Here is a 115,343-nt window from a genome sequence, read left to right as displayed (position 1 = left end):
CGAAGGGGGGTCTTGCTGTCAGAACCGTAGTTCATGGTCATTGCGTTGATCCCAGCGAGGTCAACGTTCGCTTCCAGGTAGGTGCGCACCGCCTGCACACCATCGGAGGTAAGACCATCTGGCGACACCGGCAAGGTCAGCCAGACATCGAGCCCGCCTTCTCGAGCATTCTGCACCTGACGAATGGCCGCAGCCTGCCTCGCGATGCCGCCACTGTCGCGGAGGAACGCACCCTCGATGTCGATGTCAATGCTCCCCAGGCCATAACGCTCAACGACGCTCGAGTAGCCCTCGACGAGCAACTGAATATCTGTGCACCCATAGGCGATGTCGTAATTTGCTTGGCCCCCGAAGGAGACCATGGCCGTGCCGCCCAGGTTGCGCAGACGCTGCAATCTGCGGTCAAGATCAAGCGAGTACTCGGCTTCGTCAAGACTGTAGTAGCCGCCCCACGAAGGGGAGCAGGTGTTGGCTGGGTCAGCGACGATGAAGGAAAGCACGACGTTCTTTCGACCATCCTCGCGCGGAGACTCGAATGGGAACGTGGGCGTCGCGGTCACGTCGACGTATGCATCGAACCAGGGGGTGCGCTCGGCAGCTGCTTTCACGTCCTGCTCATGGGTCCAGCCGTAGAAGGCCGCGCCCGTCAAACTCGCCACGACGAGGATCAAGATTCCAAGCCGCGTCCACGAAAGCTTGCGCCCCGGAAACCACCGTGCCATCGACCGCTCCTCACACTGGTCGGTATCCGACGGACAGTGTCACCTTCACTGGGTCGGCCCCTCGACTATGCTATATGGTGCGCGAAGGCGGGTAGTGTCGCGAGTCGACAAGCGCCTTTCGTTGGTACCCAAATGAGCGGAGTCGCTCACTGACCATCGTCGAACGAGACACAGGTCTGCCGAGGAGGCAATGGTGGAAGAACCCCAGGCAGAGCTGCCTCGGCGTAGGCGACAGTGGGGCGCAGAGCGCCGCTCGGAGCCGCTCGCGATCATGCACTCGAGACCGAGCAAGTCGGCAATCGTATGGGCTCGAGCGGCAATCCTGATCACGATTCTCGCTTGGTTCTCCTATATGACCACCACCATCCTGCGCATGACGATCGAGGATCCCTCGCAGTCGTTCGTGTTTCATGTGCAGACCTGGGTATACGGCATCACGATCACCTCATTGACTTATTCCGCGCTCATGTACCTCATTGCTCGGTATGGCGCCCTGATCCGGTTTCGAGAGCACCGGCGCGTGGAACGGGCACTCATTGACGCCCACTTCGCCGAGTCGGAAGCTGACATCACCGTCTTAATTCCGAGCTACGACGAAGAGCCAGAGGTCGTGCGGTACACCCTCTGGTCGGCCGCGCTCCAGGAGTTCCCCAGTTTGCGCGTTGTGCTGCTGATCGACGACAACGAACGCGGCATGAGCGAGGATGCCCTGGCTCGCCTCAATCGCACCCGTGGGCTTCTCGGCGAGATCGCTGAGAAACTTGAGGTGCCTCGACAGCAGGCGATGGACGCGATGCGCCACTTCGAGACCACGACGCAAGCGGAGACCGTTCCCGAGGATGCGCGGCGCGCAGCAGATGCCTATACCGCTGCAATCCGATGGCTCGATGAGTTCGCAGCCTCGGAGAAGATCGAAGACCACATGGCTGAGTTCTTCGCAGAGCAGGTGCTCCTGGGCCTTTCGAATGACCTGAGCCTCACTCGCCTCGCCCTTCTCGCCGCCTACGAGCAACATTCCTCGCCTGACCGAGAACGCCTGCAGCAGCTCTATCAAAGACTCGTATGGATCTTCAGCGCAGATCTCGACTCCTTCGAGCGGAAGCGATATGCGTCGCTCTCGCAGGAGCCGAACAAGGCGATGAACTTGAACTCGTACCTCTCGCTCATGGGAGGGAGCTATCGCCTTTCCAGCGGGACTGGAGAACATATTCTCGAGCGCCTGCGTAAGCGCGACGCTGGAGAGCCTGATCTCGTGGTTCCCGATTCACGCTACGTGCTCACGCTCGACGCAGACTCACAGCTCCTACGTGACTACTGCGTTCGGCTGGTCTACCTGTTGGAGCAGCCCGAGAACGAGCGCGTCGCCGTCACTCAAACCCCCTACTCCTCGTTCCGTGGCGCCCCCACACGGATTGAGCGGATCGCCGGTGCAACAACTGACCTTCAGCACATCCAGCACCAGGGGTTCACCTATTTCAACGCGACCTTCTGGGTGGGTGCCAACGCAGTCATCCGCAAAGCTGCGCTTGACGATATCGCGGTTACCGAGACCGTCGGCGGCTTCGAGATCACCACCTACGTGCAGGACCGCACAGTCATCGAGGACACCGAGTCGAGCATCGATCTTGGCGCACACGGCTGGGAGCTGGAGAACTATCCCGAGCGCCTCAGCTACAGTGCGACGCCGCCCGACTTTGGTTCGCTCGTTGTTCAGCGCCGCCGATGGGCGAATGGCGGGTTGCTGATCATGCCGAAAATGTTCGAGATGATCGGAGCGAGAAGAGGCACCTCGACCCGGGTGCGTCTCCCCGAAAAGCTCCTCCGAACCAACTACATGTCGTCCATTGCCTGGGCGAGCTTTGGCCTCATTCTCCTGCTCTTTTTTCCGTTTGACTCGCGCCTCCTCAGCCCTCTGGTCGTTGCGGCGGCGCTGCCCTACTTCATTTCTCAGTCTCTCGATCTCCGCGCGAGCGGCCATCGAGTCGGTGACATCTTCCGCATCTACGGATTCAATCTCATCCTTCTTCCTGTCAACCTCGCTGGGGTGCTGAAGTCTCTGCAGCAGGGCGTGACAGGGCAGAAAATCCCCTTCGCCCGCACGCCAAAGGTCAAGGGGCGTACGTCTGCGCCCGCGACCTACGTGATACTGCCTTACGTCATTATCGCGTTCTCAATTGTTACGGCCTACCGAGACTTCAACCAGGGGAACTGGGGCAACTTCGCCTTCGCGAGCTTCAACGCCGTCATGGCGACTTGGGCGGCCATCTCCTACATTGGACTTCGCAATTCGATCGTCGACGCGGTGCTCGGTCTCGTCAGTTGGCTGTATGTCGCACCCAAACCACCGCGGAAGCCCAAGCAAAACCTCGTCGACCCCGATGCTCAGGTCAACTGGCAAGCCATTCTCTATCATGGCGACCGTCGACTGAGCCGGGACCTCGTTCGGTCAAGCGACCGGCGTCGCCGTCTGGGCACCGTGCGAAGTCAATTGCGAGACGGCGCAAAGCCCGAGAAAGCAGCGATCCTTGAAGGCGCCCAAGAGATCACCGTAGCGAGCCCCGAGGTTGTTGCGGATGTCGGAGTGAATCGTAGTCTCACTCGGCGGCCGTGAAAATCGGCTCGAAGAACGCGGCGAGTTCGTCGGTCGCCGAGAGCGGCAGCACCGTCGCGACATACTGATCGGGCCGCACCACCACCACGGCACCGTCGCGGCTCACCCCGCGCTCGTCGAAGATGTCGTTGCCCGGAATGGCAGCCCACGTCTTCTCGTAGTTGATGAGCTGGAACGGCCCGCGGCGCGGCATGAACAACGCCGGCACACGGCCCAGATCGATGTCGTGATACCCCTCCTGGTAGACCGCCTTCACATCGAAGCGGCTGTCGAGGTCGGCGCCCGTCGGAGTGAACCGGCGCACCGGGGAGTGCTCCGACGACAGCATCCACTCAGCCCACCGATTCAATGCCTCGGCGCCCGCATCGGCGAAGGCGTAGATGCGGTATCGCCCATCCGCGCGGTGGTGATGGCCCAGATGCGCAAGCACACCATCGGCAACCCGCACCGCCTCAGCAGACTTGAAGCGCTTGCCCACCGGGAATCCCGTCGCAAGACCCTGATGGGCCCCATCGCCGGTGAGCGTCGACGGCCCGTACTGCGTCATAAAGCCAGCCGGAAACTCGGCCGTCGCGATATAGAAATCCTCAAGCTCACGCGGCGACGCGAACTCCTCAGGCTTCTTCGCCATCAGCGTCGACCACTCCTTGTCGAAGTCGATCAGATTCTGCGCAATCACCCGCCGCTCCTCAGAATAGGTCTGCAGCAGCGACTCGGGGCTGCGACCCTCAAGCACATAGCCCAGCTTCCACGCCAGATTCCAGCCATCCTGCAACGACACATTCATGCCCTGGCCCGCCTTGGCGCTGTGCGTGTGGCAGGCATCGCCCGCGAGAAACACGCGCGGGGCACGCCGCCCGCCCTCGTGCGCGTCAGCATCATCGAAACGGTCGGTGAGACGGTGCGCCACCTCGTAGACGCTCCACCAGGAAACATCCTTCACATCGAGGGTGTACGGGTGCAGGATCGCATTCGCCCGGGCCGCGATCTGCTCGACCGAAGTCTGACGCACAGCCCCATTGTCGTGCTCACCGGTCTCGCCGAGATCGACGTACCAGCGCACCAAATAGTTGCCCTCGCGCGGGATCACCAGAATGTTGCCGCCGTCACCCGACTGAATGATGCTCTTTCGGCGAGTGTCCGGGAAATCGGTGACAGCGAGCGCATCCATCACACCCCAGGCGTGCATCGCCTGATCGCCCGCCAGTCGGCCCCCGATCGCTGCCCGCACGCGGCTGCGTGCACCATCGGCGCCCACCACATACTTCGCGTGCACCACTCGTATGCTGCCCTCGTCGGGGCCGGCCGTGCGCCGCAGCGTCACCGCCACGGGATACTCGCCTTCACCGACCTCAAGCCCTTCGAACTCGTAGCCGTAATCGACCCGCCCCCGCGCCGGCGAACGCTCTGCGAACTCGGCGAGGTAGTCGGCCACGCGCGTCTGATTGACGATCAGCTGTGGAAACTCACTGATGCCGATGAGGGTGTCCGGTGTGGTCGAGCTGCGGTGGATCTTGTGCGGATCCGCCGGGTCCGGCGTCCAAAACTCGGTATCGACAAGCTGGTATGCCTCCTGGATGATCTGCTCAGCGAAACCGAACGCCTGAAACGTCTCCACGCTGCGCGCCTGAATCCCATCAGCCTGACCTACCTCCAAGCGACCAGCCCGTCGCTCCACGATCCGCGTGGTGACGCCCGGAAACTGTGCGAGCTGCGCGGCTGTGATGATGCCGGCGGGGCCCGAGCCCACGATCAACACATCGACCTGTTCGGGCAGCTCGTCCGGTCGGTCCAGTCCGACCCCCGCAGCCGGCTCGATGCGCGGATCGACAGTGGTGTACCCGTTGTGGTGGAACTCCATCGTCCCACTCCCTTCTGTTCAGTGGTCGGCACCCGACCCTCGGCTCGGCAAACGAATCCACCCAGGCCCCACAGGCGAACGCCTCAGAGCCGAGAGCGGATCCGCCCCTACATACCTGCGTGCTCGAATGCGAGCGTGGGAAGATCAACGACGTGCGCGCCGCCATCGGCCATGATCACAGCGCCCGTGATGTACGACGACTCGTGCGAACCCAAGAAACGCACCACCGAGGCGATCTCCTCAGGCTCCCCCACCCGCTTCAGCGGCACATCGCGCGTGACGCGACCGTAGGCCTCATCGCGGCTCGTGAGCTCAGGCACATGGTTCATGAACTCATCCATCTCGGCATCCGCCATCGGCGTGCGGGTCCACCCCGGGCAGACCGCGTTCACGCGCACCCCGTGCACGCCATAATCTCGCGCCATAGACCGGGTCAGCCCGATGAGCGCGTGCTTCGTGGTGGTGTAGCCGGCCACCTTCGGGCCCGCGAAGACACCGGCGAGCGAGGAGATCACCACGATCTGCCCGCGGCTCTCCACGAGCGCCGGCAGCGCCTCACGCGACATCGTGAACGCCGTGGTGAGATTCACACGGATCGACGACTCCCACGTCTCGTCGTCGGTCTCGCCCACCGCATTGAAGCCGTGGCCGCCGGCGTTCGCCACCAGCACGTCGATGCGACCGAACTTCTCGAGGATCTGCGCCACAGCCGCCCGCGCCGACTCGCCATCGGCGGCGTCAGCAGCGATCGCGGTGCCACCGAGCCGGGTCGCGACCTCCTCAAGCGGGCCGATCCTACGCCCGATCAGCACCACCTGGGCACCCTCGCCCGCGTATCGCTCGGCAACCGCCGCGCCGATCCCCGTGCCACCGCCAGTGATCACGACGACCCGCCCCTGAACACCATTGTTCTGCTCTGCCATGAGGTTCCTTTCACCCGAGGCCCGTTGTCGCGGGCCGAAGCGACCCGTCCACCCTCATCATCGCCGCTTCCGGATGTCACGACGACGGGGTGGGCGCTCGCAGCCCAGCACTCTTCACGCTGAGTCAACTGCGGGCGGCTCAGCGCAGCTGAGAGCGGTGCCACACTGGCATCGTGCCCGCAGGATCAACCCCGCAGCACCCACGGTCAACGACCACGAGCCCCGCACGCTATCCAAATGCCAAGCCGATTGGGATACTGAGAGAGGACGCTCCACCGGTCACCACGACGAGGATGATTTCAATGACGCACGCCCCCGCCGGCCCGCACCAGCCCGACGCCAGCCACACGCACGGCAAGCGGGTCACCACCCCCGAGACGGCCGAGCACCCCCTCGATCCGCTCACCGGAGCCGAGATCGCCGAAGCCCGGCGCATCCTCGCCCAAGCCGGCCACTTCAGCGAGCACACCCGCGTGCCGCGCATGCTGCCCGTCGACCCTCCGAAAGCCGAGCTCGCGGCATGGCAACCGGGCGATCCACTCAACCGCCGCATCCGCGTCACCCTGCTGGACCGCAGCACCGGCGTCGCCTCCGAGGCGATCGTCGCCGTCACGCGCGGCGAGATCGACAGCCTGCAGATGCTGCCCAACACCGAGGCCCCCTACGGCCAGCCCCAGTACCTCTTCGAGGAGTACGAGGACGCCGCCGCCATCGTCAAGGCTTCCCCCGAGTGGCAGACCGCTATGCGCCGCCGCGGCCTCGCCGAGCACATGGAACTCGCCTTCTGCTCACCGCTCGCACCCGGCTTCTTCGGGCGCGAAGACGAAATCGGCCGCCGCCTCGTGCGCTCCCACACCTACCTGCGCTTCTCCGTGACCGACAGCCCCTGGGCCCACCCCATCGAAGGGCTCGTGGTGCACGTCGACCTCACCGAACGCCGCGTGATCCGCATCGACGACGAAGGCGACGTGCCCGTGCCCGAAGCGCACGGCAACTACACTCTCGACGTGCAAGGCCCCGCGCGCACCAGTCTGAAGCCCATCGAGATCACACAACCCGAAGGCCCCTCCTTCTCGGTCAACGGCAGCCTCGTGCAGTGGGAGAACTGGAAGTTTCGTGTCGGCTTCACCCAGCAGGAAGGCCTGGTGCTCAACCAGATCACCTTCCGAGACTGCGACGAAGATCGCTCCGTCGCGCACCGGGCCAGCGTGCCCGAAATGGTCGTGCCCTACGGTGACACCTCGGTGAGCCGCTACTGGATCAGCTACTTCGACGCCGGCGAATACCTGCTCGGTAAGAACGCGAACTCGCTCGCCCTCGGCTGCGACTGCCTCGGCGTGATCCACTACTTCGACGCCTTCGTGCCCGACGACCACGGCCACCCCGTGAACATCCCCCAGGCCATCTGCATGCACGAAGAGGACTACGGCATCCTCTGGAAGCACACCGACCTCGACGGCAACGCCGAAGTGCGCCGCAGCCGCCGACTCGTGGTGAGCTACTTCTCGACCATCGGCAACTACGACTACGGATTCTTCTGGTATTTCTACCTCGACGGCTCCATCCAGGTCGAGGCGAAAGCCACTGGCATCGTCTTCGCAGGCGCCGGAACCCCCGGCAGCGACGACCCCCACCGCACCGAGATCGCCCCCGGCATCTTCACCCCCGTGCACCAGCATCTCTTCTGCGCGCGCATCGACGCGGCCATCGACGGCGAAGACAACACGCTGCACGAGATCGAAGCCGTCGGCATCCCCATCGGCCCCGACAACCCCTACGGCAACGCCTTCACCTGGTCAGACACCCAGCTGAAGACCGAGCAAGAGGCGCAGCGCCTCGCCAACGGACTCACCAGCCGCGTCTGGGAAGTGCGCTCAGCGCACCGCACCAACCACGTCGGCAAGCCCACCTCCTACTGGCTAATTCCCGAGGGCAAGATGCTGCTCGCTGCGCAGCCCGAGGCGACCGTGCACGGGCGCGCGAACTTCGCGACGAAGCACCTGTGGGGCACCCAGTACCACCCAGAAGAGCTCTACCCGGCCGGTTTCCACCCCGGCGCCCACGCCCCGGGCGCGGGCCTGCCCGAGTGGACGAAAGCCGACCGCTCGCTCGACGGCGAGGACATCGTGCTGTGGCACGTTTTCGGCCCCACCCACATCCCGCGCACCGAAGACTGGCCCATCATGCCCGTCGACTACTCGGGCTTCTGGTTCAAACCGCACGGCTTCCTCGATCACAACCCCGCCATGGATCTGCCTGCAGACGCCCGCGCCTCAACCGTCTGCGGCAGCGACGGCGGCTGCTGCGCCGAAACCGACTGCCGCTGCTGCGCGGGCGACGCCTGCCACTGCGGCAACCCCGGCTGCGCCTGCGGCAAATAGCAACACCCATCCACCACCCACGTCTGGAGTCATCGATGACCACCCACCCAGAACTCATCCTCACCAACGGCCGCATCTACACCGTCGACCCAGCGAAACCCTGGGCCGAAGCGATGGCCGTCGCCGACGGCCGCATCCTCGCGGTCGGATCGGCCGAGGAGATCGGTGCCCTCGCAGGCCCCGACACCGAATCGCGAGACCTCGCAGGGGCCTTCGTCATGCCCGGCCTCATCGACGCCCACAACCACCACGCCCTCGCCGGCGAAGAGGAGCTGTTCCAGCTGCGCCTGCCCATCGGCGCCCACCTCGACGGCATCATCGCCGCCGTGCGCGAACACGCCGCAACACTGCCCGAAGACGCCTGGATCGTCGGCAGCCCCTGGGCCAGCGACCGCCTCGGCGAACTCAGCACCGCCGACGCGCTTGCGCAGCTCGACGAGGCCGCTGGCGGGCGCCCCGTCATGCTCTCCGACGACTCGCATCACAACCGCTGGGTCAGCTCGCGCGCGCTCGAACTCGCGGGCGTCGAACCCGACCAGGACGGCGTGGTCGTCGACGCCGACGGCCGCCACACCGGCGTGCTGTTCGAAGCCGCCGGGATCCCCGTCGCCCGCGCCCTGCACGCCGCAGGCGGCCTCTCTGCCGAGCAGGACCGTCAGGCCTCGCAGCGCGGCGTCGAAATCTTGAACTCCTACGGCGTGACCGCGTTCCAGGACGCCGCCGTGTCGACGCCCACCCTGGAGGCGCTGCGCTCGCTCGACGCGAGCGGAGAACTCAACGCCTGGGTCGTGTCATCGATGCTCATCAACGACGAAATCTTCGGTTACACCCCCGTGGGCGAAGACCTCGTCTTCGACGGCGAGCGCTTCCGCACCGAGCACCACCGGCCCGACTTCGTGAAGATCTTTCTCGACGGCGTGCCCCCGACGCGCACCGGCGCGTTCATCGAGCCCTACCTGCCCGACGACGTGCACGGCGCCCACCACCACGGCGATACCCTGCTCAAGCCCGAAGAGCTCACCGACTGGCTGCGCCGCGTCGCCCAGCACGGCATCTCGGCGAAGATTCACTGCACCGGCGACGCCTCCGTGCACGCCGTGCTGAACTCGGTCGAGACGCTGCGCCGCGAAGGCTTCTCGGACACCCGCTACCACGTGGCGCACGGCCAGTTCATCCACCCCGACGACATCTCTCGCTTCGCGGAGCTCGGCGTCGTCGCCGAGATCTCGCCCTTCATCTGGGTGCCCGGCCCCATCGTCGACGCGATCCGCGAAGTGCTGCCCCGCGAACGGGCCGACCGCATGCAGCCCAACCGCGACCTGCTCGACGCTGGCGCCGTCGTGGCGGGCGGCTCGGACTGGCCCGTGTCGGTCTCGCCGAACGCGTGGGAGGGCATCCACGGCCTCGTCACCCGCGAAGACCCGAGCGGCCAGTACCCGGGCACTCTCTGGCCCGAACAGGCCATCACGCTCGACGAAGCCATCGCGGCCTTCACCATCGGCGGCGCCACCGCGCTCGGCCTCGCCTCCGAGACGGGTTCGCTCGAAGCCGGCAAGTCGGCCGACTTCGTGCTGCTCGATCGCAACCCCCTCGAGCACCCAGCGAACACGCTCGTGCACACCACCGTCGACGAGACCTGGTTCGCCGGGCGTCGGGTGTTCAACCGCAGCTGATCCGCCCCTCTCACCCACACGCCCCAGGAGGTCCACATGCACAAGCTCACCGTGCTCTACCCCGAACCCACCGACCGCGCCGCGTTCACCGACTACTACCTCAGCACCCACCTGCCGCTCTGCGCCAAACTGCCGGGCGTGCAGGAGATCACCTACGCGCTCGGCATCAGCGAACCCGGCGAGGGGCCGTACTTCGGCATCTTCCAGGCCAGCTTCGCAGACGAAGCGGCCCTCGGGGCGGCGCTCGCCTCGCCCGAAGGCCAAGCCGTCGAAGCCGACGTGCCCAACTACGCCACCGGCGGGGCCGTCGTCTTCCCGTTCGCGGTGGAGACGCTGCCCCTCGGCTGAGCGACCGGCTCAATCAGCCAGATCGGCGACAGCCTCGCCGATCTGGCGCAGCACCGTGCGGTCATGCTGCGAACGAGCACCCGGCACGTAACGCAAGCGCTCAATCGCGCCGCCCGTGAAGTGAAACCCGCCGCCGTGCCGCTCATGCAACTGCCAATCGACAGGCCCGCCGTAGTCGTAGCCCACGCTGATGCCCGTAAACGGCGCCATGCCCAGCAGCATCGGCACCTCGGAGATCTCAGCAGACAGCTCGCCGTCGACCTCCAGCCGCAACCGCCAGCGCAACCCTTCCAGCTCGTCGACACGCAGCACCAGTTCGCGAGCCCCCGGCCGCAGCGCCGCACCGCACGCACGATGCATGTCGCCATAGGCGTTGTACGCCAGCAGCGGGGCACCGTGCTCGATCGCCAGCAGGTATCCCCCGCCCTGATCGCCGTGCGCCACCACCACGCCCTCGGCCGCGACGGCGTGAGGCACTTCGGTGCCGGCTGCGTCGTCGACCGCTTCGGCACCGCCCGCATCGGTGCCGTGCAGCACGAGCGACGCCTCAACCACGAACGACTTCAGCACCGTGAGCTGCGCCGCACGGAACCGCTCAAGCGGTGGACGGAACGGCACCAGGTTCACTGGATCGGCGAGCGGCGCCTCAGACTCCGGGCGGTTCAGATGCAGCGAGTCGTCATCATCAAGCGGAAACACCGCATTGCCCCACGCCTCATCACGCCACCGCTCAGCAAGCGCCGCGGTGCGCTCCGGCTCCACCCCGGCAAGATCGCGAGTCTCAGTCGGATCATCGGCAAGGTGATACAGTTCCCACGCGCCGCCGGAAGCGCCATCCTCCCGCGACGGCGGCACCGGCGACACCGCCTTCCAATCGCCGTCGACCATCGCGCGACGCCCCACGCACTCGAAGTACTGCGCCTCACGCCCCTCGGCCGCCGCATCGCGCAGCACCCCGGCCACGCTTGCGCCATCCGGCTGCTGCGTGCGCCGCCCCCGCAGCTCGGCGAGCGCAGGCACCCCCGTCAACTCCAGGATCGTGGGTGCCAGATCCGACACAAACACGAACTGATCACGCAAACCACGAGCACGCACCGGCGCCGCCGGCCACGACACGATGAGCGGCGCGTGCACGCCGCCCTCGTAGGTCGACGCTTTGAACGAGCGGAACGGGGTATTCGACACCCGCGCCCACCCGGTCGGATACTGGCTGAACACCTGCGGGCCACCGATCTGCTCCAGCTCGCGCGGCACATCGCGTACCCACCCCTCTGGCACCGGGGCGGAGTGGCCGAACTGGGCGAAATAGCTGCGCGTGCCACTCGGCCCGCCCTCAGCGGTGCCGCCGTTATCGCTCGCAAGCACCACGATCGTGTTCTCCCGCTCGCCCAGGCGCTCCAAGTGGGCGAGCAGCCGGCCGACGCTCTGATCGACCTCGTCGACGGCGGCGGCGTAGACCTCCATATGGCGGGCGAACAGCGCACGATCCTCGTCGCTCAACGAATCCCACTGTGGAATGCGGTCCCCATCGGCAATCGCATCCGCGGGCAGCTCGGCGTGCGGCGGCACCACCCCAAGCTCGCGCTGGCGGGCGAACCGCGCCTCACGAAGCGCATTCCATCCCGCCTCGTAGCGCCCCCGATGCCGCTCGATATCAACCTGCTTGGCTTGAATCGGCCCGTGCACCGAGGTGTGTGCGTAATAGAGGAAGAACGGCTTCGCCGCATCGTTGACCCGCAACTCATCAATCATGGCGAGCGCCTCATCGGTCAGCTCATCCGTCAAGAAATAGTCATCAGGAAAACGCTGCACATCGACCACCGAATTGTCGCGCACCAGACGGTGCGGATGATGCAGCGAAGTGAAGCCATCCATGCTGCCGAAATAGCGGTCGAAGCCCCGCTGCACCGGCCACGACGACTTATCTGCGGCATCATGCAGACGAGATTCGAGCGTGAGATGCCACTTCCCCACCGCGAACGTGGCGTACCCGCCCGCCCGCAACGACTCCGCCAGCGTCGGCGCATCTTCCGGCAACTCGCACGTGAACCCCGGATACCCCGGATCAGTGTGCGCCACATACCCGAACCCTGCACGGTGCGGATTCAGGCCGGTCATAAGCGCCGCGCGCGCGGGCGAGCACATCGGAGCAGTGCGGTAGTTCGTGAACACCCAGCCGTCACCGGCCAAGGCATCGATATGCGGGGTGGGAATCTCGCTGCCGAACGGGCCAAGATCACTGAACCCCAGATCATCGACGAGCATCACAATCACATTCGGCGACCCCGACGCCGCAACAGGCCGCTCCGGCCACCACGGCGTCGACTCAGAAGCGAACTCAGCCGCACGCCCCCCGAACCCCTCGTAGCCACGGCGCGACGGGGATCCGTCGCCTCCTACCCGGCCCGCACGCTCGCCCACGCTAACCCGCCCGCCGGATCAGCTCAAAAACCGCCGTGCGCAGCTCAGCAAACTCCTGCGTCGCTCGCGTGGCGATCTGATCGCGCACGCGACCAAAGCCGACATCGATGATCTCAGTCACCCGCGCCGGCCGCTCGCCGAGCACAACCACCCGGTCAGAGAGATATACGGCCTCGTCGATGTCATGCGTCACGACGACAATCGTCATGCCGAACTCATCACGGATCTTCAGGCAGAGGTCTTCGAGCTCGAAGCGGGTCTGCGCGTCGACCGAAGCGAACGGCTCATCCATGATGAGCACCTCAGGGCGGTACGCGATCGCGCGCGCAATCGCCACGCGCTGCTGCATCCCACCCGACAACTGCCACGGATACTTCGACTCCGCACCCGAAAGCCCAACCGCCGCGAGCGCCGCGCGAATCCGATCCTCTCGTTCCGCAGCCGGCAGACGCAAATGTTTGAGCGGCAGGCGCACGTTCTTCTCCACCGTGAGCCAGGGCATCAGCGAGCGCGTGTACTCCTGGAACACCAGCGCCATCTCCTCAGGCGGGCCATCGATCTGCTTGCCATCGATCCGCGCCGACCCCGAAGTGATCGACTGCAAACCCGTCAGGCACTTCAGCAACGTGGTCTTGCCAATGCCCGACGGGCCCACAATGCACACGATCTCAGCGGCATACACATCGAAGGTGAGGTCGGCGATCACGGGCACCGCACCCTTCTTCGTGTCATAGGTCTTCGCGAGGCCTTGCACGCTCAAACGAGGCACGGCCCCGGCAGCAACTGTGGCGGTCATAGGTTCTTCTCCTGCTGTCGAATAGCGATGTACCAGCGCAGCACGCGGCGCCGGAAAGTAGCGAGCAGGGCGGTGGCGACATAGCCGATGATGCCCAGCACGAGAATGCCAACCCACATGTCGGCAATCATGAACGACTGCTGCGCGAGCAGCGTACGGGCACCCAGCCCGATCGACGACCCCAGCATCTCGCTCGCGATCATCACCACAAACGCGGTGATCAGACTCACCTGCATCCCCGAAAGAATGCGCGGGCTCGCCTCCGGCAATGCCACCGAGAAAATCCGGTCCCAACCGCCCAGGCGGTAGATGCGGCCCACCGCACGGCGATCCGGATCCGCCGCATGAATGCCATCAATCGTCGAAATGAGCACCGGAAACACCGCAGACAGTGTGATCGCAAGAATGCGCGTCTCGTTGCCGAAGCCGATGAGCGACACAAAGATCGGCACCAGCGCAACCGGCGGAATTGCGCGGAAGAAGTGGATCGTCGGCTCGACGAGCCACGACAGCCAGCGCGACATGCCAAGCGCGATGCCGAGCCCCACACCGATCACGCAGGCGAGCACGAAGGAAATCAGCAAATTGCCCACCGAAGATCCCAGATCTCCCCAGAACGCGGGAGTCGCAGCGAGCGACACCAGCCGCTCAAGAATCGTCTGCAACGGCGGGAAGAAGGTATTGGTGGAGTTCGCCGAGGCGAGCCACCACGCAGCCAAGAGCAGGATCGGCACCAGAATCTCGGCACCGATCAGCACCCACTTCGGGAGGCCACTGCGCTGCTGGCGCCGCGCCTCACGCGTGCGAATGAGCACGGTCGACGTCACGGTCATCAGGACACCTGCTTTCGGTACTGGGGGTGCCAGTGCAGCAGGCGACGCTCGCCCCACTGGCTGAGGCCCTGCACCACAAGGCCCAAAATGCCGAGCACAAGCACATAGGCGAACAGTCGCGGCTGATTGCCCGTGATCTGCGATTGCACCAGGCTCTGGCCAAGGCCCGGGCCGCCACCGATGAGGCCCGCCACCACCGCAACGATCAGCGCAGTGGGGGCGGCCACCCGCACCGCCGTGCCGATATAGGGCAACGCACTCGGCAACACAATGCTCCACAGAATCGATGCCCGGCTCAGCCCGTACGACTGGCCGGTGGCCTTGGCAACAGGGTCCGTGTCGAACACGCCAGCGGAAGCCTGCACCACAATCGACACGAAGCAACCAATGAACACCAGAAAAATGCCCATCCCAGCCGTCGGCCCCAGCACGAGCACCACGACGGGCAGGATCACGATCGGGGGAATCGGCTTCAAAAACTCCAGCGGCACCCGGGTGGCGTGCATCGCAAGCGGCGACACCCCGACACCGATCCCGAGCAGCACACCCGCCGCAGTCGCGATCGCAAGACCCAGGAGGGCCATCGAGACGGTATCCCAGGTGGCAGACCACATCTCAGGAGTGACGACCAGGCGGCTCAGCTCACCGATCGCCTCGCCCGCGGTGGGCAGCGGCGAGCCCGCAAGGGGGCCCGCCGCCGCCAACTGCCAGATGCCGAGTGCGATCAGCGCACCGAGGGCGCCGATCCCCCACTTCAGCAGTCGAGAGTCTTGCACGAGGTTACTCCGAAACGATCACACCGGTGAGATCCACCGGCTTGGCGAGGAAGCCGAGGGCCACCATCTTCTTGTTGGGCCGCTCAAGATCCTCGAGATTCACGACGGTCGGCCACACGGGCACCTTCACCTGATCGACGGTGAGCTGCGAGTCGGTGTAATCGAGGCCGGCTTTGATCGCCTCCTCCGGGTGCTCGGTGGCCCACTCGTTCGACTTCACGATGGCCCGCTGGAAGGCGGCGATCGCATCCGACTTCTGCGAAACAGTGCCCGCACCGGCGGTCCACAGGCCGGTCGCCCCCGTCTCGAAGAAGCCGATGGAGGGAGCCGACAGCTGCTTGGCGCCGGCCGAGGCAGCCTCAGTGGTGAAAGGGCTCACGAGCCCGGCCGCGTCGACAGTGCCGTTCTGCAGGCCAGCGACCGCGGAGGTGAAATCGAGCACTACCCAGTTCACCCCGGTGGCGGGGTCGATCCCCTCCTTCTCGAGTTCCCCGGCGATCACCACTTCGAGCTGGGCCTTGCGGGCCGGCACGGCGATGGTCTTGCCTTCGAGGTCGGCGACCGACTTCACGTCGCTGCCCACTGCGGCGAACAGCCCGGTGTCGTCGAACTTGGCAGGGTCGTCGATCTCGGAGGCATCCGCGGGGTAGCCATCGGCAGCACCGATCACCTTGATATCGACGCCTTGGCTGAGCGCGTTGAGCAGCGGAATGCTGGGCGAGTAGGCGATATCGACCTGGCCGCTCTGCACGGCGGCGAGGCCAGCCGGCGGATTGGCGACAATCGAGGTCTCGATCTTCAGGCCCTCCTCCTCGAAGAAGCCCTGCTCGATGCCGCCAATGAGGCTGCCGTCAGAGGTGAGGCCGATCGTGGCGACCTTGAGCGTGGTGAGTTCGCCGCTGCCGCCACCGTCGGCGGGCGCTTCGGCTGCTCCCCCGGAAGAGCAGGCGGAGAGAACGAGCGCAGCGACCGGAAGCAGCGCGAGCGCGCCCACCAGGCGGTTGATCTTCTTCATGTGTTTCGACTCCTTCGTCGGCCGGGGCGGCAGCGATGACGCGCACCGATTCCATTAATCACCATTCGGTGACTAAAGAATAATCTCCAAGCGTCCACTTTCGGTAACGCTCAGATAACGATTAGTCACCAGGCGGTGACGAAAACCGCTTCGGTGCATTGAAACTGGACAAGCTCCCTAGAATTCAGGGAGAAAAAGGAGACACATGCCGAAGATCGTGGACCACGACGAACGCCGCGCGCACATCGTCGAGGCAGTCACCCAGATCATCATCAGGGACGGCTTCGACCGCGTCACCATGCGCGAAATCGCCGCCGAGGCCGGCTACGCCCACGGTGCCATCGCACGATACTTCCCCGACAAGAAAAGCCTGCTCACCGCAGCCTTCCTCGAAGTCTTCCAAAAGTCCCACGAGCACACACTGCACCGTACCCAGGGCGTGCGCGGGCTCGAAGCCCTCCGGCAGATGTTCCTCGAACTTATGCCCCTCGAATCCGACGGTCCCCAGCGCTCCCGCGTCGTGCTCTCCTTCTGGGACCGCGCCGCCCAAGACAGCGAACTCTGGGAGATCCACCACGAAAACATCACACGCCGCCGCAGCCTGATCCGCCGCTTCCTCACCGAAGCACGCGAAGACAGCGAACTCGCCCCCCACATCGACATCGAAAACGCCGTCAACCGCGTCTCCGCACACAACGCCGGCTGGCAAATGATGGCTGTGCTCGTACCAGAAGCGGCCACCGACACCAGCATCATCGCCAGCATCGACTCGATCATCGCCGAGCTGTCTGCAAAGTAACGACGACCCCGCACGGATCCCGAGAGTTTCGATCCGTGCGAGGCCGCCGAGCGCAGGGTGCCGCGATCAGCCCGCTGGCTGGATCTGCCGCAGCGTGGGGAACATCATCCCCGTCACCGGGGTGAGTTCGATGCCCGGGTCGGTCAGGAACACATTGTCGGACTGGTACCAGGGCACGAACCAACCCGCGTCGGTGATCAGTTCGTTGAGCTTCACGATCTCGGCATCCTGCACGTCACCGCGAGGAGCCGTGAGCGCTGTGTCAACCTGGGCCTGCAGCTCGGGAAACTCCGAGATATCAGGCTTCGGGTTGTACCACTGCGGCACAGTTAGCTGACGGGCGATCGTTGCCACAGGGTCGGAATCGACCGCCAACGAGACGATGAACATCGGGTAGGTGCCGGCGTTCGCCTGATAATCAGCCATCTGGTACTCATCCCAGGTGAGACGGATGCCCAGCTGATCGAAGGTCTGCTCGACAATCGGCTGCCACGGCTGGAACGCGGGCGCCATCGGCATCGCAATATCGAAGCCGTCAGCGTATCCAGCCTCGGCGAGCAACTGCTTCGCCTTCGCCATGTCGAACGCATAGCGCTCGTCGATGGCGGCGTCATAGCCCGGGTACCCCACTGCGAACACCTGACGGCTCGGCTCCCCCAGCCCCTGAGCGACGGAGTCGAGCAGCGACGCACCGTCGAAGGCGTAGTTCAACGCTTGCCGCACGCGCTCATCACCGAGCGCAGGCACCTGGCTCCCCGTGTGATCGTTGATCCGCAACCCGGCCCACGAGGCGATCTTGCGCGCCACGCTCCACCCGTTCGACTCTGCAGTCGAGAGCATCGACGCATCGGCAAAGATGACGTTGACCTGACCCGCTTCCATCGCGTTCAGACGCGCCGCGGGATCTTGCAGCGGCACAATCGTCACGCTATCGAAGGTGAACTCATCGGCGGCCCAGTGATCCGCCACCCGATCGAAGTGGTACTCCGCACCCGGCACCGTGCTATCGCTCAGCGTGTACGGCCCCGATCCCACGGGCGCCTCAGCCGCCGTGCCGGCCTCGATCACCGAGGGCGCGACCATGTAACTGCGACCGAGCCCCATGAAATAGAGCAGCCGGTCATCCCGCTGCTTCATGCGGATCTCCACTGTGTCGGCGTCGACCGCCTCGAAGCCCTCGACGTTCAAGTAGGCCTCTTGCGAGACGATGCCCCGCTGCAGAAACTCAAGGTTCTCGACAACCGCATCGGCGTCGAGCTTCTCACCATTGGAGAACTCAGCGTCATCCCGGATATCCATCGTGATCGTGAGCGAGTCGTCAGACACCTCCCACCCGGTGGCGAGCGCCGGCACCGGCTGACCCTCGCCATCGAGCGCAATGAGCGGATCGTAGACAGCGGAGAGGTAGGGGCCATTGAAGCCGATATCCGCGGCGCTCGGATCCCAGGTGACGAGATCGAGAAAATTGCCGATCTTGAGCTCCGAAGGGGCGCTCGATTGCCCGCCGTCTGCGGCGTCACCTGCGCTTGCGCACGAGGTGAGCGCCAACGCTGCGACGGCGACCCCGGCAACAGTGGCGAGGATGCGTTTCATAGTGTTCCTTTCGAGAAGGGTGTTGGGATTGGATCTTGCAAAACCTCTGAGAGCGTCGGCTACTCGGCCACGGCCGCAGCCGCCGCGCCGATCGCGTGGATCACCGTGCGATCATGGCGGGAACGCGCTCCGGGCAGATATCGGAGACGCGCGATATCACCGCCGCAGAATCGGAAGGTGCGGTGCCGCTCGTGCAGCTCCCAGTCGACGGGCCCGCCGTAGTCGTATCCCGCACTGATACCGGTGAACGGCGCCATTCCCAGCAGCATCGGCACCTCGGGAATCTCAGCCGAGAGCACCCCGTCGACCTCCAGCCGCAGCCGCCAGCGCAGCCCCTCCAGCTCATCGACGCGCAGCACGAGCTCGCGCGCTCCCGGCTCGAGTACCTCGCCCCGAACGCGGTGCATCTCCCCGTACGCGTTGAAGGAGATCAGCGGCGCGCCGTCCTCGATCGCCAGCAGATACCCGCCGCCCTGATCACCGTGCGCGACCACCACACCGGCCGCGCCCTCGCCGAGCACCAATGACGCCTCCACCGCAAACGACTTCAGCACCGTCAGCTGCGCCGCCCGAAAACGCTCCAGCGGAGGACGGAACGGCACCAGCGTCACCGGCTCCGCAAGAGGCAGCTCAGTCTCCGGTCGGTTGGAGAACAACGAACCATCATCGGCTAGGGGAAACACCGTGTTGCGCCACGCCTCTTCGCGCCAGCACTCCGCGAGCCGAGCCACCCGCTGCGGCTGATCCGCCGACAGATCGCGAGTCTCCGTCGGATCCTCAGCGAGATGGTAGAGCTCCCACTCATCCGGGTCGGCAACGCCCGCCGTCGGGGGCACCGGCGCAATCGCCTTCCAGCCATCGTCTACCAGGGCCCGCGAGCCGGCCACCTCGAAGTACTGCCGCTCGCGACCTGGAGCGGCAGCATCCCGCAGCATCGGAGCAAGACTGGCCCCGTCGAATCCGAGCGTCGGGAGCCCCGCGCGCTGCGCAAGAGGAGCGACACCCGCGAGTTCCAGCAGCGTCGGGGCGAGATCCGACACAAATGCATCCTGATGCCGCTTCCCGGCGGGGCCAAACTCCTCGGGGGCCGCGGGCCACGACACGATGAGAGGCGCGTGCACCCCGCCCTCGTAGAGCGAGCCCTTGAACGAGCGGAATGGCGTGTTGGACACGCGCGCCCACCCGGCTGGGTAGTGGCCGTGCACGCGCGGGCCGCCGATGAGATCGACCGGCCGCGGCACATCACGCACCCAACCCTCGGGCATCGGCAACCCCGCCAAGAACTGCGAGAAATAGCTGCGGGTGCCGCCCAAGCCACCCTCCGCAGTGCCGCCGTTATCGCTTGCGACCACGATGATCGTGTTGTCGAGCTCGCCGAGTTCCTCGAGGCGCGCAACCAGGCGCCCGAGACTCTGGTCAACCTCGTCAACAGACGCCGCGTAGACCTCCATGTGCCGCGCGAAGAGTTCCCGCTCCGAGAGGTCGAGGTCATCCCAAGAGGGGATCCGCCCGGCTCCGGCACGATCGTCATCGGGCAGCACCGCCCCCTCGGGCACGATGCCCAGCTGCCGCTGGCGTGCGAAGCGCTCTGCTCGCAGCGCGTCCCACCCAGCCTCATAGCGGCCCCGGTACTTCTCGATGTCAGTGGGCTTCGCCTGCACCGGCCCGTGCACCGCGGTGTGCGCGAAGTAGAGCAGGAATGGCTTCTCAGCATCATTGACCCGCAGTTCGTCGATCATCGCGATCGCCTGCTCGGTGAGATCATCGGTGAGGAAGTAATCGTCGGCGAACTCCGGCACGTCCACCACCGAGTTGTCGCGCACGAGACGGTGCGGATGGTACTGGGTGGTGAAGCCATCCATGCAGCCGTAGTAGCGATCGAAGCCGCGCTGCAGCGGCCAGGAAGATTTGTCTGCACCATCGTGCATGCGCGATTCGACGGTGAGATGCCACTTGCCCACCATGAAGGTGGCGTATCCTCCGGCGCGCAGCGACTCGGGCAGAGTGGCGGAATCCTCGGGAAGCTGGCAGGTGTATCCCGGATAGCCAGGATCCACGTGAGCGACGAGACCGAACCCCGCCCGGTGCGGGTTGAGCCCCGTGAGCAGCGAGGCGCGGGCCGGCGAGCAGAGCGGGGCGGTGCGATAGCCGGTGAAGGTCCAACCGTGCTGCGCCAAGCTGTCGATGTGCGGAGTGTCGATCTCACCGCCGAACGGCGCAAGGTCGCTGAAGCCGAGATCGTCGACGAGTATCACCACGATGTTCGGGGCTCCGGTCGCGGCGCGAACGGGCTCCGGGTACCAGGGGGTCGAGGCCGAGGCCAACTCTTCGACGGCTCCCCCGAACCCCTCGTATCCACGGACATCGGGTCGCTGCACCTTGCACTCCTCCACTTTAGAGACCAACCGGTCTCCAAAACGTAACACACTTTCGAGACCATTTGGTCACAAATGAATCACTCGATACGCTGGGAGCACCCCAGCCTGGAAACGAGAGACGCATGCCGAAGATCGTCGACCACGACGCCCGCCGCGAACAGATCGCGGAGGCCGCCTGGCAGATCATCGCGCGCGACGGCTTCGACCAACTCACCATGCGTCGCATCGCCGCCGAGGTCGGCACCACGCACAGCGCCTTCGCCAGGTACTTCCCCGATAAGGAATCGCTGCTCATGGCGGCATTCCTCCGCACCCGCGAACTCGCCGACACCACCATTGCCGCCCGCACCGCCGGCAGGCACGGGATCGACGCCCTCCGCGAGTTCTGCCTCGCAGTGCTCCCCTTCGGCGACAATGGCACACTGCACGCACGGGTGGGGCTCGCATTCTGGAACCACGCGGCACAACACCGCCCCTTCTGGAAAACACAACGAGAGCATGCGCAGCGCTGGCGCACGAGCATCATGACCATGCTCGAAGAAGCCCGCGAGGCCGGCGAGATTCCGGCGCACATCGACCTGACCACGGCATCAGACGAGATCGCCGCGGCGAACATGGGCTGGCAGACCATCAAACTACTCATGCCCGAGTTCGCCACCGACGAGCGCATGCGGGCCTCGCTCGACACCCTGCTCTCGAGCATCGGCTCAACGACACACCCCAGCGACGACCGGGCAGCCACTCACACGGCCTCGCGCGACGCGGAGGCCCCAGAGCACCCGACAGCCGCCGCTCTCGCACACATCCCGGAGGTCACGGCCCAGTGAGCGACCAGCAGAACACTCCGCACTGCTGCGGGCCGGCAACTGCCGCAGCACCGAAGAAAGCTACGGCCCCCGTACCACTCCATCTGGGAACCCCCAGACCCGCAGGAGCAACGCCAGTCGGCGGCCCCGACGCGACGACCGCGCCCCTGCCCGCGACCGCGCCCGCCCCGGCAGGAGCGCACGAAATCGAGCAGTGCCGTATCCCGGCAGGCACCTTCACCATGGGCGACTCCTCCGGCGACGGCCTCGCCGCCGACGGCGAACTCCCCCTCCACCCCGTGACACTCGACGCCTTCGAGATCGACGCAACCCCGGTCACGAACGCGCAGTTCGCTCGCTTCGTCGAGCACACCGGATACGTCACCGACGCCGAACGCACCGGTGCTTCCGCAGTCTTCCACCTGCTCGTCGCAGCCCCCACCGCCGACATCACCGGCCCCATCGCCGGAACTCCCTGGTGGATCGGGGTGCGAGGCGCTAGCTGGCGGCACCCCGGCGGTCGCGCCTCGTCACTCGCCGGGCTCGAACAGCACCCCGCCGTGCATGTGAGCTGGCACGACGCCCTCGCCTACTGCGCATGGGCCGGGCGACGCCTGCCCACCGAAGCCGAGTGGGAGCGAGCCGCCCGTGGCGGGCTCGCAGGAGCCACCTACCCCTGGGGCGACGACCCGATCGACGGCAGCGACGGCGTCTGGCGCGCCAACGTGTGGCAGGGCACCTTCCCAGCCCACAACACCGCCGCCGACGGATGGATCGGCACCGCACCCGTGCGCTCCTTCACCCCCAACCGCTACGGCCTCTGGCAGGCCATCGGCAACGTCTGGGAATGGTGCGCCGACCGCTTCGACCCCGGCTACTACGCCGTCGCCCCGCTCGTGAACCCTCGCGGGCCAGATGGCGACGAACTGCGCGGCGGCGAGCGGGGTGACGAGCACAGTGACGAGCACAACCGCGCAGGCAGCGACGAACGCCGGGTGCTGCGCGGCGGCAGCTACCTCTGCCACCCCTCTTACTGCAACCGCTACCGCAACTCGGCTCGCTCCAGCAACACCCCCGACTCCACGATGGGCAACGCCGGCTTCCGCACCGTCGCCGCCTGATCCGGGCGGGTGCCCAACGAGCGCACAAGAAGAGCATGCCGGGAGGGCACCGGGAAGTTCCCGGTGCCCTCCCGGTCACACCGCCGTCGTCAAATAGCCGCCGTCGACAGGCAGCACCGCACCGTCGATGAACGACGCCGCATCCGAGGCGAGAAACGCGATCACCGCGGCCACTTCCGACGCTGCCCCGAAGCGGGCGAGCGGCGTGCGCGACAGGATCCGCTCCTTCGCACGGGCATCCAGGCCGTCTGCAAGGGGCGTCTCGATCCACCCCGGTGCCACGCAATTCACCCTGATGCCGTCACCGGCCCAGGCCTCCGCGAGCGACTTGGTGAGCTGCACCACGCCACCCTTCGCCGCTGAATACGCGACCCGCGATCCGCCCCCGAAAAAGGCGAACATCGACGCGATCGTGATCACCGAGCCACCCGACGCTGCGAGCAGCGGGCGTGTCAGCTCAGCGATGCGATACACCGCGGCCAGCTGGATCGAGAGCACCGTGTTGAAGGCCTCCCACTCGAGCTCGCGCTCCCCCAGGCTGATGCCCGCGGCCGGCACGAGTACATCAAGCCTGTCGAGCCGCGCCACCACCGCGCGCAATGCGGCATCGTCGGTGACGTCGACCTCGACCAGTTCGACATCGAGCCCCGGCGACACCCGCGCCCGATCAGCGCCGAGCCCGGCCGCGATCACGCGCGCGCCGAGCCCCGCGAACGCCTCAGCAGCCGCCAAGCCGATGCCCGAGGTGCCGCCCGTGACCAGCACGGTGCGGCCCTCGAACAGGCCCGGCGCGAGAGCCGGAATCCCCGGCGACGCCACCGCGATCCGCCTAACGCTCACCGGCGAGCACGAACTTCGCGCCCAGCTCACCGATCAGCACCGCAGGAGCATTCGTGTTGCCCGTGGTCACCCGCGGCATCACCGACGCGTCGATCACGCGCAGGCCATCAACGCCGTGCACCGCGAGGCGCGGCGACACCACAGCCAGCTCATCGACGCCCATCTTGCAGGTGCCGACCTGGTGGTGATACGTCGCCACCGTGTTGCGCACGTAGTCGACGAGGTCGTCGCCGTCGCCCACCGACGGGCCCGGATACACCTCGGTCGCACCCCAGCCGCCTTCGTCGGGCGCGGCGGCGAGCGCCGCCTGGCTGCCGATGCGCCGACACTGTCGCACCGAGGCCACCAGCGACTCAACATCATGCTCAGCCGTGAGCGCCTGCGGGTCGATTACCAGCGGATCCCCCGGGTTCGGCCCAGACAGGCGGATCTCGCCACGCGACTCAGGCGTTACGAGCCCCGCCATCAGCGAGAAGCCGTTGGCGCCCTTCGGCTCCAGGAAATCACCGTACATCGGCACCGAGAAGTTGATGGGCTGCGTATCCGGGCGATCCAGCTCCTCGCGACTCTTCCAGAACAGGTGTGTCTGCGTCACCGACACCCCCTCACGCGGCGGGTCGATCGGCTTCTCCGTGTCGAAGATCACCGGCGCAAGATAGTGGTCGTGCAGGTTCTTGCCCACACCGGGCAGGTCGACGCGCGGCTCGATCCCCACCTCGCGCAGCTCATCAGCAGGGCCGATACCGCTGCGCAACAGCACCCGCGGCGAATCGATCGCCCCAGCCGCGAGAATCACCTCGTCGGCGAACAGCTCGCGCACCTCGCCGCCCTGCGCGAAACGCACCCCCACCACGCGCGGGCGCCCGGCATGGTCTTCGTCATCCGAGAAGATCAGCTCGTGCACATGGCAGCCCACCTCCACGGTGAGGCGATCCCGAACCGGCTTCACATACGCCATGTACGTGTTGAAGCGCTTGCCGTCGCGCACCGTGATCTGCTGCTGCGACACACCCTCGATCGATGCGCCGTTGTAGTCCGGGTTGTGCGGCAGGCCCTCTTCGACCGCGGCATCGATGATCGACTGCTGGATCGGCGACAGCTCATACTCATCAGTCACGTCGAGCAAACCCTCGGCGCCGTGCAGCGCCGGGTCGCCCCCGCCACGATAGTTCTCAATCGCGCGGTACACAGGCAGCACGTCATCCCACGACCAGCCCTCGTTGCCGAGCGAAGCCCAGTGATCGAAATCCTGCGGCACGCACCGCACCCAGATCATCGCGTTCAGCGAGTGCGAACCGCCCAGCACCTTGCCGCGCGGCCAGTGCAGACGGTGGCCGTTCGCGCCCGGCTGCGGCGTCGTGTAGTAGTCCCAGTCGTCGGACGAGTGCCACAGCTCGCCCATGCGGCTGAGATCGTGGATCGCGGGGTTCGTGTCCTCCCCGCCCGCCTCGAGCAGGGTCACCTCGACCCCGGCATCGGCGAGCCGGCGGGCAACAACCGAACCGGCCGAACCCGCCCCGACCACGATCGCGCTCTTCGGTGCGCGCCCAGACACAGAATGCTCCGACATCAGAACTCCTCTCGCGTGCGGCTCCTTCGCCGCACCCCGCTCAGCCTCGCATCGCCAATGCCCCCGCGTCGAGCGCAACCCCAGACTCGTGCTCGCAGGCGCAAGACGCCTGCGGTTGAGGTCAATTGAGGGGCGGGGTGAGGATCGTCGAGTGGAGGAAAATGCGGCTTGGGTGGCGGATTCCGGCGGTTTTTTCTCCCTTCGGCGGGGTTGGGGCATAGGTGGGGCGGATCAGGGTGGGTGGGCGCGGATCAGAGGCGGTCGCGCATCACAGGGCGGCGGATCGCGGGGCGCGGGGCGTTCCTGCCTCCGAGCGCGGCTTTTCGTCTACACTGGAGGAGAAAACGCCAGCTCGCCGAAGGATGCCTCAATGCCGAAGATCATCGACCACGATCAGCGACGCAAAGAGATCGTCGACGTCACCTGGCAGCTCATCGTGGAGGGCGGCATCGAAGCCGCCACCATGCGCGAGATCGCCTCGCGGGCCGGCTTCGCGAACGGCGCACTCAAGCACTACTTCTCGGGCAAGGATGCGATCATCGAGGGTGCCTACGAGCGCTCCCTGTCACGCATCCAGGGCCGCCTCGCAGCACACGTCGCCGGCAAGCGCGGCATCGAAGCGCTCGAGATGTCGATGCGCTACACGCTGCCCACCAACGAAGACGCCACCGCGGCCCGCGTGCTGCTCTCCTTCTGGGAGCGCTGCGCCTTCAGCAGCGAAATCGACCACGACTACGGCGAGCATCTCACCAGCTGGAAGGCCGGATACCTGCAGTATCTGCGCGAGGGACGCGAAGACGGCGACATCGTCACAGAGACGCCCGACGAACAACTCGTCAGCGAGATCGTGCTCATGAACATCGGCGCCACAGTCACCCGGGTCGTGAGCCCGGAGCACCTCAATAGCGCCGTGCTCGACGCCCAGGTCACCGACTTCGTCGCGCGCCTGCGCCGCCCCTGAAACCCTGCGCCACCCTGGCGACCCGGGGCGATCCGGGTGCCCCGGTCTCAGCGTCCCCGCGGTGCCCCGAAGGTGAGCACCCGCGCCGGGTTCTCCACCATGATGCGGTCGATGGCCTCTGCGGCGACACCGAACTCGGCGAGCACCGGCAGGAAGTGCTCCATCACATAGCCGTAGCCGTGCCCGCCGTAGCGCCGCAGTTGCACCCGCTGGCACACATCGCCGCCCAGCACGAGCTGCGATCCCCATCCATCTGCCACCAGCTCTGCGAAGCCACGCGCCACGGATCGGTCGGTAAACGGAAACAGCGTGCCCCACGGGCTGCCCGTGGTGCCGAGAAAGTCTGCCTCAACGGTGACGCCCCGCGCCAGCAGCCGGCGCGCGAGGGGCATATCGTCGGCGATGCTGCCGGCGTGCCCGAAGACGACGGAGCGCGGATCCGCCCCTTCCTCTTCGAGGGCATCGAGCACCCGCAGCTTCGCCTCACCCCAGCCGCCCATGTGCAGCGTGATCGGGGCACCAGTGATTGCGGAGGCGCGGCCTGCGGCCCGCACACTGCGCATCTCCTGAAGGTCGACGGGGTCGCCCTCGGCGCCCACCTCCCCGATGATGCCCGAGCGGATCGCGGAGCCGGGAAGCGCCCCGCCAGCGGCCGCACCACCGACACCCACCACGATGTCGCGCACGATCTCGGCGGCAAGCTCGTCGAGACTGCGCTCGGCAAAGCCGATCGGGTGCAGGTCTTTCTGATACCAGCCGGCCCCCATCACAATGTTCAGACCCGAAGCGCGGCTGAGCCTCGCGAGCGCGCCCGCGTCGCGGCCCACACCGCTGGGGGTCACCTCGACCATGGTGCCGCCGCCCTGGCGCGCGAAGTCGCCCACCTCGTCGAGTGCGGTGTCGAAGTCGCCGAGCACATCGTTGTCGATGTTGGGGCGGCCGCGGCGCACAGCGGCGAGCGTATCGAGGGTGAGCGGTTCCCCGGCTGCCGCATCCCACTCCCCTGGGCGGGGGTTGGCGGTGTGAGCGGGGCGCCTGATGTCGAGAAAGATGTGCTCGTGCATGAGGGTGGGGCCGAGCTGCTCGGGGCGCACCGGGCCGAGCACGGTCTGCACCAGCCCTTCGAGGTTCGGGATCTCGAGCCCGTCGAGCGCGGGCGCCGCCTGCGTGTTGCGATCCGTCATTGCGCTGCTCCCTCGAGGGTCGTGCGTGCGAGCATCCGGGCCGCGTTGCCGCCGCCGACTGCGCTCACGAGTGCGTCGTCGGCTCCCAGCATGCGCAGATAGGGCAAGAACTGCGTCGCCGCGAATTCGAGCCCGTTGCCACCGAAGGCCGTGAGCCTGTGCTTGTTGCGGATCCCGCTGCTGAGCATGATTCGGCTCGCCGTGCCGCGCTCGGCTGCCCGCAGGATTGCAATGGCGATGTCGTGGTCGGAGACGACAGTGCGCACGTTCGGGATGCGCCCAAGGTCGTCGAAGCAGATCGCCGGGCCGAGATCGAGGAGGGCGTCAAGGCTCTCGAGGTCGACGCCGTGACCTCGCTCGCTCGCTATGAGGCCGGCGGTGCCGGTGAGGATCACGCGCGAGCGGTCGAGGCCCGCCGCGTCGACATCGGCGAGTGCCGGCGCGAGGTCTGCGAAGCGCTCCCTGACGTCTGTGGGTGCCGGTGCGACGGCCCAAGGATCGGCCGCCGGTGCCAGCACGAGGGCGACCCCCGCGGCTCGGGCGGCAGCGGCAGCGGATCGTATCAACGCCCTCGCCCGGTCTTGCTGCTCAGCAGGGGCGGCCGCATCGGGCAGCGGGATCGTGCCGACGACTCCAGCGGGGTGCTCGGCGGCCGAGAGTTCGGCGGCGATGATGGCAGCTGCGGCATCGGGATCAGGAGCGGAATCGAGATCCTCATCGGCGTGACCACGCGCGCCGGCTTCGCCCCCGCCGGTGCCGTCGATGCCACGCACGATGGCGACGCCGCTGGCCTGGCTCAGGCACGCGAGCGCGCCCGGGCGGGCCGTCGACCCTTGGCCGGCGAGTGCGACGATCAGCGGTACGGGCCCCTCGCCCACGGCTGCGGCGAGCAGGTCGAGGGCACCCTCTGCGTCGGGCGCGGTGAGCGTGCGATCGTCGGTGTTGACCGCGCCCAGCATGAGCCGGCCCAACGCCGGCATGTCGACGTGGCTGCGCTCGAACTCGGCGTCACCGGCGGGCACCCCGGCGTTGCCACGGCGCTCCGCAGGGGCGCAGAGGATGGTTTCGGCGGCGAGCACGAGCCCCACTGAGCTCGCCTCGATGGGTGCTCGCACGGTCTCGATGACGGGCATTGCGATCCTCCGGTGATCGTCATAGGGGCGGGGGCCGGGAGCGGCGACTCGGGCGCAACAGCCGCGGCGCGAACGCGGCGGGGCCGGGCGCCGACGCATCGACCCCGGCCCCGCGGCGCAGAGCACATTAGACCGCGGTTGCGACGAGCACGCGCGGGCTGCCCGGCAGCGCGACGAGGCGGTCGAACTTCCAGCCGGTCTCGGCGAGCCAGCCCTCGACCTGCGCGATCGGGTACACGACAGTGCCGTCGATGTTGAAGTACTCGCCGGCGTGCAGCGCGTCGATGGGGCGCTGGGTGTCGTCCTCGTCGAGGAAGAAGTCGAGCAGCATGAGCGTGGCGCCGTCGGCTGCGGCGCCACGGGAGGCACGCAGGATGGCCTGGTTCTGGGCCTCGTCGAAACGGTGCAGCACGTGGGTGAGCAGCACGAGGTCGTGCTCGCCGCCGGGCTCGGTCGACTCGGTGGGGCCTTCTTCGAGCGAGATGCGGTTGGCGACGCCGGCCTCCTCGGCGGCCTGCGCGATGCCCTCGGTGAAGCCGGGAGCGTAGACAAAGCGGGTGGTGAGCTCGGGGTTCTGCTGCATGGCGGCCACCGAGAAGCCGGCGGCGAGGCCGCCGAAGTCGAGGGCGTTGCGGAACTGCGAGAAGTCGAAGGCCTCGCCGAACTGCTCGGCGTGCAGCGCGTTGTAGGTCATCACGCCGGCCATGAAGTCGCCCCAGCCGGCCTCATCGAGGTCGAGGGTGCCGGCTTCGTCGCTGTCGACGGTCTTCTCGTAGCCGAGCCACTGCTTGTAGCTGATGTCGCCGAGGAAGGCGATGAAGGGGGTGAGGTCGATCTCTCCCTTGCCCGAGAGGTACTTCTCGGCGTCGGCTTCGAGCGAGTAGACGCCGTTTTCGCGGCGCAGCAGGCCGAGGCTGTTCATCGCGTCGGCGAGGGTGCGCACCTGGCGCTCGGAGTGCTGCGTGGCGGCGGCCAGCTCGGCGAGGTTCTTGGGGCCGTCGGCGAGTGCCTTGAAGAGGCCGATGCGGGCGGCGTTGTCGAGCTGCTTTGCGCCCATGAAGCCGATGGCGATGTCGACGATGCGTGAGGGGGTTGCGGTCATGCGAGTCGTTCCTTACGATTCTGGGCCGCCCCGCTCGAACGGGACGACGGTGTCCGTGGTGTGGCCTGCCGGAAACTCTACATACGTAGACATAAAATGTCCAGCGGTGCGGGAGTTTATTTTCTACTAACATAGAAAAATAGCGATGGCGGATCATGCCACTCGCCTTCCGGCGGCGCAGTCAGCGCCAGGCCGAGCCGATCACGGCTCACAACCCGCCCAGACCACCAGCCGCCTCGCTGGCTCCCGTCCCCCGATTCCCGTTTCACCGTCGAAAGGTCGATCATGGCACTCAGCGTCCACCACTTCCCCGCCGCAGACACCCAGCAGCCCCCCGTGGTGCTGCTGCACGGCTTCGCGTCGAGCGCATCCGAAGACTTCCTCGACACAGGCTGGGCCGAGGCCTTGGCAGCTGCAGGTCGCAGCGTCATCGCCATCGACTTGCCCGGCCACGGCGACAGCCCGGCCATCGCAACAGCCGACGAGGCCGCAACCTCGGCCGTCGTCGCGGCGATCCTCGATGCCGCCGCGACCGTCGCCCCCGAGGGCGACCTCGACGTCATCGCATACTCGCTGGGCTCGCGACTCGCCTGGGAGCTGCCCGCCGCGTCACCCCGCGTGCGCCGCCTGGTGCTCGGCGGCCTCAGCGCCTTCGAGCCCTTCACCGCAGTCGACCCCGCAGAGCTCGACGCCGTGCTCGGTGGAGCCGAGCCCACGAACCCTCTCGTCGGCATGATGGCCGGCATGATCTCAGCGCCCGGCCGCGACACCGCCTCGCTCGCGAAGCTGATCCCTGGTCTCGCAAGCGAGCCCTTCGCACCCCAGCAGGGTGGCCCCGCGGTGCCGACACTGCTCGTTGCGGGCAGTGACGACCAGATGACGCAGGGCATCGAGCAGATGGCCGACGCACTGCCGCAGGCATCGCTCACTCACGTGCCCGGCGACCACCGGGCAGCGCTCGACAGCCTCGAGTTCCGCGAGGCCGCGATCCACTTCCTCGCCCAGTAGCGGCCCCGCCCACAAGGGCCGCGCGTCGAGTCGGCCCCCAATTCACGCGAACTGGGGGCCGACTCGGTATGAACAGGCCGACTCAGCGGGCAGACGTGCCGACGGGCGAGCACCGGCCGACGGGCCGGCAGCCCCGGCTAGGCGGCCGGCGGGGCCCAGACGCCGTCGGCACGCACCTCGCGGTCGAGCCAGAGACCCGCCACAGCCTCACGGATCCGCTCAGCCCCCACGCTCTCGAGCAGCGGGATCGCGCCGAGATTGTCCTCGAACTGGCGCACGCTCGACGCCCCGAAGAGCACGTTCGCGGTGGCGGGGTTCGCCAGGCAGAACGCAATGCCGAGCTGCGCCGGGGTCGCGCCGAAGGAGTCGGCGATGCGCTGCACCTCGGGGTAGGCGGCAACGATGCGCTCCCGAATACCACCCACATCGGCGCCGATTTTGCGCTTGGGGCTGAGCTTGCCCACGAGAATGCCACCCTCGAAAGCGTCAGACGCTTGCAGCGCCAGCACGCCCTCTGTAAACCAGCGGCCGTAGAACTCTCCCTCGGCCATGCTGCGCCTCACCAGCCCGTATTTCAGCTGGGCGAAGCTGGGCGGAGTGAGCCCCTCTGCCGCGACGGTGTCGAGCGCGAGCTGCAGCGCTTCGGCCGGCCAGTTGTTGACCCCCCAGCTCGTGAAGCTGCCGCGGTCAATCTCGGCCTGCACGTCGCGCACCACCTGGGCGATATCGATGTCGCCCATGAAGTCGCCGACGACGACGGTGTCAAAGCTCTCGGGCCCGCCCGCGCCCGCCCCGATGCGTTCGAGCGACACGTCCATCTGTCCGGCGAAGCCGGTCTGGGGGTACTCCCACAGCCAGAGCTTGCCGCAGAGCTGGTAGTCAGTGGGGGCGAGGCCCAGTTCGCGGATGGCCTCGCCGAAGAGCAGGTCGGTGCGCGAAGCCTCGGCGTGCGGCCCCATGTTGTAGTAGGCGACGTCGAAGAATGCCGAACCGGCTTCGACGGCGCGGTTGATCAGCGCGAGGCGATCCGCCACTTCCATGCGATCCCAGATATTCCAGGAGCCGAGCGCGAATACCGGCACCTCCGGTCCGCCCGGCCCGAGCTTTCGAGTGGGAACCTTGCCTGTGAATGCCACAACCGCCTCCTCGCAGTGTCGACTTCGGGGCGCGCGGCTGCTGCCGCAGATCCGCACTCCCTTTATTTTCTACGATCGTATAATATAAAGGCTGATCGATCCAGCGCACACCGCAGCGGCGCCCAGAATCATCCCCACACCAGCCTCGACGAAGGAGTCACCGTGACCTCACCCACCCCCGGCAGCGCCGGATCCCGCACCGTCCTCATCACCGGCGGCGCCGGCGGCATCGGGCAGGGCATCGCCCGCGCGTTCATCGCGGCGGGCGACCGCGCGATCCTCGCCGACCGCGACACGGCAGCCGTCTCCGCGGCCGCCGAGGCACTCGGAGCCGAAGCCCTCACCCTCGACATCACCGACGCAGCCGCCGTCACACAGGCATTCCAGAGCCTCGCAGCACGCGGCAGCGTCGACGTGCTCGTCAACAACGCAGGCATCCTCTCGGTGCACGGCGCCGTCACCGAGCTCGAACCCGAGGCCTACCGCTCGATCCTCGAGGTCAACGTGATCGGCACCTTCACCATGATCCAGGCCTTCGCGAAGCACCGCATCGCAGCCGGAGGCGGCGGCAGCATCGTCAACATCTCATCGATCGGCGGCCGCCAGCCCACCCCGGGCATGGGCGCCTACGAGTCGAGCAAGGCCGCCGTCGACTCCGTCACCCGCTGGGCCGCCATCGAACTCGCCGCGCACGGCATTCGCGTCAACGCGGTCGCCCCTGGGCCCGTGCTCACCCCGATGCTCGAAATGGGCATGCCTGAAGGGTCACCCGCGCGCGCAGCCTGGTCGAGCCGCATCCCCCTCGGCGATCTCGCGAAGGTCACCGACATCGCTCCGTCCGTCGTGTTCCTCGCGAGCGAGCAGGCCGGTCACATCGCCGGTGTGAGCCTCGCCGTCGACGGCGGCCAGCTGCTCACCTGATCTTCTGAGGGTGGGGTGGATCGGCGCAGCGCCGATCCACCCCACCCCCGGCAGCGCCGGCTGCAACGGCGCCGGGGCGGGCCTGGGCCAGCCCAGCCCCGCTGCAGGTGCTCCGGCTATCGCTCGAAGATCACTTGGCCGTCGAGCACGGTGAGATCGACGGGCACCTCGGGCAGGCCCTCCGCCCCCACTTCGAAGGGATCGCGCGCGAGCACCACCAGGTCGGCCACCTTGCCCACCTCGACGGTGCCCTTCCACGACGCCGCACGATCCTGCGCCGCGGGCACCGCAGTGTAGGCGCGCAGCAGGCGGTGCAAGCGGGCACTAGCGACCTCGGGTGAGGCGTCACCGCCCATCATCACGATGCGTTCCTCGGCGGCAGCCACCCAGTGTCGCCAGTCGAAGTGCAGCACCGGAGCATCAGACGACAGCACGAGCACGCCGGCATCGAGCGCGGCACCGAACTGCCAGGCCTCTGCTGCGGCATCAGCCCCCATCATCGAGGCAAGCCACGAGCCGGTGATGGTTGCGATGCCGGGCTGCGCATTGAACCAGACACCGAGCTTAGCCATGCGCCGCACCTGATCGGAGGTGGCGAGGTCGCCGTGAATGATGACGTGGCCGAGCTGCTGGGAAGTCGGCGCGCCCGGCTGGGCGGCGGCTTCGGCGATCGCATCGAGGGCGAGGCCGATGGTGCGGTCGCCGGTGGCGTGCAGGCCGATCTGCAGGCCTGCGGCGTGCGCGGCGCGGATCATCTCGGCAAGGCCCTCGGCCTTTTGCTCGATGCTGTCACCGTTCACGAGCAGGTCGCCGTGGGTGCCGTCATCATAGGCACGGTCTGTCCAGGCCTGGCGCGACAGCGGGATGAGGTCACCGAAGATCTTGACGCCGGGCACATTGAGCCAGGTGGGCTCGGGCTCGGGTGCGGCGGCGGCACGCTCGCGGATGCCGGAGAGCACGGTTTCGACGTCGCTCGGGCCGTCGAGCACGCCGTATAGGGCGAGCATGGTGACGCGCTGCTGCAGCTCCCCTTCGGCGGCGAGTTCGCGGTAGACGTCGAGCACTTCGCTGTGGAAGCAGCCCGTTTCGCCGTCGTCTTCACCGGGACCGATGCCCGGTTCGGTGTAGCTGGTGATGCCAAGCTCGGAGAGCATGCGACCGGCATTGAGGATCGCGGCACGGCGGGCCTCGCGGTCGACGGCGAGCGCGCCGCTCAGCTGTGCCGCGACTTCGGGGTCTGGGGCGCCGAAGAAGGTGTGGGGCCAGCGGGCTCCGAGCCAGGCGGCGTGCAGGTGGGAGTCGTTGATACCGGGCAGCAGTGCTCGGCCGTCGAGGTCGATCACGCGGGTGTTCGCGCCGATCAGCGGTTCGATGTCGGCCTGTGCGCCGACGGCGAGGATGCGACCCCCCGCCACTGCAACCGCTTCGGCGCGGCTGCCGGCCTCGTCCATCGTGAGCACCGATCCGCCGATCAGCACCAGATCGGCTGATGGTTCTGATGCCGTGGCGGCACTGCCGCCCGTGGTCGCCGCACTGCGCCGCGTCATGATGCGCTCCGCTTCGGTGTCATTGATGCGCTCCGTCTCAGTGGATTCTCTCGCAACAGCGAGGCCCGCGACTCGTCAGTGAATCGGGGCTTCCCGCTTGGGTCAACGTATGTAGAATAAAACCACATCCTCGGCATCCGGGCAACGACGCCATGCCGATATCCCACGGAATGGAGCTTTCGATGACGATTCCCACATCCACGCGCGCAGCCGTGCTCACCGAGCACGGAGCCCCGCTCGAGATGCAGGAGCTGCCCCTCCCCGACCGCGTCGAGCCCGGCGCCGCCCTCGTACGCATCACCTGCACCACCCTCTGCGGCACCGACATTGAGATCTGGGCCGGCAAAATGACCTTCCCAGGCATGCTGCCCATGGTGCTCGGGCACGAAATGGTAGGCGAGGTTATCGCAGTCGGCGAAGGCACCGTCGACGCCCTCGGAGAACCCCTCGCAGTGGGCGACCGCATCGGCTGGTCCGAATCGGTGTGCGGTCAGTGCTTCGGCTGCACCGTGCTGCGCCAGCCCGTCGCATGCTCCCGACGCGGCTACGGCTTCCTGCAGCGCAGCGACGTGCCGCCCTACGCCACGGCAGGCCTCTCGGAATACGCCTACGTCACCCCCGGCGCACAGAAGCTGCGCCTCCCCGCCGAGGTCAAAGACACCTGGGCCTCCGCCGCGGGCTGCGCCGCGAAGACGGTGCTGCGTGCCTTCGACCGCGCGGGCGGAGTGCGCCCTGGATCCCGCGTCGTCGTGCAGGGATCCGGCGCGCTCGGGCTGTTCGCCACCGCCGTCGCCAGCATCTCCGGCGCCGGCACCGTCATCACAGTGGGAGCGCCGGCCCCCCGCCTGGCACTCGCCGAGCGCTTCGGTGCCACCCACACCATCGACATCGCGGGCGGCTCCGAGGCGACAATCGCGCGCGTCATGGAGATCACGGGAGGCCAGGGCGCCGACCTCGTGCTCGACTTCGCGGGCGCGCCGAGCATCGGCCCCGAGGCCATCGGCATGGCCGCCCAGCGCGGCACCGTGGCCATCGTCGGCTCCACCGGTCCCACCGGCGACCCCTTCCCGCTCTCAGCCATCATGGGCAAGGAACTCACCGTCGTCGGCTCTCTCAACGGCGATGTCTCCGACTACTTCCGCTCCATCGAGTTCTTCCGCACCTTCGCCGACCGCTTCCCCTGGGACGAGCTGTTCTCGCAGCCCTGCGGCCTCGCAGAGGCCTCCGACCGCATTGCAAACATGCACCAGCTCGGCGAGGTCAAAGCCGTGATCGATCCGCGGATCGACGCCGCCTGATCCGCCGCAGCGCCGCACGCAGACCCCACGAAAGGATTCCCCATGACCACCCCCGTTCCCCGCCGCCGCATCGGCCGCAGCGAGCTCGAAACCTCCGTCTTCGCCCTCGGCTCATGGCACATCTACGACCGCATGCACTTTGAAGACGCCGTCGCCATGGTGCGCACCGCCATCGACCGCGGCATCAACCTCTTCGATGTGGGCGTCTACGGCGCCCCCGGCATGCCGCCCGCCTTCACCGATGTGCTGTTCTCGGCGATCATCCGCGCCGTGGGCGTGCCCCGCGACTCATACCTGCTCTCCGAAAAGCTCTGGCTCGAAGGCTGGGACGCCGACCACGGCTTCCGCCCCCAGCTCGAAAACGCGCTCTTCCGCGTCGGCGACGACCACGCCGACCTCGTCATTCTCGGCGACCTGCGCCGCGACGACCTCGAACTGCGCGACATTGCACTCAGCCTCGACGAGCTACAGCGCGCAGGCCTCATCCGGGCCTGGGGCGTGAACAACTGGTCGGCGTCGAACGTGCAGGCCCTGCTCGACATCGCCGCGACCGAAGGCATCGCCGCCCCCGAAATCGCGCAGCTCAAGTACAGCGTCTCCCGCCGCTCCATCCCCGACGGGGAACCCTTTGCGAAGCTCTGGCAGCAGGGGCTCTCCATGCAGGCCTCCGACGTGATGGAGGGCGGCTACCTCGCCGGCAAGATCTCGACCGAGCGTGAAGTCGGCCGCGACCCCGGCGGCATCCGTCAGCGCATCATCGACGACGTGCCCGCCTTCGTCGCCCTCGCCGAAGAACTCGGCGGCACCCCCGCACAGCTCGCCATCGCATTCACCCTCACTCACCCGGCAACCGCGACCACCCTCTTCGGCACGTCGAGCGCAGCACAGCTCGAAGCCAACCTCGGCAGCCTCGAACTGCTCGACCGCATCGGAGCCGACACCATCAGAGCACGCGTCGAACCGTTCTGGGCAGACCGCGGCCTCGTCAGCCCCGAAGGGCCGTGATCATGAGCACCGAAGCCACCGCAGACACCGGATCCGCCCGCCCCGTCGCCCACGGCCGCCCCAGCGTGCCACCCGTGCCATTCGACCCCGAGATCACCCCCGTGCTCGACGCGCTCGCGGCCGCACCGCAGCCCGGCCTCAGCCGCGACACCCTCGCCGCCATGCGCGAACCCGGGCTCGGCCCCGGCTTCCCCAGCGGCGCAGAGCTCGTCGCGGGCCGCGCAATCACCGCAGAAGAGCGGCTCATCCCCGGCCCCCACGGCGCCCCCGAATTCGAAATCACCGTGTTCGCGCCGGCCGACCGCGGCCCCGATCCGCTGCCCGTGCTCGTCAACTTCCATGGCGGCGGCATGATCGTCGGCCATCGCAGCTGGGAGCACGGGCGCGTCATCGACCTCGTCGAGCGCCACGGCGTGGTCGGCATCAACGTCGAATACCGCCTCGCCCCCGAGAACCCGTACCCGGCGGGAGCCGAAGACAACTACGCCGCCACCCGCTGGGTCGCGGAGCACTCCGACGAGCTGGGTGTCGATCCAGGTCGTCTCATCGTGATGGGCGGCAGTGCGGGCGGTGCCTTCGCCGCGGCGGTGTCGCTCATGGCCCGCGACCGCGGCGGCCCCGCGATCGCCGGGCAGCTCCTGCTGTGCCCCATGCTCGACAACACCAACACCACAGTGTCGAGCCTGCAATACGACGGCATCGGCACCTGGACCCGCGACGCGAACCTGCTCGCCTGGGAATGCGTACTCGGCGAGGAACTCGCTTAATCAGACCGGGCACCCGCCTACGCCGCACCATCACGCGCCTCCGACCTCTCCGGCCTGCCACCCGCCTTCATCGAGGTGGGCGCTGCCGAGATGTTCCGCGACGAAGACATCGACTACGCCACCCGCATCTGGGCCACCGGCGGCCAAGCCGAGCTGCACGTCTGGTCCGGCGGCTGCCACGGCTTCGACATGTACATGCCCGACGCCGAGATCACCCGGGCCGCGCTCGCATCGCGCGACTCGTGGATCGCCCGCATGATCGGGGCGGGGGTCGAGCGATGACCGCCCAGCAGCCGTACCGCGCCGTCGAGCCGGAAACCCGCCCCGCGACGGTCCCCTACGACCCCGAGCTCGAAGCTGGCCTCGCCTTCTTCCTCGACCTCGTCGAGCGGATCCCGCTACGCGCCCATACGATCCTCGAGAACCGCGCCCACTTCGCCTCGATCACGCCGTCGATGGAGGTGCAGGCCGATGGCCGCGCCATCGAGTGGGAGCACCGCACGATCCCCGGCCCCGCGGGCGCCCCCGACGTCGAGGTGACGATTGTGCGCCCCCGCGAGGCGGCGACGCCCGCCGGTTCCGCTCCTGCCCGGCCAGCCGTGCTCGGCATCCACGGCGGCGGCTACGTGCTCGGCACCCGCTTCTTCGGCACCGCCGAGCTGATCGACCTCGCCGAGCGCTTCGGCACGGTTGGCGTCGCGGTCGAGTACCGGCTCGCCCCCGAGCACCCCGCCCCCGCTGCGGCAGAAGACTGCTACGCGGCGCTCGTATGGATGGCGCAGCACGCCGACGAGCTCGGCATCGACCCGGCACGCATCGTCGTCTCGGGAGCCTCGGCAGGCGGCGGTCTCACGGCAGCAGTCGCGCTCATCGCACGGGATCGCGGCGGCCCCGCACTCGCCGGGCAGCTCGTCGGCTGCCCCATGATTGATGACCGCAACGCGACGGTCTCGGCGTGGCAGTACGACGGCATCGGCGCCTGGGATCGCAACAACAACGACACCGGCTGGGATGCCGCACTCGGCGCTGACCGCGGCGGCGAGCGCGTGCACCCCTATCAGGCACCTTCCCGAGCCACAGACCTGTCCGGGCTACCGCCCGCGTTCATCGAGGTCGGATCGGCAGAAGTGTTCCGCGACGAATCCGTCGACTATGCGAGCCGCATCTGGGCGGCCGGCGGTGAAGCCGAACTGCACGTCTGGTCGGGCGGCTATCACGGCTTCACCGGGTTCTCGCCGGACGCCACGGTGTCGCGGGCGGCGAACGACGCCCGCGACAGCTGGTGGCGCCGGATCCTCGCCCGATGAGCGCGCGCACGCGCCGCCGGGCGGGGGCCTCCCCCGCCCGGCCGATGGGGCTGCTGCGCATCACGCTGGTGCTCGGTCTGCTCGAAGCGTTCGGCCCGCTCTCGATGGACCTGTACCTGCCGCAACTGCCGCAGCTGGCCCGCACCCTCGGCACCTCTGACGCGCTCGCACAGGCGACCATGTCGGTGTGCATGATCGGGCTCGGCATCGGGCAGCTCGTGGCCGGCCCGCTGTCTGACCGCTACGGGCGCAAGCGGCCCCTGATCGTGGGGGTGGTGCTGTTCGCGGTGCTCTCGGTAGTGTGCGCGGTGGCCCCGACGATCGAGGTGCTGCTCGCAGCGCGACTGCTGCAGGGCCTTGCCGGATCGGCTGGCGTAGTGATCAGTATGGCCGTCGCGCGCGACCTCTTCCACGGCATCGAGCTGTCGCGAATGCTGTCGCTGCTCGCACTCGTAACCTCCGTCACGCCGATCATCGCACCGGTGATCGGCGGTCAGCTGGCACGGGTGATGGACTGGCGGGGCATCTTCTTCGTGCTGGCCGGGATCGGCCTCGCGCTCGTGTTCGTGGCAGTGTTCGGGCTGCGCGAGTCGCTTCCCGAGAACAGCCGGCACTCGGGCAACGTGCTCGGCACCACGGCGAGCCACGCCTCGGTGGTGCTGCGCGATCCGCTGTTCGTGGCGCTCATGCTGGCGGCGTGTGTGGGCGGCGCGGCGTTCTTCTCGTACCTGTCGATGTCGAGCTTTGTGCTGCAGGGCCAGTTCGGGCTCACACCGCAGCTCTTCAGCCTCGTCTTCGCGATGAACGCGCTCGCACAATTGGGCGGCGCGCAACTCAGCAGGGTGTTCGTTCGCCGACTCGGCACGGCCCGGATGTACCTGACGGGACAGCTCGCGGGCGCTGTGGCCGCGTTCGCGCTGCTCGGTGTCACGCTGCTCGGGGCACCCGCTCCCGTGTTCATCGCGCTGCTCGCCCTGTATCTGGGGGCGGCAGGCCTCGGCGGGCCGAACGGCACCTCGCTCGCGCTGAGCGGGCACGGCGCCCGGGCCGGCACCGCGTCTGCGCTGCTGGGGATGGCGATGTTCACGGCGGGTGCGGTGGCAGCGCCGCTGGTGTCGGCGCTCGCCGGCAGTTCGGCTGCGACGATGGCGACGAGCATTGCCGCGGCGTCGGCCGCGGCTGCGCTGGTCGGTTGGCTCGCAGTTCGACGGCTGGCACCCGCTGAAGCGCGGCGCCCGCTCACCAGGCAGGCGCGGGCGGAGGCCGAAGCGGTATCTCTTCCGGGCACCGCGACGGGGCCCGTGCCGACTGTTCCCTCAGAGACAACGGGGGCACCGCACGAGTCAAGCCCGCCCCTGCGCAGAGAGCTACCCTGATGATGTCTAGCGGTATTTGACCTGGAGGATCCATGGAAACCTACGAAAGCCTGCTCGCCGCAATCGTCGCCACCGACGGTGACACGCGCGACTCGGTCAACCCGGCCACCGACGAGGTGATCGGCAAGGTGCAGAAGCAGTCGATCGAGGATCTCGAGGCCGCGATCGATAAAGCCGAAGCTGCGCAGCCCGCGTGGGCGGCGCTCAGCGACGACGAGCGCCGTGCATACCTGCACCAGGCCGCCGACAAGATCGAGGCTTCGGCTGAGGCGCTTGCCGAGCTGCTGTCTCGCGAGCAGGGCAAGCCGCTCAACGGCCCCAATGCCCGCTTCGAGGTGGGCGGCTGCGTGGCGTGGACCCGCACCGCTGCCGAGACTCCCCTTCCTGTTGAGGTGCTCATCGATGACGAGTCCGGCTACGCCGAGATGCACTACCGCCCCATCGGCGTCGTGGGTGCGATCTCGCCCTGGAATTGGCCCATGATGATCTCCATCTGGCAGATCGCCCCGTCGCTGCGCATGGGCAACACCGTGGTGATCAAGCCCGCCGACACCACCGCACTGTCGGTGCGCGCGCTCGTCGCTGTGATGAACCAGGTGCTGCCCGAGGGTGTGCTCAACATCGTCACCGGCCCCGGTCGCACTGTGGGCGATGCGCTCACCCGCAGCCCGAAGATCGGCAAGATCATGTTCACCGGTTCGACGCCGGTGGGCCAGCAGATCATCGAAGCCTCAGCGAACAACGTGACCCGCCTCACGCTCGAGCTCGGCGGCAACGACGCCGGTATCGTGCTTCCCGATGTGGATCCTGCGGCCATCGCCGAGGATCTGTTCTGGGGCGCGTTCATCAACACCGGCCAGACCTGCGCCGCGCTGAAGCGCCTCTACGTGCACGACTCGGTCTACGACGCCGTAGTCGATGAGCTCGCAAAGTTCGCGGCGAACGTGCCGATGGGCGTTGGCCTCGACGAGAACAACGTGCTCGGCCCGCTGCAGAACCGCGGCCAGTTCGACACCGTCGACCGTCTGGTCGAGGCCGCGAAAGCCTCGGGCGCTCGCGTGGTGCTCGGCGGTGAGCCGGATCGCGACGCCCCTGGCAACTTCTACCCGACCACGATTGTCGCCGACATCGATCCGCACAATGACCTCGTGGTCGAGGAGCAGTTCGGCCCGGCGCTGCCGGTGATCCGCTACACCGACCTCGACGAGGTCATCAAGCTCGCGAACGAGCTTGAGTTCGGTCTCGGCTCTTCGGTGTGGACGCAGGATCGCGCCAAGGCGCTCGAGGTGGCCGGCCGTCTCCAGGCCGGCACCACCTGGATCAACTCGCACGGTGGACTGCACCCGATGGTGCCGTTCGGCGGTGCGAAGAAGTCGGGCTACGGCCGCGAGTTCGGTGTCGAGGGCCTGAAGGCTGTCGCCGAACCCCAGGTGATCAGCGGACGCTGATCCTGAAGCAGGTGCGAAGGGGGAGCGTTCGGTGCGCGAGCGCTCCCCCTTCGTGCCAATGATGCACCTCACATCTCCAAGTTCAGAGCGAAAGAGCAGCAGTCATGAGTGAAGCAGCCGCGGTCGAGGCCGCAGTGCAGAAGTACGTCGACGGGTGCAAGGCCGCCGACGCTGAGGTCGTGCGAGACGCCTTCGACCCGAACGCGGTGATGTGGGGTTACCTCGGCCCCGACTACGTGACGATAAGCGGCGCCGATTTCGCGGCGAACGTTGTGGCGACGGCTGAGCCGTCGGGCCCGGACTATGGGTCTGAGATTCACAGCGTGTCAGTCACCGGCGACATCGCGCACGCCGTGCTCGACGAGCGGGGCTTTCTCGGGGCCGACTTCCGCAATCACTTTGGGCTCATCAAGCGCGACGGCGTGTGGCGCATCACGAGCAAGGTCTTCACCACGGTCTGAGCATCGGCTCCGACGCAGGGGCCGACCGTGCGAGGCATGAGCCGACGATCGGTTCGTGTGCCACGCAATCGTCGACCGGTGCAGCCAGCGCGACGACACCAGCCCTGAATACGCCTGCGGCCCGGGATCTCTCGTCTGAGAGATCCCGGGCCGCAAGCGTCGATGCTTCGAAGCGTTCGTCAGAGACTGACCGGATTACCAGCGCGGCTTGCGCTTGCCATCGGCGCGGTTGTTGCCGCCGTCACGGAATCCACCGTCGCGCTTGCCACTGTCGCGGAACCCGCCGTCTCGGCTGCCACCGCGATCGTAGCGGTCACCGCCGCGGTCGTAGCCACGTCCGCCGCGATCCTTGTCGTAACCGCCACGATCGGCGCCACGGTCGTAACCGCCGCGATCCGAGCGGTCGTTGCGGTTGCGGTCGTAGCCGCCGCGCTCATCGCGCGAACCACGGTCGTAGCCGCCGTTGCCACCGCGATCGTAGCCACCGTTGCCTCGGCCGTAGCCGCCGCGCTCGTCGCGGTCACGGCGCTGGTAGCCGCCCGAACGGTCGTTGCGGTCATTGCGATCGCCTCGGCCACCGCGCTCGAAACGGTCGCGGCCACCACCGTACGAACCACCCTTGTCGACTGTGATTTCGATGAGCTTGCCGCTGATGCGGGTCTGTCCGAGCCGCTCAAGCGCCTCTGCCGACAGCTGCTTCGGCAGCTCGACCAGGGTGAACTCATCGCGGATCTGGATGCGACCAAAATCGTCACGCGACAGGCCGCCTTCGTTGGCGAGTGCGCCGACGATCTGCCCGGGCTTCACCTTCTGGCGGTGGCCCACCTCGATACGGTACATGGCCAGATCGTCACGACGCTCGCGGGGGCCGCGATCCGCACGCTCACTCCGATCGCCCCGCTCGGGGCGATCACCGCGGGCGCGATCACGTGAACCGTCCTCGAGGAAGCGTGCAGCCTGCGCACGGTCGCGCTCGAACTTGCGGTCGTCGGATTCGGTGAGCAGCAGCGGCGTGTCACCCTGCGCCACCACGGCGAGCGCGGCGGCCACATCGGCCTCGGGCACGTTGTGGTGGCGCACGTAGTGGTCGATGATGTCGCGGAAGGCCTCGATGCGCTTGGTCTCTTCGAGCGCCGCCGTGATGGCGTCGTCGAAGCGCGAGAGACGGGTCGCGTTGACCTCGTCGACGCGCGGCAGCTGCATCTGGGTGAGCGGCTGCTTCGTGGCCTTCTCAATGGCGCTGAGCAGGCGACGCTCGCGCGGCGTGACGAAGCTGATGGCGTCGCCGGTGCGGCCGGCGCGGCCGGTGCGGCCGATGCGGTGCACGTAGCTCTCAGTGTCGATCGGCAGGTCGTAGTTGACGACGTGGCTGATGCGCTCCACGTCGAGACCGCGCGCCGCCACATCGGTTGCGACGAGAATGTCGAGCTTGCCCTCCTTGAGCGCCTGCACGGTGCGTTCGCGCTGCGCCTGCTGGATGTCGCCGTTGATGGCGGCGGCGGAGTAGCCGCGGGCGCGCAGCTTCTCGGCAACCTGCTCGGAATCGCCGCGGGTGCGGGTGAAGACGATCAGGCCGTCGAACTCTTCCACCTCGAGGATGCGGGTGAGCGCATCGAGCTTCTGCGTGTACGACACTACGGTGTAGCGCTGGGTGATGTTCGAGCTGGTCTGCGTTTTGCCCGCAATCTTCACCTCCTGCGGGTCGTTGAGGTGCTGCTGCGAAATGCGGCGGATCTGGGCCGGCATCGTCGCAGAGAACAGCGCAACCTGCTTCTCAGCGGGGGTATCGGCGAGGATCGTCTCGACGTCTTCTGCGAAGCCCATCTTGAGCATCTCGTCGGCCTCGTCGAGCACCAGGTACTTGATCTGCGAGAGATCGAGCGAACCGCGCTTGAGGTGATCCATCACGCGGCCGGGGGTGCCCACGACGATGTCGACGCCGCGACGCAGCGCACTCAGCTGCTGGCCGTACGCCTGGCCGCCGTAGACCGGCAGCAACCGCACCTCGGGCAGGTGCGAGGCGTACGATTCGAAGGCCTCGCAGACCTGCAGCGCGAGCTCGCGGGTGGGTGCCAGCACGATGGCCTGCGGCACGCCGAGGCCCGGCTCGATGCGGGAAAGGATCGGCAGGGCGAACGCCGCGGTCTTGCCGGTGCCGGTCTGGGCGAGACCCACAACGTCGCGGCCGCTGAGCAGCACGGGAATCGTGGCCGCCTGGATCGCCGACGGGTTCTCGTACCCCACATCGGTGATGGCGCGCAGCACGTCGGGGTTCAGCCCGAGATCAGCGAAGGTGGTGCGCGGCTTTTCGGCAGCAGCCTTCTCGGTGGACTTCTCGGCAGGAGCTTCTTCGGCAGCCTGCTCAGCTTCAGCGGGCGCGGAGGCCGGCGCCTCGGATGCTGCTGGCGCGGCTTCGTCAGCGTCGGTCTGGGGGGCGGCGGGGGACTCGGGGGTGGTCTCGGATGCGGTGTCAGCCGGGGTCTCGGCCTCCGCGGGAACTTCGGGCTGGGTTTCAGCCGGTACAGCAGCCTCGGTGGAGGCCTCGTCGGTGGCGGTCTCGATGGGCTCGCCTGCGTCGACGTATTCAGAATTGCTCATCATACAAGCCTACCGCGGATCGCGTGCCGCCACGCCGAACCTCCCCCATTGCTTTCCCCGCTCCCCACCGCTTCCTCCGCACACCCCAGATCCCCCGCCCCTGCCCGCTCAGCTCCCCTCCGTGCCTGCCCACGACTCTCACAGACCGAGGCGGGCACAAACGTCGAAGCAGAGCTGCGGGGCAGGGGCAAGGGCAGGTGGTAGACCTCGGGGCCAGTGCCTAAACAGCGGAGGTTTCGCGGAGGGCGAGCCATTCGGCGCGGCGCTGGGCCTGCAGTGCAGGATCGGCCACGGGAGAGGCTGCGAGCAGGCGCTGGCTGTAGGGGTGCTTCGGATCCCGCGTCACCACCTCGCCGTCACCGATCTCGACCAGGTTGCCGCGGTACATCACAGCGACACGGTGGCAGATGCGGCGCACCACACCCAGGTCGTGCGACACGAAGAGGTACGACACCCCCGTGTCACGCTGCAACTCGATGAGCAGGTCGAGCACCGTCGCCTGCGTGGTGAGGTCGAGGGCGCTGACAGGCTCGTCGCAGATGATGAGCCGCGGTCGACGCACGAGTGCGCGAGCGATCGCGATCCGCTGCCGCTGGCCTCCCGAGAACTCACTCGGGTAGCGGTCGATCACGTTCGCGGGCAGGTTCACCCGCTCCAGCATCTCACCGACCACCTTGCGCGCTTCGGCACGGGAGGTGCCCGCCGTCGAAAGCGGCTCGGAGAGAATGTCGCCGACCGTCATCATCGGGTTCAGCGATCCGTAGGGATCCTGAAACACCACCTGAATATCGGAGGCGAGGTCGCGCCGCGCGCGACCCTTGAGGTGCGTGATGTCGCGACCATCGAAGGTGATCGATCCGCCCGCCACGGGCACGAGGCCGAGGATCGCCTTGCCGAGCGTCGACTTGCCGGAGCCTGACTCACCGACGAGACCCACGCACTCCCCCGCACCGATCTCAAGCGAAACCTCGTGCAGCACCCGGTTGGGCTTGCGCCGCGAGCCATACTCGACGACGACGTTCTCGGCCCGCAGCAGGGGCTCGCCGTGCACCGACGGCTGCACCACCGGCGCGGCCTGCGACTTGATCGTCTCGCTCATGCGTGCTGCTCCTCGTTCGTGGCGTGGACGGCGCCGGGGTGGGCGGGTGCGGTGCTGGCGAGCCCGGCGTCGAGCTCGGCGCGACTCTCGGCACCGTCGAGCGATGCCGCGATGAGTTCGCGGGTGTAATCGCTGTGCGGGTTCGCGAAGATCGGCTCGACATCGTCGATCTCGACGATCGACCCCGAGCGCATCACGACAACACGATCACACAGGTCGGCGACGACACCGAAGTTGTGCGTGACGATGATCAGCGCCATGTTGTACTCCTGCTGCAGCTCGCGCAGGAGTTCGAGCACCTCCGCCTGCACGGTCACATCGAGCGCCGTGGTGGGCTCATCGGCGACAAGCACCGACGGGCGACCCGCGATTGCACCGGCGATGAGCACCCGCTGCGCCATACCGCCCGAAAGCTCGTGCGGGTACGACTTCATCACGCGCGCCGGGTCGACGATGCCAACGCGGTCGAGCATCGCGAGCGCCCGGTCGCGCGCCTCGGCCCGGCTCATGCCGTGCACCGCACGCAGCGGCTCGGTCAGCTGGTAGCCGATCGTGTATGAAGGATCGAGGTTCGACATCGGCTCCTGGGGAATGTAGCCGATCTCGTGTCCGAGCAACTGAGCCCGGTCGCGCTTGGACAGCGTGGTGACATCCTCGCCTCCGATCCAAATCGCGTCAGCCGTGTAGTAGCCCGACTTGGGCAGCAGGTCGAGCATCGAGAACACCGTCTGCGACTTGCCCGATCCCGACTCCCCCACAATGCCGAGCACTTCGCCGGGTGAGACATCGAGGGTGATGCCGTGCACCACCTCGACCTCACCATCAGCGGTTTCGTAATTGACGCGCAGATTCTCAAGTCGCACAGCCGAGTCGACGGCGGCGACCGAAATCGAGCCGGTAGTCGTGGTGGTGGCACCGGCGGGCTTCTTCTCGGCGTTGAGGCGCGCGATCCGCTTCCGCTCACGACGCGACAGCGTGGGGGTCTTGACACTGATGACGTCCGCGAGGGTGGAGCCCATGATGGCGAGCGCGGCGATGGTGATGCCGAGCGCGAGCGAGGGCCACAGCAGCAGCAGCGGATCGGTGCGCATGACCCGGAAGCCCTCGTTCATCGCGGCACCCCAGCCGGGGGTGGTGCCGCCGCCGATGCCGAGGAACTGCAGGCCGGCCTGCATGCCCATCGCCATGCCTGCGGTGAGGGCCGACTGGATGACGATGGGGGCGATGACGGCGCGGATCACGTGGCGAGCCATGATGCGAATGTCGGAGAGGCCCGCCACCTTCGCTGCGTCGACGTAAGCTTCGCCGCGCACCGCCATGACGGTGGAACGAGTGAGGCGGAAGTAGCCAGGGGCCATGAAGACACCGACGGTGATCATGAGCACGGTGAAGTCGTTGCGGAAGGCCGCGGCGACGATCAACAGGATGATCATGCCCGGGATGGCCTGCAGGCCATCGCTGATCCAGGTGCCGATGCGGTCGACGGCACCGCCGTAGTAGCCGGCGGCGAGGCCCGAGGGCACACCGATCACGAGGGAGGTGACGATTGCCACGAGGGCGCCCCACAGAGTGATCTGGGTGCCCCAGATAATGCGGCTGAGCACGTCGCGGCCGGTGGTGTCCCCGCCGAGCGGGTGCTCGGCGCTGGGCAGCGCGCGGGTGAGTTCGAGGTCGACGGCGTTGGGGTCGTGGGGCGCGAGCCAGGGTGCGAACACCGCGACGAGCACGATGAGCAGCAAGATCGCTGTGGTGATGGCGCCGGCGGGGCGGCGCAGGAAGCGGGCGAACGTCGAGCCGCGGCTGCCGCCGCGCGAGTCGACGGCGTCTGCGACGGTGTCGGTGATCGGGGCGGTCATTTCACACGAGCCTTCGGGTTGATCCAGCCGAGCAGGATGTCGAGCAGGAAGTTGACGATGACGACGAAGATGACGGTGATCACCGTGATGCCGAGCAGCATCGGAATGTCGCCGTTCTGGGAGGCGCCCTGGGTCATGGCACCGATGCCTGGCAGGGCGAAAATCTGCTCGACGACGATGGCGCCCGAGAGCAGGCCGACGAACATGAGGGCGAGGATCGTGAGCGAGGCTGGGGCGGCGTTGCGCAGCAGGTGGATCACGATGCGCCACTGGGGCAGACCACGGCTGCGTAGAGTGCGCACGTAGTCCTGACGGTCGGCCTGCATGATGGCGTTGCGCAGCTGTTCGGCGATCATCACGATCGCGCCGAGTGCGAGGGCGATCGCCGGGAGGGTGATCGACTGCAGCCAGCCACCCACTGACTGTGAGGGCTGGGTGTAGCCGACGGCGGGGAACCATTTGAGCTGCACCGCGAAGGTCATCACGAGCACGAGGGCGACCCAGAAGCCCGGCAGCGCGAAGAGGATCACGGATCCGGCTTTGACTGCGCGATCGATCCAGGTGTTGGGGCGGAGGCCTGCGATGACGCCGAGCACGCCGCCGAGCACTGCCGAGAGCAGGATGGAGACGGTCACCACGGAGAGGGTGACCGGCAGTTTCAGGGCGATCTGCTTGCCGATGGGCTGGAAGTTCTTCCAGGAGTCACCGAAGTCGCCGCGCAGCATGCCGCCGATCCAATCGCCGAACTGCACGAGCAGCGGGCGATCGGTGCCGATCTTCTGCGCGAGCGCTGCCTGCGCCTCCGGCGTGGCTGCGCTGCCGAGCAGGCCGAGGGTGGGATCCGGGATCGCGGCGTGCGCGAGGAAGAATGTGCCTGTTGCGACGGCGAACAGCAGGATCACCCCCGAGAGCAGCCGCTTGAGCGTAAATGAGAGCATCGGATCTCCTGGGTCGAGTTCTTACAAATCGTCGTGCTGAGCGGGCGACGCGGGTCGCAGCATCGCGGGTGGCGAGCTGCTGCGACTCGCGTCGCGCGTTCAAGACGAGGAGGTTCGGGTGGGCCCGGCCGCTGAGCCCCGTTCCTTGCAACAGCTGCGAGGAACGGGGCTCAGGGGCGGATCAACCTTCGAGGTTGATGTGGCGGAGGGTCGGGAACATCATGCCGATCACCGGGGTGACGGTGAACTCCGAGGTGGAGATGTAGGCGTTGTTGGCCTGGTACCACACCGAGAAGAAGGCCTGCTCGGTCACCATCGTATTGAGCTTCTCAATCTCGGCGGTCTGCGCTTCGCCCGGCTCGGCGGTGAAGACCTTGTCAGCCTGCGCCTTGATCTCGGGGAAGCCGTCGATGCCCGGGTTGGGGTTGTACCACTGCGGGTTGACGATCTGACGCTCGACGGTGGCGACGGGGTTGCCATCCATGGAGATCACGCCAATGAACATCGGGTAGGTGGGGGCGTTGCCCATGTAGTCCATGAACTGGTATTCGTCCCAGGTCACCTTGATATTCAGTTCGCCGAAGACCTGCTCGACGGTGGCCTGCCATGCCTGGAAGGGCTGTGCCATCGGCATCTTCACCTCGAAGCCGTCAGCGTAGCCGGCTTCTGCGAGCATCTTCTTGGCGGTTTCGATGTTCGGTGCGTAGAGGTCGTTCAGCTTGGGCAGGTTGCCTGTGGTGTCGGCGGGGAACACCTGGTTGGTGTCGACGCCGGCACCCTGGCCGATCGCGCCCAGCATCTCAGCGCCGTTGAAGGCGTAGTTGAGCGCCTGGCGCACCTTGAGGTTGCCGAGGGGCTTCCCCATTTCGGTGGATCCGGTGCGGTCGGTGAACTGCAGGCCGACCCAGGTGGCGACGCCGGAGCTGACGTTCCAGTCGTTGTCGGCGGCCATGTCGATGCCGGTCTGGTCGCCGTAGATGAGGTTGAACTGACCGCCTTCGAGGCCGTTGAGCATCGCGGTCGGATCGCTGAGCGGCGAGATCACGAGCGGATCGAAGGGGAAGTCGGCGGCGGCCCAGTGGTCTGCGACCTTGTCGAAGTGGTATTCGGAGCCGGCGACGCTCGAATCGGAGAGCGTGTAGGGGCCGGAGCCGACGGGGGCGGTGGCGAGGCTGCCGTCGTCGATGGCGGAGGGTGCCATCATGTAGCTGCGGCCGAGACCCATGAAGTAGAGGATGGTGTCGTCGCGCTGCGTGAGGTGGATCGCGATGGTGTCTGCGTCGACGGCTTCGAAGCTCTGGACCTTGGTGTAGGCCTCCTGCGAGCGCACGCCCTGCTTGAGGTATTCAAGGCTCTTGACTGCGGCGTCGGCGTTGAATTCTTCACCGTTGGAGAAGACAGCGTCGGTGCGCAGGTCCATGGTGATGGTTTTGAAGTCGTCGGAGATCTCCCACTTGGTGGCGAGCGCCGGCTCGGGCTCGCCCTTGCCATTGTCAACGACGAGCGGGTCGTAGATTGCGGACAGGTAGGGGCCGTCGAAGCCGATGTCGGCGAGGGCGGGATCCCATGAGGTGACGTCAAGGAAGTTCCCGATATTGAGGGGTGCTACGGCGCCTTCGCCGCTCGCGCCCCCGTTATCGGTAGCGGATCCGCCTGATGAGCAGGCGGTCAGCGCGAGCGCCGCGGCAGCGACTGCTGCGAGGCCCGTGAGGGTTTTCTTCATCATGTCTACTTCTCTCGTCTTCGGAGATGTGGGTGAGGGTGAGGCACCGTTGCAGCTCCACCGCGCAGCCCGGGAATAGGGTCCCATCAGATGCGATGGACGTCACTTCGGCGTGCCGTCGGATTTCATTCTACGCACGTTGACAATAAAAACAAGTCGAGCGCTGTGGCAGAAATGTCACGAAAAAGACACAGTTCGCAAGTGACGCAACACTGGCGCCACGCCGGGCGAATCGTATACGATCACAGTCAGGCGACGCGGGGCTGCAGAGCGCAGCTCCGCGCACACGCAGAATTGGAGGCCTCGTGCTCGAGCAGTCACAGATCGAATCCATCGCGGATGAACTGGTGCAGGCGGACAAGGATCGCGCGATCCTGCCGAAGCTCACCTCCCGCTACCCCGGCATGGTGGTCGAGGACTCCTATGCGATTCAGAAGGTATGGTCGGATCGTCGCATCGCGGCCGGCGCTCGCCTCGTGGGGCACAAGATCGGCCTCACCTCGAAGGTGATGCAGCTCGCCACGGGCATTACCGAACCCGACTACGGCGTTATCCACGACGATATGGTCTACGAATCCGGCTCCGTGCTGGAGTTCGACCGCTACTCCAACGTGCGCATCGAGGTCGAACTCGCCTTTGTGCTCGCAAAGCCGCTGTCTGGCCCGAACACTTCGATCTTCGATGTGCTCGACGCCACTGCCTATGTGGTGCCCGCGCTCGAAGTGCTCAACTCGCACCTGGAACTCGAGGGTCGTACCATCGTCGACACCATCAGCGACAACGCTGCGATGGGTGCCATGGTGATGGGCGGCCGCCCGGTGAAGGTGGATGAACTCGACCTCACCTGGGCGAAGGCTCTGCTGTACCGCAACGAGACCATCGAAGACTCCGGCGTCGCGGGCGCGATTCTCGGCCACCCCGCCCTCGGCGTTGCGTGGCTCGCGAACAAGCTGGCGCAGCACGGGCAGCGCCTCGAAGCCGGCGAGATCATTCTCGCGGGCTCCTTCACCAAGCCGATGTGGGTGGAGCGCGGCGACACTGTGCACGCCGACTACCACGAGCTGGGTTCGGTGACATGCCGCTTCGTGTAGAGCTTCCGGCGACGCTGCGCGAACGCCTGGCCGCCGCCGAGCGCCCGCTGATCGGCTTGTGGGCCTGCGCCGGCAGCCCCGTCACCGCTGAGATCGTCGCAGGCAGCGGCTGCGATTGGGTGCTGCTCGATGCCGAGCACTCCCCCAACGGGCTCGAGTCGGTGCTTGCGCAGCTCTACGCGATGTCGGCGTATCCTGTGGCACCGCTGGTGCGCCCTCCATTCGGTGACACCGTCACCATCAAGCAGTTTCTCGACCTGGGCGCGCAGAATCTGCTGATCCCCATGGTTGACTCTGCCGAGCAGGCCATGGAGATCGTGCGAGCGGTGCGCTACCCGGACGGTTCCGCGGGCGGCGGGGTGCGCGGTGTCGGTTCGGCGCTCGCGCGCTCGGCCCGCTGGAATCGGGTGGAGGGGTATCTGGGCCGCGCTTCGGAGACCATCAGCCTGACCGTGCAGATCGAGTCGGCTGCGGCGGTCGCAGATGTGGAACGCATCGTGGCCGTCGATGGGGTCGACGCGATCTTCATCGGCCCCTCTGATCTCGCAGCCTCGATGGGGCTGCTCGGGCAGCAGGGCCATCCCGAGGTGGTGGCGTCGGTGCTGCACGCGATTGCTGCCGGGGTTGCGGCGGGCAAGCCTGTGGGGGTGAACGCTTTTGTGCAGGCCGATGCTGAGCGCTACATCGCTGCCGGGGCTTCGTTCGTGGCCGTGGGCGCGGATGTTGCGATTCTCGCGCGCCAGACCGAGGCATTGGTGGATCGCTTTACCGGTGCGGCCACCGCTGAGCGCGCCAGTTACTAGCACGCCACCGTGGAGCCCCGAAGTGCCTGTCGCCGCGGCGAAGCAGTGCGACTTCGGGGCTCTGCGCGTTGGGAAGCGGCGGATCGATCTGCGCACTTCCCAAACCCATCCAGATCGTATACGATAAGAAATACAACGAGCTCCGTCCTGGGACGGAGCCAGATGAGCGAGGTAGCTATGACGTACGGAATCGAGACCCCCGGCAAGATCATCGCCGTCCATCTCAACTACCCGTCGCGGATCGCGCAGCGCGGCCGCACCCCCGCATTCCCCTCTTACTTCTTCAAGCCGGCATCCTCGCTGGCTCCCACCGGCAGCACCATCGAGCGCCCGGCAGGCACCGAACTGCTCGCCTTCGAGGGCGAGATCGCCCTGGTCATCGGCGCACCCGCCCGCTGGGTCACCCCCGAAGACGGCTGGAAGCACGTCGCCTACGTCACCGCCGCCAACGACTTCGGCCTCTACGATCTGCGCGCCGCCGACAAGGGCTCCAATGTGCGCAACAAGGGTGGCGACGGCTACACACCCATCGGCCCCCAGGCCATCCCCACTGAGGGCATCGGCCAGGATCAGTGGCGCGTGCGCACCTGGGTAAACGGCGAACTCGCGCAGGACGACACCAGCGACACCCTCAAGTTCCCCTTCGGCCAGCTCGTCGCCGATCTCTCGCAGCACATGACCCTCGAAACCGGCGACGTGATTCTCACCGGCACCCCCGCAGGTTCCTCCGTAGTGATCCCCGGCGACGTGGTCGAGGTCGAGGTCGATGCGCCGAAGGCGCCCGGCGCACCCTCCACCGGCCGCCTCATCACCAGGGTCACCCAGGGCGAGCACGCCTTCGGCGACTTCGGCAACACCCCCGCCGTCGACAACATGCAGCGCATCGAGGCCTGGGGCAGCGAAGCAGAGCACGCGGCAGCCGTCGCAGCAGGCCGCGCCACTCCGCTTGACGCGCCGGCAGAAGCGAGCCCGCTCACTGCCGAGATCCGCGAACTGCTCGACGGCGTAGCCGTCGCAACCGTGTCGGCCGCGCTGCGCAAGCGCGGCTACGTCGACATTTTCATCGACGGCGTGCACCCCAATCATGAGGGCGACACCATCCTCGGCACCGCCAAAACCCTGCGCTTCATCCCCTTCCGCCCCGACCTGTTCAAGCAGTACGGCGGCGGCTTCAACGCCCAGAAGCGGGCCTTCGACACCGTGAACGAGGGCGAGGTGCTGGTGGTCGAGGCCCGCGGCATCCCCTCCACCGGCACCGTCGGCGATGTGCTCGCCCTGCGCGCCCAGGTGCGTGGCGCCGCCGGCATCGTCACCGACGGCGGCGTGCGCGACTTCGCAGCCGTGCAGCAGTTCGACATTCCCGTCTTCTCGCAGGGTGCCCACCCCAGCGTGCTTGGCCGACGCCACGTGCCGTGGGAGACCGACGTCACCATCGCCTGCGGCGGCGCGGCCGTGCAGCCCGGAGACATCATCATGGGCGACCGCGACGGCGTCATCGTGATCCCGCCGTTCCTGCTCGACGAAGTGGCCCGCGAAGCCGCCGCACAGGAAGAAGCAGATGCATGGGTGGCCGAGCAGGTGGCGCTGGGCGCCCCCGTCGACGGCCTCTTCCCCATGAACGCCGAATGGAAGGCGAAGTACGAGGCCTCACGCGGCGAGCAGGAAGCGCAGGCGTAATCATGGCCGCCGAATCGAAGTCCGAGCGCGCATACCGCCTGATCCGCAGCCGGATCGACAGCGGCCAGTACGTGCCCGGCTACCGGCTCGTGCTCGCCACCATCGCCAACGAGCTCGATATGTCGGTGGTGCCGGTGCGCGAGGCGATCCGCCGCCTCGAAGCAGAGCAGCTCGTCACCTTCGAGCGCAACGTCGGCGCGCAGGTCTCCCTCGTGAAAGAGACCGAATACCTGCACACCATGCAGACCCTCGCGCTCGTCGAGGGCGCGGCGACCGGGCTCGCCGCGCCGCACATCACCGCAGACCAGATCACCCGGGCCCGCGCCGTCAACGACACCATGCGCGAATCGCTCACGGCCTTCGATCCGCTGCGATTCACCGAACTCAACCTCGAGTTCCACAGCGTGCTCTTCGAGACCTGCCCCAACCCGCACATTCTCGACCTCGTGCACCGCGGCTGGAACCGCATGAAGGTGCTGCGCAACTCGTCCTTCAGCTTCGTGCCGGGGCGGGCGCAGCAATCGGTCGAAGAACACGAACGGCTGCTGCGACTCATCGAGAGCCACGCAGATCCGCTCGACATCGAGATGATGGCCCGCGCACACCGCACCGCCACCCTCGACGCCGTGCTCACCCACGCGGAAGAGCACAAGCACACGAGCGACAGGCATCCGATTCAGGCCGCCTGACACCCCATAGACCCACACCCGCAACCCATTACCGGAGGCGAAAGCATGACCCAGGAAAAGCCCGCAGGGCTGCCAGACAAGATCCGCCACTTCATCGACGGCAAGCACGTCGACTCGGTCGGCGGCGAAGAGTTCGAGGTGCTCAACCCCGTCACCAACGAGACCTACATCATGGCCGCCTCGGGCCAGAAGGCCGACATCGACCTCGCGGTCGCCGCAGCGAAGCGCGCGTTCGAAGAGGGCCCCTGGCCGAAGCTGAAGCCCCGCGAGCGCTCGCGCATCCTGCACAAGGTTGCCGACATCGTCGAGTCGCGCGACGAGCAGCTCGCGCAGTTCGAAAGCTTCGACTCCGGCCTGCCGATCACGCAGGCCAAGGGTCAGGCGCGTCGCGCGGCCGAGAACTTCCGCTTCTTCGCCGACCTGATCGTGGCCCAGCACGATGACACCTTCAAGGTGCCCGGTGTGCAGATCAACTACGTGAACCGCAAGCCGATCGGCGTCGCGGGCCTCATCACCCCGTGGAACACCCCCTTCATGCTCGAGTCGTGGAAGCTCGGCCCGGCCCTCGCGACGGGCAACACCGTGGTGCTGAAGCCGGCCGAGTTCACCCCGCTCTCGGCCTCGCTGTGGGGAGAGATCTTCCGTGAGGCCGGCATCCCCGACGGCGTCTTCAACCTCGTCGGCGGCTTCGGCGAGTCGGCCGGCGACTCGCTCGTCAAGCACCCCGACGTGCCGCTCATCTCGTTCACGGGCGAGAGCCGCACCGGCCAGATCATCTTCGGCAACTCGGCACCCTTCCTGAAGGGCCTGTCGATGGAGCTCGGCGGCAAGAGCCCCGCCGTCGTCTTCGACGACGCCGACCTCGAGACCGCGCTCGACGCTACCGTCTTCGGCGTGTTCAGCCTGAACGGCGAGCGCTGCACCGCGGGCAGCCGCATCCTCGTGCAGCGCGGCATCTACGACGAGTTCGTGGAGCGCTACGCCGAGCGCACCAAGAACATCGTGGTGGGCCTCCCCTCAGACCCGAAGACCGAGGTGGGCGCAATCGTGCACCCCGAGCACTACGAGAAGGTCATGAGCTACGTCGAGATCGGCAAGAGCGAGGGTCGCCTTATCGCCGGCGGGGGCCGCCCCGAAGGCTTCCCCGAGGGCAACTTCGTCGCCCCGACTGCCTTCGCCGATGTGTCGCCCGACGCTCGCATCTTCCAGGAGGAGATCTTCGGCCCCGTCGTCGCGATCACCCCCTTCGACACCGAAGAAGAAGCGCTCGCGCTCGCCAATAACACCAAGTACGGCCTCGCGGCCTACATTTGGACCTCCGATCTGAAGCGCGCGCACAACTTCGCGCACGCTGTCGAGGCCGGCATGGTGTGGCTCAACTCGAACAACCTGCGCGACCTGCGCACCCCCTTCGGCGGTGTGAAGGCCTCGGGCCTCGGCCACGAGGGCGGTTACCGTTCGATCGATTTCTACACCGACCAGCAGGCTGTGCACATCACGCTCGGCACGGCCCACTTCCCCCGCTTCGGCGCCGGCAAGTAACCTTCGTGATCCGGGCCGCCGCGCCGCGCGGCCCGGATCCGCCCCCTCCCCCCCTCCCTCACACAGCAAGGACGCTCCCCATGGCAAAACTCAACGAAAGCGACAAGACCTCCTCGGGTTTCTGGGTCACCACCGAGGCCCCGATCGAGTCGAACAACCCTGTGGCCACCCCGCAGGCAGAGGCACCTGATATCCTCCGCTGCGCCTACATGGAGCTCGTCGTCACCGACCTCGCCGCGTCACGCGAGTTCTACGTCGACGTGCTCGGTCTCTACGTGACCGAGGAAGACGACGAGGCCGTCTACCTGCGCTCGACTGAAGAGTTCATTCACCACAACCTGGTGCTGCGCAAGGGCCCGGTCGCCGCGGTTGCCGCGTTCTCGTACCGGGTGCGCACCCCCGAAGATCTCGATAAGGCCGTCGCCTTCTACACCGAGCTCGGCTGCGATGTGCGTCGCAACGAGCAGGGCTTCGTGAAGGGCATCGGCGATTCGGTGCGCGTGGTCGATCCGCTCGGTTTCCCCTACGAGTTCTTCTACCAGACCGAGCACGTCGAGCGTCTCGCCTGGCGCTACGACCTGCAGAAGCCGGGCGAGCTGGTGCGTCTCGACCACTTCAATCAGGTCACCCCGGATGTGCCTCGCGCGGTGCGCCACTATCAGGATCTCGGCTTCCGGGTCACCGAAGACATCCAGGACAACGAGGGCACCGTCTACGCGGCCTGGCTGCGCCGCAAGCCGACCGTGCACGACACCGCAGCAACGGGCGGCGACGGCCCCCGCATGCACCACGTCGCCTTCGCCACCCACGAGAAGCACAACATTCTCGCGATCTGCGACAAGCTCGGCGCGCTGCGTCTCAGCGACCACATCGAGCGTGGCCCGGGCCGTCACGGGGTGTCCAACGCGTTCTACCTCTACCTGCGCGATCCCGACGGCCACCGCGTCGAGATCTACACCCAGGATTACTACACTGGCGACCCGGACAACCCCGTCGTCACCTGGGATGTGCACGACAACCAGCGCCGTGACTGGTGGGGCAACCCCGTCGTGCCGTCGTGGTACACCGACGCCTCGCTCGTGCTCGACCTCGACGGCAACCCGCAGCCTGTCGTGGCCCGCACCGACAACAGCGAGATGGCCGTGACCATCGGTGCCGACGGCTTCTCGTACACCCGCGAGGGTGACGATGTGAAGGGCTTCAAGCTCGGCGAAACGCTCTAGGGAGCGGTTCTCGATGGGCCCGGGCGCAGTGCGCGCCCGGGCCCATTTGCATGTGGGGGCGGATCCGGATCCCGATCCGTCCGCGAGCCGGGCCGATGCCTGGCCAAGCAGCGCGAGCGCTACTGCTCCTGCGGCGCGATGCCGAGCGCGAGCTCGGCGTAGCTGCGCACCGCGGCGCGGCACTCTTCCCGCGGGGTGCGGTCGCCCACGAGTGGGTAGAGGTCGTAGGCGTCTTCGAGCGCGACGAGGTTGCGGGCGATCATGCCTGGCGGTGAGGCGAGGGTGAACTCCCCTGTGCCCGCACCGATCTCGATGATTGTGCGGTAGAGCATGATCTGACGCTCGGTGAGGGCGCGGTGCGCCGGCAGGTACTCGGGATGCTCGGCGAGGATCGGCACGCTCTCGTACACGTAGCGCAGTTCGTCGCTAATCTCGTCGGGCACGCCGGCCTCGATGAGCGCGTAGATGCGGGCTGTGGCGGTTTCGGGTCTGTCGATGATGCGCTGGCGACGCTCGCTGAACTGCTCCATTGCGCCTGCGAGCGCGGTGATCTGCAACTCGTTGAGGCTCGCGAAGTAGTGCAGCACATTGGCGGGGCTCATCTCGGCTTCGGCCGCGACGGAGCGCACATTGACCGCTTTGCGGGGACGCGACCGCGCAACCCGCCAGAAGGCGCGAATGATGTCTTCGCGGCGTTCGTGGCGGCGTCGCGCGGTCGCGTTCATGGTGTCAGCCTACCGGCCCGGGTGCGACCTCACTCGGAAACGGGCTGCGGCACGACCCGCACCGATTCGGTGAGGCTGGCATAGTAAGCGGGCTTGCGGCGCTTGAGCACGAGGCCCACGATGATGCCTCCGATGAACAGGATCGGCGTCGGCAGTAGCAGCACCTGGTTCATGGGGCCTGTCAGCCCGGTGACCACCTCGAAGTTGGTGATGATGAGGATGTAGCCGATGATGAGGCCCACGGCACCGATGGCCGGAGCCACGATCACTCGCCACACGCTGTGCCCGCGGCGATCCTTCACGAAGTACCAAACCACTGCGACGGCTGTGACGGCCTGCGCAAAGACGAGCCCCTGCACCCCTGTGGCGTAGGTCCAGATGGCGAGCCCGAGGAAGGGATCGGCGCGCAGCAGCAGGGCGACGAGCACGGCGAGCAGCGAGATGGCCGAGAGCGCGAGGCTTGCAAGGGCGGGCGACTGGCTGCGGGCGCTGGTGCGCCCCAGTGCCCGCGGCAGTAGCCCTTCACGTCCGAGCGAGAAGAGGTAGCGGGTGCAGGCGTTGTGGAAGGAGAGCACGCAGGCGAAGAAGCTGGTGACGATGAGGATCTTCATGACGAACGCCGCCCATGCGCCGGCGTAGTTGCCGGTGCCCTCGATGACGAGCGTCTCGAAGGCGTCGCTGCGGGCGAGCTCGATGAGGCCGTCGGCACCGAACGCGAGGGTGAGGATCCAGAAGGTGAAGGCGTAGAAGAGACCGAGGAAAGCGATTGCGATGATCGTGGCGCGGGGCACGGTGCGCTCGGGGCGCTTCGCCTCCTCCGCGTAGATGGCGGTGCTCTCGAAGCCGAGGTAGGCACCGAAACCGATCACGAGGAGCGCGCCGGCGCCGGGGGCGAAGAACACATGCTGCGGGTCGAAGGAGGCGAAGCTTGCGGGCTCGGGGCCGCCGTCGGTGAGCACCGCAACGGCGAGCACGAGCAGGATCGCGACCTCGAGGGTGAGCAGAACGGCGAGCACCTTCGCGCCCACGTCGACCTTGTTGTAGCCGAGCAGGCCCACGATGAGCACGGCCGCGATCGAGTAGACACCCCAGGGCAGTTCGAGCCCGAAGAGTTCGGCGAAGGTGAACTCGGCAAAGAATCCAATGAAGCCATAGAAGCAGATGACGAGCGCCACGTAGGCGAACACCGTCACCGAGGAGACCGCGAGGCCTGCGGGTTTGCCGAGCCCACGGGAAACGTAAGCGTAAAACGCCCCGGCGTTGCGCACGCTCTGCGACATGGCAGTGAAGCCGAGCGCGAAGCAGATGAGCACGGCCCCTGCGAAGAGGATGGCACCGGGGGCGCCGATGCCGCCCATGCGGAAGGAGGTGATGGCGCCGCTGACGATCACAGTGAGAGGTGCCGCTGCTGAGATCACGAAGAAGACAATGTCCCAGGTGCCGAGTCTGCCTGCGGCGAGCGCTCCGTCCTGCGTCGCCGTTACTGTGGTGGACGGTGCTGACATGTCGACTCCTTTGTCATCGAATCTCGGAGGCATTTCGAACGTCGATCAAACAATCGCATCCATCGCCTCTGAACGGTAGTGTAATCACAAACGGAAGGATTAAACAATGTTCAATACTTCGGATCACTCACCCGAACCGCAGCAGCAATCGCCTCGCGCAGCGCCGCGCGCCCGCGATCTCGGCGTGCCCCTCGACGGAGAGCCGGGCCCGCTGAACGCCATCACCGATGTGCCCGGCCTCGAAGTCGGATACGTGACGATCGCAGACGACTCCCCCGTTATCGCTCGCACCGGCGTCACCGCAATCCTGCCCCGCGGACGAGACCGCGCAGGCCTCCCCTGCGCTGCGGGCGTCGCGGTGCTGAACGGCAACGGCGAACTCACGGGTCGCAGCTGGATCGAGGAGTCGGGCCAACTGCAGGCCCCCATCGCCATCACCAACTCGCACGCCGTGGGCGCGGTGCACCGCGGCATCGACCGCTGGATGGCAACGCATCACCCCGAGAGCGCGGCCGCGTGGATGCTGCCGGTCGTGGGCGAGACCTGGGATGGCTACCTCAACTCGATCAACGCCGACACCGTGCACCCCGAGCATGCCGAGCAGGCCCTCGATGCGGCCAGCGGTGGCCCGCTTGCCGAGGGGAACGTCGGCGGCGGCACCGGCATGAACTGCTACGGCTTCAAGGGCGGCACTGGCACCGCCTCGCGCACTGTGCGCATCGGCGACGAGTCGTACACGGTGGGCGTACTGCTGCAGGCTAACTTCGGCTCACGCGAAGAGCTCAAGGTCGTCGGTCGGCCGCTCGGCCGCGCCTCGCAGGCCCCGAATCCGATGGAGACGAGCAACTGGTTCGAACAGGAACTCGCAGGTGCTCGCGCCGTGCCAGGCGCCGGCAGCGTCATCGTGGTCGTCGCCACCGACGCCCCACTGCTCCCCGACCAGTGCGAAGCACTCGCACGCCGCGTACCGCTTGGGCTCGCCCGCACCGGCACCACGGGCAGCCACTTCTCAGGCGACATCTTCCTGGCCTTTTCGACGGCAAACGAGGGCTCCTTCGGATCGCGCATGGCGGCCGGGCCTGTCGTGGAGCAGATCTCGCACCTGGCCTGGGGGCGCATCGATCCGCTCTTCGCAGGCGTCGTCGAAGCCACCGAGGAAGCGGTGCTCAATGCCCTTGTCGCGGCCCGTGACACCGTCGGCCGCAATAGCCACGCAAGCTTCGCCCTGCCCCACGCGGAGGTACGGGCCGCGTTCGCCACCGCGTGAGCGCCCCTTGAATGGGCCCGGCGCGGGCCCATTCACGGCACCGCATCAGCCGCACTCTCTCGCACACACGCACCACAGACTCCCCGATCCGCAACTATCCATTTGGACAGCACTGCGCGCATCATCAACCCCCGTGCGCGCTCAGCACAGCCTTCCTCTTCGCGCATCACCTGCCGATTCATAGACTCAACACGAGCATGCCTCCGGCGCCATCCTCGGCGCATCGGCAACGCAGCCATCCCGAGAGGAAACCACCATGACCGCCCCAGCAGTCCCCACCGAAGCGCCGCACGACGCGGGGCTCAGCCGCCGCACACTCGGCGTGCCCGCGATCACCCTGATGATCATCGCGGCCTCAGCGCCGCTCACCGTCGTCGCCGGCGGCGTCACCACCTCCTTCGCCGTCACCGGTTCGCTTGGCGTGCCGCTCGGCTTCCTGCTCATCGCCGTCATCCTCACGGTCTTCGCCGTCGGATACACCGCCATGGGCCGCTTCATCACCAACGCAGGCGCCTTCTACGCCTACATCTCACGCGGCCTCGGCCGCCCCATCGGCGTCGGCGCCTCACTCATCGCCCTCGTCGCCTACAACGCCATGCAGGTCGGCATCTACGGGCTGTTCGGATTCCAGCTCTCCATGTTCCTCGAAGCAAAGTTCGGCTTCGCTTCACCCTGGTGGCTGTGGATCCTGCTCTGCATCGTCGTCGTCGGCGTGCTCGGCGTCAACCGCGTCGACCTCTCAGCCAAAGTACTCGGCGTGCTCGTGGGCCTCGAGTTCCTCGTTGTCATCATCTTCGACATCGTGTCCCTGAACGTCGCCCCCGAAGGCGTGTCAGCCGCAACCCTCGACCCCACTCAGCTCTTCGGCCCGGCACTCGGCATCATCCTCGTCTTCGGCGTCGCCGCCTTCATGGGCTTCGAAGGCGCCGCCATCTACGGCGAAGAGGCGAAAGACCCCAAGCGCACCGTACCCCGCGCCACCTACGCGGCCGTCGCCATCATCGGCGTCTTCTACGCATTCAGCGCCTGGGCATTCTCCGTCGGCATCGGCCCGTCGAGCATCGTCGGCGCCTCGCAGGAGTTCGGCCCCGACCTCATGTTCGTCTTCATGGGCGAACACACCAGCGTCATCTTCGCCGACATCATGACGCTGCTGTTCATCACCAGCCTCTTCGCGGCGCTGCAGTCGTTCCACAATGCCGTCGCGCGCTACTTCTTCTCACTCGGCCGCGAAGGCGTGCTCCCCTCCTGGTTCGCGCACACCAGCAAGCATGGCGCCCCCTGGGCCGGATCGGTCGCACAGACCATCATCGCGGTCATCATCGTGGCAGGCTTCGCCCTCGCCGGCGACGCCTTCGGCGCCGCAGAGGCGATGTTCGGTGAGATGGCATTCCTCTACCCCGTGCTCACCATGTTCACCTGGCTCACCAATACGGGCGCCGCAGCACTCGTGCTGCTCATGGCCATCATTGCCGCAGCAGTCATCGGATTCTTCCGTCGCGACCGCCGCGGGCTGAGCATCTGGACCACCGTCGTCGCCCCCATCATCTCGGGCCTCGCACTGCTCTGGGTGTTCATCATGATCCTCGCGAACTTCCAGCTCATGCTGAGCCAGGAACAACCCGACGCCACCACCTTCATTCTGCCCGGCCTCATCTTCGCGGCAGGCATCATCGGCATCGTGTGGGGCCTCGTGCTCCGCTCGCGCAAGCCCGAGGTGTACCAGCGAATCGGCCACGGCACCGAACCGGGCGCCTACGGCACCGAGGCGATCGTCGTCGTCGACGAGCACTAACCGCACCACGCAGTAACGGCTGAGGGCCCGGGAGCGATGCTCCCGGGCCCTCAGCCGTTACTGGCGCGTTTTTGCTTACGCCGCGCCTTCGAACATGCTGGTCACAGAGCCGTCCTCGAAGACCTCGTGGATCGCCTTCGCGAGCAGCGGGGCAATCGGCAGCACCGTCAGCTTGTCGAACTGCTTCTCCGGGCCGACGGGCAGCGTGTCGGTCACCACAACCTGGTCGATGAAATCCTGTGACAGGTGCTCGGTCGCGCGACCCGAGAAGATCGCGTGCGTGCAGGCAATGGTGACACCCTTCGCACCGTTCGCCTTCAGCGCCTCCGCAGCCTTCGCAATCGTTCCGCCGGTGTCGATCATGTCATCGACAACCACGCACCAGCGATCCTTCACCTCGCCCACGATCTCGTGCACCGAGACCTGGTTCGGCACGAGCGGATCGCGGCGCTTGTGAATGATCGCGAGCGGCGCATCCAGCTTGTCGCTCCACACATCAGCGACACGCACGCGGCCCATATCGGGCGACACGACGGTGAGATCGTCGCGGTCGATGGTGCGCTTGAAGTGGTCGAGCAGCACCGGCATCGCGAAGAGGTGATCGACCGGGCCGTCGAAGAAGCCCTGAATCTGCGGCGCGTGCAAGTCAACAGACATGATGCGGTCAGCACCCGCAGCCTTGAACAGGTCGGCGACGAGGCGCGCCGAGATGGGCTCGCGGCCGCGGCCCTTCTTGTCCTGGCGCGAGTACGGGTAGAACGGCGCCACCACGGTGATGCGCTTCGCAGAAGCCCGCTTCAGCGCGTCGACCATGATGAGCTGCTCCATAAGCCACTCGTTGATCGGATTGGTGTGCGACTGGATCACGAACGCGTCAGCGCCGCGCACGCTCTCGTCGAAGCGCGCATACAGCTCACCGTTCGCGAAGGTGCGCGCGTCGGTCGGAACGAGCTCGGCGCCGAGTTCGGCGGCAACCTGCTCGGCGAGCTCGGGGTAGGCCCGGCCCGTGATGAGGACGAGCTTCTTCTGCCCCGCCATCTCGATCTTGCTCATGTACTACTTCCCGCCGTTCTTCGCAGTGTTCGATCGTTCCGCCGCTTCCGCGGTGCTCGTGCCGGGCCGATGCTCGGCTACCCACCCCTCGATGTTGCGCTGCGGCGCCACATTCAGCGCCAGCGCCCCTGAGGGGACGTTTTTGCGCACGACCGTGCCAGCAGCCGTGTACGTGCCATCTTCAATGGTAACTGGCGCGATCAGCACATTCTTCGAGCCGATCCGCACCCCATCGCCCACAACGGCCTGGTGCTTCTGCACGCCATCGTAATTGGCGAAGATCGTGCCGGCACCCACATTGCTGTCCGAACCGATCACGGCATCGCCAACATAGCTGAGATGCGGCACCTTGCTACCGTCACCGATCTTCGCGTTCTTCGTCTCAACGAACGCGCCGATCTTGCCACCAGCGCCAAGCTCAGAACCCGGGCGGATGTACGCAAAGGGGCCGACGCTGGCACCGGGGCCGAACACAGCCAGTGTGGCCTCGCTGCGACGGATATGCGCACCCTCGCCCACCTCGCAGTCGACAAGCGTGGTGTCCGGGCCGATCACCGCACCGGCCGAAATCGTCGTGGCCCCCTGCAAAAACGTGCCGGGAAGAATCTCGGTGTCAGCCGCAATCGACACATCGGCGTCGATCCAGGTGGTAGCCGGATCCTGAATCGTGACTCCGTTTCGCTGGTGCTCGCGCACGATACGACGGTTCAGCTCGCGGCCGGCCTCGGAGAGCTGCGCCCTGTCGTTCACTCCCGCGATAATCCACGGATCATCAGTGGCGACGGCCTCGACAGTGCCGCCCCCGGACAGGATCCGAGCTGCAGCGTCAGTGAGGTACTTCTCGCCCTGGGCATTGTTCGTGTCGATTTGCGCAAGCGCCGACTCGAGCGCACGACGCTCGAACACGTAAATACCGCCATTGATCTCGGTGACGCGGCGCTGCGCCTCCGTGGCGTCCTTCTCCTCAACGATCCCGGTGACCGCACCATCCGCGTCGCGCAGAATCCGGCCGAGACCCGTCGGGTTCTCGAAGATCGCCGAAAGCATCGTCATCGCCCGGCCACCATCGAGGTGCCCACGCACCAGACGATCGAGCGTGGCCGCATCGATCAGTGGCACATCCCCCGAGAGCACCACAACCGAGCCCTCGAAGTGCTCCGGCAGCGCAGCGAGCGCCTGCTCAACCGCACGACCGGTGCCCGGAACCGCGTCCTGATCGACAATCACCGTGTCCGGCGCATGATCGAGGATCGCCTCCGCAACCCGATCACGGTCGTGACGCACCACGGCAAGGATCTGCTGCGGCGTCAAAGCTGCCGCAGTGTCGAGCACATGCGCGATCAGCGAGCGACCGCCGATCCGATGCAGCACCTTCGGCAACGACGACTTCATCCGTGTCCCCTGCCCCGCGGCGAGGATCACAACGGCGAGCGAGCGTTCTGACATGGTGTGTCTCCTTCAATCCCGGATTCGGAACCGGTCGGGCAGGTTCCTTTCCATGCTTCACATCGAAACACCGCTCCCAACACACAGAGAAGCTTCGCTTCCCTACATATCGCCTGCGCTTGTGAGCGCAGAACGGAGCAGTATTTCAATGCTTCGCATCGAAATACCGCTCCGCCCCTAGGATTCGAACCTAGACCTAACAGCTCCAAAGGCTGTCGTGCTGCCATTACACCAAGGCGGATCGCACCGAAACCGGCACCGTACAAGTCTGCCAGATCATACGCCTCCCCGTGGCCGCGACCGGGCCACTCGGCCCCCGACCACAACATTCACCTCCCCCGGCACCCTCTGCGCTACCCGGAAATCGGGGCGCACCTCACGAAGCTCAGCTATTGAACCCGGATAATGGAGGGATGAAGCACGAGGACGAGGTCGATCGGATCATCGCAGACTGGACCCGAGCACGCCCGGATCTCGATCTGGCGCCGCTCACGATCTTCTCGCGCCTGTGGCGTGTCACAAAGCACCTCGACCGCGCACGAGCACACGCCTTCGAACGATCCGGGCTCGCCTCCTGGGAGTTCGACGTGCTCGCCGTGCTGCGCCGCGGCGGCGAACCCTTCACGCAGAGCCCCAAAGTGCTCGTGCAGCAGACCATGGTCTCCAGCGGCACCATGACCAACCGCATCGACCGCATGGTCGAGCGCGATCTCGTGCGCCGCCTCACCGACCCCAACGACGGTCGCGGTGTGCTCGTCGAGATGACTTCACACGGTCTCACCCTCGTCGACGCCGCCATGACCCGCCTCAGCGACGCAGAGGAGCGCCTTCTCGGAGGGCTTGCTCGCTCCGAGCGTGATCGCCTCTCAGTGCTGCTACGTCGCCTCGCGCTCAGCGTCGACCGTTTCGAACCGGTCACCGGCCCGATCACCCTCCCCGAACTCGACGAGCCCACAACGCCCGGCAACTGATACGAGGGCCGCCTCCCCGCAGGGAGACGACCCTCGCATCAGCACGCGGCCCGTGCACCCATACAACTACGCGGGCAGCTCGCCGTCCTCAGGCAGGGCGGGGGTCGAAACGGGTGGCTGTCGCAGCGTGCCCGATCCGCCACCCTCGAACGCAGTGGCGTACCCGAGCAGCGCCGGATCATCGTATGCCGCGCCCGCGAAGGTGAGACCGACAGGCATGCCGATATCGCTCATCACGCCCATCGCAACGGTGACCGTCGGAATACCGAGATGGCGCAGCGCGTAGTTGCCGTTCGAGAAGAACACGCCGTTCGACCAGGCGTGATCGGCGGCCTCAACGTCGCGCTCGGCGTTCTCGCGTGCCACGTCGGCGTTCGCGGGGAAGACCACGCCGTCGAAGTGATTCTCCCTGAGCCAGCGTTCGAACAGCTCCTCGCGCAGCTGCACGAGGGCGCGTAGACCAGCGGCGAAGTCGCCGCGCTCGCGCGGATCCGGAATGCCGCGCTTCGCGTAGGCCACGGTCTCGCGGTAGCGGTTCTCGTAGTCTTCGACCTCTTCGTAGCGGTCGGGCAACGTGCCGGGAGGCTGTGGGAAGATCTGGTCGGGGTCGACGACGGCGAGCTCAGGGATCGCGGGATCACCGTTGGCCTTCAGGAAGTCGTCCCAGCCGAAGGCGAGGAAGTCGGTGAACTCGGTCTCCATCCACCCTTCGGGCAGTACGCCGAGCGCACCGACGTTCTCCTGGCCGGGTCTGTCCCCTTCGTACTGCTCGATAAGCGGGAAATCGGTCACCACGACCTCGGCGCCGAGCGCTTCGAGGCGAGCCTTCGCCTGCTCCCACAGCGCCAGCACGGAGGGGCGCACCGCGATCGGGAAGGCGGGATCCTGGCCGAGGTACATCTTCGGCGCTGCGAAGCGCTTGCCCGCGAGCGCCGCAGGATCGGCGACGTCGAGGTACGAGGCCGGGCGATGCTCGCTCGGCTTGGGCAGGGCGACGACGCTCTGGTTGCGCCAGAAATCGCCGCGCGTGATCGGATCGTCCTGCACCAGCACGTCGAGCAGGCGCAGCATGTCGGGCATCGAGCGGGTGTGTGGCACGACGACGTCGCGGGCGGGGAACAGCGGCCAGTTGCCGCGGATCGAGAGCACGCCCCAGCTCGGCGTGTAGGCGCACAGCCCGTTATTCGAGGCGGGGCTACGGCCGCTCGACACGGTTTCTTCACCCATGCCGAAGACGGCGAGGTTGGCCGCCGTCGACACGCCGGAACCGTTGGAAGAACCTGACGCGTAGGCGGCTGCGAGGTAGTCGCGATTGTAGGGGCTCTCGGCGCGGCCGTAAACGCCGCGCTGCATACCGCCGTCGGCCATCGGGGGCATGTTGGTCTTGCCGATGAGCACGGCGCCGGCCTCGCGCAGCTTCGCGACCGAGAACGCATCCCACTGGGCGATGAGGTTCTGGAACGCGGGCGAGCCCGAGGCGACCGTCAGTCCCTCGACCATGTACGAATCTTTCACGGTGAACGGCACGCCTTCGAGCGCGCGCGCCTCGCCTGCGGCGTAACGGCGGTCCGACTCCGCGGCCTGGGCCAGCGCCTCGGGGTTCGGCACGACGACGGCGTGCAGCCCGTCAGCGCCGCTGTCGTAGGCGTCGATGCGGGCCAGGTAGCGTTCGGTGAGCCAGGTGCTCGTGATATCTCCGCGGCGCAGCGCGCCGAGCACATCGTCGATGCTCGCTTCGATCAGTTCGAACGCGTCGGTGCGATCGCTCATGGAACCCTCATCTCTCTGCTGGTGCGGCCTGTTCGGATGATTGCCGCGGTCGGCCATGCGCCGTATCCTGAAAATAGTTTCAGTTCTGGAAGGCCGGGTGTCAAGTACCCCGCGCCTCCCGCGCGGCGCACGGAGGGCAATCATGGCGAGCGACACCAGGGAGCGCATCATCGAGGCCTGCGAGCGCGTCATCGCTCGCGGTGGCCTGCGCGGCTTCCGCATGGGCGACGTCGCCCGCGAGGCCGGTGTCTCGATAGGGCTGCTCTCCTACCACTTCGGCGACAGAGACGGTCTGCTGCAGGCCGCTCTCCACCATGTGAACGAGAGCGCCGCACAGCGCGCGCAGGCAGGGGGCGGATCCGCAACCATCAACAATCCCGGCCCCGAAGCTGCCGTTGCAGCAGATGCCACCGGCCCCACCGCGCGCCTTGCCGCGCTGCTGTGCTCAGAGTTCGGCGACGAACCGCAGGTGCGAGCCGGGTCGACGGCGTGGAACGAACTGCGCGCCGCGGCCGTATTTGACCAGGAACAGGCCGCCGCTGTTACGCGCGCCACCGCCGACTGGCAGCGCGAGGTGCGGCGCTTGATCGTGGCTGCCGCCCCGCGCACCGACCCGGACGCCACCGCGCTGATCCTCACCGCCCTCGTCGAAGGCCTCTCCGGCCGCTGGCTCACCGGTCAGCTCTCCGCCGACGACGCACAGCGCACTGTCACCGTCGCCCTGCGAGCGCTGATCGGCGCAAACGATGACCCGCGCCGGAGCTAGAATCGGTCACACCCCACGGCCCGACCGAAAAGAGACGAGCATGACTGAGACCGCGACCCAAGCGCCGCACGAGGAACTCCAGCGAGGTCTCTCGAACCGACACCTGCAGCTCATCGCCATCGGCGGCGCCATCGGCACCGGCCTGTTCCTCGGCTCGGGCAAGGTGATCAGTCTCACCGGCCCCTCCGTGCTCTTCATCTACGCGGTCATCGGCTGCATGATGTTCTTCCTCATGCGCGCCCTCGGCGAGCTGCTGCTCTCCAATCTCAACTACAAAACCTTCGGCGACATCGCCAAAGACCTCATTGGCCCGTGGGCCGGGTACTTCGTGTCGTGGACGTACTGGATCACCTGGGTGGTGATCTGCGTGGCCGACATCATCGCGATCACCAGTTACGTCTCCTACATCAACGCCTCCATCCCCGCCTGGCTGCCCGCGCTTATCACGGCAGCAGTGCTCACCGTGCTCAACCTGCAGCCCGTCCGCTTCTTCGGCGAGTTCGAGTTCTGGTTCTCCATCATCAAGATCGTGGCCATTCTCGCCCTCATCGCGACGGGCATCGTGCTGCTCGTCACCGGCTTCGAGAACCCCGACACCGGCACCCGCTCCTCGCTCGCCCATCTGTGGGATCACGGCGGCATGTTCCCCTTCGGCGCGAGCGGCTTCCTGCTCGGTTTCCAGCTCGGCATCTTCTCGTTCATCGGCGTCGAACTCGTCGGCACCGCAGCCGCCGAAACCAAGGATCCGCAGCGCAATCTGCCGCGCGCCATCAACTCGATCGTGGTGCGCGTGCTCATCTTCTACATCGGCGCGCTCACCGTCATCATGGCCATCACCCCGTGGGACAAGCTTGACCCCGACCGCAGCCCGTTCGTCACCACCTTCGCCTACGCCGGCTTCGGTGCCGCGGCCTTCGCCATCAACCTGGTGGTGCTCACCTCGGCAGCGTCGAGCGCTAACTCCGGCTTCTACTCGGGCACCCGCATGATGCACGCGCTCGCCCACGACGGGCATGCACCGTCTCGCTTCGCCATCACCGACAGCCGCGGCGTGCCGCGCCGGGCCGTGTTCTTCTCGGCAGTGTTCGTGTTCTCGGCGGTGCCGATCCTACTGCTCGGCGAAAGCGTCATTGAGGCCTTCACCTTCGTCACCTCGGTTGCATCGACGTTCATCCTCTTCATCTGGAGCATGATCGCCATCAGCTTCATCATGTTCCTGCGCAAGCACCCGGAGCGGCACCAGGCGTCTTCGTTCAAAACGCCATTCCCGCGCATCGTGCCCTGGGTGGTGCTCGGCTTCTTTGCGTTCATCCTCGTCACCCTCGCACTCGCCGAGGATACGCGGCTCCCGCTGCTGTTCACGCCCGTCTGGTTCATCGTGCTCGGCGCGATGTGGGCGGTCACGAAGCGCCGCCTGATCCGCGAAGGACGGCCGCTCACCGCAGCGGTCGAACTGCCCGATCTCGGCGACAGCGCCAGGCACGGCGGCTGAGCTGCGGATCGACGGCTGCGGGCAGCCGCCTGCGGCCGCCGATCCGACTCGCTCACAGGAAATGTGCGGATCAGGCGAAGGCCGACACCCCCGTGATGTCGCGGCCGATGATGAGCGCCTGCACGGTTTCAGTGCCCTCGTAGGTGTGCAGCGCCTCGATGTCGGCGAAGTGGCGGCCCGCGCGGTTTTCAAGCAGGATGCCGTTGCCACCGAGCAGATCTCGGGCGTTCGCAACCATGTCACGGGCCGTGCGGGTAGCCGTGTACTTGCCGAGCGACGCGCCTGGCCCTGACAGCTCGCCCCGCTCCTCGGCCCGGGTCAGCGCCATCAGCAGCGTTTGCAGGCCGGTGAGCTGCGACAGCATCGCAGCGAGCCGCGACTGCACGATCTGCGAGGCGGCGAGGGGGCGGCCGAACTGCACGCGCTGCCCCGCATAGTGCACGGCGGTCTCATACACGGCGGTCGCCTGGCCGAGGGCACCCCAGGCCACGCCGAGGCGGGTGGCCTGCAGCACGCGAGCGGTGTCCTTGAAACTGCGGGCTCCGGGCAGCTTCGCGCTCATGGGCACGCGCACGCCGTCGAGCTCGATGTGCGCCTGCCAGATGGCCCGCAGCGACATCTTGCCCTCGATCGTGGTGGCGTTGTAGCCGGGTGCATCCTGCGGCACGATGAACCCCTGCACCTGCCCGTCATCGCCGCGCGCCCAAACGACGGCAATGCGGCCGACGCTGCCGGAGCCGATCCACTTCTTGTGGCCCGTAATCACATAGCCGTCTTCGATGGCCTCGGCGCGGGTCTCCAGACTCACCGAGTCTGAGCCGTGCGTGGGCTCCGTCAATGCGAAGGCACCGAGTTCGAGGCCGCGCGACATGGGTTCGAGCCATCGCTGGCGCTGCTCTTCAGAACCGCACTCCGCAATCGAACGGAGGGCCAGGCCGCCCTGCACGCCGACGATCGTGGCGATGGAGCCGTCGCCGCGCGACAGTTCCATCGTGGTGAGGCTCGCGGCGAGCAGGCTCTGCTCGGGGAAGCCGGGCACGTCGACGCCGTCGCGCAGCAGGTCGAGGTCTCCGAGGCGCTTCGCGAGATCGAGGGGGTACTCGGCGCGATCCCAGATGCCTGCGATCACGGGGCGCACCTCCTGCTGCACGAACTCGCGGGCGCGGTCGCGGTAGGCGAGGTCGTCGGCGGAGATGCCACGGAAGACGCCGGCCACGTCAGGGTCGATGGGCTCCCAGAGGTGGTACTCGGGCTCCTGTGTTCCGAGAGCGAGGGGCGAGGTGCGGTTCTGCGACATTGGGGATCCTCCCTGCGCCGTCGGGTCTGGCGTCGCTGCGATGGGCACGACGATTCGGCGCGTGCTTCGAGCATGACTGAGACGCAGTCCCATGTCAAGACGCTTCGCACAGATCATGGCAGTCATCCCCAATGAAAACTTGGCGACAATGAGTGAAACCCAGTTTCAATTACCCCAAACCGTGATACCTTCAGCGTATGCCAGCGAAGCCCCCGACCGTGCCAGCCGATCAGCAGAGTTCCGTCGCCGCGATCCGCCACCTTGCCGAGCGCGGCTACGAGGCCACCACCGCAGGCGACCTCGCCGATGCCGTCGGCATGAGCCGCAGCACCTTCTTCCGGCGCTTCGGCAGCAAAGACGATGTGATCTTCGCCGATCACGATCACGCGCTCGCCCAGCTCGCAGACTTCCTCGACGCGACAGAACTACAGCCCGGTGAGGCGCTTGTCGAGGGCACCGCCGATGTGCTGCGCCTGCTCGTGCGTGATCCCGAAGCCGCCCGGCTGCGCTTCGAACTCATGCACGAGCGCCCGGCGCTGCGCGACCGCGAGCTGGTGATCACCCACCGCTACGAACGCGTCTTCGCGCGCTACATCCGCCGCGTACAGCAGCCTGCCACCCCAGACTGGGTGGCGCCGTCGCTCGCAGCGTCACTCGTGGCGGTACACAATGCCGCGCTGCGCGACTGGCTGCGGGAGCGGATCACCGACGCCCCCCGCGCGGTGACGCGCGATCTGCACAGGCTCACCGCGCTCTACGAGCGCTGGCTTACGGCCGAGGGCGGTCGGCAGCGGGTGCTCGTCGCGGTCTACGACGCCTCTGGCTCGCCCGACGCAGTGCTGGGCGCGGTCGCCGCACAGCTCGACCGCGAAGGCCGCTGAGCCTGGTAGCCCCCACACCCCGCCCCCTGGAGGACCGCCCCGGCAACGCCGCAGCGGTGTCGCGAGAGGCGGATTTTGCGTGTTCCCAGCGCCAGGAGCGCGCGTTTTTCTCCTCTCGGCGAGGGGCGCGACCCTGCAGCAAGACCCTCGGGCACTCAAGGCTTTCCGCGCATCCGGGTCAGCTGATCTGCTCTCCGAGTTCGAGCCAGCGCTCCTCAAGCATCGCGACCTCGTCTTCGAGCGCCGTGATCTTCGCCATCTCGACGTTCAGCAGCTGGTAGTCGGTCTGGTCGAGGTCGGCGAGGCCGTCACGCGACTTCGCGATGTCGGCCTGCAGGCGCTCCATCTTGCGTTCCACGGCAGAGAGCTCCTTCTGGGCGGCGCGCAGCTCGGCCCCGGTCAGCGCAGCCCCAGCACCAGCCGCGGCCGCAGACACGCCCGATCCTGCCGCGGCAGGCTCGGCAGCGCGATCCTGCGCCGCCCGCAGTTCGAGGTACTGATCCACCCCGCCGGGCAGGTGCCGCAGGTGCTTGTCGAGAATTGCGTACTGCTGATCGGTCACGCGCTCCAGGAAGTACCTATCGTGCGACACCACGATCAGTGTGCCGGGCCAGGAATCGAGCAGGTCTTCCATCGCGGCGAGCATGTCGGTGTCGAGGTCGTTCGTGGGCTCGTCGAGAATCAGCACGTTGGGCTGGTCGAGCAGGATCAGCAGCAGTTGCAGGCGCCGCTTCTGCCCGCCCGAGAGGTCCTTCACCGGGGTCGACAGCTGCGCGCTCGTGAAGCCCATGCGTTCGAGCATCTGCCCCGGGGTAAGTTCTTGAGCCTTTGACCCGCTGCCCACCGTGAAACTGGTGCGCAGACGGGCGATCACCACGCGCACGGGCTCGTTCAGGTGCTCGGCGAGTTCATCAAGGCGCTGGGTGAGGGTGGCGACCTTCACAGTCTTGCCGCGCTTCACCCTCCCCGAGGTGGGTTCGACATCGCCCGAGATGAGCCCCAGCAGCGTCGATTTGCCGGCACCATTCACTCCGAGAATGCCCGTGCGCTCGCCCGGGGCGAGCAGCCACTCGACGTCTTCCAGGATCACGCGATCGCCGTAGGAGACGCCTGCATCGTGCAGGTTCACCACATCTTTGCCGAGCCGCTGCACGGCCATCGACTGCAGCGAGACGCGGTCGCGGATCTCGGGCACGTCGGCGATGAGCTCATTCGCGGCGTCGATGCGGAACTTCGGCTTCGAGGTTCGCGCAGGGGCCCCGCGCCTCAGCCACGCCAGCTCCTTGCGGGCGAGGTTCTGCCGCTTCTGCTCGATGGACGCGGCCTGGCGGTCACGTTCCACCCGTTGCAGGATGTACGCGGCGTAGCCGCCCTCGAACGGTTCCACAATGCGATCATGCACCTCCCAGGTGGCGGTGCACACTTCGTCAAGGAACCAGCGGTCGTGCGTGACCACGAGCAGCGCGCCCTGACCGGCGGGCCAGCGCCGTTTCAGGTGCTCGGCGAGCCAGGCGATGCCTTCGACGTCGAGGTGGTTCGTGGGCTCGTCGAGGAAGAGGATCTCGAAGTCGCCGACCAGCAGCCTCGCCAGGGCGACGCGGCGGCGCTGCCCGCCCGAGAGCGCATCGACCGGCGCTTCCCAGTCGAGGTCGCCCACGAGCCCCGCGATCACGTCGCGCGTGCGCGGGTCTCCGGCCCACTCGTACTCGGGCCGCACCCCCACGATCGCGTGTCCGACCGTCTCGCCTGCGTCGAACACGTCGGCCTGGTCGAGCACGCCGATCGTGGTGCCGCTGCGCACGGTGACTTGGCCGCCGTCGGGCTCGCGACGCCCGGCAAGCATCATGAGCAGGCTCGACTTGCCGTCGCCGTTGCGGCCGACGATGCCGATGCGGTCGCCTTCGGCGACGCCGAGCGTCACCGAGTCGAAGACGGTCTTGGTTGGAACTTCGAGGTGCAGGGCCTCAGCCCCCAGCAAATGAGCCATAACCCGTCCAGTCTAGTTCGCGGTGGGTCGGACGGCTCACGGATGCTGTGCCGGGGTGCGCCACTGGCATGCTCAGCGCCGCAAGCGGTCGCCTGTCACGCGGCCGGGATGCTCGCCTCGGCCTGGTCGCGCTCTTGCGCGATGGCTGTCGCGCCGAGCGCTCTGCGCTCACTGCGTGGCAGCCTGGCGAAGTCGCGGCGTGCACCGCCCCACCCCGTCGTCTCGGTGTACCAGACGAACTCGCTGCGCCGACCCCACGCGACAGCGCAGCAGAACAGCGCGAGCGTGACCCCATAGAGGAGGATGAACAGCAGCAGCTGCACGGCACTGATCACCGAGAGGGGTGGGGAATCCCATGCAGCGTGCAGCAGCATCGGGGCGAGGATCGCGGGAATCAGCAGCAGCCAACGGCCTCCGAGGCGCTGTTGCGTGCGCGAGAGGCAGTACGCGAGCACAGCCCCGGAGAACGCCGACCACAGGGCGTGCAGCGCGAAGCCGACGAGCAACCGCGCCAGGCCGATCCCCAGCGTTTCGCCAACGTCGGTGCTCTGCAGCGCGTAGCAGAGGTTCTCGACGAGCTCGAAGCCCGCACCGACCAGGAAGCCGTACAGCACGCCGTCCATCACGGTGATCCGTCGCCCGTAGGCGAGCACCAGCACTACGAGAATGCCGAGGAAACGCAGCAGGTCCTCGTTGAGGGGCGCGCTGATCGAAGCCGACAGCGTAGTGAGGCCGTAGCGGTCGAGTGCGTCGGAGTTGACCGTGTTGAGGGCGCTGGCCGCCATAATCGCGAACGTCCCACCCCACAGCAGCGCTGCCAGGCGCAGGGAGAGCGGCTGACGGCGGAAGCGGGGTATCGCACGGATGAGCAGCCAGAGCACCGCTCCCTGTGCACCGACAAGCACTGTCGCCGCGGCGAGCCCCGCAACGCTCTCCGTGCGTCGCACGACATCGACGATCAGCAGCACGGCGCTCGGTACGGTGAGCACGAGCCACAGCCAGAATACGGGCTGCTGCGGCTGCCACAGCACGGGGCGACGCCGATGCCCGAGCGGGGATCGGGGCTGGGTGATGGTCATCGCTTCTGGGCTCATCAGTACACCTCCGCAGAGTCGAGAACGGCTGAGATGTCTGGCCGGATGGTGCCGGGCCTGTCGGCATCGTCGAGCATCTCGACGTCGAAGCGTAGGCACACGTAGGGTGCGCGATCCGTGCACATCGCAAAGCTCTGCGTGAATCCGCCACCGACGTCGAGGTCGTACTCGAGCATACGAATCTCTCTTCCCTCACCATGCGGTGCCGAGGTGATGGGGAGGATCGCGGTGCCTGCGGGGCTGCTCGAACGCAGCAACGCATCCGCGTCGTCGGCTCCGAAGTGCAGGCTGGCCTCGAGTCGCACGTCTTGCGCGGCGGAGACGAACGAGGCAGAACTCGAAGGCTCTGCCTCCCCGCCACCATCCACGGCTTCGTCACTCTCGCGCAGCCATCCCTCGGGGGCGATGAAGCCGCCGATACCGAAGGCGCCTTCGGCGTCGACGTTCAGCGCGACCCGCTCGAAGACACCGACGGTGCCATCGGCACGCTCAGGGGCGAGCACCTCGAGCGCGACGGGCACCGCCGTGATCGCGGCCAGCGTCGCGACGACCATCGAAAACGGCAGCCAGCCGGGCCGGGTCGCGCGGGTGCGCGGCAGCAGCGTCGTGTCTTCACTCATAGACACAAGAATAGACGCAAACTACTTTTAGTCACAATCCAAAAATAGCCATGCGGCACGATCTCGCCCGCCCGTCACGGGAACACCGCCTCTCGCCGGGGCCGAATCAGCCTCAGCGAGCCGCAATTACACGCAGCAGCTGCCACCACAACAGGAGCCGGCGGCCTCGCCATCATTCAGCAGGTTGAGAATCTCGCGCGACTCGGCATCGGCAAAGCCGGCAGCACCCTGCAGCCCGGCCGCCGGGTCGAGCCCCGCCTGAATCTCAGCCTCAACGGCCTCAGCTGCGATCGCAGTCGCGTCCCTGTTGTCACTCATCGTCGTTCCTTTCACGCCTGATCTGCGGGATGGTCTTCGGTGCTCGCGCCAGCACGGAAGCCGAGCACCTGTTCGAATGCGCCAGCGAATGCCTCGGCGCTCTGCGCACCCGAAATGCCGTACTTCTGGTCGAGCAAGAAGAACGGCACACCGTTCACCCCGAGCATACGAGCGCGGGTGATGTCGCGCTGCACCGCCTCACCGTAGATGTCATCTGCAAGCGCCACACGCACAGCCTCAGGATCGAGGCCGGCATCGGCTCCCAGACGCGCCAGCGTCTCCGGGTCGGAAAGATCCTCCCCCTCCGCGAAGTAGGCGCGGAACAGTCGGTCCTGCACGGCATCCTGCGCCCCCGACTCGGCGGCCAGGTGCAGGATCCGGTGCGCTCGGGCGGTGTTCGCGTGCTTCACGCTGGCGAAGTCGAACACCACGCCGTCAGCAGCCCCGAGCTCGGTCATCTGCGCGAGCATCTGCTCCACCTGCGCGGCCGGCATACCCTTGTGCCGCACCAGGAAATCGACCTCGCTGCCCGTGAAATCGAGGGGCGTGTCAGGGGCCAGCTCGAAGCTGTGGCCCGCCACCTCGAAATCAACCTCGGGGTGCGCTTCACGGAACGCGGCAACTCCCGCTTCGAAGCGGCGTTTGCCGATGTAGCACCAGGGGCAGGCGATATCTGACCAGATATCGACGCGGATCGTCTCAGTCATGCCGGGTGCAACCACGACGGCCGTCTCGGTATTCCAACCACCTCGCACACACGCGAGCGCAGCGGTCAGATCATGCGCGCCCCGGAGACCGGTCCCGTCGCGGTGAGCGCGCGCACCCCCGCGCGGGTCAGCACACTGCGCAGCTCGGCAGCTTCCTGGGCATCACCGACCAGGAACGCCACCGTGGGCCCCGATCCGGAAACAATGCCGGCGCGCGCGCCCCGCGACTCCCCCAGCTCCAACAACTCGGCGAGTTCGGGGGCGAGCTTCAGCGCCGCAACCTGCAGATCATTGTGCATGGCATCAGCCAAGGAGTCGGCGTCACCCACCCGCACCGCCTGCAGCACAGCAGTGTCCACCTTCACCTGCTCGGGCTGCCTGCCGAGGTCGCGCAGATGCGCGTCGCGGTGCGTGTCGAGCGCCCGATACACCACCGGTGTGCTGAGCCCCGCATCAGAAAGTGCGAGCACCCAGTGGAAGGTGCCCTTCGCAAGCGCCGGACTGAGCTCGTCGCCGCGCCCTGTGCCCACCGCGGTGCCACCCTCAAGGGCAAAGGGCACATCGGCGCCGAGCTCCGCAGCGAGCGGCAGCAGCCCCGAACGGCCGAGTTCAGTGCCCCACAACTCATCACAGGCGACCAGCGTTGCAGCGGCATCGGCCGAGCCGCCGCCCATACCACCGGCAATCGGCACCCGCTTCAGAATCGTCAGATCGACGCCACCCGCATAGCCCGTGCGCTCGGCCAGCAGCTGCGCCGCGCGGATCGCCAGATTCGACGCATCAGTCGCCAAGCCGCTGACGTCGATCGGGCCGGTGAAGCGCACCGAGAAACCGTCGGCGTGCACCGCAGTGACCTCTTCGAACAGCGACACCGCCTGATACAGCGAGGCCACATCGTGATAGCCGTCGTCCTGCAGCGCGCCGACCCGGAAGAACACGTTGATCTTCCCCGGTGCCCGCACCGTGATCGCTCGCCCCCGAATCGCGCTCATGGTTACACGCTAGCGCACGTCACCGCGCGCGAGATGCTCCCGAGCAATGGCGAGGAACTCATCAATGCCGAGCTGCTCGGCCCGCGCGGTCGGCGCAATGCCCGCAGCCTCGATCGTCGCAACCGCCACATCGAGCTCCCCCAGCACCGGCTGCAAGGCCTGCCGCAGCATCTTGCGCCGCTGCGCGAACGCCGCATTCACCAGCTCGAACACCAGCGCCCGCTCCCGCTCATCACCCCTCGGCTGCGCGCGCTTCTCATAGCCGACAAGCACCGAATCGACGCCGGGCACCGGCCAGAAGATGCGGCGGCTCACTGAGCCCGCGATCCGCCAATCCCCATACCAGGCAGCCTTCGCGCTTGGAGCGCCGTACTCCTTCGAGCCGGGCCCCGCCGCAATGCGATGCCCGACCTCGGCCTGCACCATCACCAGCCCGCCGCGGAGGCCCGGAATCAGTTCGAGCAGATGCATCAGAATCGGCACCGACACGTTGTAGGGCAGGTTCGCCACAAGCACCTCTGGCGGCTGCGGGGCGGCCAGAAGCATCTCGGCGCTCAGATCGAGCGCGTCCGTGTGGATGACACGCAGACGAGGAGCATCGGGGTCGGCGAACACCTCCGGCTGCATCGCACGCGCCGTCTGCAGCAGCTCAGCCGCAAGACGCCGATCGATCTCGACCGCGGTGACATCGGCGCCCACCTCGGTGATACCGAGCGTCAACGAGCCGAGGCCGGGACCGATCTCGATGACGCGATCGCCCGCGCTCACTCCGGCAAGCCGCACGATCTTGCGAACCGTGTTCGGGTCGATGACGAAGTTCTGCCCGAGCTTCTTGGTGGGCGAGACCCCGAGCCGCTCGGAGAGATCGCGCACCTCATTCGGGCCGAGCAGGCGCGGGTGTGCTGGGGCGTCAGTCATTGCCGCCGACCTCCCAGGTGCCGTAGACGCGCTCGGTGTTCGCCGCGATGCGCGCGCACACCTCCGCGAGGGGCTCGTCAAGCGTCTCGGCCATGCGGCGCACCGTGTGCGGCAGCAGGTAGGGGGCGTTCGGCCGGCCGCGGAACGGCTCCGGTGTGAGGAACGGGGCGTCGGTTTCGGCGAGCACGAGCTCGGGACGCGCCACCGTAATCGCCTCGCGCAGCGCCGGCGCGTTCTTGAACGTCGAGGTGCCAGAGAACGACATGTACCAGCCGTGCTCATTGCAGACGCGGGCCAGCCGCGCATCGCCCGAGAAGCAGTGTAACACGGTGCGCTCGGGGGCGCCGACGCGCAGCAGCGTCGCCACCACCTCGTCGTGAGCGTCGCGGTCATGGATCTGCAGCGCGATGCCGTTGGCCTTTGCGATCTCGATGTGCGTCTCGAACGATTCGATCTGCGCCGCACGACCGTCTTCGCCAGTGCGGAAGAAATCAAGGCCCGTCTCGCCCACAGCGCGCACCCGCGACTGCGCGGCAAGCCGCGCGATCTCAGAAAGGTGCGAGCTCAGCAGCCCCTCAGCGAACAGTCGCGGCGCTTCATTGGGGTGCAGCGCGACCGCAGCGAGCACGCGCGGGTCGCTCGCCGCGAGCTGAGCGCTCCAGCGGCTGGTCTCCAGGTCAGTGCCGACCTGCACGATGCCGCGCACGCCCACCGCTTCGGCCCTGGCGAGCGAATCGAGCGGGTCGAGCTGATCGACGCCGTCTTCGAACTCGAGGTGGGCGTGGTTGTCGTAGACCGGGATGGGCAGCGGCTCGGGGTTCTCGGGCCGGCTCAGATCGCGCGACCCCGATCCCGACGCCGCCGGGCCGGTGCTCCGCTTGCGCAGCCCGCCGGCGGGAACCTCCGCGGCGGTCACTTGTTCTCGCCGTCGATCTCGATGCGGGGGAAGAGCACAGCGATGCGCTGCTGCTCGGTGCCTGCGAGCAAACGGCCCCAACGGCCGGCCTCGCGGATCGGCTGCTCGGCGAGCGCGCCCAGCGTCTCCTCGGCACCCAGGGCCGTCCACAGCTTCGCAGCGGCCTGCGGAATCACGGGCGCGAGCAGCTCAGCGAGCACCCGCAGGCCCTCGGTGGTCGTGTAGAGCACGGCAGCCAGACGGTCGCGCTGCGCGGGATCCTTGGCAAGCACCCACGGCTCCTGCTCGGTGATGTAACCGTTCAGAGCATCGACAAGCTCCCACACAGCGGCGAGCGCCTCGTGGATCGCAAAGGCCGAAATGCGCTCGTCGGCACGCGCAGCAACGTCAGCCGCGAGGGTGCGGATCGCGGCGTCGGCCGGCTGCTCCTCGCTGCCGGCCTGCGGCACCCGACCCTCGAAGTACTTCTGATTCATCGCGAGCACGCGGCTGGCGAGGTTGCCGAAGCCGTTGGCGAGCTCGGCCTGGTAGCGGGCCGCCAGATCTTCCCAGCTGAAGGAGCCGTCGTGCCCGAAGGAGATGGCGCGCATGAAGTAGTAGCGGAAGGCATCAGAGCCGAAGGTGTCGGTGATCTCGTTCGGTGCGATACCCGTGAGCTTCGACTTCGACATCTTCTCGCCGCCCACCAGCAGCCAGCCGTGCGCGAAGACGTGGCGCGGCACCTCGAGCCCCGCGGCCATGAGCATGGCCGGCCAGATCACCGCGTGGAAGCGGAGGATGTCTTTGCCGACGATGTGGGTCGCCGGCCAACGACGCTCGAACTGCTCGGTGTCGGCGCCGTAGCCCGTGGCGGTGACGTAGTTGAGCAGCGCGTCGAACCACACGTAGGTGACGTGGGATGAATCCCACGGAATCGGGATGCCCCAGTCAAAGGAGGTGCGCGAAATCGACAGGTCTTCGAGGCCCTGCTGCACGAAAGCGATGACCTCGTTGCGCGCGCTCGCGGGCTGCACGAAGTCGGGGCGCTCCTCGTAGAGGGCGAGCAGGCGATCCTGGAAGGCGCTCATCTTGAAGAAGTAGTTCTTCTCCTGCAGCAGTTCCAGGGGCTTCGAGTGGATCGCGCACACCTTCTCGCCGGCGAAAGCGCCCTCGCCGTCGACGATCTCGCTCTTCGGCTTGAACTCCTCGCAGCCCACACAGTAGAGCGCTTCGAACTCACCGGCGTAGACGTGGCCGTCGTCGTAGAGCTTCTGCAGAAACTTCGCGACGCCCTCTTCATGCCTCGCATCGGTGGTGCGAATGAAGTCGTCGTTGGAGATGTTGATCGTGCCGAGCAGCGGCTTCCATGCCGACTCGACGAGGCGATCCGCCCACTCCTTCGGCGCAACGCCGTTGGCCGTGGCGGTGCGCAGAATCTTCTGGCCGTGCTCGTCGGTGCCCGTCAGGAACCAGGTGTCATCGCCCGCCTGCCGGTGCCACCGCGCAAGCACGTCAGCCGCCACCTCGGTGTACGCATGCCCGATGTGGGGGGCGTCGTTCACGTAGAAGATCGGGGTGGTGATGAAGAACGAGGAGGACTGTGCCTGCTGGTCGAGTGCCATGGGTGCCATTCTATTGGGAACCACCGACACGCTCGTCCGTGTTACGCCGAGCCTGCGACCACGATCTCCGGCTCGTGCCGCACCGGGAAGTTCACCGAGTTCGCGATGAAGCACGCGTCCCGTGCCGCAGCGTGCGCCGCGAGCGCCGCCTCCACCATCGAAACTTCGGCGACAGCAACCCTTGGCCGGAGCACCACCTCCGTGAACGCGCCACCCAACCCCTCCTGCCGCATCGTGCCCACCGCCTCGTCGGTATACTCCGTCACTACGACGCCCGCGCGCACGGCCATGTGCAGGTACGAGAGCATGTGGCACTGCGCGAGCGCGGTGACCAGCAGCTCCTCGGGATTCCAACGGTCAGCGTCGCCGTGGAAGGTGCGATCGGCCGAACCCTCGAGCGCGGCCTTGCCCGCTGCACGGATCAGCAGCTGCCTGCCGTAGTCGCGGTACCCACTCGTGCCGGTCCCCCGGTTGCCGGTCCACTCGATCCCCACGCGGTACTCATGCACGTCGCCCACGCGGCCAGCCTAGCGCTGGCGCTCCGGTGCTGTGCCGCCGCAATCGTCCCAGCCACCCGAGAGTAAGATCGAGAGCATGAGCGAAGCAGCGCCAGTCACCGAATCGTCAATTCCCCAGCAGCGTCTCGTTGTCACCGAGATTCCCGGGCCCCGCTCACGAGAAATCCACGAGCGTCGCCGCGCGGTCGTGCCGCCCGGAGTGCACAGCGTGCTGCCCGTCTACATCGAGCGCTCGCATGACTCCATCCTCGTCGACGTCGACGGCAACCACCTCGTCGACGTCTGCGGCGGCATCGGCGTGACCACCGTGGGCCACACCGACAGCGCCGTCGTCGCAGCGGCCACCGCGCAGCTCAACAAGGTCACTCACACCCTGTTCACAATGACTCCCTACGAGCCGTACGTGCAGGTGGCCGAGCACCTCGCCAAGCACGTTCCTGGCTCGACGGCCGAGCACCCCTACAAGACCCTGCTCATGAACTCCGGTGCCGAAGCCGTTGAGAACGGCGTCAAAATCGCCCGCAAGTACACCGGCCGCCCCGGCGTCGCCGTGCTCGAACACGCCTACCACGGCCGCACCATGCTCACCAGCAGCATGAATCACAAGGCCGCTCCCTACGCCCTCGGCTACGGCCCCCGCGCCGGCGACATCTACAAGGCTCCCAATTCCTACCCGCTGCACGACGGCCTGAGCGGTGCCGAGGCCGCGGCCCGCACCATCGCCCACCTCGAAAAGGTGGCCGGCGCCGAAGATCTCGCTTGCCTCGTCGTCGAGCCCATCCAGGGCGAGGGCGGCTTCATCGTGCCCGCCGACGGCTACCTGCCGGCGCTCGCCGAATGGTGCCGCGCGAACGGCATCGTGTTCATCGCCGACGAGGTGCAGGCGGGTATGGCGCGCACCGGCACCGTCTTCTCGATCGAACAGTTCGGCGTCGAGCCCGACATCGTGCTCTCGGCGAAGGGCATCGCCGGCGGCCTCCCCCTCGCCGGCATCACTGGCCGCGCCGAGATTATGGACCAGTCGCAGCCGGGCGGCCTCGGCGGCACCTTCGGCGGTAACCCCGTCTCCTGCGCTGCCGCCGTCGCGGTCTTCGAGCAGATCGAACGCGAAAACCTGCTCGTAGAAGCGAAGCGGATCGAGGCCACCTTCACCGCAGGCCTGCGACGCCTCGCCGAGAAGTACGACAGCATCGCCGAGGTGCGCGGCCGCGGCGCGATGCTCGCGATCGAGATCGTGAAGCCCGGCACACTCGAGGCCGACCCGAAGCTCGTGTCACACGTCGTCGACTTCGCGGCCTCGCAGGGCGTGGTGCTGTTGAGCACCGGCGTGCACAATCAGGCCATCCGTTTCCTGCCCTCGCTCAAGATGAGCGACGAACTCATCGCCGACGTCATCGATGTGCTAGACGCCGCCTTCGCGGCAGCGTAGGCGGATCCAACCCGTGCCACCTCACCCCGCCGCCTCCCCTGAGGCGGCGGGGTTTCGCATGCTCTCTCCTCCCCGCACTGACGCCCGCCACACCCGCCGCGCCCGCCACACCCTCCTCACCCGCCACACCCATCACCCCGGCCGCCCCGCCGAGAGGCGGGTTTCGCATGAATCCGCCCGCCCTCAGATGCGAAATGCGCCTTTCGAGGGCGTAGCTATGCGCGGGTGCAAGGGCAAGCGGGTGCAGGGGCAAGCAGGCTCGCGCGGGCGGCGCGCAGGAACAGCGTGCGGGGCGATCCGCCTCAGCCTGTGATTTCGAGGCCCGAGGCCTCGAAGCTGCCGGTATCGACAACATCGCCGACGGCGTGCACGTCGATCACGATCACGGTGACGTTGTCGCGGCCCGCGTTGTCGAGCGCCTGGTGCACGAGCGTGCGAGCGGCGTCTTCTGCGGTGGGCTGCGAGGCCAGGTAATGCTGGATGCCGATGTCCGTGAGCTCTTTCGTGAGCCCGTCGGAGCAGATCAGCAGGCGCTGGCCCGGGATGAGGGCGAGCGAGGTGTAGTCGGGGATCGGGGCCTCGTTGAAACCGACAGCGCGCGTGATCACGTTCGCATGCGGGTGCACCTCGGCTTCTTCTTCGCTGATCGCACCGGTGTCGATGAGGTGCTGCACGACGGAGTGATCGACGGTAATTTGGCTGAGGGCACCTTTGAAGTATTGGTAAACACGGGAATCGCCGATGTTGAAGACCCGCCAGGTGGGTTCGTCTTCGGTGCTGAGGCAAACACCGGTGACAGTGGTGCCGGCCCCGAGCTCGGTCTCCCCGGCATCGAGTTCGATGTCTTCGACAGCATCGCCGAGCAGTTCGTCGATGTCGCGCTCGGTGGCGTTCTCGGTGCCGCCGAGTTCGGCGAGTCGACGCACCACTGCGGCGGAGGCGATCTCGCCGGCCGAGTGGCCCCCCATGCCGTCGGCGACGGCGAAGATCGGGGGCATGGCGACGTAGCTGTCCTGGTTGGTTTCACGTCGATTTCCGACGTCGCTCAGGGCAAACCACGAGAGTTCGATCTCGAGCTCGCTGTCTTTGCGGTAGCGCAGACGTCGACGCGACGCGTTTTCACCGCGCGCGGTCACTGCTTCCACCTCTGAGACACCAGAGTATTCTACCGTGCCGTGCTGTGTGCCGACGACCGCGCCGCGGGCGCCCCGGGCTCGGTGACCAGGGTGATCACGCGCGACGACTCATCGAGACTGAGCTCGAGGCCGGTGGCTTGCGCCCAGTCCAGCAACTGCTCCGGGGTGTCGAGACGGGCGGCGGATCGGGCGAGGCGCCGCACGAGGTCGCCTTTCGCCGCCTTGTTGAAGTGGTTGAGGGCGCGCACTGCGCCGTCGTCGCCGCGCTGCACAACATGGAGGGCGTACCCCACATCGTTGGGCAACGGCGCCAGGGCCGCGTAGTCTTTCGAGCGCAGATCAAGCACGAGACCAGCCCCGGCCCACTCAATGTTGGCGTGCGCTTCGCTCCAGACGCGTTTGAGCGGGACACCGAGGCCTGGCAGGCGGGATCCTGCGGAAAGCCTGTAGGCGGGGATTCGGTCCCCCGCGCCGACGAGGCCGAGCAGCGCCGACTGCACGAGCACATGCTCAGCGAGCCACGCGCGCTCTGCGGCGTTCAGCGACGGCACGTCGAGAGCGTCGTAGAGCACGCCCGTGTAGCGTTCCATGGCGGGCAGCACGCCGCTTTCATCGAGTCGCAGATTGTGCTGCAGTTCATCACGGTTCTTCACCCCGAGCTTCAGTGCCTTCGCGGCGATGTCTTCGTCGCCGCGGCTCAACTCTTCAAGCGCGGCGCGCACCCTGCCGCGGGCATGGTGCAGTTGCTCGTGCGCGCGCAGCTCGGCGGGGCGCAGGAATCCTTCACCGCCGCTTCGTTTCGTTTCAGAGGGGGGCAGCAGGATCTTCATGGTGCTTCCAGCCTAGCGACTCCTCCCCCGGAAACGCCTCGGGGCCCGGATCACCGATTGGTGTTCCGGGCCCCGAGGTCAGGGGTGCAGCGACCGAGTGTTAGGCGGCGACGCTCGCGCGACTGGCGACGATGGTCACCGTGTCGTGATCGACCGAGAGGAAACCACCCTCGGCGTCAACCGCGATCTTCTCACCACCGGCAGTGGTCACGCGCACCTCACCCTGCGCGAGCAGGGCGAGCAGCGGCTGGTGGCCGCTGAGGATGCCGATCTCGCCCTCGACCGTCTTCGCGACGACCTGAGCAGCCTCACCCGTCCAGACCTCGTGATCGGCCGAGACGACACTCACGTTGAGCGCCATGACTTAGGCCAGATCCTTCTGCATCTTGGCCCAGTTCTCCTCGACGTCGGAGATGCCGCCCACGTTGAAGAAGGCCTGCTCTGCGACGTGATCGAACTCGCCCTTGCAGATCGCGTCGAACGACTCGATGGTCTCCGCGAGGGGAACCGTGGAGCCCTCAACACCGGTGAACTTCTTCGCCATGTAGGTGTTCTGCGAGAGGAACTGCTGGATGCGGCGCGCGCGTGCCACGGTGATCTTGTCCTCTTCGGAGAGCTCGTCGACACCAAGGATCGCGATGATCTCCTGGAGCTCCTTGTTCTTCTGGAGGATCTGCTTCACCGTCGTGGCGACGCGGTAGTGGTCCTCGCCCAAGTAGCGGGGATCCATGATGCGCGAGCTCGAGGTGAGCGGATCGATGGCGGGGTAGAGACCCTTCGAGGCGATCTCACGCGAGAGCTCGGTGGTCGCATCGAGGTGGGCGAAGGTGGTCGCCGGGGCCGGATCGGTGTAGTCGTCGGCGGGCACGTAGATGGCCTGCAGCGAGGTGATCGAGTGGCCACGGGTCGAGGTGATGCGCTCCTGGAGGATGCCCATCTCGTCGGCGAGGTTCGGCTGGTAGCCCACAGCGGAGGGCATACGGCCGAGCAGCGTCGACACCTCGGAACCGGCCTGCGTGAAGCGGAAGATGTTGTCGATGAAGAGCAGCACGTCCTGCTTCTGCACATCGCGGAAGTACTCCGCCATGGTCAGCGCGGAGAGGGCAACGCGCAGACGCGTCCCCGGGGGCTCGTCCATCTGGCCGAACACCAGAGCGGTCTTGTCGAAGACGCCGGCCTCGTCCATCTCGTGGATGAGGTCGTTGCCCTCACGGGTGCGCTCGCCGACACCGGCGAACACCGAGACGCCGCCGTGGTCCTGGGCCACGCGCTGGATCATCTCCTGGATGAGGACGGTCTTGCCGACACCAGCACCACCGAACAGGCCGATCTTGCCGCCCTGCACGTACGGGGTGAGGAGGTCGATCGACTTGATGCCGGTTTCGAAGAGCTGCGTCTTCGACTCGAGCTGATCGAAGGCCGGGGGCGTGCGGTGGATGCTCCAGCGCTCGTTGACCTCGATGGTCTCGCCCTCGGGGAGGTTGAGCACGTTGCCCGTAACGTCGAACACCTTGCCCTTGGTGACATCACCAACGGGAACGGTGATCGAGTCACCGGTGTCGACGACCTCCTGGCCGCGCACAAGGCCGTCAGTCGGCTTCAGTGCGATGGCGCGGACGAGGTTGTCGCCGAGGTGCTGCGCAACCTCGAGCACGAGCTTGAAGGGCTCAGCGCCCTCGCCCATGTTGACGATGGTCTCGAGAGCGTTGTAGACGCCGGGGATCGCGTCGTGCGGGAACTCGATATCGACGACGGGGCCGGTCACTCGAGCGATCCGCCCGACAACCTTCGTTGCGGCCTCAGTCGCCACTGCGGCGGTTTCGGTCATGTTTCTCTCTCTTCGTGCTTCTTAGCTCGACAGCGCGTCGGCGCCGCCTACGATCTCGGAAATCTGCTGGGTAATCTCGGCCTGGCGGGCGTTGTTCGCGAGGCGCGTGTAATCGCGGATCAGCGTGTCGGCGTTGTCGCTCGCCGACTTCATCGCCTTCTGCGTCGCAGCGTGCTTCGCCGCAGCCGATTCCAGCATGGCGTTGAAGATGCGCGACTCGATGTAGGCCGGCAGCAGCTTGTCGAGCACCGTGTCAGCGTCGGGCTCGAACTCGTACAGCGCCTCGGGGGCTTCTGTCGCCTCGGCGACGCCCTCGACAACCTGCAGCGGGAGCAGGCGGTGCACCTCGGGAACCTGACTCACCATGCTGATGAGGCGGTTGTAGACGAGGTGGATCTCCTGCGCTCCGCCCTCGGCGGCGGGGCGGGCGAAGACCTCAAGCAGGGACTCCGCAACCTCCTTCGCCGTTTCGAAGGCGGGGGTTTCGGTGTCACCGGTCCACACACGCTCCGAAGCACGGCGACGGAAGGAGAAGTACCCCTGGGCCTTGCGGCCGATCAGGTAGTACACAACTTCCTTGCCCTCTTCGTGCAGCAGCTCGGTGAGCTGCTCCGCCTCCCGCAGCACCTGCGAGTTGAAGGCGCCCGCGAGACCGCGGTCGGAGGTGAAGATCACCACTGCCGCCCGCTCGACCTTGTCGGCCTCGACGAGCAGCGGGTGTGCGGTGTTCGAGTGCGTGGCGACCGCGGACACCGCACGGGTGATCGCGGTGGCATACGGCGTCGACGCTTCGACGCGTGCCTTCGCCTTCTGGATGCGAGAGGCTGCGATCAGCTCCATCGCACGGGTGATCTTCTTGGTCGTCTGGGCAGAACGAATCTTCTGCCGGTAGACCCGAAGTTGCGCTCCCATGTCTCTCCTGTACTGGTCGGGGCTGGCTGGTCGAGGTGGTTCGGGATCGGTGGGGGCTGACGCCCCCACCGGGGTCCGTCACTACTTCTTGACGACCAGCTGCTCCTGCTTGATCTCTGCCTCGTCGAGCGCACCGAACTGCTCGCTCAGGCTCTTGCCGGACGAGGTGCGGAACTCGCTCTTGAACTTCTCGATCTGCGCGGTGATGTCGGCGACGGTGTCGTCGTCGAGCACGTTGGTCGAGCGGAGCGTGTTCAGCGCCTCGGAGTTGCGGCCGAGGTAGTCGAGGAACTCGCGCTCGAAGCGCAGGATGTCCTCAACCGGGACATCATCGAGGAAGCCCTTGGTGCCGGCCCAGATCGAAACGGTCTGCTCTTCGACGGGGTACGGCGTGTACTGCGGCTGCTTGAGCAGCTCGGTGAGGCGGGCGCCGCGCTCGAGCTGCTTGCGGCTGGCCGCGTCGAGATCCGAGGCGAACATCGCGAAGGCCTCGAGGGCACGGTACTGGGCGAGCTCGAGCTTGAGGGTACCGGAGACCTTCTTGATCGACTTCACCTGTGCGTCACCGCCGACTCGCGACACCGAGATACCCACGTCGACCGCCGGACGCTGGTTCGCGTTGAAGAGGTCGGACTGCAGGAAGATCTGGCCGTCGGTGATCGAGATCACATTGGTCGGGATGTAAGCCGAAACGTCGTTCGCCTTGGTCTCGATGATCGGAAGACCGGTCATCGAGCCGGCACCCAGCTCGTCCGAGAGCTTTGCGCAGCGCTCGAGCAGGCGGGAGTGCAGGTAGAAGACGTCGCCCGGGTAGGCCTCGCGCCCCGGCGGGCGACGGAGGAGCAGCGACACGGCGCGGTAGGCCTCAGCCTGCTTCGACAGATCATCAAAGATGATGAGGACGTGCTTGCCGTCGTACATCCAGTGCTGGCCGATTGCCGAACCGGTGTAGGGCGCCAGGTACTTGAAGCCAGCGGGGTCGGATGCCGGGGAGGCGACGATGGTGGTGTACTCCATCGCGCCGGCGTCCTCGAGCGCGCCCTTCACCGAAGCGATGGTCGAGCCCTTCTGGCCGATGGCAACGTAGATGCAGCGCACCTGCTTGGTGGTGTCGCCCGACTCCCAGTTGGCCTTCTGGTTGATGATGGTGTCGATCGCGATTGCGGTCTTGCCGGTCTGGCGGTCACCGATGATGAGCTGGCGCTGGCCGCGGCCAACGGGGATCATCGCGTCGATCGCCTTGATGCCGGTCTGCAGCGGCTCGTGCACCGACTTGCGCTGCATGACGCCGGGGGCCTGCAGCTCGAGGGCGCGACGGCCCTCGACGCCGGTGATCTCACCGAGGCCGTCGATCGGGTTGCCGAGGGGGTCGACCACGCGGCCGAGGTAGCCCTCGCCCACGGGAACCGAGAGCACCTCGCCGGTGCGGGTGACCTGCTGGCCCTCCTCGATGCCGGTGAACTCGCCGAGCACGACGACACCGATCTCGTTCTCCTCGAGGTTCTGTGCGAGGCCGAGGGTGCCGTCTGCGAAGCGCACCAGCTCGTTTGCCATCACGCCGGGGAGGCCCTCGACGTGGGCGATGCCGTCAGCGGCGTCGACCACGGTGCCGACCTCGGTCTTCTCCGCCTGGGCCGGCTCGTACGACGCTGCGAAGTCATTCAGCGCGTCGCGGATCTCGTCCGGGCTGATTGAGAGTTCTGCCATTTCGTTTCCTCTGTCTGATCCGGAAGCGCCGCCCCCGGGGTGAAAAGTTGTGCCCTATGCAGCGAGCTGCTGTCGGAGGTCATCAAGGCGGGCGCGAACGCTGCCGTCGATCACGTCGTCTGCGATCTGGATGCGCACGCCGCCAATGAGCTCGGGGTCGATCACCGTCGTGATCTTCACGGAACGACCGACCGACTGCTCAAGGGCGCGGGCAAGCCGCTCCTGCTGAGCCGCCGAGAGCGGTGTCGCGACGGTGACTGTCGCGAGATCGCTGCCGTTCTGGTCGGCGGCGATGCGAGCGGCGCTGCGGAGCGAGGCGTCGAGCCTGCGACCGCGCGGGTTCGCGACGAGGTGGCTCACGACCGCGACCGTTGAGGCCGAGGCCTTGCCCTCGAGCAGTCGCTGCACGAGCCGCACCTTGCCGGCGGGATCGGCGAGCTTGCTGCCGAGGCTGAGCTGGAGCTCGTGGTTGCGATCGATCAGATCAGCGACCGCGAGCAGCTCGTCGGAGAGCGCCGCGTTGGCGAGACCCTCGGCGCGCAGGCCGAGCTCCTCGACACCCGCGACGAACTCCTCGACGTTCGACCAGCGCGCCTGGACGGCTGCGGTGAGCACGGAGCGCGCGTCAGCGGTGAGCCCGCCGAAGAGCCGTGCGACGAGTTGCCCCTTGGCCTCAGCGCTCGCCGAGGCGTCGCCGAGTGCCGAGGCGAGCGCGGGGCTCTCGGCAATCCGAGCCGTCGCCTGCAGCAGTGCGCCGCCGGTGGCCGGGTCGAGTCCCGCCCGCAGCGCGGTGCGCGCCTGGGCCAGTGCTTCGCGTGACGCGCTTCCCATCAGTTCGCCGCCTTCTCGGATGCTTCGAGATCAGCGAGGAAGCGGTCGACGAGCGCCGACGCCTTCTGGTCGTCGGCGAGGGTTTCGCCGACCACGCTGGAAGCGAGACCGAGGGCCAGCGAGCCGACGTCCTTGCGCAGCGAGACCACAGCGCTCTGACGCTCCGCCTCGATCTGCGCCTGGGCGGCCTGCGCGATGCGGGCTTGCTCGGCAACGGCCTCTTCGCGGGCCTTGGCGCGGATCTTGTCGCCATCGGCGCGGGCGTCCTCGCGGATCACGCCGGCCTCTTCGCGAGCGCTTGCGAGCTGCGCGGTGTACTCCTGCAGCGCCGCCTCCGCCTTCGCCTGAGCCTCATCGGCCTTGGCGATGTTGCCCTCGATGGCCTCGGCGCGAGCGTCGAGCATCGCCTGCATCTTGGGCAGGAAGACCTTCCAGAATGCGATGAGCAGGATGACGAAGATGACTCCCGACCATACGATGTCGTAGGTCGCGGGGAGCAGCGGGTTCTTGTCCGCGGTCTCAGCAGCAACAACGATTGTGTTGATCATCGCTGCCTCCTCTCATGTCAGGTTACGAAACGTTAGTAAAGGGGAACGTTTCTTAGTAGCCGAACATGTAGGCGGTGCCGATGCCCACGAAGGCGAGGGCCTCGGTGAACGCGATACCGATCCACATCAGCACCTGCAGGCGGCCGGCGAGCTCGGGCTGGCGAGCAACGCCCTCGATCGTCTTGCCGACGACAATGCCCACACCAATGGCGGGGCCGATGGCGGCGAGACCGTAACCGACGGTGGCGATGCTACCCGAAACTTGAGCGAGAACAGACACAGTATGTGTTTCCTTCCGTGTGTTGAGTGCGGCGGTTGCCGAACCCGGGTTGGTTTAGTGCTCTTCAGCCAGCGCGAGCTGGATGTAGACAGCAGTGAGAAGCGTGAAGACGTAGGCCTGCAGCACGGCGACGAGAATCTCGAAGAGCGTGAATGCGAAGCCGAAGCCGAAGGTGACGACACCGAGCACGGGGAAGAACCCGCCGGCGTACAGGATGAAGAAGTTTGTCGCTGCGAAGAAGAGCACGAGCAGCATGTGGCCGACCATCATGTTCATCAGCAGACGAAGGGTGAGCGTGACGGGGCGGATCACGAAGGTCGAGATGAACTCGATGGGCGTGACGATGACGTAGATCGGCTTGGGCACGCCTGCCGGGAAGAGCGAGTTCTTGAAGAAGTTCTTCGGGCTCTTCTTAATGCCTGCGTAGATGAAGGTGATGTACGAGACAACGGCGAGCACGAGCGGGGTGCCGATGACGGCGGTGCCCGCAACGTTGAGGCCCGGGACGATGCCCGTGACGTTGAACGCCAGGATCATGAAGAACATTGCGCTCAGGATCGGCAGGAAGCGACGACCGTCGATCTTGCCGAGCAGATCTTCCGCGATGTTGACGCGCACGAAGTCGAGCGCCATCTCGGTGAGCGACTGACCGCGGGTGGGGATGACACGCATCTTGCGGGTGCCGAGCCAGAACAGCACGAGCACGAGCACAGCCATGATCACGCGGATGATCATGATGCGGTCCATCTGGAAGATGGTTCCTTCGAAGAAGATCGCGTCGGGGAAGAATTCCTCAATCGACGGCGGGTGGAATCCACCCTCCTCCGAGGTATAGATGACAGGGGCCACGAGTTGCACAGCGTTAGCGAACAGCGCCATTCTCCTGATTCGGGGTGCAGATCAGCACTGCACAACGGCGAACGATGGTCGTGCCCCCAGTGCTCACAGGCATGCGCGTAGCGCGTCCCGGCTGGGAACCCTTCAATCCTAGCAAGGTTTTTGCCTCAGATGAAACCGGGCGCCTCGCAGCGCCCGCAGATCACGCCGGGTCGGAGATGATCGGGATCCGCGATCGCGTCACCACGACCACATCGAGCGCGAGTGAAACAAGCACGCTCGCCATGAGACCGAAGAACAGGATCTGCGTGTCGAGCCACGGCTGGCCGCGCAGCAGCAGCACGGAAACGATGAAGGCGATGAATTTCAGCAGCCAGCAACCGAGCACGATGCCGAAGAAGATGCCGATGTACGAGGGGCTTTCGACAAAGCGATTCGCAAACGCGATACTGCCCACAGTGAGCAGCAGGAAGAAGCCGCCCATCGCGGTGCCGATGAGGCCACCCACCACGCCCTCACCGCCCGACACCAGCCATCCGATGCCCGCGAAGACGACCATCAGGACCGCAGTAGCTGCGATGCCCCAGCGCAGGGCGCGCAGCAGGACGGGCTGCGAGGCCGGCATCGGCCGGGGTCCCTGCTCGGGCGTCTCCTGCGACTCGGGCTGGGTTGCGTCGCTCACTCGGGGATCCTCTCATTCGATTCGCTCGCGGCCGCGCCTTCGGCGCCCGGAGCCTCGACGGGTGATCCCCGCCTCGTCAACGGTATCAATCCCCGCTGGGCGAAGCGTGCGCGCACTCGCACCACGGGGAAGAACAGCAGCAGCGCGCAGGCCGCTCCCCCGACCACCAGCACCACCACCGGCAGCACCCAGCTCTGCTGCGTGAAGACCAGCAGCACCGCGACCGACAGCACTGCCGTGCCCAGGTAGAAGATGAAGACTGCCTGCAGCGGCGAATGCCCCATATCGAGCAGACGGTGGTGCAAGTGCTGGCGATCCGCCGAGAATGGACTCTTGCCGGCCCTCAAGCGTCGCACCACAGCGAGCGAAAAGTCGGCGAGCGGCAGCGCGAGCACCGCGATCGGCAGAATGATTGGAATGTAGCTCGCGAGCACCAGTTTCTGGTCGAGCGCGGCAGGGTTGAGCTGACCCGTCACTGACACCGTCGAGGTCGCCATCAGCAACCCCACCAGCAACGCGCCGGTGTCGCCCATGAACATGCGCGCGCGATGCCAGTTGAACGGCAGGAATCCCACACAGATCCCCACAACGACAATGCCGATGAAACTCGCGAACACCACCGAGTCGACGCGACCGATCTGCTCGTTCAGCAGGCGGGTGTAGATGAAGAAGAGCGAGTTCGCGATGATGGCGACCCCCGCCACCAGCCCGTCGAGGCCGTCGACGAAGTTGACGGCGTTCATCACCAGGGTGATGAGGAAGACCGTGATCACAAAGTTCACTGCCGGCGATCCGACAATGAGCGTGTTCCCGAAGGGCAGCGAAACGATCTGCACACCGTTCCAGGCGAGCAGGCCGGCAGCGGCCAGCTGCGCCGCGAGCTTCACCATCCAGTCGAGGTCGAGCAGATCGTCAAGAATCCCGACCGCGGCGATCATCGCGCACGCCCCCAGCAGCGCCCACATCTCGGGCCCGCGCGTGAACAGCGGCGCGAACTCTGGCTGCGCACCGGCGACGGCGAAGGCGGCGAGCAGGCCCACGAACATGGCGATGCCGCCCAGTCGCGGCGTGGGGGTGCGGTGCACATCGCGATCGCGCACCTCGGGTGCGAGCCGGTAGCGTCGGCTGAGCTGCAGCACCGCGTATGATGCCACAGCGGTCACGAGCACCGCGACCGCCGCAACCACCAGGTAGGGCACCATCAGTTTTCGGCCCTCGGTCAGTCCGCGAAGACGGCCTGCGGCAGCACCTCGGCGAGCGCCTGGCGGCTCACACCGCCCTCGCGCAGAATCCGCAGTTCGCCGCCCTCGGCAGTCAGCCGCGTCGCGTCGATGATCGTCGAAGCGACACCGCCGCCAGCGGCCTGCCCCGCTTCCAGGTACACCTCGACCGAGTCGCCGAGCATCTCGTGCGCGGCCGCAGCGCTCTGAGCGGCCGGCTGCCCGGTGAGGTTGGCAGAAGAGACCGCGAGCGGGCCCGTCTCCTGCAGCAGTTCGAGGGCGAGCGGCTGGTTCGGAATACGCAGCGCAACGGTGCCGCCAGTGTCACCGAGATCCCAGCTCAGCGATGGGTTTGCTCGGGTGATGATGGTGAGCGGCCCCGGCCAGAAGGCCTCAGCGAGCGCAGTCAACGGCTCGGTCACCTCGGCGGCAAGGGCTGCGAGCGTAGCTGTGTTGGGAATCAGCACGGGCGGCGGGGACTGCCGCCCCCGGCCCTTCGCATCGAGCAGCCGCTGCACGGCCTCCGGCGAGAACGCATCTGCGGCGACGCCGTACACGGTGTCGGTGGGCAGCACGACAAGCTGCCCGCTGCCGATCGCGCGGCGCGCGGTGCGCGTTCCGGTGAGCAGCTGGGAACTGTCAGAGCAATCGAAGACCTCGGCCATAACCGCCCATCTTACTCTCGCAGTGCTGCGGTCGGCTGGGCGTGCGCGGTGCCGGACCGGGTAGGTCAGCGCCTCGCCAGCGTGGCGCGGTCGCGGCCGGTGAGATCAGGGTGCGTCTCAGCACCGTTCCAACCATCCGCGGTGAGAAGGGTGCGGATCGCGGCGCCCTGCATCTCGGCGTGCTCAAGCACGAGCAGGCCGCCCGGCCGCACGAGCCGCAGGCCGATCCTGCTGATGACACGGATCAGATCGAGGCCGTCGACACCGCTGTAGAGAGCCAGAGCGGGATCGTGGTCGCGCACCTCGGGGTCGCGCGGCACCATATCGCGCGGCACATACGGCGGGTTCGACATGAGCACCGCCACACGCCCCCACAGCGGCTCGAAGGCCGGAATGAGGAAGGATGCGGATCCGGCATCGTATGCACCGGGGCCAGCATCGGCCGCAAGACCCTCTCGATCGAGCTCTGCCACATCGCCGCGCACCAGCGTGACCCGGCCAGCACCCCACTCCCGCACATTGCGCTCGGCCCACGCGTGCGCCTCAGCGCTTTTCTCGACGGCCCAGACCCGCGCCGCAGGCACCTCGTGCGCGGTCGCCAGGGCGATCGCGCCACTGCCCGTGCACAGATCGACCGCGAGCGGCTCGGCGTCTGGCAGGCCGCGCAGTTCGTCGATGCCGAACTGCGCCACGGTCTCGGTCTCTGGTCGCGGCACGAACACGCCCGGGCCCACCGAGAGCTCGAGACGACGGAAGGGGGCGCGCCCCGTCAAGTGCTGCAGCGGCACCCGGCGCGCCCGCTCCGCAGCGAGCGCCTGCAGCGTCTCGTATTGCTCCGGCGAAAGCTCTGCCCCCATCACGTCGAGCGCCTGCACGCGGCCCCGCGAGGCGCCGAGCACGTGCCCGACGAGGAGTTCGGCATCTGCTGACGGATCCGCGATCTCAGCAGCCTCGAACCGTTCGCGCAGCCCCTGTAGCACGGCCCTGACGTCTCGCGCATCGCGCATCGCTTCGTTCACTCCCCCACCTTACCCGCGGCCTCAATCACCCGTGCGGGCAACAGCACCGCTCGACACGGCGTAACAGGGCGTCGCATGCATAACGGATACCACATTCTCAGATAACGACACGCTATAGTTTGGGGTGGCTTCGCCGCTCGACCCCTCTGGAGGAGATCACACCCATGTCACGCAGCTACGACAACATCACCCAGGCCTTCGGCAACACCCCCCTCGTGAGACTCAACCGCGTCGCCGAGGGCCAAGCCGAGGTTTACGCGAAGCTCGAGTTCTACAACCCCGCTGGCAGCGTCAAGGATCGCATCGGCATTGCCATTGTCGATGCCGCGGAAGCCTCAGGAGCACTGCAGCCCGGCGGCACGATCGTCGAGGGCACCAGCGGCAACACCGGCATCGCCCTCGCCTTCGTCGGAGCCGCACGCGGCTACCGCGTGATCCTCACCATGCCCGAGACGATGAGCATCGAGCGCCGCAAGCTGCTCGCCGCCTACGGCGCCGAAATCGTACTGACCGAAGGCCCGCTCGGCATGAAGGGCGCCGTCGCCAAGGCTGAGGAGATCGCCGCAAACACCCCCGGTGCCGTGCTCGCCCAGCAGTTCGCAAACCCCGCCAACCCCGCGATCCACAGGGCCACTACAGGCCCCGAAATCTGGAACGACACCGACGGCCAGGTCGACATCTTCGTTGCCGGCATCGGCACCGGCGGCACCATCACGGGCGCGGGCGGCTACCTCAAAGAGCAGAACCCCAACATCTCCGTGGTCGCCGTCGAGCCGATCGACTCGCCGCTGCTCACCGAGGGCACCGCAGGCCCCCACAAGATCCAGGGCCTCGGCGCCAACTTCGTGCCCCCCATCCTCAACAGGGAGGTCTACGACGAGGTCATCGACGTTGCCCTGCCGGACGCGATCGCGAAAGCCCGCGCCCTCGGCACCGACGAAGGCATCCTCGCAGGTATTTCCGGCGGAGCCGCCGTCTGGGCCGCCGCGCAGCTCGCACAGCGCCCCGAGAACGCCGGCAAGAAGATCGTCGTGATCGTGCCCGACTTCGGCGAGCGCTACTTCTCGACAGTGCTGTACGAAGACCTCAACGTCTAATCACCGACCACCGGGCCCGCGCGGGAATCCTCCGCGCGGGCCCGGTGTTGCATTTCCCGAGACCCAGCGCAGAAGGGACACCGTGAGCATCTTCAGCCGCATCAGCGAGGACATCAACGCAGCAAAAGCCATCGACCCGGCAGCGCGCGGCAGCCTCTCAGTGTTTCTCATCTACTCGGGTCTGCACGCCGTCTGGTGGCACCACATCTCCCACACCATGTGGCACCGGGGCATGCGATTCCTCCCGCGCGCGATCTCACAGTTCGTGCGCTTCTTCACGGGCATCGAAATCCATCCCGGAGCCACGATCGGTCGCCGCCTCTTCATCGATCACGGCATGGGCGTCGTCATTGGCGAGACCGCCGTGGTGGGAGACGACGTGCTCATCTACCACGGTGTCACACTCGGCGGCACCGGCCACAGCCGCGGCAAACGGCACCCCACCATCGGAGACAGGGTGATCATCGGTGCCGGCGCAAAAGTGCTCGGCGACATCGAGCTGGGCCACGACAGCGCCGTAGGGGCGAACGCCGTGGTGGTGCACTCCGCACCGCCGTGGACCACCCTCACCGGCATCCCCGCTGCGGGCCGGCCCCGGCGAGGTGCACCACTCGCTGAAACCCCAGACCTCGCCGACTTCTACGTGATCTGAGACCTGCTTAGATCAGGCACTGTTCAGCGCAGGCGCCTGCCATGCTCGTCCATCCAGCGGCGGGTGCGGCGTTGCTCGACGAGTATCATCGTGATGCCGAGCACCCAGAACGGGATCTGCACTGCGAACGCCACTTTGAAGGCCCCGAGCGAATAGCTCTCAGGGGAGCCGGCACCCTGCAGGTCGAGCACGAAGCCGATGAGCACGATCACGAGCAGCGAGGCGGTGAAGCCCGCCGTGTTGACGAGCCCGGTGCCGAAGCCAGAGAAGCTGCGCGGCGTATGCGAGCGCGACACTTCGAAGGAGATCATCGACCCGGGGCCGCCGAAGGGCATGACGACCAGCAACACGATCAGCACCGCGATCGGTGGTGTGCCAGGCCACGCGATCACCGTGATCCAGCACGCCGCGATCGCCACGGCGATGCCGACACTGATCCAGACGCGGCGCTCGATGAAGCGGGAGCTGATCGGGCCGAGCACGAGCCCGACAACCATCGACGACACCACAGTGAGACTGAGCAGGCCGCTCGCCGCAGCCGGCGAAAGGCCGATACCACCCACCAAGAAGGGTGTGCCCCAGAGCAGCACGAAGGAGTTCAGCGCGAAGGGGGTGGTGAAATGCACCCAGTACGCGAGCCGTACACCCGGGATGCGCAACAGCCTGCGGATCCGCCCCCAGAATCCGAGGGCGCGGATGCGCGGCGGCTTCCCCACCGGGATGAGCCCCGTAGCAGGCGGGGCCATCTCGACCACACCGGTGGGCGGGGGCGTTGCCAGCGAACGCGCGTTGCGGCTGAGGGCCCCTGGCCGCCCCGTCACCCGTTCGAGCAGCGTGCCGGTGCCGGGGCGATCCCGCAGCACGACCGCGCCGAGCAGCGTGATGAGCACGCCAACAGCGGCGACACCCAAGAAACCCGTCGCCCAGCCTGCCGCGCCCACAAGCAGAGCCAGCGGAGTGACCGAGACGAGCTGTCCGGCCTGCCCGATCAGCCCGGTGACCTGGCTGACCGTGGGAAGCTGGCGCACTGCGAACCATTCGGGAAGCAACCGCATCACGCTGATAAAGGTGCAAGCGTCGCCGGCACCCACGAGCACTCGCGCGAGAATCGCGAGCCGCACGTCGGCGACTGTGGCCATGATGATCTGCCCGGCCACCATCAGCAGGCCGCCAGAGAAGATCATCGTCGCCGAGCCGAACCTGTCGAGCAGCGTGCCGACCGGAATCTGCAGGCCCGCATAGACCACGAGCTGGATCATCGCGAACATCGAGAGCGTAGTCGCGTCGATTCCGAAGTGCTCCTGCGTGGCGGGGCCGAGCGCCGCGAGTGAGGAGCGGTTGATAATGGCGACCGCGTAGGCGACTGCGGCTACGCTCCACACCACCCAGGGGAGGAGTGGCCGAGCCGTACGCATAGGCTCAACTGTACTCCTCCCCCAGGGTCGGCGACGCCGTGGCGTGGTCAGTCGCGGGGAGGCAGCGGCGGGCCGTCGGGGAAGTCGCTGCGAGTGAGATCCATGAAGAGCGCGTCTTCGAGGTGGCCGCCCGGGCGCACCTGGTAATCGCGCAGCACACCGATACGGCGGAAGCCGAGCCGCTCGTAGCTGCGGATCGCGCCGTCGTTGTTGATGTTGGGGTCGAGCGTGATCCGGGAGATGCCCTCTGCGAACTCCTTGCGAATCGCGAGCGCGAGCGCCTCTTCGCCGATACGGCGGCCACGGAAGGCGGTGCTCAGGAAGATGTGGATCACCGTGGTGGGGTACTCGGCGTCGCTGCCGCGCAGCACGAACATCGCGCCGACGCACTGCCCCTCCACCTCGATGACGCGCACGTACTCGGGGTGATCGAGGATCTCGCGCTGCACGCGCTCAGCCGTGTAGCCGACCCACCAGACGGCCACCTCGGGCTCGGTGAGGATGGCGAGGAGGGCGTCTGCGTCGGCTGCCTGCGGGGCGCGCAGCGTGACGAGCGGCCCGGTGATGGGAGTGGGGATCGTTGCTGTGGTCATGGCATCAGCGTAACGCTCCCACAGCCCAGAGAACAACGTTTTTCTGCGCAATTTCGGGGCAAATTCACTCATTTCGAAGCAAATGCATCAACCTGGTTCGAAATCCGTCGAAAAGGTTCGGTTGACGCACCTCGGTTCGTATGCGCCAGCAACGACGAACGGCGCCGACCGCCTCTCCCGCAGGAAAGGCCATCGACGCCGTCTCGGCTGCGGGCTACTGCCCGAGCGCCTGCAAGCGATCTTCCTCATCCATGCGGATGCAGGAGAGAATGACGGGCTCGAGCGCGCCATTCATGACGTGATCCAGGTTGTACGCCTTGTACCCCGTGCGGTGATCCGCGATGCGGTTCTCGGGGAAGTTGTACGTGCGGATGCGCTCAGAACGATCCATCGTGCGGATCTGGCTCGAACGATGCGCGCTGGCCTCAGCCGCTGCTTCCTCCTGCTGCTTCGCGAGCAAGCGAGCACGCAGTACGCGCATGGCCGCCTCGCGGTTCTGCAGCTGCGACTTCTCGTTCTGCATCGCCACCACGATGCCCGTGGGCAGGTGGGTGATGCGCACCGCGGAGTCGGTCGTATTCACCGACTGGCCGCCGGGGCCCGAGGAGCGATAGACATCGATCTTGATATCGTTCTGATTGATCTCGACCTCTTCGGGCTCATCGACCTCGGGATACACGAGCACCCCTGTCGTCGAGGTGTGAATGCGCCCCTGCGACTCGGTGACGGGCACACGCTGCACGCGGTGCACACCACCCTCGTACTTGAGGTGCGCCCACACGCCCTGCGACGGATCGCTCGCGTTCGACTTGATCGCCAGCTGCACGTTCTTGTAGCCGCCGAGGTCACTCTCGTCTTTCTCGAGGATCTCGGTCTTCCACCCCTTCGACTCCGCGTAGTGCATGTACATGCGCAGCAGATCAGCACCGAACAGCGCAGACTCTGCGCCACCCTCACCGCCCTTGATCTCGAGGATCACATCGCGGGCATCATCGGGATCGCGGGGAATCAGCAGTCGGCGCACCTTCTCCTGCGCCTCGGCAAGCCCCTGCTCAAGAGCCGGGATCTCCTCGGCGAAGGCGTCATCCTCCTTGGCCAGCTCGCGCGCGGCCTCGAGGTCGTCGCCGAGCTGCTGCCACTGCTCATGGGCAGCCTTGATCTTGCTGAGTTCCGCGTACCGGCGGTTCACCTTCTTCGCGCGCGCAGCATCGGCGTGCAGCGCGGGATCAGCGAGCTCATCCTGCAGCCGAGCGTGCTCGGCAAGCAGGCCCTCGACCTGCTCGAACATCAGGCGCGGCCTCGCTGCAGCTCAGCGAGCAGCGCGGCGTTCGACGCCGTGGCACGCAGCCGCTCGGCGAGCTGCTCGGCAGCGTCATCGTCGGCGGCGATACTCGAGCGGATGCCTGCGAGCACCGCAGCCTCCTCAGCGCCGAGCATCGCATCAGCGTTGCGGGTCAGCGAAGCAGCGATATCGACGGCGGGAATGGTGCCGGGCACGCCCTGCTCGAAGCGGATCTCGCTGTTCGCAATCGCGCGAAGTTCGCGCAGCAGCATCTTGTCAGCGGCGATCCCGGTCTTCGTCTGCACCGTTGCGAGCACGGTAAGCGAGCCACCGTTCTCAACATTGCGGGCAGCCGCGAGCAGGCGCTTGATCTGGCCGAGCGCGAACTCGTCGATCGCCTCGAGTGCGGGGCGGGTCGAAACGTGCTGGGCCTGTGCGTAGGCGCGGGCAAAGCGGTTCAGCGAATCGACGAGCACCACCACATCGTGCCCGAGCTCGACCAGGCGCTTCGCGCGATCGATGGCGAGCTCTGCGACAGTGGCCTGATCCTCTGCGGGACGATCGAAGCTTGCCGCCACGACCTCACCGGCAACGGTGCGCTGCAGGTGCGTGATCTCCTCGGGCTGCGCGTTCGCAAGCACGACCATGAGGTGCGCGTCGGGCCGGTTCGCGGTGACGGCCTGGGCAAGCTCGGTGATCACCGAAGTGCCGTGGGCCGAAGCGGGCAGCACGAGCAGACCGCGCTGGCCGAGGCCGACAGGAGCCGCGATGTCAATGGCGCGGCCGAGCAAACGCTCCTGAGCGGTCTCGAAACGCAGACGCTCCTGCGGGAAAACCGGAGTGAGATCGGCGATATCGACGCGCTGCTCGTTCTCCTCAGCGGTGCGCCCGTTGACGGTGTCGACCTTCACGATCGCGTTGTACTTCTGGCGACCACCGGTATCGCCCTCGCGGGGCTGACGGATGGCGCCCACCACGGCGTCACCGCGGCGGAGGCCGTACTTCTTGACCTGACCGAGCGAGACGTAGACATCGCTCGTGCCTGGCAGGTAGCCGCTCGTGCGCACGAAGGCGTAGTTGTCGAGCACATCGAGAATGCCGGCTACGGGAAGCAGCACGTCATCTTCGGTGATCTCCGGCTCAAGATCATCGTTCTGGCCGCGACGCTTGCGGTCGCGCTGCCGCGTGCGGGTCGAACGCGAGGCGGAGTCGCCCTTGCCCTGGCCGTTCTGACCGTTCTGGTTCTGACCGTTCTGGTTCTGACCGCGGCCCTTGGCCTCATCACCCTGCTCAGCGGTCTCGGCAGACTCGCCGTTCTCGTTCTTCTGCCCGCGGCCGCGACGGTTGCGGCCGCGACCACCCTTCTCGGCGTCGCTGTCTGCGTCGTTCTTCGCGGTTTCAGCCGGAGCATCGCCCTGCGCGGTGCCGCTCTGCGCGGGCTTGCGCTCCTGCGCCTGGCCACCTTCGGAGGCCTGATCGGCGCTGGTGTTTGCGGTGGCATCGTTCGCGGCCTCGGCCTGCGGTGCCGCCTCGGAGGCCTGCGCACGGCGCGAGCGACCGCGCTTGGCGGGGGCTGCCTCAGCAGCGTCGGCTGCGGGGCTTGACGCCTCGGGGCTCGCGGCGGCGGGGGTTTCGGCGGCGGCCTCCGCCGGCGCCTCCTCAGCAACCTTCTTACGGCTGCGAGTCGCACGCTTCTTCGGCGCCTCAGCCGGAGCCTCAGCGGTATCGGCTGCGGCAGCCTCGGCGGGTGCCTCAGCGGCAGCCTCCGCCGGCGCCTCCTCAGCAACCTTCTTACGGCTGCGAGTCGCACGCTTCTTCGGCGCCTCAGCCGGAGCCTCAGCGGCGTCGGCGGCAGGAGCAGCCGACACCTGGGCCGCGGGAGCCTCAGCAGCAGGAGCAGAAACCGCGGTCGCGGCCTCGCTCGTGGCACCCGCCGCAGCGGTCACCCGGCGCGACGCCCGGCGACGCACGGGTGCGGTCTCCTCGCTTGCGGGGGCAGTGGTCGTCTCTTCGACGTTCGATTCCATCGTTCTTCCTTTCGGAACACCTCGGAGCCGGCGTGCGCATTCGGCGCAGCCCATCCGCGGTGATGCACAGCGTGTGCTTCGGGGATCACCAGACCTGTCGTCTCGGTGAGGGAACGATCCACCAGCCGTTGCGGGAGAGCAGCCGACACAGACGATACTCTGCCGACTGCGCTGCCCCTCAGCACGAGTGCTAGGCGGGGATCGCCTCCACTGTAGCACCCTTCGTGTCGACGGCCAGGGTGAGCGGCCGCCAATCCGCATGCTCGGCGGTCACGAAGTCGACGGCGCGAAGGCGATCGGCCGGGCCGTTCGAGAGCACGAGGATCGAGGGCCCCGCCCCCGACACCACGGCCGGATGACCAGCCTCGCGCAGCTCGCGGATCAGGTCGCGGGTGGCAGGCATGGCGTCACCGCGATAGTTCTGATGCAGCCGGTCTTCAGTGGCTTCGAGCAGCAGCTCGGGGCTCTGCGTGAGCGCCGCGATGAGCAGTGCGGAGCGCGACACGTTGAAGACGGCATCTTCGTGGGGCACATGCTTCGGCTGCAGACTGCGCGCGAGCTCAGTCGACATCGTGAAGCTGGGCACGAGCACGAGGGGCGCGACGCCGCGATGCACCATGAGGCGCTTGAAACGAGGGCCGTCGGGCGTGGTCCAGGCGATCGTGAGACCGCCGAAGAGCGCCGGCGCCACATTGTCGGGGTGGCCCTCCAGTTCGGTCGCGAAGCCGAGGAGCTGCTCTTCGCTCAGCTCGACGGGAGCCACGGGGTCGCTCTGCAGCAGGCCCGCCGCTATCATGACGCCCGCCACAATCGCCGATCCCGAAGATCCCATGCCGCGACCGTGCGGGATGCGGTTCTGGGCGGTGACGTCGAGCCCGGGCAGCTGGCGCCCCAGACGCTCGAAAACGTGCGCAGCCGAGCGCACTACGAGGTTGGAGGCGTCGGTGGGCACTTCGCCCTCCCCCACGCCCGACACCTGCACGGTCGCGCCAGGAGCCTCGCGCACCGTAGCGGTCAGCTCATCGCCGTGGGCGAGTGCAATGCCGAGGGTGTCGAAGCCAGGGCCAAGGTTGGCACTGGTGGCCGGCACGCGCACTCGCACACCGCGGCCGATTCCTGCAGCGCCGCCGTTCTCCGTCGCCGCGCTCACGCCTTGCCCTCCAGACGCAGCACGCTGGTGACCTCGATCACCATGTCCGAGGAGCGCAGCGCCTCGACTGTGGCCGCAAGATCAGCCTCGCGTGCCGTGTGCGTGCCGATCACGAGAGCAGCCCGAGCGGCCTCCGCATCGGTGCCGCGCTCGACAGTTTGCTCGACGCTCGCAGCCGACACTCCGTGCTCGGCAAGGATGCCCGCGATCGCCGCGAGCACGCCCGGCTTGTCGCGCACCTCGAGCATCACCTGGTAGGCGGTGTTGACCTCGCCCACCGGCAGGATCGGGAGATCGGCGTGCTGCGTACCCGGAATGCCGGGGCCACCGGCAACGTGGCGCCGCGCAGCCGAGACGAGATCACCGAGCACCGCAGAGGCAGTCTCCACGCCGCCCGCGCCCGCGCCGTAGAACATGAGCTCACCGGCGGCCTCGGCCTCGACGAAGACGGCGTTTTTGCCCTCGTGCACCGCAGCAAGCGGGTGCTCACGGCTGATGAGCGCGGGGTAGACACGAGCCGAGACACCATCGGTGCCATCAGTCGCGGTGATCCGCTCGGCGATTGCGAGCAGCTTGATGACGTACCCGGCGTGCTTGGCCGCCTCGATCTGTTCGGCAGTGACCGAGGTGATGCCCTCGCGGTAGACCGCGTCGACGGGCACATCGGTGTGGAACGCGATGCTCGCAAGAATGGTGGCCTTCTGCGCGGCGTCATAGCCCTCGACGTCGAGGGTCGGATCGGCTTCGAGGAAGCCGAGCTCGCTCGCCACCCGCATGGCATCCTCGGCGCTGTCGCCGAAACGGTCCATGCGGTCGAGGATGTAGTTGGTGGAGCCGTTTACGATTCCCATGACACGAGTGACATGATCACCCGCGAGGCTCCAGCGCAGCGGCCTGATGATGGGGATCGCACCCGCCACCGCGGCCTCGTAGGAGAGCTGCGCACCGACCTGCTCGGCCGCATCGGACAGCTCGGGGCCGTGCGCGGCGATCAGCGCCTTGTTCGCGGTGACCACGTCTGCGCCGCCCTGCAGCGCCTGCAGAATCAGTGTCTTGGCGGGCTCGATTCCGCCCATCAACTCAACCACGATATCGGCGCCCTGCACCAGGCGCTCGGCATCGGTGGTGAACAGCTCAGCCGGCAGCTCGACGTCGCGCTTCGCATCGAGGCTGCGCACCGCGATCCCGGCCAGCGTGAGACGCGCGCCGACGCGCGCGGCGAGCTCATCGCCGTGCTCGATGATGAGCCGGGCCACCTGTGCGCCGACCGAGCCGCAGCCCAGCAGCGCGACCCGCAGGTCACGGTACTCGTTCACTTCGTATCTCCGTTTCATTGGGGAATCTGTTCAGCTGTCAACGTTGGCAGCCGGCTGACCGTGGGTTCAGTCTGCCTGCCACCACCGACACTTACGGGGCGGGTGCCGGGAACACGCTCTTGGCGAGCAGCTCGTCCTCGGTCTCGCCGCGCACGATGAGACGCGACGCGCCCTCCCGCACCGCCACCACGGGCGGCCTGGGGACGTAGTTGTAATTGCTCGCGAGCGACCAGCAGTAGGCCCCCGTCGCCGCCACAGCGAGGGTGTCGCCCGGGCGCACATCGCCAGGCAGCAGGTCGCGCGGCACGACGATGTCGCCCGACTCGCAGTGCTTGCCCACCACCCGCACGAGCGCAGGCTCTGCGTCGCTCTCGCGGTTCGCGATGCGCACCTGATAGTCGGCGCCGTAGAGCGCAGGACGGGCGTTGTCACTCATGCCCCCGTCGACGCTTACATAGAGCCTCGTCTCGCTGCCGAGATCGGCGGGGTCGGCCGCCACGTCAGACCCCGCGAGGGCCACCCGCTTCGTGGTGCCCACCGTGTACAGAGTCACACCGGCCTGGCCGATGATCGTACGCCCCGGCTCGAACGCGAGCTTGGGAAGCGCGACACCGAACTCCCGAGCACTCTCGGCCACGATGTCGGCGAGCTCGCGCGCGATATCAGCGATGGCCGGTGCCTCATCCGCCTGAGCGCTCGTGTAGGCGATGCCGAACCCGCCACCGAGATTCAGCTCGGGGATCGGCTCGCCCGCCAAACGCTCCAGCTCGGGGTACATGCCGAGCAGGCGACGAGCCGACTCGCGGAACCCGTCGGTCGCAAAAATCTGAGAGCCGATATGGCAGTGCAGGCCCACGAACTCGAGGCTGTCGTGGGCGAGAATCGCCGCCACCAGACGAGGAGCTTCCGAAAGCGGCTGGCCGAACTTCTGATCCTCGTGCGAGGTCGCCAGGAAGTCATGGGTCGAGGCGTGGACACCGCTGTTCACCCTGAGACGCACCCGCTGCCGACGCCCTGCGGCGCTCGCGGCGGCCGCGATCCGCTCAGTCTCGATCTCGCTGTCGATGATGATCGTGCCGACTCCGGCTTCAACCGCGCGCGCGATTTCGCGCTCCGATTTGTTGTTACCGTGGAAGCCGATGCGCGCCGGATCCACCCCCGCAGCAAGCGCGACCGCAAGCTCGCCCCCGCTTGCGACATCGATGGCGAGGCCTTCCTCCTCCATCCAACGCGCGACCTCGACACAGAGGAACGACTTTCCCGCGTAGTAGACGGTAGCTTCGGTGCCGATCCGCTCTGCCTCGCGCTGCAACGCCTCACGCACCTCGCGGGCACGCTCGCGAGCGGATTCCTCGTCGATCACGTACAGCGGAGAGCCGTGCTTCGCGGTGAGTTCCGCAGCGCGGATGCCGCCGAGCTTGAGCGCGCCGCAACGGCTGCCACGGCGGGCAGACGGCGGAAAGACGCGGGGATCGATGGCGTTCGCGTCGACGTGCGCCTCGACGGGGGCGGCGTCAGAGCGCGGCTGCGGCTCGGTCATCAGTGGTTTCCTCGGCGGTCAGATACGGTGTCGTGCGCACGCTCGCGAAGGCGTGCACCTCTGGCGAGCGGACCCGGATTGGCCCCTGAAGCCGTGCGAACGGAGGTCTCCCTCGGAACGGACCCCTCCAGCTTACCGTGCCGACATTCCCGGATCAGTTCGCGCAACACTCTGTGACGATGGAACACCGCAGAAATGCCGACGGGACGGCACCCGCGCGAAGCGGAAGCCGTCCCATCGGAGTATCCCATCGGACTCGGCGACAGACCCTTAGCCCACGCCCTCGAGCATTGCCGTGTGGGTGTTGCCCACATGCTTCAGCACCTCGGGTCGGTTCGCCTTGATCCACCAGAAGCGACTGAAGGCGAGCAGCATCGTGGCGGCGAAGATGTAGGGAATGACGTTCATGGGGAAGGCAGGCACCGGCCACACGTTCGCGAAGAAGACGTAGACCATGGCCACAACCGCGACCACCGCGCACAGCCACACCAAGCGGTTGGGGATACCGGCACGCTTCGTGTAGACGATACCCGCGATCGCCACCAGCGCGTAGGCCACCATGTAGCCGTAGGTGCCGTAAGTGTCGACCCACACGACGATATCCATTGGCTGCGTGCCTGCAAGCAGCAGGATCACGTCGAGCACGATAGCTGCGGGACCGGCGATGAGGAGCACCCGGTGCGGGGTGAGGTGGGTCTCGTGGGTGCGGCCGAAGCGCTCGGGCACCATGCCCTCCTTCCCCATCACGTAGACAATACGGCCGACCACATTGAGGGGCGCGACCACCACGGCGAAGAACGACGCAGCAACACCGAACACGAGCACCGGCGCGAACCAGGCGGGCATCCCGATGCGGTCGTTGATGGCCTGCAGCGGGCTCGCGACCTCGCCTAGTTCGTCGCCGAGAACGGCAATCTGCGTGTAGGCGGCGAAGACGTAAAGCACACCAACAACCACTGCGCTCCACATGATCGCACGAGGAATGGCCGTGTGCGGGTTGCGCGCCTCGCGGCCGAGAGCGTCGGCCGAGGAGAATCCCACGAAGCCCAGAATGCCGAGCACCATACCCGCGGCGACGCCCTGGAACGGCACCCCCTCGAACGAGAACTGTGCAGGATCCCACGCGTCAGGGCCGAGCCAGACGAGGGCCGCGACGAGCAGCACGAGAATGATGAAGACCGACACGAGCTCGAGCACGAGGGAGACGCGCGCCGAGATGCGGATGCCGCGGATCGTGAAGAACGTCGCAAGGCCGCCGATGATCACTGTCAGCACAACCAGCCAAACGGTGCCGCTGGCCGGCACGCCGAACAGCTGCAGCAGGTCGGAGGCGTACGACACCGCACCACCAAGCGATCCGGCCGCGATGCCCCACGAGCCGATGAGCAGGGCGACCCCAGCTGCAAAGGCGCCGCTCGGGCCGAGACCCTTGGACACGTAGGTGTACAGCGAGCCCGCGGAGGCGTGACGCCGCGCGAAGACGGTGACGATGTAGCCGACACACAGGATCACGATCGTGGCAAGCACGAACGCCATCATGGTGCCGTTGCCGGCGCCGAGGAAAATGGAAGCAGCGGTGAAGGCGATCACGGCGCTCGGCGCGATGCTGGCGATGGCCTGGGCCCCGAGTTCAGGGCCGGACATCACCCCTTCGCGCAGGCCGGCGTCGACCTTCCGTTCTGTGGTGTGGGTCATCATTCTCTCCTATGAGCTGATTAATGGTGGGGTGTCTACGGAATGAGCAGCGTGCGCAGCACGCCGCCGGCTTCGAGGTCATCGAGCGCCGCGGCGGCCTCGTCAAGAGGTCGTCGGCCTGAGATCAGCGGATCGAGCTTCAGCTGCCCATCCATGTACCTGTCGACGAGCGCGGGGATGTCGATGGAGGGGCGCACCGATCCGTAGTTGGATCCGAGGATTCGCTGGTCGGCCTCGGCGAGCACGAGGGGCTCGAACGAAGCCCGGGCACCCGTGGGCGGCAGGCCCACGATGACGGCGGCACCGCCCAGGCCGAGCATGCGAATGGACTGCTCGGTGGTGGAGGTGCGTCCAATCGCATCGAAGGCGTAGTCCACGCCGTCGGGCATGAGTTCGAACAGCTGCTCCACTGCGTCCCGCTCGGAGGCGTCGATGCGGTCGGTTGCCCCGAACTGCAGCGCCATGCGCGTCTTCTCGGGCACGATATCGATCGCGATGATGCGTTCGGCGCCGGCGAGCTTCGCACCCTGCACTACGTTGAGGCCCACGCCTCCGCAGCCGATGACGGCCACGGTCGCGCCGGGCTCGACGGCGGCGGTGTTGAGCACGGCACCCACGCCGGTGGCGACAGCGCAGCCGACTACGGCGATCACATCGAGCGGAGCGTCATCGCGCACCTTGATGGCACCCGAGGCGGGCACAATCGCCTCCTCGGCGAACGATGAGACGCCGAGGTAGTGGTGAATCGTCTCATCACCGAGGCTGAGCCGCGAAGTGCCGTCGAAGAGCACCCCCTGCGGTGCGACGACGGTGGCCACCTTCTGGCAGCGGGCCTCGTGCCCCTGCAAGCAGTACCGGCACTCGCCGCACGGCGGCACCCAGCTCAGCACGACGTGGTCGCCGACGGCGAGCGAGGTGACGCCCTCGCCGAGCTCCACGACGACGCCGGAGCCCTCGTGCCCCATGATCATGGGCGCTGGGGCATCCCACTCCCCTCGTTTGACGTGCAGGTCGGAGTGGCAGACACCTGCCGCGGCGATCTTCACGCGCACCTCTCCGGCCCGGGGAGCGGCGAGGGTGACATCCGCCACCTCGGCGCGGGTGGCAGGATCGCGGAACACGACAGCCTTCATGGTGAACTCCTTTGTCTCGATCAATTGCTTCGTGCGATGGGCACCCCGGGCCGTTGACCCGACGAGGCCGCGACTCGCAGCGACTGAAGCGATGCTACGGACCTGACGGGTACACTGTCACTGCACCAAGTGTCGAAACGCCTCGATTACCTTGTGCACTTGGTACACTGAGCCCGTGGCTTTGGACCTGCAAGCGATCTCGCGAGCGATCGCCGGAAGCTGTATTTCCCAGCGTCTGGGTGAGCGCACGCCCGTCGACGGCGTCTCCCCGATCGAGGCCTTCGTCGTCGTGGGCAACCCCGAATACGCCACCCTCGTCACCGGCGACGCCGAAGAACTCCTGCGTCGCCTCGCGGCGGCGCGCGCCACCGCATCGAACCCCGACGGCGGCGGCAACGCGGGCGACGACGGGAACCGTCGCGTTGAGGATCCGCTGCTCAGTGCCGTGTTCGTGACCGACAGCGATACCGCTGAACTGCGTGCCGCGCTCGAACGGTACGGCATGACCGCCATCCTCGGAGCGCGCCACGGAGGGTCCGCCCTCCACGCCACCCTCACCGCCCTCATCGCCGACGACCGAGCCGCCGCAGACAGGCTCGTGACCGCCGGCATCAACGTACTCACCCAGGTCGCCCGCCGCGGCGGCGTCACCGCCGTCATCGCCGAGCTCGCACACCGTCTCGACGGCTGGGCCGTGTTGCTCGATGCGCAGGGCCAACTCATTGGCAGCGCCGGAGCGGGGCGACTCCACGTCTCCGATGCGGTCGCCGTCGCTCTCGGCCGGCCGGTGCGCGTGCGGCACGTCGGATTGCAACTGCACCAGGTCGGTTCCGACAGCGATCTCGCCGGATACCTTGTCGTCGCGTCACGATCTCGATCCCGCACCCACTCCCGCGACCTCGCCGCACAATCGGCCGCCCTCCTCGACCTCCTGTTGCGCACCCATGACCCCTCGCTCACCGAGCATCTGGGCCGCGAGGCACTGATCGCAACGCTCGACGCCGGCGGCCCGCCGGCACGCGAACTGCTGCGCCGCTGGGAAGTGCACGAGCCCAGCCTCACCGCCTTCGCACTCGGCACGAAAACCCGCACCGTGGATCTCGAACGCCTGCTGCGCCGCTGGCTCGACGAACTCGGCGCGGAGCACATGTTCGCCTCTGGCACAGGGCCGGTGCGCGGCTTCGTGCGGAACGAACTCGCGGAGCAACTCGCGAAACTCGTCGAGGCACTGCGCCCGATGGGAGGCGCGCGAGTGCACCTCGGCCTCGGCGCTCCAGCTCCCGCGGAGGCCCTCGCGCAGAGCGCCGTACAGGCGAGGCAGGCCCTCGATACCGCGCTCGAAGACGGCGAGACCGTGCACAGATACACGCAGCTGCCGACCGTCGACCTCGTGCTCTCCTCACTCACCGGCACCCCGAGCGACGCCCTCACCAGCCTGCTCGACCCGCTGCGTGACGCATCAGGCGCGCACGGGGAACTCGCCCACACCCTCAGGGTGTTCCTCGCAGAGCACGGGGGCCACCGCGCCTCGGCCCGACGACTGGACATCCACCGTCAAACGCTCGCGGCTCGCATCCGTCGTGTCGAAGAGCTCACAGGCCTGTCGATGGATCGCGCCGACGACCGCACCGCCGCCTGGCTCGCCCTGCGAGCCGCGGGATTCTAACCGCGTGCAGCAATCCGAATCGAACACTTCGAGCGCACGAAGAGCCCCGTGCAGCAGCACGGCAGCACGATCTGGCGCCGCTAGGTCTGCTACCCCTCGCAGCTGCCGTTCTCGCGCTGCTGCGCATCTGAGACGATGCGTGGGTCCAAATCGGCGGTGATCGTCGCCGATCCGGTGCTCGACAGCGTGATGCCCGTGAGCGCGACACCGCGCGGCAGCTGCTCACGCACGCACAGCACCTGTGGTCGGAGCAGCGGATCGAGCAGCCCACCGGCGGCCTGCGTCAGCTGCTCGGCATTCAAGTCGAGCCCCGCCGCAGTTACGCCGCGCGGTTCGATCTCGATCTCACCGGCACCCGCGACAGCCACCCCCAGCTTCGCCGAGAGCGGGATCGACTGCCCGAAGAGGTCGATCGAGCGCCCCACCACGAGCGAGCCATCCTGCACCTCCCCCGTCTGAGCGACGCCCTGGGTGACGAGATTCACCACGGGACCGAGCTGCTCCCGATCCACCCGCAACGACACCGAGGCCCCGTGAATCTCACCCACCATCGGATTGAAGGGCACGAGCGCGGCGTGCACGGTCGCGTCGGCCTGCACTCCCTCGATGAGGGGCGCGTCAGGCACCGTCACCGTCACATCGCCCACGCCACCCCGGAGGGCGTAGAGCAGCGCGGATCCGCCGAGAGAAACCTCCACCGGGTGATCGGCTGAAAGACCGAGGCCCACACGGGCGGCGCTGCGGATCGTGTCGGGCACGATCAGGCGCAGCGCGACCTCAGCAGCGCCCGCGAGCAGCGCCACCGCGACGAGCACGCCCAGCAGCCTGATCCACCAGCGGGGTTTCCGCTCGCGCATAACGGTGTGCGCTCCGCGTCAGAGACGCTCGGGAGCCGAGACCCCGAGCAGGTCAAGGCCGTTGCGCAACACCTGACCCGCAGCGTCGTTCAGCCACAGGCGGGTGCGGTGCAGATCTTCGACGGGTTCTTCGCCCATCGGGATCACGCGGCAGTTGTCGTACCAGCGGTGGTAGGCCGCTGCGAGCTCTTCAAGGAAGCGGGCAATGCGGTGCGGCTCGCGCAGCTCGGCCGCGCCGGCGACGATACCGGGGTACTGCTGCAGCTTGCCGAGCAGATCTGCCTCGGTCGGGTGCGTGAGCAGCTCAGGAACGAAGGTGCTGCGGTCGACGCCGGCCGTCGCCGCGTTGCGGTCGACGGCGCAGGTGCGAGCGTGCGCGTACTGCACGTAGAACACCGGGTTGTCGTTGGTGCGGCTGCGAAGCTTTTCACCGTCGAGCGCCAGCGGCGAATCCGCGGGGTAGCGCGCCAACCAGTAGCGCAGCGCGTCGCTACCGAGCCACTCGAGCAGGTCGTCGAGCTCGATGATGTTGCCCGCGCGCTTCGACAGGCGCGCGCCGTTGAGGTTGACGAGCTGGCCAATCAGCACCGTGATGTCAGTCTCGATGTTGTCTCCGGCCGCGCCGGCGATCGCAGTGAGACGGCCGATGTAGCCGTGGTGGTCGGCGCCGAGCAGGTAGATCTTCTCGCCGAAGCCGCGGTCCATCTTCGACAGGTAATAGGCGGCGTCGGCAGCGAAGTAGGTGTAGTTTCCGTTGCCGCGGGTGAAGACGCGGTCTTTGTCGTCACCGAAGTCGGTGGTGCGCACCCAGACAGCGTCGTCTTCGTCGAACACATGGCCCTGCTCGCGCAGGCGATCGATCGCGGCCTCGATGGGGCTCTTGCCGCCGTCCTCTGCGGGGGCGTGCAAGGTGCGCTCCGAGAAGAACACGTCGAAGTGCACGTTGAAGCGCTCGAGGGAATCCTGAATCTCGGCGAGCTGCAGCTGGTAGGCGAGCTCCTGGGCCTGCTCGAGGGCGGCGGCGCGATCGCTTGCGGCGAGCTCTGCAAGGCCAGGAAGCTGCTCGCGCACGCGTGCGCCGAGCGACTGGATGTACTCGCCGGGGTAGGCGTCTTCCGGCGCATCTTCGCCGAGCGCCGCAGCGAGCACGGAGCGCCCGAACTTGTCCATCTGCGCGCCGGCATCGTTGATGTAGTACTCGCTCGTCACGGAGGCACCGGCTGCGCGCAGCACCCGAGCCGTCGAGTCGCCGAGCGCCGCCCAGCGGGTGTGGCCCATGTGCAGCGGCCCCGTGGGGTTCGCGCTCACGAACTCGAGGTTGATGTTCTGACCGGCCAGTGCGTCGCCGCGACCGTAGGCCTCGCCCTGCTCGACCACGCGGCGCGCGGTCTCGCCGGCGCTTGCAGCGTCGAGCGTGATGTTGATGAAGCCGGGGCCCGCGATTTCGGCCTTCGCGACGCCGTCGATTTCGGCGGTGCGCGCCGCGATCTCCTCGGCGAGTTCGCGCGGGTTCGTGCCGATCCGCTTCGCGAACTTCATGGCGGCATTCGAGGCCCAGTCGCCGTGGTCGCGGTTCTTGGGTCGCTCCACCTGCGTGTCCTGCTCGGTGACCTCGATATCGAGGCCGCGGGCGGCGACGATGTCGGTCAGGATGCGGGCGAGGGCGCTGGCGAGTTCTTGAGGCGTCACAAGTGTCCAGTCTACCCGTCGATCGGAGGCCACTTCTGCGCGGCCGAGTCGGTGTTCAGTCGCCGGAACGTGAGTAGACCCGCTGCCCCGCGATCCAGGTCTCGTCGACAACGGCCGTGTGCAGCTCGGCGGCATCGATGGCGAAGAGATTTCGATCGAGGATCGCGATGTCGGCGAACGCACCCGGCCTGAGTTGGCCTGTGACGGTGTCGAGGTGGTTCACGCGAGCCGAACCGGAGGTGTAGGCGTTCACGGCCTGGGTGACGGTGAGCGCTTGCGCCTCGCCCAGTGGCGGTGCCGCAGAAGCTGGCCGTCGACGGTTCACGGCGACGTGGATCGCCTGCACGGGGTCCGGCGACGACACCGGCCAGTCGCTGCCTGCGGCGAGCGCTGCTCCGGCTGACGCGAGTGCCGCGAAGGGGTACAGGGTCGCTTCGACGCCGGCGGGGAGGAAGGGGATGACGAGCTCATCGAGCTGCGCATCGTGCGCCGCCCACAGTGGCTGCAGATTCGCGGTCGCTCCCAGCTCGGCGAAGCGTGCAAGGTCTGCTGGGGCTACGGTTTCGAGGTGGGCGAGGTGGTGCCGCAGGTGTTGCTTGCCGTTCGTGCGCAGGGCGCGCTCCAGCGCGTCGAGCGCATCGGTGACCGCCCGGTCGCCGAGGGCGTGGAAGTGCAGTTGCATGCCGCTCGCATCGATCGCGGTGACGAACTCGGCGAGCTGCGCCGGCGGGAAGAACGCGAGACCGGTGCTGCCCGTCGATGCCCCGGCAGCGTCGCGGTAGTGGCCGTGCATGGCAGCGGTGCGGCTTTCCGCGACGCCGTCGACCATGATCTTCACGGTGCCGAGAGAGAAACGCTCCGGCGGGTGCAAGGCCGCCACCGCGTCACGGCGCTCGATCAGCCCCGCGAGCTGCGAGAGACCCGCAGTGCGATCCCACCACTGTGCGCCGCGCACGCGGGCGTGCAGAGTGCCCGCTGCGAGCGCCCGCAGATAGATGGGTAGGGTATCCGGGCGACCCATGAGGCTTCCGATTGCGGCGTCTTGCCAGGCCGTCACCCCGAGCGCGAGCATGCGTCGCTGCGCTTCGAGGAGGCCGGCGTAGGCGTCTTCGTCGCTCGGTGTTGCGCGCACCGCTTCGAAGAGGAACATCGCCCCGTCGTGCATTGTGCCTGCGGGGGTGCCGTCGGCTTCGCGTTCGAAGCGCCCGTCGGGCGGATCGGGGGTACCTGCGTCGATGCCGGCGGCGGCGAAGGCGCGCGTGTTGGCCCAGGCGCTGTGGTGGTCGCGGTTCTCGAGGAGCACCGGCC

General features: G+C 67.2%; 96 protein-coding genes, 1 tRNA gene and 1 pseudogene (2 of these 98 cut by a window edge). 33 read left to right on the top strand and 65 right to left on the bottom strand.

Annotation, left to right across the window (positions count from 1 at the left end; translation table 11 throughout):
* A protein-coding gene (locus WFL22_RS11325) for a chitinase (protein ID WP_336651786.1) crosses the window boundary here: on the bottom strand, window positions 1-722 show its beginning. 838 nt of this gene lie to the left of the window's left edge; only the first 722 of its 1,560 coding nucleotides appear in the window; its start codon is at window positions 720-722; its stop codon lies off the left edge, out of view.
* A 352-nt stretch (window positions 723-1,074) separates the two neighbouring features.
* Here WFL22_RS11325 and WFL22_RS11320 point away from each other — a divergent pair, with 352 nt between their 5' ends.
* Entirely contained in the window at window positions 1,075-3,333 is a 2,259-nt protein-coding gene (locus tag WFL22_RS11320) for a glycosyltransferase family 2 protein (protein ID WP_336661109.1), read from the top strand.
* On the opposite strand, the gene WFL22_RS11315 is transcribed toward WFL22_RS11320, so the two are convergent.
* Both WFL22_RS11315 and WFL22_RS11310 read right to left on the bottom strand, forming a co-directional pair.
* Window positions 3,317-5,194 carry an FAD-dependent monooxygenase gene (locus WFL22_RS11315; protein WP_336651788.1) on the bottom strand — a complete coding sequence of 626 codons (1,878 nt, stop codon included), beginning with the start codon at window positions 5,192-5,194 and terminating at the stop codon, window positions 3,317-3,319. The genes WFL22_RS11320 and WFL22_RS11315 overlap by 17 nt on opposite strands.
* 107 nt (window positions 5,195-5,301) lie before the next feature.
* Window positions 5,302-6,117: an SDR family NAD(P)-dependent oxidoreductase gene (locus tag WFL22_RS11310; protein ID WP_336651789.1), complete on the bottom strand. Its 816-nt coding sequence runs from the start codon at window positions 6,115-6,117 to the stop codon at window positions 5,302-5,304.
* A gap of 302 nt (window positions 6,118-6,419) precedes the next feature.
* Between WFL22_RS11310 and WFL22_RS11305 the strand changes: the two genes are divergently transcribed.
* Genes WFL22_RS11305 through WFL22_RS11295 form a run of 3 tightly spaced genes read left to right on the top strand, consistent with a single transcriptional unit; the run spans window position 6,420 to window position 10,519 of the window.
* A complete protein-coding gene (locus WFL22_RS11305) occupies window positions 6,420-8,498 on the top strand; it encodes a primary-amine oxidase (RefSeq protein ID WP_336992851.1) in 2,079 nt (692 codons plus the stop codon).
* Window positions 8,499-8,533: 35 nt separating this feature from the next.
* Window positions 8,534-10,171: an amidohydrolase gene (locus WFL22_RS11300; RefSeq protein ID WP_336992850.1), complete on the top strand. Its 1,638-nt coding sequence runs from the start codon at window positions 8,534-8,536 to the stop codon at window positions 10,169-10,171.
* A gap of 36 nt (window positions 10,172-10,207) precedes the next feature.
* Complete coding sequence (locus tag WFL22_RS11295; RefSeq protein ID WP_336651792.1) at window positions 10,208-10,519, top strand: EthD family reductase; 312 nt, start codon at window positions 10,208-10,210, stop codon at window positions 10,517-10,519.
* 9 nt (window positions 10,520-10,528) lie between these two features.
* Here the strand turns inward: WFL22_RS11295 and WFL22_RS11290 are convergent, their stop codons facing one another.
* From WFL22_RS11290 to WFL22_RS11270, 5 genes are read right to left on the bottom strand one after another with little or no spacing between them, the layout of a single operon-like run.
* A complete protein-coding gene (locus WFL22_RS11290) occupies window positions 10,529-12,940 on the bottom strand; it encodes an arylsulfatase (RefSeq protein ID WP_336651793.1) in 2,412 nt (803 codons plus the stop codon).
* Between the two features lies 1 nt (window position 12,941).
* On the bottom strand, window positions 12,942-13,736 hold the full coding sequence (locus WFL22_RS11285) for an ABC transporter ATP-binding protein (protein ID WP_336651794.1): 795 nt from the start codon (window positions 13,734-13,736) through the stop codon (window positions 12,942-12,944).
* Window positions 13,733-14,569, bottom strand: a complete 837-nt coding sequence (locus WFL22_RS11280) for an ABC transporter permease (RefSeq protein WP_336651795.1) — start codon at window positions 14,567-14,569, stop codon at window positions 13,733-13,735. Before WFL22_RS11280 ends, WFL22_RS11285 begins: the two co-directional genes overlap by 4 nt.
* Complete coding sequence (locus WFL22_RS11275) at window positions 14,569-15,345, bottom strand: ABC transporter permease (RefSeq protein ID WP_336651796.1); 777 nt, start codon at window positions 15,343-15,345, stop codon at window positions 14,569-14,571. The genes WFL22_RS11280 and WFL22_RS11275 overlap by 1 nt, the downstream gene beginning before the upstream one ends.
* A gap of 4 nt (window positions 15,346-15,349) precedes the next feature.
* A complete protein-coding gene (locus WFL22_RS11270; protein ID WP_336651797.1) occupies window positions 15,350-16,360 on the bottom strand; it encodes an ABC transporter substrate-binding protein in 1,011 nt (336 codons plus the stop codon).
* A gap of 205 nt (window positions 16,361-16,565) precedes the next feature.
* Here WFL22_RS11270 and WFL22_RS11265 point away from each other — a divergent pair, with 205 nt between their 5' ends.
* Window positions 16,566-17,159: a TetR/AcrR family transcriptional regulator gene (locus tag WFL22_RS11265; RefSeq protein ID WP_336651798.1), complete on the top strand. Its 594-nt coding sequence runs from the start codon at window positions 16,566-16,568 to the stop codon at window positions 17,157-17,159.
* A gap of 66 nt (window positions 17,160-17,225) precedes the next feature.
* Here the strand turns inward: WFL22_RS11265 and WFL22_RS11260 are convergent, their stop codons facing one another.
* Both WFL22_RS11260 and WFL22_RS11255 read right to left on the bottom strand, forming a co-directional pair.
* A complete protein-coding gene (locus tag WFL22_RS11260) occupies window positions 17,226-18,752 on the bottom strand; it encodes an ABC transporter substrate-binding protein (RefSeq protein ID WP_336992849.1) in 1,527 nt (508 codons plus the stop codon).
* 59 nt (window positions 18,753-18,811) lie between these two features.
* Complete coding sequence (locus WFL22_RS11255) at window positions 18,812-21,130, bottom strand: sulfatase-like hydrolase/transferase (RefSeq protein ID WP_336992848.1); 2,319 nt, start codon at window positions 21,128-21,130, stop codon at window positions 18,812-18,814.
* A 122-nt stretch (window positions 21,131-21,252) separates the two neighbouring features.
* Between WFL22_RS11255 and WFL22_RS11250 the strand changes: the two genes are divergently transcribed.
* Both WFL22_RS11250 and WFL22_RS11245 read left to right on the top strand, forming a co-directional pair.
* On the top strand, window positions 21,253-21,957 hold the full coding sequence (locus WFL22_RS11250; RefSeq protein WP_336992847.1) for a TetR/AcrR family transcriptional regulator: 705 nt from the start codon (window positions 21,253-21,255) through the stop codon (window positions 21,955-21,957).
* A gap of 146 nt (window positions 21,958-22,103) precedes the next feature.
* Window positions 22,104-23,057 (top strand): formylglycine-generating enzyme family protein, encoded by a 954-nt coding sequence (locus tag WFL22_RS11245; RefSeq protein ID WP_442918978.1) that lies wholly within the window; start codon window positions 22,104-22,106, stop codon window positions 23,055-23,057.
* Window positions 23,058-23,132: 75 nt separating this feature from the next.
* Here WFL22_RS11245 and WFL22_RS11240 read toward each other — a convergent pair whose 3' ends face one another.
* Window positions 23,133-23,897 carry an SDR family NAD(P)-dependent oxidoreductase gene (locus tag WFL22_RS11240; RefSeq protein ID WP_336992846.1) on the bottom strand — a complete coding sequence of 255 codons (765 nt, stop codon included), beginning with the start codon at window positions 23,895-23,897 and terminating at the stop codon, window positions 23,133-23,135.
* A complete protein-coding gene (locus tag WFL22_RS11235) occupies window positions 23,887-25,467 on the bottom strand; it encodes a GMC family oxidoreductase (RefSeq protein ID WP_336992845.1) in 1,581 nt (526 codons plus the stop codon). The genes WFL22_RS11240 and WFL22_RS11235 overlap by 11 nt, the downstream gene beginning before the upstream one ends.
* A 370-nt stretch (window positions 25,468-25,837) precedes the next feature.
* Between WFL22_RS11235 and WFL22_RS11230 the strand changes: the two genes are divergently transcribed.
* Entirely contained in the window at window positions 25,838-26,428 is a 591-nt protein-coding gene (locus WFL22_RS11230; RefSeq protein WP_336992844.1) for a TetR/AcrR family transcriptional regulator, read from the top strand.
* A 47-nt stretch (window positions 26,429-26,475) separates the two neighbouring features.
* Here the strand turns inward: WFL22_RS11230 and WFL22_RS11225 are convergent, their stop codons facing one another.
* The 3 genes from WFL22_RS11225 to WFL22_RS11215 form a co-directional block, all read right to left on the bottom strand.
* A complete protein-coding gene (locus tag WFL22_RS11225) occupies window positions 26,476-27,612 on the bottom strand; it encodes a phosphotriesterase family protein (protein ID WP_336992843.1) in 1,137 nt (378 codons plus the stop codon).
* The gene (locus tag WFL22_RS11220) at window positions 27,609-28,745 is read right to left on the bottom strand and encodes a hypothetical protein (RefSeq protein WP_336992842.1); all 1,137 of its coding nucleotides are present in this window, start codon (window positions 28,743-28,745) and stop codon (window positions 27,609-27,611) included. The genes WFL22_RS11225 and WFL22_RS11220 overlap by 4 nt, the downstream gene beginning before the upstream one ends.
* A gap of 127 nt (window positions 28,746-28,872) precedes the next feature.
* On the bottom strand, window positions 28,873-29,847 hold the full coding sequence (locus WFL22_RS11215; RefSeq protein ID WP_336651807.1) for a methyltransferase family protein: 975 nt from the start codon (window positions 29,845-29,847) through the stop codon (window positions 28,873-28,875).
* Window positions 29,848-30,132: 285 nt separating this feature from the next.
* Between WFL22_RS11215 and WFL22_RS11210 the strand changes: the two genes are divergently transcribed.
* Window positions 30,133-30,855, top strand: a complete 723-nt coding sequence (locus WFL22_RS11210; protein ID WP_336651808.1) for an alpha/beta fold hydrolase — start codon at window positions 30,133-30,135, stop codon at window positions 30,853-30,855.
* Window positions 30,856-30,992: 137 nt separating this feature from the next.
* Here the strand turns inward: WFL22_RS11210 and WFL22_RS11205 are convergent, their stop codons facing one another.
* Window positions 30,993-31,991 (bottom strand): aldo/keto reductase, encoded by a 999-nt coding sequence (locus tag WFL22_RS11205; protein WP_336992841.1) that lies wholly within the window; start codon window positions 31,989-31,991, stop codon window positions 30,993-30,995.
* Between the two features lie 162 nt (window positions 31,992-32,153).
* Between WFL22_RS11205 and WFL22_RS11200 the strand changes: the two genes are divergently transcribed.
* Complete coding sequence (locus WFL22_RS11200; protein WP_336992840.1) at window positions 32,154-32,912, top strand: SDR family NAD(P)-dependent oxidoreductase; 759 nt, start codon at window positions 32,154-32,156, stop codon at window positions 32,910-32,912.
* Window positions 32,913-33,028: 116 nt separating this feature from the next.
* Here the strand turns inward: WFL22_RS11200 and WFL22_RS11195 are convergent, their stop codons facing one another.
* Window positions 33,029-34,459: an amidohydrolase gene (locus tag WFL22_RS11195; protein ID WP_336992839.1), complete on the bottom strand. Its 1,431-nt coding sequence runs from the start codon at window positions 34,457-34,459 to the stop codon at window positions 33,029-33,031.
* A gap of 182 nt (window positions 34,460-34,641) precedes the next feature.
* Between WFL22_RS11195 and WFL22_RS11190 the strand changes: the two genes are divergently transcribed.
* From WFL22_RS11190 to WFL22_RS11160, 7 genes and pseudogenes are all read left to right on the top strand, one after another.
* Entirely contained in the window at window positions 34,642-35,757 is a 1,116-nt protein-coding gene (locus tag WFL22_RS11190; RefSeq protein ID WP_336651812.1) for a zinc-binding dehydrogenase, read from the top strand.
* A gap of 42 nt (window positions 35,758-35,799) precedes the next feature.
* Window positions 35,800-36,762, top strand: a complete 963-nt coding sequence (locus WFL22_RS11185) for an aldo/keto reductase (RefSeq protein WP_336992838.1) — start codon at window positions 35,800-35,802, stop codon at window positions 36,760-36,762.
* A gap of 2 nt (window positions 36,763-36,764) precedes the next feature.
* Window positions 36,765-37,811, top strand: a pseudogene (locus WFL22_RS11180) (alpha/beta hydrolase).
* Window positions 37,808-38,836 carry an alpha/beta hydrolase gene (locus WFL22_RS11175; protein ID WP_336651815.1) on the top strand — a complete coding sequence of 343 codons (1,029 nt, stop codon included), beginning with the start codon at window positions 37,808-37,810 and terminating at the stop codon, window positions 38,834-38,836. Before WFL22_RS11180 ends, WFL22_RS11175 begins: the two are co-directional and overlap by 4 nt.
* On the top strand, window positions 38,833-40,212 hold the full coding sequence (locus tag WFL22_RS11170) for a multidrug effflux MFS transporter (RefSeq protein WP_336651816.1): 1,380 nt from the start codon (window positions 38,833-38,835) through the stop codon (window positions 40,210-40,212). The genes WFL22_RS11175 and WFL22_RS11170 overlap by 4 nt, the downstream gene beginning before the upstream one ends.
* A gap of 32 nt (window positions 40,213-40,244) precedes the next feature.
* Window positions 40,245-41,660 carry an aldehyde dehydrogenase family protein gene (locus WFL22_RS11165; protein WP_336651817.1) on the top strand — a complete coding sequence of 472 codons (1,416 nt, stop codon included), beginning with the start codon at window positions 40,245-40,247 and terminating at the stop codon, window positions 41,658-41,660.
* A 104-nt stretch (window positions 41,661-41,764) separates the two neighbouring features.
* Window positions 41,765-42,121: a nuclear transport factor 2 family protein gene (locus tag WFL22_RS11160; protein WP_336992837.1), complete on the top strand. Its 357-nt coding sequence runs from the start codon at window positions 41,765-41,767 to the stop codon at window positions 42,119-42,121.
* Between the two features lie 195 nt (window positions 42,122-42,316).
* On the opposite strand, the gene WFL22_RS11155 is transcribed toward WFL22_RS11160, so the two are convergent.
* From WFL22_RS11155 to WFL22_RS11135, 5 genes are all read right to left on the bottom strand, one after another.
* Entirely contained in the window at window positions 42,317-44,683 is a 2,367-nt protein-coding gene (locus WFL22_RS11155; protein WP_442918977.1) for a DEAD/DEAH box helicase, read from the bottom strand.
* Window positions 44,684-44,939: 256 nt separating this feature from the next.
* Complete coding sequence (locus tag WFL22_RS11150; RefSeq protein ID WP_336992834.1) at window positions 44,940-45,818, bottom strand: ABC transporter ATP-binding protein; 879 nt, start codon at window positions 45,816-45,818, stop codon at window positions 44,940-44,942.
* Window positions 45,815-47,674 carry a dipeptide/oligopeptide/nickel ABC transporter permease/ATP-binding protein gene (locus tag WFL22_RS11145; protein ID WP_336992833.1) on the bottom strand — a complete coding sequence of 620 codons (1,860 nt, stop codon included), beginning with the start codon at window positions 47,672-47,674 and terminating at the stop codon, window positions 45,815-45,817. The genes WFL22_RS11150 and WFL22_RS11145 overlap by 4 nt, the downstream gene beginning before the upstream one ends.
* Window positions 47,671-48,612 carry an ABC transporter permease gene (locus tag WFL22_RS11140; protein WP_336651822.1) on the bottom strand — a complete coding sequence of 314 codons (942 nt, stop codon included), beginning with the start codon at window positions 48,610-48,612 and terminating at the stop codon, window positions 47,671-47,673. Before WFL22_RS11140 ends, WFL22_RS11145 begins: the two co-directional genes overlap by 4 nt.
* 181 nt (window positions 48,613-48,793) lie before the next feature.
* Entirely contained in the window at window positions 48,794-50,338 is a 1,545-nt protein-coding gene (locus tag WFL22_RS11135) for an ABC transporter substrate-binding protein (protein WP_336992831.1), read from the bottom strand.
* 302 nt (window positions 50,339-50,640) lie between these two features.
* Between WFL22_RS11135 and WFL22_RS11130 the strand changes: the two genes are divergently transcribed.
* From WFL22_RS11130 to hpaD, 6 genes are all read left to right on the top strand, one after another.
* Entirely contained in the window at window positions 50,641-51,426 is a 786-nt protein-coding gene (locus WFL22_RS11130) for a fumarylacetoacetate hydrolase family protein (RefSeq protein WP_336992830.1), read from the top strand.
* The gene (locus tag WFL22_RS11125; protein WP_336651825.1) at window positions 51,411-52,229 is read left to right on the top strand and encodes an HpcH/HpaI aldolase family protein; all 819 of its coding nucleotides are present in this window, start codon (window positions 51,411-51,413) and stop codon (window positions 52,227-52,229) included. Before WFL22_RS11130 ends, WFL22_RS11125 begins: the two co-directional genes overlap by 16 nt.
* Before the next feature lie 177 nt (window positions 52,230-52,406).
* Window positions 52,407-53,906, top strand: a complete 1,500-nt coding sequence (locus WFL22_RS11120; RefSeq protein WP_336993003.1) for a fumarylacetoacetate hydrolase family protein — start codon at window positions 52,407-52,409, stop codon at window positions 53,904-53,906.
* 2 nt (window positions 53,907-53,908) lie between these two features.
* A complete protein-coding gene (locus WFL22_RS11115) occupies window positions 53,909-54,595 on the top strand; it encodes a GntR family transcriptional regulator (protein ID WP_336992828.1) in 687 nt (228 codons plus the stop codon).
* 45 nt (window positions 54,596-54,640) lie between these two features.
* Complete coding sequence (gene hpaE, locus WFL22_RS11110; RefSeq protein ID WP_336992826.1) at window positions 54,641-56,137, top strand: 5-carboxymethyl-2-hydroxymuconate semialdehyde dehydrogenase; 1,497 nt, start codon at window positions 54,641-54,643, stop codon at window positions 56,135-56,137.
* Between the two features lie 80 nt (window positions 56,138-56,217).
* Entirely contained in the window at window positions 56,218-57,360 is a 1,143-nt protein-coding gene (gene hpaD / locus WFL22_RS11105) for a 3,4-dihydroxyphenylacetate 2,3-dioxygenase (protein WP_336651828.1), read from the top strand.
* A 119-nt stretch (window positions 57,361-57,479) separates the two neighbouring features.
* On the opposite strand, the gene WFL22_RS11100 is transcribed toward hpaD, so the two are convergent.
* Both WFL22_RS11100 and WFL22_RS11095 read right to left on the bottom strand, forming a co-directional pair.
* Complete coding sequence (locus WFL22_RS11100) at window positions 57,480-58,085, bottom strand: hypothetical protein (RefSeq protein WP_336992825.1); 606 nt, start codon at window positions 58,083-58,085, stop codon at window positions 57,480-57,482.
* Window positions 58,086-58,114: 29 nt separating this feature from the next.
* Complete coding sequence (locus WFL22_RS11095) at window positions 58,115-59,590, bottom strand: APC family permease (RefSeq protein WP_336992823.1); 1,476 nt, start codon at window positions 59,588-59,590, stop codon at window positions 58,115-58,117.
* A gap of 106 nt (window positions 59,591-59,696) precedes the next feature.
* On the opposite strand from WFL22_RS11095, the gene WFL22_RS11090 reads away from it, so the two are divergent.
* A complete protein-coding gene (locus tag WFL22_RS11090) occupies window positions 59,697-60,857 on the top strand; it encodes a DmpA family aminopeptidase (protein ID WP_336992822.1) in 1,161 nt (386 codons plus the stop codon).
* Window positions 60,858-61,113: 256 nt separating this feature from the next.
* Complete coding sequence (locus WFL22_RS11085) at window positions 61,114-62,652, top strand: APC family permease (RefSeq protein ID WP_336651832.1); 1,539 nt, start codon at window positions 61,114-61,116, stop codon at window positions 62,650-62,652.
* Window positions 62,653-62,727: 75 nt separating this feature from the next.
* On the opposite strand, the gene WFL22_RS11080 is transcribed toward WFL22_RS11085, so the two are convergent.
* The 3 genes from WFL22_RS11080 to WFL22_RS11070 form a co-directional block, all read right to left on the bottom strand.
* Window positions 62,728-63,705: a ribose-phosphate diphosphokinase gene (locus WFL22_RS11080; protein ID WP_024355423.1), complete on the bottom strand. Its 978-nt coding sequence runs from the start codon at window positions 63,703-63,705 to the stop codon at window positions 62,728-62,730.
* A 3-nt stretch (window positions 63,706-63,708) separates the two neighbouring features.
* Window positions 63,709-65,151 carry a bifunctional UDP-N-acetylglucosamine diphosphorylase/glucosamine-1-phosphate N-acetyltransferase GlmU gene (gene glmU, locus WFL22_RS11075; RefSeq protein ID WP_336651833.1) on the bottom strand — a complete coding sequence of 481 codons (1,443 nt, stop codon included), beginning with the start codon at window positions 65,149-65,151 and terminating at the stop codon, window positions 63,709-63,711.
* A 169-nt stretch (window positions 65,152-65,320) separates the two neighbouring features.
* Window positions 65,321-65,392 (bottom strand) — tRNA-Gln (locus WFL22_RS11070).
* A 172-nt stretch (window positions 65,393-65,564) separates the two neighbouring features.
* On the opposite strand from WFL22_RS11070, the gene WFL22_RS11065 reads away from it, so the two are divergent.
* Window positions 65,565-66,122, top strand: coding sequence for a MarR family winged helix-turn-helix transcriptional regulator (locus WFL22_RS11065; protein WP_336651834.1), 558 nt, complete (start codon window positions 65,565-65,567; stop codon window positions 66,120-66,122).
* 66 nt (window positions 66,123-66,188) lie between these two features.
* On the opposite strand, the gene WFL22_RS11060 is transcribed toward WFL22_RS11065, so the two are convergent.
* On the bottom strand, window positions 66,189-67,892 hold the full coding sequence (locus WFL22_RS11060; RefSeq protein WP_336992820.1) for an amidase: 1,704 nt from the start codon (window positions 67,890-67,892) through the stop codon (window positions 66,189-66,191).
* 142 nt (window positions 67,893-68,034) lie between these two features.
* Here WFL22_RS11060 and WFL22_RS11055 point away from each other — a divergent pair, with 142 nt between their 5' ends.
* Together WFL22_RS11055 and WFL22_RS11050 are read left to right on the top strand one after the other, a co-directional pair.
* On the top strand, window positions 68,035-68,658 hold the full coding sequence (locus tag WFL22_RS11055) for a TetR/AcrR family transcriptional regulator (protein ID WP_336651836.1): 624 nt from the start codon (window positions 68,035-68,037) through the stop codon (window positions 68,656-68,658).
* Window positions 68,659-68,698: 40 nt separating this feature from the next.
* Window positions 68,699-70,150, top strand: a complete 1,452-nt coding sequence (locus WFL22_RS11050) for an amino acid permease (protein WP_336651837.1) — start codon at window positions 68,699-68,701, stop codon at window positions 70,148-70,150.
* A gap of 70 nt (window positions 70,151-70,220) precedes the next feature.
* On the opposite strand, the gene WFL22_RS11045 is transcribed toward WFL22_RS11050, so the two are convergent.
* Window positions 70,221-71,447 carry an acyl-CoA dehydrogenase family protein gene (locus WFL22_RS11045; RefSeq protein ID WP_336992819.1) on the bottom strand — a complete coding sequence of 409 codons (1,227 nt, stop codon included), beginning with the start codon at window positions 71,445-71,447 and terminating at the stop codon, window positions 70,221-70,223.
* A gap of 197 nt (window positions 71,448-71,644) precedes the next feature.
* On the opposite strand from WFL22_RS11045, the gene WFL22_RS11040 reads away from it, so the two are divergent.
* Window positions 71,645-72,328 (top strand): TetR/AcrR family transcriptional regulator, encoded by a 684-nt coding sequence (locus WFL22_RS11040; protein WP_336992817.1) that lies wholly within the window; start codon window positions 71,645-71,647, stop codon window positions 72,326-72,328.
* 178 nt (window positions 72,329-72,506) lie between these two features.
* Here WFL22_RS11040 and WFL22_RS11035 read toward each other — a convergent pair whose 3' ends face one another.
* The 10 genes from WFL22_RS11035 to WFL22_RS10990 form a co-directional block, all read right to left on the bottom strand.
* Window positions 72,507-74,315: an ABC-F family ATP-binding cassette domain-containing protein gene (locus WFL22_RS11035; protein WP_336992816.1), complete on the bottom strand. Its 1,809-nt coding sequence runs from the start codon at window positions 74,313-74,315 to the stop codon at window positions 72,507-72,509.
* Window positions 74,316-74,410: 95 nt separating this feature from the next.
* Window positions 74,411-75,409 carry a PrsW family intramembrane metalloprotease gene (locus tag WFL22_RS11030; RefSeq protein ID WP_336992815.1) on the bottom strand — a complete coding sequence of 333 codons (999 nt, stop codon included), beginning with the start codon at window positions 75,407-75,409 and terminating at the stop codon, window positions 74,411-74,413.
* The gene (locus tag WFL22_RS11025) at window positions 75,409-76,029 is read right to left on the bottom strand and encodes a hypothetical protein (protein ID WP_336992814.1); all 621 of its coding nucleotides are present in this window, start codon (window positions 76,027-76,029) and stop codon (window positions 75,409-75,411) included. Before WFL22_RS11025 ends, WFL22_RS11030 begins: the two co-directional genes overlap by 1 nt.
* Before the next feature lie 126 nt (window positions 76,030-76,155).
* Window positions 76,156-76,347: a hypothetical protein gene (locus tag WFL22_RS11020; protein WP_336992813.1), complete on the bottom strand. Its 192-nt coding sequence runs from the start codon at window positions 76,345-76,347 to the stop codon at window positions 76,156-76,158.
* A gap of 11 nt (window positions 76,348-76,358) precedes the next feature.
* Window positions 76,359-77,054, bottom strand: a complete 696-nt coding sequence (locus WFL22_RS11015; protein WP_336992811.1) for a DsbA family oxidoreductase — start codon at window positions 77,052-77,054, stop codon at window positions 76,359-76,361.
* A gap of 65 nt (window positions 77,055-77,119) precedes the next feature.
* The gene (locus WFL22_RS11010) at window positions 77,120-78,046 is read right to left on the bottom strand and encodes a 4-(cytidine 5'-diphospho)-2-C-methyl-D-erythritol kinase (protein ID WP_336651845.1); all 927 of its coding nucleotides are present in this window, start codon (window positions 78,044-78,046) and stop codon (window positions 77,120-77,122) included.
* A gap of 9 nt (window positions 78,047-78,055) precedes the next feature.
* Window positions 78,056-78,964, bottom strand: coding sequence for a 16S rRNA (adenine(1518)-N(6)/adenine(1519)-N(6))-dimethyltransferase RsmA (gene rsmA, locus WFL22_RS11005; RefSeq protein WP_336992809.1), 909 nt, complete (start codon window positions 78,962-78,964; stop codon window positions 78,056-78,058).
* Window positions 78,957-79,880: a TatD family hydrolase gene (locus WFL22_RS11000; protein ID WP_336992808.1), complete on the bottom strand. Its 924-nt coding sequence runs from the start codon at window positions 79,878-79,880 to the stop codon at window positions 78,957-78,959. Before WFL22_RS11000 ends, rsmA begins: the two co-directional genes overlap by 8 nt.
* On the bottom strand, window positions 79,877-81,481 hold the full coding sequence (gene metG, locus WFL22_RS10995) for a methionine--tRNA ligase (RefSeq protein ID WP_336992807.1): 1,605 nt from the start codon (window positions 81,479-81,481) through the stop codon (window positions 79,877-79,879). Before metG ends, WFL22_RS11000 begins: the two co-directional genes overlap by 4 nt.
* Window positions 81,482-81,522: 41 nt before the next feature.
* Window positions 81,523-81,999 (bottom strand): OsmC family protein, encoded by a 477-nt coding sequence (locus tag WFL22_RS10990; protein WP_336992806.1) that lies wholly within the window; start codon window positions 81,997-81,999, stop codon window positions 81,523-81,525.
* Between the two features lie 76 nt (window positions 82,000-82,075).
* Here WFL22_RS10990 and WFL22_RS10985 point away from each other — a divergent pair, with 76 nt between their 5' ends.
* Complete coding sequence (locus WFL22_RS10985) at window positions 82,076-83,428, top strand: aminotransferase class III-fold pyridoxal phosphate-dependent enzyme (protein WP_336992804.1); 1,353 nt, start codon at window positions 82,076-82,078, stop codon at window positions 83,426-83,428.
* Window positions 83,429-83,730: 302 nt separating this feature from the next.
* On the opposite strand, the gene WFL22_RS10980 is transcribed toward WFL22_RS10985, so the two are convergent.
* The 14 genes from WFL22_RS10980 to prmC form a co-directional block, all read right to left on the bottom strand.
* A complete protein-coding gene (locus tag WFL22_RS10980; RefSeq protein WP_336651851.1) occupies window positions 83,731-84,564 on the bottom strand; it encodes a PP2C family protein-serine/threonine phosphatase in 834 nt (277 codons plus the stop codon).
* A gap of 29 nt (window positions 84,565-84,593) precedes the next feature.
* The gene (locus tag WFL22_RS10975) at window positions 84,594-85,394 is read right to left on the bottom strand and encodes a YaaA family protein (RefSeq protein ID WP_336992802.1); all 801 of its coding nucleotides are present in this window, start codon (window positions 85,392-85,394) and stop codon (window positions 84,594-84,596) included.
* A gap of 100 nt (window positions 85,395-85,494) precedes the next feature.
* Window positions 85,495-85,755 (bottom strand): F0F1 ATP synthase subunit epsilon, encoded by a 261-nt coding sequence (locus tag WFL22_RS10970; protein WP_336651853.1) that lies wholly within the window; start codon window positions 85,753-85,755, stop codon window positions 85,495-85,497.
* 3 nt (window positions 85,756-85,758) lie between these two features.
* Window positions 85,759-87,222: a F0F1 ATP synthase subunit beta gene (atpD, locus tag WFL22_RS10965; protein WP_336651854.1), complete on the bottom strand. Its 1,464-nt coding sequence runs from the start codon at window positions 87,220-87,222 to the stop codon at window positions 85,759-85,761.
* Window positions 87,223-87,243: 21 nt separating this feature from the next.
* Window positions 87,244-88,134: a F0F1 ATP synthase subunit gamma gene (locus WFL22_RS10960; RefSeq protein ID WP_336651855.1), complete on the bottom strand. Its 891-nt coding sequence runs from the start codon at window positions 88,132-88,134 to the stop codon at window positions 87,244-87,246.
* 81 nt (window positions 88,135-88,215) lie between these two features.
* The gene (gene atpA / locus WFL22_RS10955; protein ID WP_336651856.1) at window positions 88,216-89,841 is read right to left on the bottom strand and encodes a F0F1 ATP synthase subunit alpha; all 1,626 of its coding nucleotides are present in this window, start codon (window positions 89,839-89,841) and stop codon (window positions 88,216-88,218) included.
* 54 nt (window positions 89,842-89,895) lie between these two features.
* Window positions 89,896-90,672 (bottom strand): F0F1 ATP synthase subunit delta, encoded by a 777-nt coding sequence (locus WFL22_RS10950; RefSeq protein ID WP_336992799.1) that lies wholly within the window; start codon window positions 90,670-90,672, stop codon window positions 89,896-89,898.
* The gene (locus tag WFL22_RS10945) at window positions 90,672-91,220 is read right to left on the bottom strand and encodes a F0F1 ATP synthase subunit B (RefSeq protein ID WP_336651858.1); all 549 of its coding nucleotides are present in this window, start codon (window positions 91,218-91,220) and stop codon (window positions 90,672-90,674) included. The genes WFL22_RS10950 and WFL22_RS10945 overlap by 1 nt, the downstream gene beginning before the upstream one ends.
* Window positions 91,221-91,272: 52 nt before the next feature.
* Window positions 91,273-91,500, bottom strand: a complete 228-nt coding sequence (gene atpE, locus WFL22_RS10940; RefSeq protein ID WP_017883370.1) for an ATP synthase F0 subunit C — start codon at window positions 91,498-91,500, stop codon at window positions 91,273-91,275.
* A gap of 54 nt (window positions 91,501-91,554) precedes the next feature.
* Entirely contained in the window at window positions 91,555-92,379 is an 825-nt protein-coding gene (atpB, locus tag WFL22_RS10935; protein WP_336992797.1) for a F0F1 ATP synthase subunit A, read from the bottom strand.
* A 160-nt stretch (window positions 92,380-92,539) separates the two neighbouring features.
* Window positions 92,540-93,019 (bottom strand): 3-oxoacyl-ACP reductase, encoded by a 480-nt coding sequence (locus tag WFL22_RS10930; RefSeq protein WP_336992796.1) that lies wholly within the window; start codon window positions 93,017-93,019, stop codon window positions 92,540-92,542.
* A complete protein-coding gene (locus WFL22_RS10925; protein WP_336992795.1) occupies window positions 93,016-94,221 on the bottom strand; it encodes an MraY family glycosyltransferase in 1,206 nt (401 codons plus the stop codon). The genes WFL22_RS10930 and WFL22_RS10925 overlap by 4 nt, the downstream gene beginning before the upstream one ends.
* Window positions 94,222-94,238: 17 nt before the next feature.
* Window positions 94,239-94,904 carry an L-threonylcarbamoyladenylate synthase gene (locus WFL22_RS10920; RefSeq protein WP_336992794.1) on the bottom strand — a complete coding sequence of 222 codons (666 nt, stop codon included), beginning with the start codon at window positions 94,902-94,904 and terminating at the stop codon, window positions 94,239-94,241.
* A 65-nt stretch (window positions 94,905-94,969) separates the two neighbouring features.
* Window positions 94,970-95,911 (bottom strand): peptide chain release factor N(5)-glutamine methyltransferase, encoded by a 942-nt coding sequence (gene prmC / locus WFL22_RS10915; RefSeq protein WP_336993002.1) that lies wholly within the window; start codon window positions 95,909-95,911, stop codon window positions 94,970-94,972.
* Window positions 95,912-96,087: 176 nt separating this feature from the next.
* On the opposite strand from prmC, the gene cysK reads away from it, so the two are divergent.
* Complete coding sequence (cysK, locus tag WFL22_RS10910; protein ID WP_336651863.1) at window positions 96,088-97,020, top strand: cysteine synthase A; 933 nt, start codon at window positions 96,088-96,090, stop codon at window positions 97,018-97,020.
* Between the two features lie 82 nt (window positions 97,021-97,102).
* Complete coding sequence (gene cysE, locus WFL22_RS10905; RefSeq protein ID WP_336651864.1) at window positions 97,103-97,672, top strand: serine O-acetyltransferase; 570 nt, start codon at window positions 97,103-97,105, stop codon at window positions 97,670-97,672.
* Between the two features lie 23 nt (window positions 97,673-97,695).
* Here the strand turns inward: cysE and WFL22_RS10900 are convergent, their stop codons facing one another.
* The 9 genes from WFL22_RS10900 to WFL22_RS10860 form a co-directional block, all read right to left on the bottom strand.
* Window positions 97,696-99,087, bottom strand: a complete 1,392-nt coding sequence (locus tag WFL22_RS10900; protein ID WP_336992793.1) for an MFS transporter — start codon at window positions 99,085-99,087, stop codon at window positions 97,696-97,698.
* 47 nt (window positions 99,088-99,134) lie between these two features.
* The gene (locus WFL22_RS10895) at window positions 99,135-99,680 is read right to left on the bottom strand and encodes a GNAT family N-acetyltransferase (protein WP_336651866.1); all 546 of its coding nucleotides are present in this window, start codon (window positions 99,678-99,680) and stop codon (window positions 99,135-99,137) included.
* Between the two features lie 214 nt (window positions 99,681-99,894).
* The gene (prfA, locus tag WFL22_RS10890) at window positions 99,895-100,968 is read right to left on the bottom strand and encodes a peptide chain release factor 1 (protein ID WP_336992792.1); all 1,074 of its coding nucleotides are present in this window, start codon (window positions 100,966-100,968) and stop codon (window positions 99,895-99,897) included.
* The gene (gene rho, locus WFL22_RS10885) at window positions 100,968-102,989 is read right to left on the bottom strand and encodes a transcription termination factor Rho (protein WP_336992791.1); all 2,022 of its coding nucleotides are present in this window, start codon (window positions 102,987-102,989) and stop codon (window positions 100,968-100,970) included. Before rho ends, prfA begins: the two co-directional genes overlap by 1 nt.
* Before the next feature lie 190 nt (window positions 102,990-103,179).
* A complete protein-coding gene (gene thrB / locus WFL22_RS10880) occupies window positions 103,180-104,139 on the bottom strand; it encodes a homoserine kinase (RefSeq protein ID WP_336651869.1) in 960 nt (319 codons plus the stop codon).
* Window positions 104,136-105,455 (bottom strand): homoserine dehydrogenase, encoded by a 1,320-nt coding sequence (locus WFL22_RS10875; RefSeq protein WP_336651870.1) that lies wholly within the window; start codon window positions 105,453-105,455, stop codon window positions 104,136-104,138. The genes thrB and WFL22_RS10875 overlap by 4 nt, the downstream gene beginning before the upstream one ends.
* A 91-nt stretch (window positions 105,456-105,546) precedes the next feature.
* Complete coding sequence (gene lysA / locus WFL22_RS10870; protein ID WP_336992790.1) at window positions 105,547-106,995, bottom strand: diaminopimelate decarboxylase; 1,449 nt, start codon at window positions 106,993-106,995, stop codon at window positions 105,547-105,549.
* A gap of 270 nt (window positions 106,996-107,265) precedes the next feature.
* Window positions 107,266-108,690 (bottom strand): APC family permease, encoded by a 1,425-nt coding sequence (locus WFL22_RS10865; RefSeq protein ID WP_336992789.1) that lies wholly within the window; start codon window positions 108,688-108,690, stop codon window positions 107,266-107,268.
* 35 nt (window positions 108,691-108,725) lie between these two features.
* Complete coding sequence (locus tag WFL22_RS10860; RefSeq protein ID WP_336651873.1) at window positions 108,726-109,823, bottom strand: Zn-dependent alcohol dehydrogenase; 1,098 nt, start codon at window positions 109,821-109,823, stop codon at window positions 108,726-108,728.
* 175 nt (window positions 109,824-109,998) lie between these two features.
* Here WFL22_RS10860 and WFL22_RS10855 point away from each other — a divergent pair, with 175 nt between their 5' ends.
* Entirely contained in the window at window positions 109,999-111,489 is a 1,491-nt protein-coding gene (locus WFL22_RS10855) for a PucR family transcriptional regulator (RefSeq protein ID WP_336992787.1), read from the top strand.
* 89 nt (window positions 111,490-111,578) lie between these two features.
* On the opposite strand, the gene WFL22_RS10850 is transcribed toward WFL22_RS10855, so the two are convergent.
* The 3 genes in view from WFL22_RS10850 to WFL22_RS10840 are tightly spaced (at most 55 nt apart) and all read right to left on the bottom strand, a layout consistent with a single transcriptional unit that may run on beyond the window.
* Entirely contained in the window at window positions 111,579-112,346 is a 768-nt protein-coding gene (locus WFL22_RS10850) for a hypothetical protein (protein ID WP_336992785.1), read from the bottom strand.
* Between the two features lie 18 nt (window positions 112,347-112,364).
* Entirely contained in the window at window positions 112,365-114,035 is a 1,671-nt protein-coding gene (argS, locus tag WFL22_RS10845; RefSeq protein ID WP_336992784.1) for an arginine--tRNA ligase, read from the bottom strand.
* A 55-nt stretch (window positions 114,036-114,090) separates the two neighbouring features.
* Window positions 114,091-115,343 carry the 3' portion of an amidohydrolase gene (locus WFL22_RS10840; RefSeq protein WP_336992783.1) on the bottom strand. Its footprint extends 418 nt past the window's final position, so 1,253 of the gene's 1,671 nt are visible here — the last part of the coding sequence; the start codon falls outside the window, past its right edge — the gene reads right to left on this strand; the stop codon is at window positions 114,091-114,093.

This window comes from Leucobacter sp. VD1, assembly GCF_037150695.1.
Lineage (GTDB): Bacteria > Actinomycetota > Actinomycetes > Actinomycetales > Microbacteriaceae > Leucobacter.
Note: the sequence above shows the minus strand (reverse complement) of the source record. Positions and strands in the feature narration are given on the sequence as shown.

Bases quoted from the DNA above. Each gene is read 5' to 3' on its own strand.
- WFL22_RS11190 (WP_336651812.1), top strand. From the start codon at position 34,642: ATGACGATTCCCACATCCACGCGCGCAGCCGTGCTCACCGAGCACGGA.
- WFL22_RS10900 (WP_336992793.1), bottom strand. From the start codon at position 99,087: ATGCGTACGGCTCGGCCACTCCTCCCCTGGGTGGTGTGGAGCGTAGCC.
- WFL22_RS10950 (WP_336992799.1), bottom strand. From the start codon at position 90,672: ATGGGAAGCGCGTCACGCGAAGCACTGGCCCAGGCGCGCACCGCGCTG.
- WFL22_RS11090 (WP_336992822.1), top strand. From the start codon at position 59,697: ATGTTCAATACTTCGGATCACTCACCCGAACCGCAGCAGCAATCGCCT.
- WFL22_RS11135 (WP_336992831.1), bottom strand. From the start codon at position 50,338: ATGATGAAGAAAACCCTCACGGGCCTCGCAGCAGTCGCTGCCGCGGCG.
- WFL22_RS11020 (WP_336992813.1), bottom strand. From the start codon at position 76,347: ATGAGTGACAACAGGGACGCGACTGCGATCGCAGCTGAGGCCGTTGAG.
- WFL22_RS11035 (WP_336992816.1), bottom strand. From the start codon at position 74,315: ATGGCTCATTTGCTGGGGGCTGAGGCCCTGCACCTCGAAGTTCCAACC.
- WFL22_RS11050 (WP_336651837.1), top strand. From the start codon at position 68,699: ATGACTGAGACCGCGACCCAAGCGCCGCACGAGGAACTCCAGCGAGGT.
- WFL22_RS10985 (WP_336992804.1), top strand. From the start codon at position 82,076: ATGAGCGAAGCAGCGCCAGTCACCGAATCGTCAATTCCCCAGCAGCGT.
- WFL22_RS11165 (WP_336651817.1), top strand. From the start codon at position 40,245: ATGGAAACCTACGAAAGCCTGCTCGCCGCAATCGTCGCCACCGACGGT.
- WFL22_RS11160 (WP_336992837.1), top strand. From the start codon at position 41,765: ATGAGTGAAGCAGCCGCGGTCGAGGCCGCAGTGCAGAAGTACGTCGAC.
- WFL22_RS11125 (WP_336651825.1), top strand. From the start codon at position 51,411: ATGCCGCTTCGTGTAGAGCTTCCGGCGACGCTGCGCGAACGCCTGGCC.
- WFL22_RS10920 (WP_336992794.1), bottom strand. From the start codon at position 94,904: ATGGCCGAGGTCTTCGATTGCTCTGACAGTTCCCAGCTGCTCACCGGA.
- hpaD (WP_336651828.1), top strand. From the start codon at position 56,218: ATGGCAAAACTCAACGAAAGCGACAAGACCTCCTCGGGTTTCTGGGTC.
- WFL22_RS11085 (WP_336651832.1), top strand. From the start codon at position 61,114: ATGACCGCCCCAGCAGTCCCCACCGAAGCGCCGCACGACGCGGGGCTC.
- glmU (WP_336651833.1), bottom strand. From the start codon at position 65,151: ATGTCAGAACGCTCGCTCGCCGTTGTGATCCTCGCCGCGGGGCAGGGG.
- WFL22_RS11065 (WP_336651834.1), top strand. From the start codon at position 65,565: ATGAAGCACGAGGACGAGGTCGATCGGATCATCGCAGACTGGACCCGA.
- rho (WP_336992791.1), bottom strand. From the start codon at position 102,989: ATGGAATCGAACGTCGAAGAGACGACCACTGCCCCCGCAAGCGAGGAG.
- WFL22_RS10895 (WP_336651866.1), bottom strand. From the start codon at position 99,680: ATGACCACAGCAACGATCCCCACTCCCATCACCGGGCCGCTCGTCACG.
- cysK (WP_336651863.1), top strand. From the start codon at position 96,088: ATGTCACGCAGCTACGACAACATCACCCAGGCCTTCGGCAACACCCCC.
- rsmA (WP_336992809.1), bottom strand. From the start codon at position 78,964: ATGACTGACGCCCCAGCACACCCGCGCCTGCTCGGCCCGAATGAGGTG.
- WFL22_RS11140 (WP_336651822.1), bottom strand. From the start codon at position 48,612: ATGCTCTCATTTACGCTCAAGCGGCTGCTCTCGGGGGTGATCCTGCTG.
- WFL22_RS11055 (WP_336651836.1), top strand. From the start codon at position 68,035: ATGGCGAGCGACACCAGGGAGCGCATCATCGAGGCCTGCGAGCGCGTC.
- metG (WP_336992807.1), bottom strand. From the start codon at position 81,481: ATGGCACTCGACCAGCAGGCACAGTCCTCCTCGTTCTTCATCACCACC.
- WFL22_RS11260 (WP_336992849.1), bottom strand. From the start codon at position 18,752: ATGAAACGCATCCTCGCCACTGTTGCCGGGGTCGCCGTCGCAGCGTTG.
- WFL22_RS10945 (WP_336651858.1), bottom strand. From the start codon at position 91,220: ATGATCAACACAATCGTTGTTGCTGCTGAGACCGCGGACAAGAACCCG.
- atpD (WP_336651854.1), bottom strand. From the start codon at position 87,222: ATGACCGAAACCGCCGCAGTGGCGACTGAGGCCGCAACGAAGGTTGTC.
- WFL22_RS11230 (WP_336992844.1), top strand. From the start codon at position 25,838: ATGCCGAAGATCATCGACCACGATCAGCGACGCAAAGAGATCGTCGAC.
- WFL22_RS10925 (WP_336992795.1), bottom strand. From the start codon at position 94,221: ATGGTGCCCTACCTGGTGGTTGCGGCGGTCGCGGTGCTCGTGACCGCT.
- WFL22_RS11115 (WP_336992828.1), top strand. From the start codon at position 53,909: ATGGCCGCCGAATCGAAGTCCGAGCGCGCATACCGCCTGATCCGCAGC.
- WFL22_RS11310 (WP_336651789.1), bottom strand. From the start codon at position 6,117: ATGGCAGAGCAGAACAATGGTGTTCAGGGGCGGGTCGTCGTGATCACT.
- WFL22_RS10865 (WP_336992789.1), bottom strand. From the start codon at position 108,690: ATGACCCACACCACAGAACGGAAGGTCGACGCCGGCCTGCGCGAAGGG.
- WFL22_RS10850 (WP_336992785.1), bottom strand. From the start codon at position 112,346: ATGCGCGAGCGGAAACCCCGCTGGTGGATCAGGCTGCTGGGCGTGCTC.
- WFL22_RS11220 (WP_336992842.1), bottom strand. From the start codon at position 28,745: ATGCCCGTCATCGAGACCGTGCGAGCACCCATCGAGGCGAGCTCAGTG.
- WFL22_RS11040 (WP_336992817.1), top strand. From the start codon at position 71,645: ATGCCAGCGAAGCCCCCGACCGTGCCAGCCGATCAGCAGAGTTCCGTC.
- WFL22_RS11320 (WP_336661109.1), top strand. From the start codon at position 1,075: ATGACCACCACCATCCTGCGCATGACGATCGAGGATCCCTCGCAGTCG.
- WFL22_RS11045 (WP_336992819.1), bottom strand. From the start codon at position 71,447: ATGTCGCAGAACCGCACCTCGCCCCTCGCTCTCGGAACACAGGAGCCC.
- WFL22_RS11315 (WP_336651788.1), bottom strand. From the start codon at position 5,194: ATGGAGTTCCACCACAACGGGTACACCACTGTCGATCCGCGCATCGAG.
- WFL22_RS11195 (WP_336992839.1), bottom strand. From the start codon at position 34,459: ATGACGCGGCGCAGTGCGGCGACCACGGGCGGCAGTGCCGCCACGGCA.
- WFL22_RS11265 (WP_336651798.1), top strand. From the start codon at position 16,566: ATGCCGAAGATCGTGGACCACGACGAACGCCGCGCGCACATCGTCGAG.
- WFL22_RS11175 (WP_336651815.1), top strand. From the start codon at position 37,808: ATGACCGCCCAGCAGCCGTACCGCGCCGTCGAGCCGGAAACCCGCCCC.
- prmC (WP_336993002.1), bottom strand. From the start codon at position 95,911: ATGCGCGATGCGCGAGACGTCAGGGCCGTGCTACAGGGGCTGCGCGAA.
- prfA (WP_336992792.1), bottom strand. From the start codon at position 100,968: ATGTTCGAGCAGGTCGAGGGCCTGCTTGCCGAGCACGCTCGGCTGCAG.
- WFL22_RS11305 (WP_336992851.1), top strand. From the start codon at position 6,420: ATGACGCACGCCCCCGCCGGCCCGCACCAGCCCGACGCCAGCCACACG.
- WFL22_RS11060 (WP_336992820.1), bottom strand. From the start codon at position 67,892: ATGAGCGATCGCACCGACGCGTTCGAACTGATCGAAGCGAGCATCGAC.
- WFL22_RS11080 (WP_024355423.1), bottom strand. From the start codon at position 63,705: ATGAGCAAGATCGAGATGGCGGGGCAGAAGAAGCTCGTCCTCATCACG.
- atpA (WP_336651856.1), bottom strand. From the start codon at position 89,841: ATGGCAGAACTCTCAATCAGCCCGGACGAGATCCGCGACGCGCTGAAT.
- WFL22_RS11095 (WP_336992823.1), bottom strand. From the start codon at position 59,590: ATGTCAGCACCGTCCACCACAGTAACGGCGACGCAGGACGGAGCGCTC.
- WFL22_RS11300 (WP_336992850.1), top strand. From the start codon at position 8,534: ATGACCACCCACCCAGAACTCATCCTCACCAACGGCCGCATCTACACC.
- WFL22_RS11285 (WP_336651794.1), bottom strand. From the start codon at position 13,736: ATGACCGCCACAGTTGCTGCCGGGGCCGTGCCTCGTTTGAGCGTGCAA.
- WFL22_RS11210 (WP_336651808.1), top strand. From the start codon at position 30,133: ATGGCACTCAGCGTCCACCACTTCCCCGCCGCAGACACCCAGCAGCCC.
- WFL22_RS11010 (WP_336651845.1), bottom strand. From the start codon at position 78,046: ATGAGCGCGATTCGGGGGCGAGCGATCACGGTGCGGGCACCGGGGAAG.
- WFL22_RS11250 (WP_336992847.1), top strand. From the start codon at position 21,253: ATGCCGAAGATCGTCGACCACGACGCCCGCCGCGAACAGATCGCGGAG.
- WFL22_RS11120 (WP_336993003.1), top strand. From the start codon at position 52,407: ATGACGTACGGAATCGAGACCCCCGGCAAGATCATCGCCGTCCATCTC.
- WFL22_RS10960 (WP_336651855.1), bottom strand. From the start codon at position 88,134: ATGGGAGCGCAACTTCGGGTCTACCGGCAGAAGATTCGTTCTGCCCAG.
- WFL22_RS11295 (WP_336651792.1), top strand. From the start codon at position 10,208: ATGCACAAGCTCACCGTGCTCTACCCCGAACCCACCGACCGCGCCGCG.
- WFL22_RS11025 (WP_336992814.1), bottom strand. From the start codon at position 76,029: ATGAGTGAAGACACGACGCTGCTGCCGCGCACCCGCGCGACCCGGCCC.
- WFL22_RS11015 (WP_336992811.1), bottom strand. From the start codon at position 77,054: ATGACTGAGACGATCCGCGTCGATATCTGGTCAGATATCGCCTGCCCC.
- WFL22_RS11170 (WP_336651816.1), top strand. From the start codon at position 38,833: ATGAGCGCGCGCACGCGCCGCCGGGCGGGGGCCTCCCCCGCCCGGCCG.
- WFL22_RS11185 (WP_336992838.1), top strand. From the start codon at position 35,800: ATGACCACCCCCGTTCCCCGCCGCCGCATCGGCCGCAGCGAGCTCGAA.
- WFL22_RS11215 (WP_336651807.1), bottom strand. From the start codon at position 29,847: ATGACCGCAACCCCCTCACGCATCGTCGACATCGCCATCGGCTTCATG.
- WFL22_RS10975 (WP_336992802.1), bottom strand. From the start codon at position 85,394: ATGAAGATCCTGCTGCCCCCCTCTGAAACGAAACGAAGCGGCGGTGAA.
- lysA (WP_336992790.1), bottom strand. From the start codon at position 106,995: ATGACCGAGCCGCAGCCGCGCTCTGACGCCGCCCCCGTCGAGGCGCAC.
- WFL22_RS11150 (WP_336992834.1), bottom strand. From the start codon at position 45,818: ATGAGCGAGACGATCAAGTCGCAGGCCGCGCCGGTGGTGCAGCCGTCG.
- atpB (WP_336992797.1), bottom strand. From the start codon at position 92,379: ATGGCGCTGTTCGCTAACGCTGTGCAACTCGTGGCCCCTGTCATCTAT.
- WFL22_RS10860 (WP_336651873.1), bottom strand. From the start codon at position 109,823: ATGAAGGCTGTCGTGTTCCGCGATCCTGCCACCCGCGCCGAGGTGGCG.
- WFL22_RS11145 (WP_336992833.1), bottom strand. From the start codon at position 47,674: ATGACCGCCCCGATCACCGACACCGTCGCAGACGCCGTCGACTCGCGC.
- WFL22_RS10970 (WP_336651853.1), bottom strand. From the start codon at position 85,755: ATGGCGCTCAACGTGAGTGTCGTCTCGGCCGATCACGAGGTCTGGACG.
- WFL22_RS11225 (WP_336992843.1), bottom strand. From the start codon at position 27,612: ATGACGGATCGCAACACGCAGGCGGCGCCCGCGCTCGACGGGCTCGAG.
- hpaE (WP_336992826.1), top strand. From the start codon at position 54,641: ATGACCCAGGAAAAGCCCGCAGGGCTGCCAGACAAGATCCGCCACTTC.
- WFL22_RS11030 (WP_336992815.1), bottom strand. From the start codon at position 75,409: ATGAGCCCAGAAGCGATGACCATCACCCAGCCCCGATCCCCGCTCGGG.
- WFL22_RS11270 (WP_336651797.1), bottom strand. From the start codon at position 16,360: ATGAAGAAGATCAACCGCCTGGTGGGCGCGCTCGCGCTGCTTCCGGTC.
- WFL22_RS11280 (WP_336651795.1), bottom strand. From the start codon at position 14,569: ATGACCGTGACGTCGACCGTGCTCATTCGCACGCGTGAGGCGCGGCGC.
- WFL22_RS11235 (WP_336992845.1), bottom strand. From the start codon at position 25,467: ATGTCGGAGCATTCTGTGTCTGGGCGCGCACCGAAGAGCGCGATCGTG.
- WFL22_RS11100 (WP_336992825.1), bottom strand. From the start codon at position 58,085: ATGAACGCGACCGCGCGACGCCGCCACGAACGCCGCGAAGACATCATT.